The organism is Mesorhizobium newzealandense, assembly GCF_042682145.1.
Classification (GTDB): domain Bacteria; phylum Pseudomonadota; class Alphaproteobacteria; order Rhizobiales; family Rhizobiaceae; genus Mesorhizobium; species Mesorhizobium newzealandense.
Genome location: NZ_JBHUGZ010000001.1, coordinates 740,566 through 855,908, shown reverse-complemented (window position 1 = coordinate 855,908; position 115,343 = coordinate 740,566). Strand labels below are relative to the sequence as shown.

At 61.0% G+C, this 115,343-nt stretch carries 89 protein-coding genes, 1 tRNA gene and 8 pseudogenes (2 of these 98 only partly in view); 52 read left to right on the top strand and 46 right to left on the bottom strand.

Going from position 1 to position 115,343, the window contains the following annotated elements; translation table 11 throughout:
• From ACFSOZ_RS03725 to ACFSOZ_RS03700, 6 genes are all read right to left on the bottom strand, one after another.
• Window positions 1–859 carry the 5' portion of a sigma-54 dependent transcriptional regulator gene (locus ACFSOZ_RS03725; RefSeq protein ID WP_379093711.1) on the bottom strand. The gene continues 455 nt to the left of window position 1, outside the view, so 859 of the gene's 1,314 nt are visible here — the first part of the coding sequence; it begins with the start codon at window positions 857–859; its stop codon lies off the left edge, out of view.
• Window positions 860–1,069: 210 nt separating this feature from the next.
• Window positions 1,070–1,288: an HAD family hydrolase gene (locus ACFSOZ_RS03720; protein ID WP_378920658.1), complete on the bottom strand. Its 219-nt coding sequence runs from the start codon at window positions 1,286–1,288 to the stop codon at window positions 1,070–1,072.
• Between the two features lie 30 nt (window positions 1,289–1,318).
• Window positions 1,319–2,014: a hypothetical protein gene (locus ACFSOZ_RS03715; RefSeq protein ID WP_379093708.1), complete on the bottom strand. Its 696-nt coding sequence runs from the start codon at window positions 2,012–2,014 to the stop codon at window positions 1,319–1,321.
• A 36-nt stretch (window positions 2,015–2,050) separates the two neighbouring features.
• Window positions 2,051–4,684 carry an AAA family ATPase gene (locus ACFSOZ_RS03710; RefSeq protein ID WP_095088828.1) on the bottom strand — a complete coding sequence of 878 codons (2,634 nt, stop codon included), beginning with the start codon at window positions 4,682–4,684 and terminating at the stop codon, window positions 2,051–2,053.
• A complete protein-coding gene (locus tag ACFSOZ_RS03705; protein WP_095088823.1) occupies window positions 4,681–5,805 on the bottom strand; it encodes a metallophosphoesterase family protein in 1,125 nt (374 codons plus the stop codon). The genes ACFSOZ_RS03710 and ACFSOZ_RS03705 overlap by 4 nt, the downstream gene beginning before the upstream one ends.
• A 13-nt stretch (window positions 5,806–5,818) precedes the next feature.
• A complete protein-coding gene (locus tag ACFSOZ_RS03700) occupies window positions 5,819–11,782 on the bottom strand; it encodes a DUF3320 domain-containing protein (protein ID WP_378922621.1) in 5,964 nt (1,987 codons plus the stop codon).
• Between the two features lie 765 nt (window positions 11,783–12,547).
• On the opposite strand from ACFSOZ_RS03700, the gene ACFSOZ_RS03695 reads away from it, so the two are divergent.
• Together ACFSOZ_RS03695 and ACFSOZ_RS03690 are read left to right on the top strand one after the other, a co-directional pair.
• The gene (locus ACFSOZ_RS03695) at window positions 12,548–12,868 is read left to right on the top strand and encodes a hypothetical protein (RefSeq protein ID WP_095088810.1); all 321 of its coding nucleotides are present in this window, start codon (window positions 12,548–12,550) and stop codon (window positions 12,866–12,868) included.
• A gap of 333 nt (window positions 12,869–13,201) precedes the next feature.
• Window positions 13,202–13,726: a hypothetical protein gene (locus ACFSOZ_RS03690; protein WP_095088806.1), complete on the top strand. Its 525-nt coding sequence runs from the start codon at window positions 13,202–13,204 to the stop codon at window positions 13,724–13,726.
• Between the two features lie 237 nt (window positions 13,727–13,963).
• On the opposite strand, the gene ACFSOZ_RS03685 is transcribed toward ACFSOZ_RS03690, so the two are convergent.
• Window positions 13,964–14,161, bottom strand: a complete 198-nt coding sequence (locus ACFSOZ_RS03685) for a hypothetical protein (protein ID WP_378977017.1) — start codon at window positions 14,159–14,161, stop codon at window positions 13,964–13,966.
• 178 nt (window positions 14,162–14,339) lie between these two features.
• Between ACFSOZ_RS03685 and ACFSOZ_RS03680 the strand changes: the two genes are divergently transcribed.
• Window positions 14,340–14,567 carry a hypothetical protein gene (locus ACFSOZ_RS03680; RefSeq protein WP_095088800.1) on the top strand — a complete coding sequence of 76 codons (228 nt, stop codon included), beginning with the start codon at window positions 14,340–14,342 and terminating at the stop codon, window positions 14,565–14,567.
• A 436-nt stretch (window positions 14,568–15,003) separates the two neighbouring features.
• The gene (locus ACFSOZ_RS03675) at window positions 15,004–15,216 is read left to right on the top strand and encodes a cold-shock protein (RefSeq protein WP_095088798.1); all 213 of its coding nucleotides are present in this window, start codon (window positions 15,004–15,006) and stop codon (window positions 15,214–15,216) included.
• A 414-nt stretch (window positions 15,217–15,630) separates the two neighbouring features.
• Here ACFSOZ_RS03675 and ACFSOZ_RS03670 read toward each other — a convergent pair whose 3' ends face one another.
• Window positions 15,631–16,218, bottom strand: a complete 588-nt coding sequence (locus ACFSOZ_RS03670; protein ID WP_378977019.1) for a DUF309 domain-containing protein — start codon at window positions 16,216–16,218, stop codon at window positions 15,631–15,633.
• Window positions 16,219–16,359: 141 nt separating this feature from the next.
• Here ACFSOZ_RS03670 and ACFSOZ_RS03665 point away from each other — a divergent pair.
• Window positions 16,360–17,429, top strand: a protein-coding gene (locus ACFSOZ_RS03665; RefSeq protein WP_095081613.1) for an IS630 family transposase whose coding sequence is annotated in 2 segments (ribosomal slippage) — window positions 16,360–16,846 and window positions 16,846–17,429 — 1,071 coding nt in all. Because the reading frame shifts where the segments join, the coding sequence is not laid out codon by codon here.
• Window positions 17,430–17,624: 195 nt separating this feature from the next.
• On the opposite strand, the pseudogene ACFSOZ_RS03660 reads toward ACFSOZ_RS03665, so the two are convergent.
• From ACFSOZ_RS03660 to hglS, 5 genes and pseudogenes are all read right to left on the bottom strand, one after another.
• Window positions 17,625–18,909, bottom strand: a pseudogene (locus tag ACFSOZ_RS03660) (NAD(P)/FAD-dependent oxidoreductase).
• A 36-nt stretch (window positions 18,910–18,945) separates the two neighbouring features.
• Window positions 18,946–20,178: pseudogene (locus ACFSOZ_RS03655) on the bottom strand (pyridoxal phosphate-dependent aminotransferase).
• 10 nt (window positions 20,179–20,188) lie between these two features.
• Window positions 20,189–21,724 (bottom strand): L-piperidine-6-carboxylate dehydrogenase, encoded by a 1,536-nt coding sequence (gene amaB / locus ACFSOZ_RS03650; RefSeq protein ID WP_379093705.1) that lies wholly within the window; start codon window positions 21,722–21,724, stop codon window positions 20,189–20,191.
• Window positions 21,725–21,745: 21 nt separating this feature from the next.
• Window positions 21,746–23,161 (bottom strand): FAD-binding oxidoreductase, encoded by a 1,416-nt coding sequence (locus tag ACFSOZ_RS03645; RefSeq protein WP_095088790.1) that lies wholly within the window; start codon window positions 23,159–23,161, stop codon window positions 21,746–21,748.
• Between the two features lie 9 nt (window positions 23,162–23,170).
• The gene (hglS, locus tag ACFSOZ_RS03640; RefSeq protein WP_378922626.1) at window positions 23,171–24,571 is read right to left on the bottom strand and encodes a 2-oxoadipate dioxygenase/decarboxylase HglS; all 1,401 of its coding nucleotides are present in this window, start codon (window positions 24,569–24,571) and stop codon (window positions 23,171–23,173) included.
• Between the two features lie 108 nt (window positions 24,572–24,679).
• On the opposite strand from hglS, the gene ACFSOZ_RS03635 reads away from it, so the two are divergent.
• Window positions 24,680–25,582 carry a LysR family transcriptional regulator gene (locus ACFSOZ_RS03635; RefSeq protein WP_095088785.1) on the top strand — a complete coding sequence of 301 codons (903 nt, stop codon included), beginning with the start codon at window positions 24,680–24,682 and terminating at the stop codon, window positions 25,580–25,582.
• On the opposite strand, the gene ACFSOZ_RS03630 is transcribed toward ACFSOZ_RS03635, so the two are convergent.
• From ACFSOZ_RS03630 to ACFSOZ_RS03580, 11 genes and pseudogenes are all read right to left on the bottom strand, one after another.
• The gene (locus ACFSOZ_RS03630) at window positions 25,511–25,792 is read right to left on the bottom strand and encodes a DEAD/DEAH box helicase family protein (RefSeq protein ID WP_095088783.1); all 282 of its coding nucleotides are present in this window, start codon (window positions 25,790–25,792) and stop codon (window positions 25,511–25,513) included. The two genes, ACFSOZ_RS03635 and ACFSOZ_RS03630, sit on opposite strands and share 72 nt — an antisense overlap.
• An 80-nt stretch (window positions 25,793–25,872) precedes the next feature.
• Window positions 25,873–26,028 (bottom strand): annotated as a pseudogene (locus ACFSOZ_RS03625) (ISKra4 family transposase); the annotation flags it as partial.
• 61 nt (window positions 26,029–26,089) lie between these two features.
• Window positions 26,090–26,413: pseudogene (locus ACFSOZ_RS03620) on the bottom strand (DDE-type integrase/transposase/recombinase); the annotation flags it as partial.
• Window positions 26,414–26,837: 424 nt separating this feature from the next.
• Complete coding sequence (gene lpdA, locus ACFSOZ_RS03615; RefSeq protein WP_378922628.1) at window positions 26,838–28,235, bottom strand: dihydrolipoyl dehydrogenase; 1,398 nt, start codon at window positions 28,233–28,235, stop codon at window positions 26,838–26,840.
• A gap of 7 nt (window positions 28,236–28,242) precedes the next feature.
• On the bottom strand, window positions 28,243–29,130 hold the full coding sequence (locus ACFSOZ_RS03610) for a 2-oxo acid dehydrogenase subunit E2 (protein ID WP_095088886.1): 888 nt from the start codon (window positions 29,128–29,130) through the stop codon (window positions 28,243–28,245).
• Between the two features lie 5 nt (window positions 29,131–29,135).
• Window positions 29,136–30,578, bottom strand: a complete 1,443-nt coding sequence (locus ACFSOZ_RS03605; protein WP_095088781.1) for an NAD-dependent succinate-semialdehyde dehydrogenase — start codon at window positions 30,576–30,578, stop codon at window positions 29,136–29,138.
• An 11-nt stretch (window positions 30,579–30,589) separates the two neighbouring features.
• A complete protein-coding gene (locus tag ACFSOZ_RS03600) occupies window positions 30,590–31,585 on the bottom strand; it encodes a biotin/lipoyl-containing protein (RefSeq protein WP_378922631.1) in 996 nt (331 codons plus the stop codon).
• Window positions 31,575–32,570: an alpha-ketoacid dehydrogenase subunit beta gene (locus tag ACFSOZ_RS03595; RefSeq protein WP_095088771.1), complete on the bottom strand. Its 996-nt coding sequence runs from the start codon at window positions 32,568–32,570 to the stop codon at window positions 31,575–31,577. Before ACFSOZ_RS03595 ends, ACFSOZ_RS03600 begins: the two co-directional genes overlap by 11 nt.
• Before the next feature lie 10 nt (window positions 32,571–32,580).
• On the bottom strand, window positions 32,581–33,570 hold the full coding sequence (locus ACFSOZ_RS03590; RefSeq protein ID WP_095088768.1) for a thiamine pyrophosphate-dependent dehydrogenase E1 component subunit alpha: 990 nt from the start codon (window positions 33,568–33,570) through the stop codon (window positions 32,581–32,583).
• Window positions 33,571–33,599: 29 nt separating this feature from the next.
• Window positions 33,600–34,898 (bottom strand): M24 family metallopeptidase, encoded by a 1,299-nt coding sequence (locus ACFSOZ_RS03585; RefSeq protein ID WP_095088766.1) that lies wholly within the window; start codon window positions 34,896–34,898, stop codon window positions 33,600–33,602.
• A 144-nt stretch (window positions 34,899–35,042) separates the two neighbouring features.
• Window positions 35,043–36,011 carry an NAD(P)-dependent oxidoreductase gene (locus ACFSOZ_RS03580; RefSeq protein ID WP_095088764.1) on the bottom strand — a complete coding sequence of 323 codons (969 nt, stop codon included), beginning with the start codon at window positions 36,009–36,011 and terminating at the stop codon, window positions 35,043–35,045.
• Between the two features lie 344 nt (window positions 36,012–36,355).
• Here ACFSOZ_RS03580 and ACFSOZ_RS03575 point away from each other — a divergent pair, with 344 nt between their 5' ends.
• From ACFSOZ_RS03575 to ACFSOZ_RS03555, 5 genes are all read left to right on the top strand, one after another.
• Window positions 36,356–37,387, top strand: coding sequence for a LacI family DNA-binding transcriptional regulator (locus ACFSOZ_RS03575; protein WP_095088762.1), 1,032 nt, complete (start codon window positions 36,356–36,358; stop codon window positions 37,385–37,387).
• Window positions 37,388–37,774: 387 nt separating this feature from the next.
• Window positions 37,775–39,340, top strand: coding sequence for a sugar ABC transporter ATP-binding protein (locus tag ACFSOZ_RS03570; protein WP_378922635.1), 1,566 nt, complete (start codon window positions 37,775–37,777; stop codon window positions 39,338–39,340).
• Complete coding sequence (locus ACFSOZ_RS03565) at window positions 39,337–40,326, top strand: ABC transporter permease (RefSeq protein WP_378922637.1); 990 nt, start codon at window positions 39,337–39,339, stop codon at window positions 40,324–40,326. Before ACFSOZ_RS03570 ends, ACFSOZ_RS03565 begins: the two co-directional genes overlap by 4 nt.
• 41 nt (window positions 40,327–40,367) lie before the next feature.
• Window positions 40,368–41,387: a sugar ABC transporter substrate-binding protein gene (locus ACFSOZ_RS03560; protein WP_378922639.1), complete on the top strand. Its 1,020-nt coding sequence runs from the start codon at window positions 40,368–40,370 to the stop codon at window positions 41,385–41,387.
• A gap of 226 nt (window positions 41,388–41,613) precedes the next feature.
• Window positions 41,614–43,113, top strand: a complete 1,500-nt coding sequence (locus ACFSOZ_RS03555) for an amidohydrolase family protein (RefSeq protein ID WP_167392230.1) — start codon at window positions 41,614–41,616, stop codon at window positions 43,111–43,113.
• 22 nt (window positions 43,114–43,135) lie between these two features.
• Here ACFSOZ_RS03555 and ACFSOZ_RS03550 read toward each other — a convergent pair.
• From ACFSOZ_RS03550 to ACFSOZ_RS03520, 7 genes and pseudogenes are all read right to left on the bottom strand, one after another.
• A protein-coding gene (locus ACFSOZ_RS03550; protein ID WP_417568608.1) for an IS630 family transposase occupies window positions 43,136–44,082 on the bottom strand; the annotation gives its coding sequence in 2 pieces (ribosomal slippage) (window positions 43,136–43,738 and window positions 43,741–44,082; 945 coding nt in all).
• A 132-nt stretch (window positions 44,083–44,214) separates the two neighbouring features.
• Window positions 44,215–45,411, bottom strand: coding sequence for an ISKra4 family transposase (locus ACFSOZ_RS03545; protein ID WP_379093863.1), 1,197 nt, complete (start codon window positions 45,409–45,411; stop codon window positions 44,215–44,217).
• Window positions 45,412–46,339: 928 nt separating this feature from the next.
• Window positions 46,340–47,686: an LLM class flavin-dependent oxidoreductase gene (locus ACFSOZ_RS03540; protein ID WP_379093702.1), complete on the bottom strand. Its 1,347-nt coding sequence runs from the start codon at window positions 47,684–47,686 to the stop codon at window positions 46,340–46,342.
• 48 nt (window positions 47,687–47,734) lie between these two features.
• Window positions 47,735–48,481 carry an ABC transporter ATP-binding protein gene (locus ACFSOZ_RS03535; RefSeq protein ID WP_379093699.1) on the bottom strand — a complete coding sequence of 249 codons (747 nt, stop codon included), beginning with the start codon at window positions 48,479–48,481 and terminating at the stop codon, window positions 47,735–47,737.
• Window positions 48,457–49,338 (bottom strand): ABC transporter permease, encoded by an 882-nt coding sequence (locus ACFSOZ_RS03530; protein ID WP_379093697.1) that lies wholly within the window; start codon window positions 49,336–49,338, stop codon window positions 48,457–48,459. The genes ACFSOZ_RS03535 and ACFSOZ_RS03530 overlap by 25 nt, the downstream gene beginning before the upstream one ends.
• Before the next feature lie 31 nt (window positions 49,339–49,369).
• Window positions 49,370–50,422 carry an ABC transporter substrate-binding protein gene (locus tag ACFSOZ_RS03525; protein WP_379021012.1) on the bottom strand — a complete coding sequence of 351 codons (1,053 nt, stop codon included), beginning with the start codon at window positions 50,420–50,422 and terminating at the stop codon, window positions 49,370–49,372.
• 278 nt (window positions 50,423–50,700) lie between these two features.
• Window positions 50,701–52,139 (bottom strand): annotated as a pseudogene (locus ACFSOZ_RS03520) (ISKra4 family transposase).
• A 390-nt stretch (window positions 52,140–52,529) separates the two neighbouring features.
• On the opposite strand from ACFSOZ_RS03520, the gene ACFSOZ_RS03515 reads away from it, so the two are divergent.
• Window positions 52,530–53,273: a hypothetical protein gene (locus ACFSOZ_RS03515; RefSeq protein WP_379093694.1), complete on the top strand. Its 744-nt coding sequence runs from the start codon at window positions 52,530–52,532 to the stop codon at window positions 53,271–53,273.
• A gap of 188 nt (window positions 53,274–53,461) precedes the next feature.
• Here ACFSOZ_RS03515 and ACFSOZ_RS03510 read toward each other — a convergent pair whose 3' ends face one another.
• The gene (locus ACFSOZ_RS03510) at window positions 53,462–54,082 is read right to left on the bottom strand and encodes a TetR/AcrR family transcriptional regulator (RefSeq protein ID WP_378924497.1); all 621 of its coding nucleotides are present in this window, start codon (window positions 54,080–54,082) and stop codon (window positions 53,462–53,464) included.
• A 114-nt stretch (window positions 54,083–54,196) separates the two neighbouring features.
• Between ACFSOZ_RS03510 and ACFSOZ_RS03505 the strand changes: the two genes are divergently transcribed.
• The 10 genes and pseudogenes from ACFSOZ_RS03505 to ACFSOZ_RS03460 form a co-directional block, all read left to right on the top strand.
• On the top strand, window positions 54,197–55,270 hold the full coding sequence (locus ACFSOZ_RS03505) for an efflux RND transporter periplasmic adaptor subunit (protein ID WP_095088731.1): 1,074 nt from the start codon (window positions 54,197–54,199) through the stop codon (window positions 55,268–55,270).
• The gene (locus tag ACFSOZ_RS03500) at window positions 55,267–56,352 is read left to right on the top strand and encodes an efflux RND transporter periplasmic adaptor subunit (RefSeq protein ID WP_378977034.1); all 1,086 of its coding nucleotides are present in this window, start codon (window positions 55,267–55,269) and stop codon (window positions 56,350–56,352) included. The genes ACFSOZ_RS03505 and ACFSOZ_RS03500 overlap by 4 nt, the downstream gene beginning before the upstream one ends.
• Window positions 56,349–59,420, top strand: a complete 3,072-nt coding sequence (locus tag ACFSOZ_RS03495) for an efflux RND transporter permease subunit (protein ID WP_378977036.1) — start codon at window positions 56,349–56,351, stop codon at window positions 59,418–59,420. The genes ACFSOZ_RS03500 and ACFSOZ_RS03495 overlap by 4 nt, the downstream gene beginning before the upstream one ends.
• 284 nt (window positions 59,421–59,704) lie before the next feature.
• A pseudogene (locus ACFSOZ_RS03490) lies at window positions 59,705–60,416 on the top strand (IS6 family transposase).
• 55 nt (window positions 60,417–60,471) lie between these two features.
• Window positions 60,472–60,933 (top strand): annotated as a pseudogene (locus ACFSOZ_RS03485) (transposase); the annotation flags it as partial.
• A gap of 296 nt (window positions 60,934–61,229) precedes the next feature.
• Entirely contained in the window at window positions 61,230–62,411 is a 1,182-nt protein-coding gene (locus tag ACFSOZ_RS03480; protein ID WP_378977038.1) for a hypothetical protein, read from the top strand.
• Entirely contained in the window at window positions 62,408–63,931 is a 1,524-nt protein-coding gene (locus ACFSOZ_RS03475) for a Ulp1 family isopeptidase (RefSeq protein ID WP_379093691.1), read from the top strand. Before ACFSOZ_RS03480 ends, ACFSOZ_RS03475 begins: the two co-directional genes overlap by 4 nt.
• A gap of 76 nt (window positions 63,932–64,007) precedes the next feature.
• Window positions 64,008–64,316, top strand: a complete 309-nt coding sequence (locus ACFSOZ_RS03470; protein WP_095088717.1) for a hypothetical protein — start codon at window positions 64,008–64,010, stop codon at window positions 64,314–64,316.
• On the top strand, window positions 64,241–64,585 hold the full coding sequence (locus ACFSOZ_RS03465; RefSeq protein ID WP_379093860.1) for a cold-shock protein: 345 nt from the start codon (window positions 64,241–64,243) through the stop codon (window positions 64,583–64,585). The genes ACFSOZ_RS03470 and ACFSOZ_RS03465 overlap by 76 nt, the downstream gene beginning before the upstream one ends.
• Before the next feature lie 437 nt (window positions 64,586–65,022).
• A pseudogene (locus tag ACFSOZ_RS03460) lies at window positions 65,023–65,466 on the top strand (CBS domain-containing protein); the annotation flags it as partial.
• A 301-nt stretch (window positions 65,467–65,767) separates the two neighbouring features.
• Here the strand turns inward: ACFSOZ_RS03460 and ACFSOZ_RS03455 are convergent.
• Window positions 65,768–66,409, bottom strand: coding sequence for a plasmid pRiA4b ORF-3 family protein (locus ACFSOZ_RS03455; RefSeq protein ID WP_378925658.1), 642 nt, complete (start codon window positions 66,407–66,409; stop codon window positions 65,768–65,770).
• 713 nt (window positions 66,410–67,122) lie between these two features.
• On the opposite strand from ACFSOZ_RS03455, the gene ACFSOZ_RS03450 reads away from it, so the two are divergent.
• The 16 genes from ACFSOZ_RS03450 (at window position 67,123) to ACFSOZ_RS03375 (ending at window position 84,259) form a co-directional block, all read left to right on the top strand.
• Window positions 67,123–67,968 (top strand): hypothetical protein, encoded by an 846-nt coding sequence (locus tag ACFSOZ_RS03450; RefSeq protein WP_379093689.1) that lies wholly within the window; start codon window positions 67,123–67,125, stop codon window positions 67,966–67,968.
• 314 nt (window positions 67,969–68,282) lie between these two features.
• Window positions 68,283–69,860 (top strand): Ulp1 family isopeptidase, encoded by a 1,578-nt coding sequence (locus ACFSOZ_RS03445; protein ID WP_379093686.1) that lies wholly within the window; start codon window positions 68,283–68,285, stop codon window positions 69,858–69,860.
• 176 nt (window positions 69,861–70,036) lie between these two features.
• Window positions 70,037–70,753, top strand: coding sequence for a hypothetical protein (locus ACFSOZ_RS03440; RefSeq protein ID WP_095088709.1), 717 nt, complete (start codon window positions 70,037–70,039; stop codon window positions 70,751–70,753).
• A 361-nt stretch (window positions 70,754–71,114) separates the two neighbouring features.
• Window positions 71,115–71,471 carry an IS110 family transposase gene (locus ACFSOZ_RS03435; RefSeq protein WP_378977046.1) on the top strand — a complete coding sequence of 119 codons (357 nt, stop codon included), beginning with the start codon at window positions 71,115–71,117 and terminating at the stop codon, window positions 71,469–71,471.
• A gap of 882 nt (window positions 71,472–72,353) precedes the next feature.
• A complete protein-coding gene (locus tag ACFSOZ_RS03430; RefSeq protein WP_378923850.1) occupies window positions 72,354–74,381 on the top strand; it encodes a conjugal transfer protein TraG in 2,028 nt (675 codons plus the stop codon).
• Window positions 74,382–74,500: 119 nt separating this feature from the next.
• Window positions 74,501–74,914 carry a CopG family transcriptional regulator gene (locus tag ACFSOZ_RS03425; protein WP_095088703.1) on the top strand — a complete coding sequence of 138 codons (414 nt, stop codon included), beginning with the start codon at window positions 74,501–74,503 and terminating at the stop codon, window positions 74,912–74,914.
• Window positions 74,911–75,879 carry a P-type conjugative transfer ATPase TrbB gene (gene trbB / locus ACFSOZ_RS03420; protein ID WP_095088701.1) on the top strand — a complete coding sequence of 323 codons (969 nt, stop codon included), beginning with the start codon at window positions 74,911–74,913 and terminating at the stop codon, window positions 75,877–75,879. The genes ACFSOZ_RS03425 and trbB overlap by 4 nt, the downstream gene beginning before the upstream one ends.
• Window positions 75,880–75,890: 11 nt before the next feature.
• The gene (locus ACFSOZ_RS03415; protein WP_095088699.1) at window positions 75,891–76,199 is read left to right on the top strand and encodes a TrbC/VirB2 family type IV secretion system protein; all 309 of its coding nucleotides are present in this window, start codon (window positions 75,891–75,893) and stop codon (window positions 76,197–76,199) included.
• Window positions 76,199–76,471 (top strand): VirB3 family type IV secretion system protein, encoded by a 273-nt coding sequence (locus tag ACFSOZ_RS03410; RefSeq protein ID WP_378923818.1) that lies wholly within the window; start codon window positions 76,199–76,201, stop codon window positions 76,469–76,471. The genes ACFSOZ_RS03415 and ACFSOZ_RS03410 overlap by 1 nt, the downstream gene beginning before the upstream one ends.
• Window positions 76,465–78,915: a conjugal transfer protein TrbE gene (gene trbE / locus ACFSOZ_RS03405; RefSeq protein ID WP_378977048.1), complete on the top strand. Its 2,451-nt coding sequence runs from the start codon at window positions 76,465–76,467 to the stop codon at window positions 78,913–78,915. Before ACFSOZ_RS03410 ends, trbE begins: the two co-directional genes overlap by 7 nt.
• Entirely contained in the window at window positions 78,912–79,637 is a 726-nt protein-coding gene (gene trbJ / locus ACFSOZ_RS03400; RefSeq protein ID WP_378977050.1) for a P-type conjugative transfer protein TrbJ, read from the top strand. The genes trbE and trbJ overlap by 4 nt, the downstream gene beginning before the upstream one ends.
• A gap of 23 nt (window positions 79,638–79,660) precedes the next feature.
• The gene (gene trbL, locus ACFSOZ_RS03395; RefSeq protein ID WP_378923815.1) at window positions 79,661–80,983 is read left to right on the top strand and encodes a P-type conjugative transfer protein TrbL; all 1,323 of its coding nucleotides are present in this window, start codon (window positions 79,661–79,663) and stop codon (window positions 80,981–80,983) included.
• Window positions 80,984–81,715 carry a conjugal transfer protein TrbF gene (gene trbF / locus ACFSOZ_RS03390; RefSeq protein WP_378923814.1) on the top strand — a complete coding sequence of 244 codons (732 nt, stop codon included), beginning with the start codon at window positions 80,984–80,986 and terminating at the stop codon, window positions 81,713–81,715.
• Window positions 81,705–82,733 carry a P-type conjugative transfer protein TrbG gene (gene trbG / locus ACFSOZ_RS03385; RefSeq protein WP_378923813.1) on the top strand — a complete coding sequence of 343 codons (1,029 nt, stop codon included), beginning with the start codon at window positions 81,705–81,707 and terminating at the stop codon, window positions 82,731–82,733. Before trbF ends, trbG begins: the two co-directional genes overlap by 11 nt.
• Before the next feature lie 11 nt (window positions 82,734–82,744).
• The gene (locus ACFSOZ_RS03380; protein WP_379093683.1) at window positions 82,745–83,962 is read left to right on the top strand and encodes a TraB/TrbI/VirB10 family type IV secretion system protein; all 1,218 of its coding nucleotides are present in this window, start codon (window positions 82,745–82,747) and stop codon (window positions 83,960–83,962) included.
• A 12-nt stretch (window positions 83,963–83,974) separates the two neighbouring features.
• Entirely contained in the window at window positions 83,975–84,259 is a 285-nt protein-coding gene (locus tag ACFSOZ_RS03375) for a DUF2274 domain-containing protein (protein WP_379093681.1), read from the top strand.
• On the opposite strand, the gene ACFSOZ_RS03370 is transcribed toward ACFSOZ_RS03375, so the two are convergent.
• Window positions 84,254–85,378 carry an IS630 family transposase gene (locus tag ACFSOZ_RS03370; protein ID WP_095081716.1) on the bottom strand — a complete coding sequence of 375 codons (1,125 nt, stop codon included), beginning with the start codon at window positions 85,376–85,378 and terminating at the stop codon, window positions 84,254–84,256. The genes ACFSOZ_RS03375 and ACFSOZ_RS03370 overlap by 6 nt on opposite strands.
• A gap of 45 nt (window positions 85,379–85,423) precedes the next feature.
• Between ACFSOZ_RS03370 and ACFSOZ_RS03365 the strand changes: the two genes are divergently transcribed.
• The 3 genes from ACFSOZ_RS03365 to ACFSOZ_RS03355 all read left to right on the top strand — a co-directional run bounded on the left by ACFSOZ_RS03365 (window position 85,424) and on the right by ACFSOZ_RS03355 (window position 89,913).
• The gene (locus tag ACFSOZ_RS03365) at window positions 85,424–85,729 is read left to right on the top strand and encodes a LexA family protein (protein WP_245330990.1); all 306 of its coding nucleotides are present in this window, start codon (window positions 85,424–85,426) and stop codon (window positions 85,727–85,729) included.
• Window positions 85,730–86,346: 617 nt separating this feature from the next.
• Window positions 86,347–87,324: an AAA family ATPase gene (locus ACFSOZ_RS03360; protein WP_378923810.1), complete on the top strand. Its 978-nt coding sequence runs from the start codon at window positions 86,347–86,349 to the stop codon at window positions 87,322–87,324.
• Window positions 87,325–87,363: 39 nt separating this feature from the next.
• Complete coding sequence (locus ACFSOZ_RS03355; protein WP_378977054.1) at window positions 87,364–89,913, top strand: S8 family peptidase; 2,550 nt, start codon at window positions 87,364–87,366, stop codon at window positions 89,911–89,913.
• Here ACFSOZ_RS03355 and ACFSOZ_RS03350 read toward each other — a convergent pair.
• The 5 genes from ACFSOZ_RS03350 to ACFSOZ_RS03330 all read right to left on the bottom strand — a co-directional run bounded on the left by ACFSOZ_RS03350 (window position 89,906) and on the right by ACFSOZ_RS03330 (window position 96,075).
• On the bottom strand, window positions 89,906–91,771 hold the full coding sequence (locus ACFSOZ_RS03350; RefSeq protein ID WP_378923808.1) for a CHAT domain-containing protein: 1,866 nt from the start codon (window positions 91,769–91,771) through the stop codon (window positions 89,906–89,908). The two genes, ACFSOZ_RS03355 and ACFSOZ_RS03350, sit on opposite strands and share 8 nt — an antisense overlap.
• Before the next feature lie 6 nt (window positions 91,772–91,777).
• Complete coding sequence (locus tag ACFSOZ_RS03345) at window positions 91,778–93,145, bottom strand: alpha/beta hydrolase (protein ID WP_378977058.1); 1,368 nt, start codon at window positions 93,143–93,145, stop codon at window positions 91,778–91,780.
• Window positions 93,146–93,339: 194 nt separating this feature from the next.
• Entirely contained in the window at window positions 93,340–94,569 is a 1,230-nt protein-coding gene (locus tag ACFSOZ_RS03340) for a tyrosine-type recombinase/integrase (protein ID WP_378977060.1), read from the bottom strand.
• 211 nt (window positions 94,570–94,780) lie between these two features.
• Window positions 94,781–94,856, bottom strand: a tRNA-Phe gene (locus tag ACFSOZ_RS03335).
• A gap of 325 nt (window positions 94,857–95,181) precedes the next feature.
• The gene (locus ACFSOZ_RS03330) at window positions 95,182–96,075 is read right to left on the bottom strand and encodes a helix-turn-helix domain-containing protein (protein ID WP_379093678.1); all 894 of its coding nucleotides are present in this window, start codon (window positions 96,073–96,075) and stop codon (window positions 95,182–95,184) included.
• 85 nt (window positions 96,076–96,160) lie between these two features.
• Between ACFSOZ_RS03330 and ACFSOZ_RS03325 the strand changes: the two genes are divergently transcribed.
• The 5 genes from ACFSOZ_RS03325 (at window position 96,161) to ACFSOZ_RS03305 (ending at window position 102,385) form a co-directional block, all read left to right on the top strand.
• Window positions 96,161–97,432, top strand: coding sequence for an extracellular solute-binding protein (locus ACFSOZ_RS03325; protein ID WP_379093675.1), 1,272 nt, complete (start codon window positions 96,161–96,163; stop codon window positions 97,430–97,432).
• 108 nt (window positions 97,433–97,540) lie between these two features.
• Window positions 97,541–98,401 carry a carbohydrate ABC transporter permease gene (locus ACFSOZ_RS03320; RefSeq protein WP_379093673.1) on the top strand — a complete coding sequence of 287 codons (861 nt, stop codon included), beginning with the start codon at window positions 97,541–97,543 and terminating at the stop codon, window positions 98,399–98,401.
• Entirely contained in the window at window positions 98,398–99,234 is an 837-nt protein-coding gene (locus ACFSOZ_RS03315) for a carbohydrate ABC transporter permease (protein ID WP_379093670.1), read from the top strand. The genes ACFSOZ_RS03320 and ACFSOZ_RS03315 overlap by 4 nt, the downstream gene beginning before the upstream one ends.
• Window positions 99,235–99,242: 8 nt before the next feature.
• Window positions 99,243–100,322 carry an ABC transporter ATP-binding protein gene (locus tag ACFSOZ_RS03310; protein WP_379093667.1) on the top strand — a complete coding sequence of 360 codons (1,080 nt, stop codon included), beginning with the start codon at window positions 99,243–99,245 and terminating at the stop codon, window positions 100,320–100,322.
• A 35-nt stretch (window positions 100,323–100,357) separates the two neighbouring features.
• Entirely contained in the window at window positions 100,358–102,385 is a 2,028-nt protein-coding gene (locus ACFSOZ_RS03305) for an aldo/keto reductase (protein ID WP_379093663.1), read from the top strand.
• 72 nt (window positions 102,386–102,457) lie between these two features.
• On the opposite strand, the gene ACFSOZ_RS03300 is transcribed toward ACFSOZ_RS03305, so the two are convergent.
• Window positions 102,458–103,513, bottom strand: a complete 1,056-nt coding sequence (locus ACFSOZ_RS03300) for an AraC family transcriptional regulator (RefSeq protein ID WP_379093661.1) — start codon at window positions 103,511–103,513, stop codon at window positions 102,458–102,460.
• Window positions 103,514–103,577: 64 nt separating this feature from the next.
• On the opposite strand from ACFSOZ_RS03300, the gene melA (ACFSOZ_RS03295) reads away from it, so the two are divergent.
• The 6 genes from melA (ACFSOZ_RS03295) to melA (ACFSOZ_RS03270) all read left to right on the top strand — a co-directional run bounded on the left by melA (ACFSOZ_RS03295) (window position 103,578) and on the right by melA (ACFSOZ_RS03270) (window position 112,576).
• Window positions 103,578–105,044 carry an alpha-glucosidase/alpha-galactosidase gene (gene melA, locus ACFSOZ_RS03295; protein ID WP_379093658.1) on the top strand — a complete coding sequence of 489 codons (1,467 nt, stop codon included), beginning with the start codon at window positions 103,578–103,580 and terminating at the stop codon, window positions 105,042–105,044.
• Window positions 105,045–105,164: 120 nt separating this feature from the next.
• A complete protein-coding gene (locus tag ACFSOZ_RS03290; RefSeq protein ID WP_379093655.1) occupies window positions 105,165–107,249 on the top strand; it encodes an ABC transporter substrate-binding protein in 2,085 nt (694 codons plus the stop codon).
• Window positions 107,250–107,362: 113 nt separating this feature from the next.
• On the top strand, window positions 107,363–108,370 hold the full coding sequence (locus tag ACFSOZ_RS03285; RefSeq protein WP_379093652.1) for an ABC transporter permease: 1,008 nt from the start codon (window positions 107,363–107,365) through the stop codon (window positions 108,368–108,370).
• A gap of 1 nt (window position 108,371) precedes the next feature.
• Complete coding sequence (locus ACFSOZ_RS03280; RefSeq protein ID WP_379093649.1) at window positions 108,372–109,508, top strand: ABC transporter permease; 1,137 nt, start codon at window positions 108,372–108,374, stop codon at window positions 109,506–109,508.
• Between the two features lie 10 nt (window positions 109,509–109,518).
• Entirely contained in the window at window positions 109,519–111,186 is a 1,668-nt protein-coding gene (locus ACFSOZ_RS03275) for an ABC transporter ATP-binding protein (RefSeq protein WP_379093647.1), read from the top strand.
• Between the two features lie 19 nt (window positions 111,187–111,205).
• Window positions 111,206–112,576, top strand: coding sequence for an alpha-glucosidase/alpha-galactosidase (melA, locus tag ACFSOZ_RS03270; RefSeq protein ID WP_379093644.1), 1,371 nt, complete (start codon window positions 111,206–111,208; stop codon window positions 112,574–112,576).
• A gap of 12 nt (window positions 112,577–112,588) precedes the next feature.
• Here melA (ACFSOZ_RS03270) and yacG read toward each other — a convergent pair whose 3' ends face one another.
• The 6 genes from yacG to hisD all read right to left on the bottom strand — a co-directional run.
• Window positions 112,589–112,786, bottom strand: a complete 198-nt coding sequence (gene yacG, locus ACFSOZ_RS03265) for a DNA gyrase inhibitor YacG (RefSeq protein WP_379093641.1) — start codon at window positions 112,784–112,786, stop codon at window positions 112,589–112,591.
• Window positions 112,783–113,412 carry a Maf-like protein gene (locus ACFSOZ_RS03260; protein WP_379093638.1) on the bottom strand — a complete coding sequence of 210 codons (630 nt, stop codon included), beginning with the start codon at window positions 113,410–113,412 and terminating at the stop codon, window positions 112,783–112,785. The genes yacG and ACFSOZ_RS03260 overlap by 4 nt, the downstream gene beginning before the upstream one ends.
• 21 nt (window positions 113,413–113,433) lie before the next feature.
• Entirely contained in the window at window positions 113,434–113,652 is a 219-nt protein-coding gene (infA, locus tag ACFSOZ_RS03255) for a translation initiation factor IF-1 (protein ID WP_006200926.1), read from the bottom strand.
• 86 nt (window positions 113,653–113,738) lie between these two features.
• Window positions 113,739–114,194: an arsenate-mycothiol transferase ArsC gene (locus ACFSOZ_RS03250; protein ID WP_379093858.1), complete on the bottom strand. Its 456-nt coding sequence runs from the start codon at window positions 114,192–114,194 to the stop codon at window positions 113,739–113,741.
• A complete protein-coding gene (locus ACFSOZ_RS03245; protein WP_379093635.1) occupies window positions 114,182–114,667 on the bottom strand; it encodes a UPF0262 family protein in 486 nt (161 codons plus the stop codon). The genes ACFSOZ_RS03250 and ACFSOZ_RS03245 overlap by 13 nt, the downstream gene beginning before the upstream one ends.
• A 6-nt stretch (window positions 114,668–114,673) precedes the next feature.
• Window positions 114,674–115,343, bottom strand: the 3' portion of a protein-coding gene (gene hisD / locus ACFSOZ_RS03240; protein WP_379093632.1) for a histidinol dehydrogenase. It continues 623 nt past the right edge of the window; the window shows 670 of its 1,293 coding nt (coding positions 624–1,293); its start codon lies beyond the right edge, outside the window; the stop codon is at window positions 114,674–114,676.

Below are 115,343 nucleotides of genomic sequence, written 5' to 3'. Positions count from 1 at the left end.
CGAACTCAAAACCTTTCAGTCGAAAATAGAGATCCTGTCGAAATTCGCCTCGCGCGACCAAATCATGAAGCGGACGGTTTGAAGCCGCGATGACGCGAACGTTGCAATGAAGGACCTTATCTGCACCCAGCGGCTTGACTTCTCCTTCCTGAAGGAAGCGCAGCAAGCTGACCTGGAACGAAGGTGACACTTCCGAAATCTCATCAAGGAACACCGTGCCCCCATCAGCAGCGCGAAACAGTCCGAGACGATCAGAGATTGCTCCGGTAAATGCGCCGCGCTTGTGGCCGAACAGCTCAGACTGCAACAATTCGTCCGACATTCCGCCGCAATTTTGCACAAGCAGCGGACTGGTTCGTCGCGTCGAATTGTAATGGACAGCGCGCGCAAGCAATTCCTTTCCAGTGCCGGTTTCGCCTTGAATGAGGATCGGCAGTTCCGTGGTGGCGGCTTGGCGTGCCAGGTCGCACATCTCAGCCATTTTCTCACTGACATAGACAAGCTTCTCGAAGCGTTGGCTTTCCGGCCGAAAGGGCGAGCCTTTGCGCTCGCCGAAGATGAGCGAGGCACCAGAGATCTTGAACTCGCGCGCGAGAATCCGATGGCGGCGAGCCAGTTCGCGAGTCTCCAGTGCTCGCTCTACGACCAGACCAAGCTGCACGGCGTCGAGTGGAGTGAGAAGGAATTGGTAGATCGCCGCTCGCGCCAGCGCCCGCATGGACACGCGGTGCGAATCTGGGGTTACGTACACGCGCACAATGTCAGGATGAGAGACGCGCAGCTGGGTTAGAAAGTCAAGCCCGCTCGTGTCGTCACCACCGTCTTCCGCAATCGCCAAGTCAACCTGGATACTGCTCATCGCCGTAAGCGCCTCGGCAGGGGAACTTGCAAGGACAACCCGATAGGCATAGCGCTCCGAAAGCACCTCGCATGGCGACCTCCATTCGCTTCCGGGTCGTGCTAGAATGACGATCGTGCCTGGCTGATCCATGAAAGATGGTTTCCACTCTGCGTATCTTGTTAGCAGCGGGACACATAGACATCAATCGCGAGTTTAGGCCATCAGGCGTCAAGTGCTTTTCGAAAAGCGAGGTCGGCCGACTGCCCAGATCGCTTCAATGGCGGCTGCAAGATCGCCGAGATCGGCGATAGTCAGATCGGCTTCGGCGGCCTCGTTGGGGCTTCTCATATAGCCGTTGAGAAGGAAGACGACCGGCAGGCTAGCGTTGTGCGCTGCATCGATGTCGATGGCGCTGTCGCCCACCATGACGGCATCGCGGGGCTCCACGCCAAGCCGGCGAGTGCGTACAAGAGCATGTCAGGCGCGGGCTTGGGTACCAATGCCGCATTTGCGACGAGAGACCGGTAATTTCTCTGGGGTTACGCGGCGCGCAGAAGGGGGGGGTTGGGCTTGAATAGTGGGGGGCACGTTTGGCTCTGGCTGTCGGAAGGGTGCCCGCAGCCGATCGCGAAGTTCGCCATTGATCTCCGCCGTCCGGACCTGCATGAGCATGTGGGCACCGGGGGGGGAGCAGCGCATCTGTTGCTTTTTGACCATCCGCTTGCTGACGAGTGAATTCACCGCCGACTCGGCCAGAGCGGAGGCAACGCGAAGCCCAGCCCGATAGCGCTTTCCATAGTTGACGATCGCGCCGCGATTTGAATGGACATAGGTCAGGAGCTGCGAGGCGAGGCTAAAAAGCCGTGCAATCGAGAACTCGCCGTCCCTTTGCGAGTCTTTCAGTCTCGCCAGGAGTTGCTCCAGGTCGCGGATCGCGCCATCGACCCGCCCGTGCCAGAGACGCCACTTCACGGCTTTGATGTCCTTGTCGATGGTTGGAAGCACTTCAAAAGGGTCGGACTGGGAACGATGTGATCGGCGATCTGCTGCATGGGCTGGATCTTTATGGCCAATGTGGAACCAGTCGATGATGTGGGCTGTCGGCTTCGGCATGGCGCGGGGCAGCCGCTTCAGGATTTCGGCGCCGTCCGAGATCACGCCTGTCCGAAACATATATACAAATTTCGGACAGAGCCATCTCGTCTCCGCTTATGACTTACCTGGTTGCCAGTCGCTCATCTGCAAAATGTTTCCGCCGAGTTTTGCGAACGCGCGTTGGCGACAGGAGAAAACGAGAATCTGCTGATCGCGTGATTGACGATGCAAAGCGTCGAACATGCGCTCAATGCGATCGTCATCGGAATAGACCAACGCGTCATCGAGGATAACCGGTGTGGGTCGCCCGTCGCGGGCGAGCAGACGGGCGAAGGCCAGCCGGGTCAGAACCGAAAGCTGTTCTCGCATGCCGCCACTCAACCTCTCGACATCCTCGTCCTGACCATTGCGACGAACGGTCTGCGGCAACAGTGTATTCTCATCGAACACTATGGAGATGTCGTCGAATAACAGTCTGAGCAGCGGCCGCAGCTCGGACATGACCGGCGTGAGATATAGATCGCGTGCCGCCGAGCGCGCAGCGACCAGCGTTGTACGCAGCCGGTCGAGGACGGCCTTTTCGATTTCGAAGCGTCCCACTCGCTCTTCAGCGACTTCCAATTTTTCTCTGGCCTCGCGCCAAGCTTCTTCCACCGCGTCGTCGGACCGGGTGCGAATATGGCCATTGAGATCGGCTAGAGTTACACGCAACTGACTTGCTTCCTGCGTGGCGGCATCCTGGACCGAGCGGGCACGGCGCAGGACAGCTTCGGCGCTGGTGAGATCGTGAGCGCCGTCGCGCAGCGGCGCAGCGCGCATCTCAGCCGCTTCGCGCAGAGTTTGTCGTGCGGTGGCCTCGGTAAGGAGCAAGCGCTCCTTTTCCTGGCGCGCTGCGTCAGGTCCCAATATGACCTCGAGGCTGGTCAGTTCCGCCTGGATGGTCAGGTAAGCAGTCTCGGCGGCCATGACAGCCTCGTCGGCGTGGCTGCGCAGGGGCAGGGCCTCGCGCACGTTGTTGCGTGTTGTCGCCACACGCTGCTGGGCTGCTGCATGATTTTGCCGGATCTGTCGCGAATCGACTATAAGTTCGAGGTTCCCGGCCGCGAGGGCACTCAGTCGGGCAAGCTCCTCGTGCAATTGCTGTATTCCCTTGGGCGCGAGATCGCCGAGCCGCTGACGCGCCAAGCCCAGTTCGGCAGCCTTGTCGCGCGCTTCAACCAGGCGCTGGCGTGCCGTCATGAGGCTGTCGACGCCAAGGGACGCAAGCAGGCTGTGGTGCTTCGCTTCGGCTTCTTCGATGGTCCGGTTGGCTTGCTGGGGCCGAATTGAGCGCAGGGTCAAAGCTCCGATGCCGGCAATGTCTATGCGCACGGTGCCAGCAAAGCTTTGGTCTACTGCATGGAGCAAAGGCTTGGCATCGATGGTCACCAAATCGGCGGCGCCGTCCCGATATTCCATGCGTAGCGTCGGCAGGGTTCCCAGTTGAGCTGCACGAAGGCCGGCAATGTCGATTTCGAGCGCTTGGAGCTGCTCGACAGCCTGTTCCGGCACCGCCAGCATCGCCAGCGCTGCCTCTCCATCTTCGATCTGGGTTCTGGCGACTTCGGCTTGTTTCAGCCGGTTGTGTAGGCTTGCCAGTTGTTCGGCTGCGTCGCGCGCCAAGAGGGTCGCATCCAGCCGCGCGAGCAGTTCGCGAGCTTCGCGCTCTTCCTGTTCGGCTACTTGAACTTCTGCCATCACTTGTTCGTTTTCGACTATGGCAGAAGCGCGCCGATCGAGAACCTCACTGCGGCGAAGCTGCGCAATTGTCGACTGCTCGCGCAAATCCGCGGCTCGTTTGAGCGCGGTCCGAAAACTATCGAGGGCCTGCTTCGCCGCGTCGTGGTGAATTGCGGCCAGGGCAGCTTCCGCTTCAGCAGCCTTCAGGGCTTCGCTATGCGATTTGGCAGCCTCGACCGCGGCTTCGGCGGCCGAGATACCCTCCCGCCGGGTAGCGCCTTCTTCAGGGTTTTCAAGCTCAGACAGACGCGCCAACGCCATGCGCCGCTTGTCGAGCGCATCGCGCAGACCTGCAACTTCGGCGCTGAGGCGCAGTTCTTTTTTCAGCAGTTTGTCACGCTCATCGAGCGCCGCCGCATAGAGACCGCCGCTCTTGGGACGCAGCGTTGACGTAACCAGGCTATAGAGTTCTTCTTCGCATGCGGCGGCGATTTCCGCCATGCGTCGCCCGCCGGTCAGGGCTTCAACTTCCCCCTGAACCGAGGATAGTAGGCTTTCGCGCACGCGTTTGTCGCCATCCTCCTCGCTTTTGCTTCGCCTTTCGATGCCGGTGACTCCTTGGCGAACCCAGAGCAATCCTGCCGGTCCTGCGGTTCCGCCATGGATTAGATTGCCAATAAACGCTTCGGCCTCATCCGCTTGAGCCAACAGTCGGCTCCGCTCGAGGTCGGTAACGCTGGCCAGCTTGCCACCATAAAACTGCTTGGTAAGCCGATAGCGTCCTTCTGAAGTGGTGATGTCGGCCTCCACCACCGGATTGCCACCACTATAAGGCCGTAGCAGTCTTACGCCTTCGGGCGTCCCCGTATGAGGCTGGAAAAAGAGTGCATGGAGTGCTTCGAAGAAAGTTGATTTGCCGAATTCATTGACCGCGCAAAGCACGTTGACGCCGTCGCCTATGTTCTCGATGGCGACGCCTTGCCCAGCGAACCGTTTGACGTTGTGCAGCCGAAGGGCTGTAAGTTTCATGATCCCATCGCCTCGCAATAGCTAAACAGCCGAACCAGTGCTTGTCGTGAAATGTCGCGTTCGACAGTCGACCGCCTTTCGTCGGTGCTTTCATCCAACAGTGCCTGCGCTGCCTCGCGAAGGGCGCCGGAGCGACCGATCCGATCCAAATCGCCGCTTTCGCAGTCGGTCGCCAGGCCGTCCCCTTGCAGCTCCAGATAGGCGTAGTCCGGCGCGACTGCCGCGACCGCGGCTTCGAGGGCGGTTCGTCCGCTTACCCGTACCCGGCCAGACGCGGCAATTCGCAGCAAGGTCTGACGCCGCAAGTCTGCCGGTGGTAGCAACGCTTCGAATGCCGCCGCGCTGTCATCGCCAGACAGCAAATGCAGTGGAGCGGTTTTCCAGGAAAAGCTGGCTGTTTCGACGGCCACGATCTCGGGCAGGGCGCCAGGCCCGGCAATGGAAACGACAAGGGCCTGACCGGGTGTATCATGCTTGAAACGGTCAGGTTCGGGCGCACCGCTGTAGCGGCTGCGCTCATTGATGGTGACGGGCCCGTGCCAGTCGCCAAGTGCCAGATAATCGAGGCCGGCCTTGGTCGCGCGATCTGGTGCAATGACGTCGGACGCTACTGAATCTTCTGAAAAGTTCTGAATGGCGCCATGAGCAAGTCCGACCCGGATGGCGCCTTGCGGTGTCGCGGCGTTGTTCATCCACTCGGTAAGGTCGCGACCGGGTCTGCGGGTCGTGCACGGTGCGGGCAGCAGCGCCACGTCCGCAGCAATGGTCAGGATTTCGGGCCGGGTGGCCAGTATGACATTGTCCGGCACAACGCTGCCCGCAGCGCTCCACAATTGATCAGCTAACAGTGAATCGTGGTTGCCAGGGAGCAATATCCAGCGCAAGGGCGCGCTCCGGCTCATCTCGGCAAGGGCCTGCCGCAACATCGCTGGTGTAGGCGTTTCGGTGTCGAACGTATCGCCGGCCAGCAATATGGTGGATGCACCATGGACCCGTGCCTGTTCTGCCAGCCGGCTGATCGCGCTATGGCGCGCTTCACGGAGCCGCCCGCGCAGATCCTCCGGCATGTTGCCGAACCGCTTGCCGATATGAAGATCGGAGCTGTGGATGAAACGAAACATGGAGTCTCCGAGACTATGTCTGTGCCAGGTAGTGCCGGGCGCGATCGATGGCCTCATCCAGCCGGGAGCGTGATATCGCCGCAAGTCGCTCGACGCCGAGCATACGTGCAAGGTCGAGAGCGGGATCCGACTGTTCCAGAATGTCTTTGTTCGCGACGACGACAGCGGCTAGCTCGGCCATTGGAATGTCGGCAATGGACCGGCGGGCATAGGCGTCAAACGGCATGCGATAATCAAACAGATCGACCACCGTCCCCTTCTTCCATAGGAAGCTGCCGCTGGATTCTTCAGTTCTATCAAAATCGCGCAGATGCAGGTCGATCCGCTCCCGAATCTTGTTGCCCGTTCTGAGCCAGCCATGCGCCCGTGCGATGCGCTGCGCAAGGACGTCTTCTCGCAGCGGGCCTTCCTGTTCGATCACTGCGTCGACCATGGTCCGCAAAGTGCCTCGGTAGGCGAAGTCGTAAAAATGATCCGGGCTGGTAGCGAATGCTGATAGGTCTGTGAGGCGATAACGGTCGTCCGTCGGTATGGAATCATGCGTCGAATTCGCGGCAGCAGGCAAAATTGCTCCAGATGCTGATGGGTGCTCTACCGTCGCGACGGGAGCGGCGACAAGCTCTGGCTCTGATTTTATCGACAAGCTTGCAGGTTCGCCGATCGATGCAAACTCTTCGGCTGGCAATGGGTCTATGGGGTCGACCTTATGTCCCATGTCCCATTGGATCACCGCTTCACCTTCCTGTTGTTCAGCTTGCTTGCGACGGCTTTCCTCGAGCAGCGCGGCCAGGCTGGCATGAAGCCTCTCGGTGCAACCTTCGAGATCAAACCACCAATCGGTTGACCATACCCGGACAATGTTCCACCCGAGGCCTCGCAGGACCTGCTCTCGGACCTTGTCTCGATCTCGCGCCGTGGCAGAACTGTGATAGGCAGCGCCGTCACACTCGACCCCAGCCAGATAGGCTCCGGCAAGATCGGGATGCCGGATCCCTATATCCACTCGAAAGCCAGAAATGCCAACTTGTGGAACGATGGTCCATCCGCGCTTCTCAAGCTCGGCGGCTACAGCCTCCTCGAAAGGGGATTCCAAAGCCCCGACCGGTCCGCGTTCCTGCGCTGGCAATGCCACGGCGCCGCGCTCGGCAAAATCGAGGAAGGTTTTGAGATGCTGTACACCGATTGCCTTTGTCCGGTTGGGGTCGATCTGGTCGGCGGTAAAACCTGAAAATACTATCAATTCCTGCCGCGCACGCGTCACCGCGACGTTCAGCCGGCGTTCGCCGCCGTCCCGATTTAGCGCGCCGAAATCCATGGAGCGCTTGCCCGCGTTATCTTGCGAGAAAGTGATCGAAAACAGGATTATGTCACGCTCGTCGCCCTGGACATTTTCCAGGTTCTTGACGATGGCGGGTTCAATACGATCGTCGGCAAAGAACCATTCAAGCTCCGGCTCCATCTGTCGCGCCTTGTCGAAAAAGTCGAGGATGAGCGACTGCTGTTGCGCGTTGAAGGTGATGACTCCGAGCGTGGGTCGGTCCTTTTCCGGAAGGGCCAGCCAACGCCGCATCCTGCTGACCGCCTCGTCGGTGACCGCCTGGGCTTCGATGCGGTTGGTGCGACTTTTTCCTCGGTCGTAGATGCCGGTCGTGATTTTTCGCAGCTGCACTGCCCGATCTTCCACCGTTGGGGAAGGGAAGGTGATGAGCCTATTCTGATAGTAGTGATGGTTGGAGAAGGCGATCAGCGACTCACTGCGGCTGCGGTAATGCCAGCGCAGATCACGCACCGGGATGCCGGCCGCTTTGGCTTCGTCGAGAATGCTCTCAAGATCCTTTTCGTGCTCGACGACTTCCTCGTTCTCCTCGTTGCGGCCAAAGAAATTGGTGGGCGGCAACTGCTTGGGATCGCCTACGATTATGGTTTGATGGGCCCGCGCGATGGCACCGACGGCGTCCCAGGTGGTGATCTGCGATGCTTCGTCGAAAATGACTACGTCGAACAACGCCTGGTCGGGAGGTAGGTATTGAGCGATTGAAAGAGGCGACATCAGCATGCAGGGCGCGAGCTTGGCAAAGCTCGACGGCATAGCACCGATCATCTCGCGGATTGACCTGCTGGGCCGCTGCAATTCCATCTGATGGCGCAACAGGCCCAACTCGGAATTGCGAGGGACGCTTTGCACAGCCGGCAAACCATGAGCGATGGCGCTGATGACGCGAAGGCTTGCTTGAGCACGGACAAGATCGTCGATTTCCCGGAAATCGTCGATGGCATGCTCGTGCTGGAAGCGCCGGAACTCTCGCAGCACCGGATCGGCATCCAGCGTGGCCGGCAGCCACCAGCGCACGTAGCCTAGGCGGAACGCGGATTGAGCTTCGGTTGGTCGCACTAGACCCGCCTCGATATCGTCGACCAACGCTCCCAGATTCTGACTGACAGCTCTGCGACGTATGCCGCACCACGAAGTCCAGTCCCGCAGAAGATGACGGGCATTGAGCAAATCTCCCATCGCGGTCGTCATTTCGGTCAGCGGGTTATCATGTCCTGCCCACGAAGGCGTCTTTCCAGCAGGGATCGCAAATTGGGTCCTCGCAGCCTCGAATGCTGTAGCAGCCGCAAGGAAGCGAGCTGCCCCATGGCGCATCGTACTATCTGCTGCACCGCTTCGCAGGCTCGGGGCGGTTGCTTGGAGGAGCGCTCTGAGATCCTCCGTGCCGAGGCCGGGCAGGCGTAGCGTCTGTCGAAGCCTTTCGGCGATCGAGAGTATCTGATCGATACTACGGGTGTCGGTATTAAGTGCAGCAAATCCGACCGGCTTGCCAGATAGGATGTTGGCTTCGACAGTGGCGCGGCTGTCCTGCATCACGCGCAGCAGTGGCAAGTCCCGCTGAGGATCGGCCCCGCCCTCTGTGACATAGCCTTGAAGCAGCTTCTGGACTTTGCGTTTGCCCAACTGACTGTTTGGCCAAAAGGCAGAAGCAGCCTGTTGCCATTGCTGCTCTATGTTCTCTATTCGTATGCGCGCAACAGCAGCCTCGTCATAGTGTGCCGACAGGTCCTTGCGAGACTTGCGATAGTCCCTGATTGCATCATCGAGACTCGCGAGGGCTCCCCGCAACTGGGCGAAATCTCGATCAAAGACAATGCTGAGGTCATAGCCGGCACTGTCCTGGAGTGCCCCTGCTAGTTTTCGCAGCGCTTCGAGCTCTGCTGTTGACGCATCGCCTTTGGCGCGCAGGCCGATGCTCACCAGGAAGGCGTCGAGTGCGGTGGCTAGAACCTCGGACGCACTCTTGAGGGTCTTTGCCCCTTCGAGCAAGTTATCCTGCAAGCCCGACGTCCACTCGGTGACATCTATGAGACGCAAGACCGGTCGCATCTCCACTGACTGAAATGCGAGACCTGTTTCGGCGGCAATACGCTCCAGCGCCAGCCGGCTTGCCTCGTCATGGCCATCGCGCGAAGGCCACGACAATCCCGGAGCATGCCGTTGCTTGTTCTTGAGAGCGATGCCAAGCGCCAGATAGGGCGTGAGACCATTGATATGGCGCCGATGCAGCGCTTCGACATAGGTATTCAGTTCGTCGCGACGGACGCGAAGCCGCTCATTGATCGCAATCCACTCCGCGGCGTCCACGCGCACGCCGCTTTCCCAGCTGATCCTGAGCTGGTTGAGAAAGTTGCGTCGGTCCGCCTTACTGGAATGGAGTTCGAGACAATGCGCGCCCAGGCCATGTTCGCGCAGGCGGCGATACACCACATCGAGCGCCGCCGTCTTCTCGGCCACAAACAGCACAGTTTTGCCAACTGAAAGACAGTTGGCAATCATGTTGGCGATGGTCTGGCTCTTGCCAGTGCCGGGAGGACCGATGATGACAAAGTCGCGGCCCTCAGCGGCGGCAAGGCTTGCCGCGGTCTGTGAAGAGTCGGCCGGCAGCAGCGAAACGATATCGGACGGGGCATAGTGCCGGTCGAGTTCGCGCTCGTCCCGGAATGATGCGCCACTGCCCTCGAACGCTATCTCCGGCGTATCGATCAGGTGGCGTACTACGCGGTTTTCGCGCAGAGCATCGGTACGCTCGACCAGATCTTTCCACATCAGGAATTTGGCGAAGGAGAAGGTTGAGAGCGCCGTCTCGTCCACTACCTCCATACCGGGGACGTCGCGCACTGCCTGACGCATAAGACTTAGCAGACGGGGCACATCAACGCCGCTTTCGTCTTCGGGCAGCTCCCCGGAGAACTGAGGCAGTTTGAGCTCGAAGTCGCGCTCAAGAAACTGCAACAAGGTTGCGTTGAACCGCGGCTCATCTTCATGAAAGCGCAAGGTAAAACGCGATGTTGCGCTGCGGCGCTCGATTTTGACCGGCACGAGCAACAATGGCGCGCGATAGCTGCGCTCGTCCTCCGGCTTTTTCTTCCAGCGCAGGAAGCCGACCGCCAGGAAAAGCGTATTCGCGCCGCCCTCGGCAAAGTCGTTGCGAACTTGGCGGTAAAGATCGATCAGTCGGGATTCCAATTGGTGTCCATCGAGCGTCGATGGGAGCTCGTCGCGCAGGAGCGCTTCTGCTGCAAAACCGCGCTGCAGGTCACGTCCATGGACTTCGCGATAGAGGGCAGCATCACGCTCGCCCAATGGATTCTGTTCGGGCAGCGATATGAGCCTGATCGAAGCGCCTGCCATCAGGCGATCCTCTAGATAGCCGACGTCGGTACAAAGAAACGGAATTGTCTTCTTGGAGTCCGGAAAATTGAGCAGGCGGTTCCGCAGTGTCAAATCAAGGAGCTTTTTCTGCCAGCGGTCGATCCGCCCGGCAGCTGTCGTCGGCTTCACCTCGACGATGTCGGCAGGCAGGGCTGTCACGGCCGGTGCCGCTGGCAGCTGCAGCGCGATTTCGGTTGCCACTTCGGTATCCACGCTGCGACGCATCGGTTCGTGCGAGGCAAGCGGAGTAATGCCGCCGCTACGCGAGCGGCGGATATCGATGGCGGCGACAAAGGTGCCTACCTGCGTTTCGTCGAGCCGTTGTTCGATTGCTCGTTGCGCAGCCTCCAGCGTCATCGCCGGCCGATGCGTTACACCGGTCGTCTCAAACACGATCAGTTCGCGCGATGCCAGCGCCTTGCGTATCTCCATGGCATCGGTCTCGATGGCGTTGGCGAGCGTCTTTTGTGTTATCCAGGCGCCGACGGCAGCGTGGCCCTGGAACATAAGGACGACTGCATGCAGGCCCGTCGCCTCCAGGGCAGAGGCGAACAACAGACTGGCATCGAGACAGGTAGCCAGCCTCTCCGCCGTAATTGTTGAGGGACGTCGAATTTTTTGGCCTCGGCTTTCGAAGCTTGCAGGAGGCTCTGCATAATGCAGGGATAGACCGGCAACGGCCGAATAAATTGCGGCCGCCAGCATGAATGCGCGTTGCGGATTGCCGCTTTGATAGCCATCGAGGCTGGAGGCATGACCATGCGCTGCGAGCCGCTCCGCTGCGGAACGTAGCAATCCTGCGATCGCCGGGTCGTTCGGCATGACGAATGCAGGTAGCAATTGCGCCATATCGATGACGCCACCCCATTCGTCGCGAGCAAGCAGGCGCACAGCAATACGCTGCTCGGCCAGCACTGCGCCTCCTGAGGTGAGCCGCAGCGTTATCTCCCCGCGCTCAGCCTCATTGAGACCGGCCAGATAGCTGGCGTCGAGATCGATTTTTCGGTCGCTTAAGGGAAGCCGGTCGCCGGCAACAATCCGATCAATCGTCCAACTCTTGGCGCGCAAAAATGGTGGGTTCGATGTCAGGTCGAGAGTGCATTTTTCGAAACCCTGCTGGGTCGGGTTGTTGAGCGCGATAGACCGGATCACCGGAATAGCATTTTGGAAGGACGCATATGTAAAGCTGGCGGCGATGTCCGCCACGACTTCTATTACGGGCGCGGCTGATATACCGGCGGCATCGCCAGTGTCTGAACTCGTTTCCATGCCCTATCCCCTTTTTCATTTACGATAGAACTTTGCGGCCAGAATTTGAAAGTAAATTCTCGCTATTGTCGCCGCTTAGTTCTTCAGCAGCATAAATCCCTGAAATTCGAACCGCCTTGGTCAGTTCGACAGTTGTCGACCGCTGCAGGAATTGTGATCCTTGCTGCCGGGACAGCACGCTATTGCGTGGTGAGGCAGCTGCTCGTGCTTCACGTTTCGTTGAGCCGCGCTGGTCGTTCGTTTGAGGCCGGACTGCGCCCGTTCGTCCGGACAACGCAACTGGTGGGCCTTGGTCCGGCTCCTTTCAGGACCACAGGTGTTCGCCCCTTTTGGCTCGAAGCAAACAATCGCAGGTGAAGCCGCGCATGACAGCTTTGCGCCTCCTTCCAGTCGCCCAACGCGACAGCAGCTCAACCCGAGAGCGGCCGGTCCCTCAGTTCAAGGCTTGAGGGTTGAAGTCGCCTGTTTGACTGCGAGTTCTGCCGCCTTTGCAGCGTCCCGCGACATCCTGAAGAAGTCGGAATGGGATTCCCATCGCATAACCGGCGAGATCGGCGGCACGAGACAGATGTCGTGCCAGTACGGATTCGATCCGGAGACACGCGGTGCCCACGTGATCTCTGCTGACAAGCTCGACAGGCTGCGCGGCTTCCCAACTGAGGCCGAGGTCGACCGCAGGGACCGGGGCTTCCCGGCTTTCCTGCCTCGTGCCGAGCATCTGTGGCTAGTGTTCGGAGCGGGCGTGGAATTGCTGCTTGAGACGACGTGGCTGCGGCGCGCCGCCTGGCATTGTGGGGTCGCCATGCCAATGACAACGCCGCGCATCGGACGACGCAGCTTTCGGACGACGACGAGCTGCGTGTCGACAGGCTTCGGTTCCGGGCATGGAGGCTGCTGACGAAAGTCGACGCTATGCAGATCGCCGACGTCGACGAGTATCTCGCAGAACGCGTCGGACACGAACATGCCGGTTGGCGCATCCAGCCGACGGCGCAGATGGTCCAGCGCGCCCGCGAACTGCACGAGAGGACAATATCTCAATGCTGCATAAGCCAGTTCCTACCGCGCACGGCGGCCTCGGCATAACCGCGATCCCGATAACTGGGGAGCGGCCGAGTCCGAAGAAGTGGCCTAACGCCGTGAGATGGTACATCGGTGATGACGGGCCAAAGAGCAACGGGTCCCGGGTTTCGCGGTACGCGGCAAACTCTCAGAGGGCTGGGTCTTGGAAGGGGCGCCCGAGGAAGAAGCGCAGAAGCAGTCGTTCGGTATCCGACACTGGGGCGGCGACCAGGAAGGGCAATGCGCTCAGAGACATGTCTAACAGAGAGGACTGTTTACACGTCACCCCGGGTATCGTATGTCGCTGCCCATTCCAATAAGAGACATCACTGCTGTGATGTCAGATAGGCAAGCGACATGTCAACCGAATGGCCGAAACGAATCCGCAGCAGGGCTGCGAAGTTAAAGAATGGGAATGCGCTCCTGGCCCTCGCCGAGGAATCGCAGATCCTCTCGGAGATGCGGCGCCGCATCATGAATGGCGAGAAGCCCGTAACCGCGCTGTCCGGCGAGATGGTCGAGCGCTTCGGTCAGGAAGATGCCGAGCATCACGGACTCCGCCAGCTCGCTGGGGAAGCGACCGCGTTCATGGTCGAAAGCATGCTTGGCGCGGTCCGTTCGTCCGGATCGAGAAAGATCCTCGACGACCAAGTTTTCAGTTCAGGCACGCCTTTCCGGATTCCCGGACAGACCAGAGAGACCGTTCTTGCCGAGCCGCTGGCGACCGAGCTTCTGGTCCGGCACGTGACCGATGCCGCACTCGCCGACCTGGCGGCCCTCCTCGCCGCCGAACAGGAGCGCCGCCTGACGACCTTAGCGGTCAGCCAGCAGCTTCCTGACTTTAGCGAGGCGGGTCCGGCAATCCTGACCCGCCACCGCTAGCCGCTCGAGATACAGCGCAACGTCCCGCTGAGTCTCCCAGACCTCCGTCGCCACGGGTTCCGGCATGCAGTCGAACAGCGAACGGGGGACATCGGATTTGCGTTCGACGATCCTCGTGACGACCTTCGGCTCCGGGTCGTCACACACCATGTCGTGAGAGAAAAATCTATCGAGCTGGGATGACGTGTCGCTGCGCGCGGTTGACTGTCGGCGAAATCTGCAAGCATTGGGCGGCGCCTAGTTCGGCGTCATAGTCGCCGAGATGGAACTGAAGCGCATGCGCTCACAAGCCTCGACGACCTTCTTACGGTCCTTGATGGGTTTGCTATGGAAGAGCTCGTTCCGGGTTTCCTTGATGACCCGCAACATGTCGTCGAACACGGTCTTGTCGAAGTTGAATCGCAGCTCCGCGTTGGCGCAAAACATGCCCCGCATCAAGCCCCAGTCCGCCTTGATGATGCTCCAGAGTTCAGCGGCGCAGGAGGCGTGGACGGGTACTAGCTATACGCAGCTTTCTAGATGACAAGCGCTTTCAGCGGAGTCATGTTGTCCTGTCGGCGGTCTTTCCGCCCCCCTTTGTGTCGTTCAAGATCTCAGCCCACGGGAGGCCCAGATGATTGATCGTCTCAACCTTGACCCAGCCCTCTATCCAAGTGACTTGGAAAGCCTGAAATCGGTTTTCGACCAGCTTTGCCAAGAGAGAGATATCCAGCCGGGATCACCAGAAGCTGAGAATGTTGCCTCTGACCTGGTGCGCCGTTTCCAGACCGGACTTAGCGACGAAACCTGCTTGCTCATAGCAGCCAGGGCGCGACAGCAGGATTTGCGGCGGGTAGGCTGAATAAATAAGTCCACAGTGGCTCGTAACGCAGCTGCTTACTGCTTTTCTTGACGCGAAGGGCGAAGTCGACAGTCGCCCACCGGACTCGCTTGGCCGCGCATTCAATCGTCGCTGCGAGAAGCCTCTCTTGGCATCACTGATGACCGCTTTCAGACATGCGCCACCTAGAAATCCCAAAGTGAGCGATGAGCATGTCGCTGAGAAGATCGGCCTGACGAATGTACCGGGCGTCCAGGCAATGTCTTCCGAAGCCTAGGTTCCGGCAAGGCTCTCGACCTTCACGCGGCGCGGGCGGCCGAAGCCAGGCGGAATCTGCTGCCCGAGACCTACAGCCCGGTACAGATACATCGTCCTTGCTGTGTCTTTCTCCAAAATTTTGATATGAACTGGTTTGGCTTCGCAGCCCGACTGAGCAACTGACATAAGGAATACGCATATGGCGACTGGAACCGTGAAGTGGTTCAATAGCACCAAGGGTTTTGGATTCATTCAGCCCGACAATGGTGGTCAGGACGTTTTCGTCCACATCTCCGCTGTGGAGCGCGCGGGTCTCGGCACCCTCGTCGATGGCCAGAAGATCAATTTTGAGATCGAGCAGGACCGCCGCACCGGCAAGTCCTCTGCCGGCAATCTGAGCAAAGCAGGCTAATTTTCTCGTAGTCACGGATGTACTGGCGGCTGCGCCAAGAGCGCACGAAGGATGATAGATCCGAGGGCCGGGGCAGCGGATTGCTGCAAGTCTTCAAACGATCATGTGAAATCAGTTTGTTTGGCAATAAAAGGCGGGATATCTTCCCGCCTTTTGGATATGGGATGGATTATAGGATGCTGATGGCGATCCGGCGAGACTGGGCAGGCCGGTACGCCCGAGCTTATTGCTTGCTTGGCTCTACAGCGCGGCCACGGTGGTCCACCGCCGTGTCGTTGAAACGTCACCGTAGCTGACCCATATGCACATCGCATCGGATGCCTCCTCCCATCGCGTCCGACGCGTTCCCCTCTGGAGGTTTTGAACCTTCATACTTGGCCGGGCTTAACAGTCCGGCCTTTTCTATTCGTCAGGTCACCACGTGGAGGCACGTTCTGACAGGTCGTCTGTCGAACCTTGGCCGAGAATGAAATCAAACACGGGTTGAGGCTGACCGAGCGCAGTCGCCTGCAGGTTTGCGGGTATGCCTGCCGCGGCTCTGGCTTGTTCGGCAAGCGCTGCGGGCAACATGCCGAGCGCGCGCGCGAAGGTTTGATCCGTCGTGTCCATCAGCAGGTGAAGGAGTCCAGCGGCACGCCCGGCATGACGCACCGCCGCGGCATGCTTGCCCTCCCGGATCTTCACGCCGGCCGCCGATAACAGGATCAATCCCTTGAAGAGCATCCGGAGCGGATCGCCTCGATCCGCGACCTGCCAAAGACCTTCCCAAGCCTCATGGGCTTCCCAGTAATAGCCGTGATTGAACAGGTCGAGACCCCATAGGAACATGTCTGACTCAAGCGACGCTTTTGCAGGGACCGGCACGGCTTCGCTGTGGTAGCTGTGTCCTGCGGGATCGCGCACGGGATGCGGTTGCTTGCCCGGCAGATACGCATAGAATGGAAAGCGCCTTTCCGGCAGGCAGCGCGGGCGCAACATCGAACCAATAGCCATCAAATACATATAGCACGGCCGAGACCTGAACTGACGTCAGTTCCAACGCATCAGGAATGACACTTATACCAACGGTCTCGGGTGCTGACTCTTTTGTGATTTTGGAGCATCTCCGAAGCGTGATTCCGTGTTGCCGAAGGAGATTCGGCCATGGGATCAGCGGTGAGGTTACGAACGGACTATTCGGCGACGGAACTGCGTCGCCTGGCGCGTGGGTCGAAGGATGTGCGGCAGAGCAGCCGGCTGTTGTCGATCGCTGCGGTACTGGACGGGATGAGCCGGGCGGATGCGGGGCGGATTGGCGGCATGGACCGCCAGACGCTGCGGGACTGGGTGCACCGGTTCAACGCGGCCGGCCCCGATGGCCTTGTCGACCACTGGTCGTCAGGCCCGCCGTGCCGGCTGTCGCCTGAACAGAATGCTGAACTGGCGGCAATCGTGGAGAGGGGGTCGGATCGCGCCGTCGACGGCGTCGTGCGCTGGCGGCGCATCGACCTCAAGCGCGTCATCAAGGAGCGTTTCGGCATCGATTACGATACCCGCTATGTCGGGAAGCTGCTGCACAAGCTCGGCTTCTCGCATATGAGCGCACGGCCGCACCACCCGGCGCAGGACGCCCATATCATCGAAGCGTTCAAAAAAATTGGCAGCGCACGCTGAAGGCTCATCTTTGCGACCTGCCGCCGCGTACGAAGGTGGAACTCTGGTTCCAGGATGAAGCCAGGATAGGTCAGAAGAACGGCATCACAAGGCAGTGGGCCAGGCGTGGCACGCGGCCGCGACAGCCAGCCGACCAGCGATACAAGAGCGCATATCTGTTCGGCGCCATCTGCCCGGCTCGGGGCACCGGCGCAGCTCTCGCGCTGCCATTTGCCGACACCGAGGCCATGCAACTCCATATCGACGAGATCAGCCGCCATGTCGAAAAGGGCGCGCATGCCGTGCTCATCATGGATCGCGCCGGATGGCACACCACCGCCAACCTCAACATGCCGCGCAACATCACGCCGATCTTCCTGCCCCCGCGTGCGCCCGAATTAAACCCGGTTGAGAATGTCTGGCAGTACATGCGGCAGAACTGGCTCTCAAACCGCGTCTTCGACAGCTACGAGGCAATTATCGACGCCGCGTGCGATGCTTGGCACAAACTGCTCGCCGCTCCCGAAACAATCACATCCATCGGAATGCGAGAATGGGCCCATGTCGGTCAAACCCAATGACTCTTGGTATTAGCAATAGCCGCCAGCAAGAAGCCCCATATGCTCTGCCTCGGCCGAACGACGCACACTGCGAACAACGATCAGTTCGTGATCTTATCGCGCACGCCCATCCCACGTCGCGGGTTCGTTCTTCGGCCAATTGAGACGTTCAATGCCTGTGCGGGGCATGGGCCCCTTGCCACAAGAACCGGTACTTTAATGCCATGCCGACGTCAGATGGGCGATTTGCGCGCCGACCTCGTAATACGCTTCCCTGAGGCCAAGTGAGGAGATTTCTTGCAGTTCAGATTGCGGCAAGGCCAGTTCAGTCTCGGTCTTTTCGCCAAGGATCAGAAGTGCCAGCTCTCGACCGAACACCGTGCCGGGCGAAATGCCGCGGCCGTTGTAGCCTGAGAAACCGATGACGTTTTGGGCGTGCTTGTGGGATCTCGGCATTGCATCCGTGGTCATGCCGATCTGTCCGTACCACTCATCCTCGAACTCCGCATCGCGAAGCTGCGGATAGAGTTTCGACAGGGCACGGCGCGCCCAAGCCTTGTGGATGGCAGTGCCCGTGTTGCGTAGCGCGCCGACGCTGCCGAACACCAGCCGCCCCGCTTTATCCAGCCGGAACGAAGAGAGGATCGTTTTGGTGTCCCACGTGCCTTCTCGTCCTGGCAGGATGGACTGTAACAGCTCGGCCCCGAGCGGCTTGGTCGCCAGGTTGAAGTAAGGTAGATGTACCTGTTCGTTGCGGACGCTTGTCCATGGTCCGGTGCTGTAGGCGTCAGTGGCGACCACCACCCATTTGGCCTCGACCGCGCCATTCGTGGTACGCAACGTCCATCGACCGTTCTTTTTGCCAGCTGCCACAACTGGACTGGAGGTGCAGATTATCGCCCCGGCGCGGAGGCAGGCCTGGGCGAGGCCACGCGCGTATGCGAGCGGCTGGAGTGTACCGGCACGTCGATCGAGCAGTGAAGCCGCATAGGCCCGGGTGCCTAGCCTCTTTTTCGTTTCGTCGGCGTCGAGTACCTCCACCGGCGCGCCTCTTCTTTGCCACTGTGCCTCGCGCTCCCGAATCTCCATCAAACCCGGCTTGGCCTACCGCGCAGTGGAGCGTGCCGTTTCGTTCCAATTCACAGTCGATGCGATGTCTATCGATGAGGTCCATGACCATTGCCGGACCCTCACCGAGCAGCCTCAGCAGCCGCTCGCCGTGAATGGACCCGAGCTTGGCGGTAAGGTCGTCCGGCATCAGCCATAGGCCGGCATTGATCAACCCGACATTACGCCCGGCGCCGCCGAAACCGATCTCGCGGCCTTCCAGCAGGACGACCTGGCGTCCGGCTTCTGCCAAGTGCAGCGCGCATGACATGCCGGTATACCCACCACCGACGACAACCACATCGGCGGAAATTTGCCGGTCGAGTGCAGCCGTTATAGGAGCCTGCGGCGCGGTCGCCTCCCAAAGGCCGTGAGAGCGGGGGTCATTCAGCATCGAACGGTTCCGAGTGCATTTTTTAAGATTGGTCGCCTAGGCGAGTCGCGCGCATGCTGCGGAGATGCGCAGGATTTCTTCTCTCAACTCGGCTTCGGATGTCGCATAGGAAATGCGGAAGAAAGGTGATAGGCCGAAAGCAGCGCCTGGGACAACCGCGACACTGGCCTCCTCGAGCAGGTAGTTGCAGAAATCATTGTCAGTTTCGATCCACTTGCGGGCTGGCGTCGATTTGCCGATCAGGTCTGCACAACTGGCAAAGGTGTAGAAGGCCCCCTCCGGATTGCGACAGTCGATGCCTTCGATCGCGTTCAATCCGTCAACAGTGAGATCGCGGCGGCGACGAAAACTCTCGGTTCTTTCCTTCAGGAAGTGCTAAGGGCCGGACAGGGCCTCGGCAGCGGCAGCCTGGCTGACAGATGACGGGCAGGAGGTCGACTGGCTCTGCACCACCGCCATCGCCTTGACCAGCTCTCGCGACCCGCCGGCGTAGCCGATCCGCCATCCGGTCATGGCATAGGCCTTCGAAACGCCGTTTACGGTCAGCGACCGCGCCTTCAGGCGCGGTTCCAGCGCCACCGGGGTGACGAAACGAAAACCGTCATAGATGATATGCTCGTACATATCGTCCACCAGTAGGCTGACATGCGGATGCCGCAGGAGCACCTCGATCAGAGGTCGATAGTCGGCCTCGCTGTAGGCGGCGCCGGACGGATTGGAGGGTGAATTCAGGAGCAGCCATTTTGTCCTCGGCGTAATCGCTGCCTCGAGCTGACTTGCCGTCAGCCTGAACCCAGCCTCCGCTTCACAAGGGACGAAGACGGGGCTGCCCTCGGCGATGGCGACGATATCGGCATAGGAAGTCCATGCCGGCGTCGGGATGATGACCTCATCGCTGCAGTTCACCGTCGCCATCATCGCATTGAACAGTATCGGCTTGGCACCGGCAGCCACCGTGATCTCGTCTACCGCATAGTCGAGGCCGTTCTCACGGCGGAATTTTTCCCGGATCGCCCGCTTGAGTTCCGGCGTGCCATCGAGCACGGTGTATTTGGTGTCGCCGCGTTGGATGGCACTGCAGGCCGCCTGCTTCACATTGTCGGGCGTGTCGAAATCCGGCTCACCCGCTCCCAGGATGATCATCGGCGCTCCGTCGCGCTTTAAGGCCTGAGCGCGGGCGCCGATCTTCAGGATCGGCGAAACGCCGATCGTCGATAGACGCGAGGCAGGCACGAAGCCGGCCTGATCGATCCTTGTGCTGACGGTCATTGGTTGATCCTCAGTCGATGTCGAACGAGACGCCTTGGGCCAGCGGCAGCGCCTTGGAATAATTCACCGTGTTGGTGGCGCGGCGCATATAGGCCTTCCATGCGTCGGAGCCACTCTCGCGGCCGCCGCCGGTTTCCTTTTCGCCGCCGAAAGCGCCGCCGATCTCGGCACCGGAGGTGCCGATGTTGACATTGGTGATGCCGCAATCCGAGCCGTCGACGCCGAGGAAGCGCTCGGATTCCTGCAGGTCGCGGGTGAAGATGGACGACGACAGGCCGGCGCCGACCGCATTGTGCTCGTCGAGCACGGCGTCGAAATCCGAATATTTCATCACATAGAGGATCGGCGCGAAGGTCTCTTCCGTCACCGGCGAAACCTGTTTCGGCATTTCGACCAGCGCCGGATGCACGTAATAGGCATCCGGATGGCCGTTCTCGACCCGGGCGCCGCCGGTCACCTTGCCGCCATGTGAACCTGCCTCCTTCAGCGCCTTCTGCATGGCGTCGAAGGCAGCCTTGTCGATCAGCGGCCCGACCAGTGAAGAGGTCTCCAGGGGATTGCCGACCGTCACACTTTCGTAAGCCTTCTTTAGACGTGGAACCAGGGCGTCATAGACGCTGTCATGCACGAACAGGCGCCGCAGCGTCGTGCAGCGCTGTCCCGCCGTGCCCATCGCGCCGAAGGCAATCGCGCGCAGCGCCATGTCGAGATCGGCGGTCGGGCAGACGATGCCGGCATTGTTGCCGCCGAGTTCGAGCACCGCGCGGGCAAAGCGCTTGGCCAGCCGCGGGCCAACGTCGCGGCCCATGCGCGTCGAGCCGGTGGCCGATACCAGCGGCACCTTGGGATGATCGACCAGTATCTCGCCGACGGCGCGGTCACCAATTAGCACCGGTGCCAAGCCCTGCGGCGCGTCGGTGCCAAAACGCTTTACCGCGCGTGCAAAAATCGCTTCGCAGGCGAGCGCCGTCAGCGGCGTCTTCTCCGACGGCTTCCACACCACCGCGTCGCCGCAAACCAGTGCCAAGGCTGCGTTCCACGACCACACCGCGACCGGGAAGTTGAAGGCGGAAATGACGCCGACGACGCCGAGCGGATGCCAGGTTTCCATCATGCGATGGCCCGGGCGCTCGGTGGCGATGGTCAGGCCGTACAATTGCCGGGACAGACCGACGGCGAAATCGCAGATGTCGATCATCTCCTGCACTTCGCCAAGCCCCTCGGACGGGATCTTGCCGACCTCGATCGAGACCAGCCGGCCAAGCTCGGCCTTGTGCATGCGCAGCTCCTCACCGAGCAGCCGCACCAGCTCGCCGCGCCGCGGGCCCGGCACCATCCGCCACGCGTGGAACGCTTTGTGCGCGGCATCGATGGTCTTGGCCGCGTCGGCCGGCGAGATCGTCTTCAGCGCCGCGATCTGCTCACCCGTCACCGGACTGCGCACGATCAGGTCGCCGCCAACAAGTGCGTCCTTGGCCACACCCAGTTTCGCCAGAAGCTCGGCCGTTTCCTTGGCTACATCCACCGACTTAACTGTAATGTTCATCCGACGAACTCCTGTTCCTGATTATCCAAAACAGACCGAGCCGAGGCTGCCTGGCGACGTCAGTCGCTTCAGGCCCGCGGCAAGGTCCCTGCTCTTTTGTGGGGTATAGCGATCGTAATAGGCCTGGTTCTTGCGGCCGACGCCGTGCTCGGCACTGAAACTGCCGCCGAACCGGTCGACAGCGACCGAATAGACCCAGTCACGCAGCCGCTGTTCGAAGGCGGCATCGACCTGACTTGCATCGCTAGCCACCAGATTGAAATGCACGCCGCCATCGCCGATATGGCCAAAGTCGAAGATGTCGACACCGGCAAATTGCCGAGGCAGCTCGGCCTTCATCCACTCACAGAAGGCCAGAACGTCGGCTCTGCGGAACGACAGATCGAAAGCCACCAGCCGACCGGCATGCTTCACGCCTTCCGACAGCGCGTGCCGTAGCGCCCACATCTCATGCGCGGGACCAACGAAGGCGTCGGCCAACAGCGCATCGTCGCCTTGCAGGATATCGGCAAGCACGCTTTCCAGGACCGCGTCGATCGGCTGCTCGCCGTCGCGCGGCGCCCAGCTTCGGGAAATCTCGGCCAGGATCACATAGTCGGGAATTTGACCGTTCTGGAACGGATTTCGCAGCGACGCAACATGGGCGAGAGCAGCGCCAATCGCGTTTTTCGACATGCCTTCGAAGGCGGAAAGATACGATCCGAGGCGCTCCTCGATCGTCCGCAGCAGGGGCATGACAGCGACACTGCCGCTCGGCACCAGATAGGTTGTCGCGACCTGTTTTGGCAGTCGCTCGAGATTAAGTTCGCATTCTGTGACGATGCCGAAGGCGCCAGCCGTGCCGACGAAAAGCTGCTTCCAGTCGACGCCGGTGTTGTTTTTGCGTAATCCAGACATTAGATCGACAACCGTACCGGTCTCGTCGGCCAGAACGACCTTCACGCCAAGCGTGTTCTTACGCACATCGCCATACCGGAGAAAGCGCGTGCCGCCGGTATTGGTCGCCAGCATGCCCCCGAGGCGCGGATCAGCGCCAAGGTCGACCGGAAAGAAAAGCCCACTCGGCTCAAGCCGGGCATTGACCTCGGACAGCAAAATTCCGGTATCGACGCGCAACGATCGATTGTCGATGTCGAGATCGAAACGGCGCGTCATTCGATCCAAGCTGAGCACGATCTGCGATCCGCTGGCATCCGGTGTCGAGCCCGAGACCAGCCCTGTGTTGCCCGATTGCGGCACGAGCGCGATACGCTGCCGGACGCAATAGGCAACGCAGGCGGACATTTCCGCCGTAGTGCCAGGGCGCAGCACCAGCGCCGCATGACCGTGATCGTGGCGCGCACCGATCTCGTAGGCTGCCATGGCGGCCCGATCCATGATGACGCCATTTTCGCCAAGGATCTCCACCAATGCGGATTTGTGTCTTTCGTCGATCATCCAGGGCGCCTATTCCGCAGCCCGGAGGCCGCCGAGCGCTTGGCGACAGGTCTCGATCGACGCCTGTTCGATGGCGGCGTAGTGCTCGAACTCGTTCAGCACGCCAACACCGAGATCGCTTTCAAAGCGCTTCTGGTTGGGACTGGCGACAAATTCCTGGGTTGCCCCGTCGCCAAGATTCGACTGGAAGATGCCGGCGGCGCTGACAGGCAGGAAATCCTCGTAGACGATTGGGTCGAAACGGAAGAAACCTTCTGCGACAAGGTGCTCGAAGTCGTCAGCCATGACACTGCCGGTATGCCGCCCGCGCTCCGTCAGGGAGTATCTGAAGTATCCCAGATTCGCGGCCCGGATGCCTTCCCATGTATCGGGGAACGCCTCGAATGTCCGTGAAAGTGTTTGTGCGTAGTCGGCCGCGTTCGACCCGTCGGCAGCCGGTCGGATGATTGCGCGCGTGGCCTCCAGCAGACTGTCGTAAAGGGCGCGCCCCTTGGGTGTCAGCGCTATGCCGCGCTGCTCGATCTCGCCGAAGCGCGCGGTATGCGAGCCTGCCACCCAGGCGCCGTCCCCTGCGTTGAACGACACCACCTCATCCAGTGCCTTGAACGAAGTCTGCCTGAGCAGGATCGGGCAAAGCCGAGGTGGAGGGCCCTCCACGATTGCCTTCGGCGCTATGCCATGCGCCGGCATGCCAACCTGAACGGCATCGATATCGAGCGTGCGCGGCGTGAGATGATTGATGTGCGGACCTCTGAACGAGACCACATCCGCGATCAAGCGATGCGCCTGATGCAGGCTGTTGTACATGTCAAGACTGACGCAGGCCTGATCGTGCCACCGGAAAGTTTCGAGTATTTCGGCGACAAAACGATCCGCATCGTCTTCGTGCAGGCCAGCTTGCCGTTCGGCCTTCTCGGTGAGCGCCAACGCTCCACCCGTGAAAATCCTGCGCTCGGACAGGATGCGCTCGGCCTCGGCACGCAAGGTCTCGTCGTCGATGAGGTCGATCCTGAGCAGCGAAGTGAAGACGCGGAACGGATTGCGGCTCAGCGCCTCGGCTCCGACGGGGCGGAAGGCGGTGGAGTGAACCGGCACACCAGCCGGGCTCAGGTCATAGTACCCTACCGGGACCATGCCCATCACGGCGAACACGCGCCGCATCATCGAGAGTTCGGCCGGCGTTCCGAGCCGGATCGCGCCATGCCGTTCCTCCGAAATTCGGTCGAGTGAGTCCATCGCTTCCAGGCGCTGCCGAAGCTCGGGATCAGACCTCAGGGTCTCGTCATTGACCGAGGCGACCAGGTCCATCAGCGTGCCGTAGGCGGGGACCTCGGTCCTGTACATGGCCGACATCGCCGCCGAAAAGGCTGAACGGATGTGATCGGGTGTAACAAACCCACGGCTGTCCATGACGCGCGACCTCGCTCAAAAAAGGGCAGATCATTCCTGAAAAAGCTGATACTGGATTTCATGCTGCAAAGATTGCGACAGTTTCGACTAGGTTGATGCGAGTTACGCATGACACTCAACAGACGACTGATACCGGATCTGGTGGCGATCCAGGCATTTGAGTGTGCCGCGCGGCACGCCAGCTTCACGCGTGCAGCGGGTGAATTGAACCTGACGCAGAGCGCGGTCAGCCGGCAAGTCAAGGATCTCGAGAACCATCTCGGCGCGCTGCTGTTTGAGCGGATCCGCCAACGGGTGGTGCTTTCCGAGGATGGGCAGCGCTTTTTGCCGGAGGCGCGAAAACTTTTGCAGCAGACCGAAGAGACGATGCTGCGGGCAATGTCCTCGGCGGAGGCCAGAGTAGGTCTCAGCATCGCAACCTTGCCGACATTCGGCAGCCGCTGGCTCAGCCCGCGCCTGCCTGATTTCCTCAGCCAACACCCGGGGACGATCCTGAATGTCGGTTCCAGATCGGCGCCGTTCGATTTCGAGGAGGAGAATTTCGACCTCGCAATCCACTATGGGCAGCCGGTCTGGGCGCGCGGCACCTGCACTTATCTGTGCAGCGAATCTATCGTACCGGTAGCAAGCGCGGCGCTGTCGCCTTCTGCGGCGAAGAAGGTCCCGGCTGACCTTCTTGGTGAATCCTTGCTCCATCTGGCCACGCGCCCCAAGCTATGGTCGCAGTGGTTCGAACGGGCCGGCCTGCCGGCGGAATTGGCTTGCCGGGGACACCGTTTCGATCAGTTTTCGATGATCATAGAAGCCGTGATAGGCGGGATGGGCTACGCGCTTCTGCCGCGTTATCTGATCGAGCGCGAGCTGATGTCCGGTGAACTCGCCGTGATCCTCGACCTGCCAATGATGACCGAGAACAGCTACTACGTCGTCGTGCCGGAATCAAAAAAGACGAATCCGCTGGTGCAGGATCTTACCGCATGGCTGCTCGGACAAGTGACCAATGCGATGTAACGGTGGTGGTGTTCCTCTTGTTCTGGCGATCTGCTCGCGTATGGCGTCCGTCGGCACCACCACCAGCAGTCGCTCGAAGCGCTGATGGGTATTGAGTGCGAGCCTGGTCTCAGTCTTGCCGGTGCCGGGCTTCAGTTCAAGTGCCAGCTCCGGAGCGCGAAAATTCGTGGCCTTCGACAGATGGGCTTCCCGCTCCTTGATGACCTTCATCAGGGAACTGGAGGTTCACGCCGCTGTTGAAGAAGGAATTATCGCTCCGAAATTGGTGAGCATGAGGATTTGTGGGGCGGTCATGCGGTGCCGGTTTCTCTGTGCTCGTGATTGTCGTTGGCCATGCCGGGATACCATTGGCGGAAGGTCGAGCGGAGGGAACCGTCTAGGGTCTGCGTGCGGGTTTGCAGCAGAAGATGCGCGCCAATCCTGCTCCACTGCATCTGCTGTTTCTGGTTGTGTTGCAAACTTTCGCGGGCATGGCTTAAGGGCCGAATCATGGGAAAATAGCCTTGATTATGCGGCGAGGATGTCGAACTGCTCGGCCAGCGACGGATCTGGAGTGAAGGCGTACCTTGCCTGTCGTTTGCGCATCATGTGGACCATTTCGATGCCGGACAGGATGATGTTGGCGGTCGCTGGAGATTTGAAGCCGAGCATCGGTCGCACGCGGCGCTTGATGCGCCGATGGTCCTGCTCGATATGATTGTTCAAATATCGACTTTTCCGCATTGCGATCGGCTTCAACCAGCGCCGCGAGCGGTCCTGCAATCGGCTTGTCGCATCGCAGGAAACGATCGCCTCGTGGTCTGGCTGCCGTCGATGACGACGCAATGCTCGACATCGACGGTGCGGAAAAACTGCCTGCCGCAAGCTGGAAACTGCGCAATCTGAAGCGCATGCCCGAGGACTGAGCAAATGGCCTTCAAGTCGATCAAGAAGCATCGATACCCATCCTCCGTCCTGCTCAATGGAGCAGGTAGACATTAACAAGGAGATAGACAAAAACTAAAATGAGAAATGAAACCTGGAGCCATCGTGGAGCCCTTCGTAAAAGTAGCAAACTAATACGCGTCGTAAAATTTCTAATAGTTGATATAAGTTGCGCCATTGTTTCAAGTTTCGATTTCAGTAGCTTTTAAATTTCTGAGACCTGTGCCAAAAACCCTGATGCAGTCGATGTGTGTAAGTTCAGTCACTCGTGAGACTTAGGTCATTGAGGATTTTCTGTAAACGCATAGCCTGCTTGATCGGACCCTCGGCATCATAGTTCAGCCAACCTTCCCAGGGCTCTTTCGGTCGCGAACGCCACCGTTTCGGACAGGGTGGGGTGGGCGTGCACCGTCAGCGCGAGGTCGGTAAGCGTTGCGCCCATTTCCAGGGCGAGCCCGACCTCCGCCAGCAGTTCGCCGGCGCCCGGGCCGACGATTGTGGCGCCGAGGACGCGGCCGCTTTCCGGTGCGTAGGCGATCATGGTCAGGCCGTCACCGCCACCGGACGCGAGGTTCCTGCCGCTGGCCGCCCATGGGAACCTGGCGACCTTGTGGGCGACGCCGGCTGCCTTCAGCTGTGCCGTGGTCGGGCCGACCCAGGCCAGTTCGGGATTGGTGTAAGCGACAAAGGGAACGAAGGCCGTGTCGAAGGCACTGGCGTGGCCGCAGGCCACCTCGGCGGCGACCTTGCCCTGATGCGTCGCGCGATGCGCCAGCATAGGCCCGCCGGTTATGTCGCCTACGGCAAAGATGTTGTAGCGGTTCGTGCGGCACAGCGCATCGACAATAACCGCTCCATCAGGCCTTACCTCAATACCGGCCTTTACGGCGGCGATCGCCGCGGTGCTCGCTCGCCGGCCGACGGCCTGAATCACGGCGTCCGCTTCGACAGTGCCTGCGTAACCGCCTTCGCAAGAGAGCCTGACGCTCTTCGCGCTGGCCTTGATACTGATGACCCGCGTGCCGGTGTGGACGATGCAGCTCCTGGCTTCGAGCGACGCGTTGATCAGGTCGGCCGCGTCGGCTTCCGCGCCCGGCGCGACCTGGCCGGCCAACTCGATCACGGTGACGGAGGATCCGAGAGCCGAATAGATCGTCGCCATCTCGAGCCCGATGATGCCGCCGCCGACGATTGCCAGGCGGCGTGGCACGAAGCGGAGTTCGAGCGCCGCAGTCGAATCCCATATGCGGCTGTCTTGCGGCCAGCCCGGCAGTTGCATGGACGAGGATCCCGCGGCGATGATCGCCTGGCCGAATGTCCAGCGCTCGATCCCGCCGTCCGCGATCGTTACGGCCAGCTCGTCATCGCGGACGAACGCCGCGCGCCCGGTGACGACCCGGACCTTGCGGCGCCTGGCGAGTTGGCCCAGTCCGTCGGTGAGTTGCGAAACGATCGCGTCCTTTCGCGCTCGCAGCGCGTCTATGTCCGTCTTCGGATGGCCGAACGAGATGCCCCAAGCGCCGATATGGCTCGCTTCGTGAATGACGCGCGCGGCGTGCAGCAGGGCTTTCGAGGGAATGCAGCCTTCGTTGAGGCATACGCCGCCGAGCGTGCTCCTGCCGTCGACCAGAACGACCGATCGGCCGAGGTCGGCGGCACGGAACGCTGCCGCATACCCTCCGGGTCCTGCGCCGATGACGATGAGGTCGGCATGCTGTGTCTCGATCATCGGCATCTCAGATCATCAACCGGCGCGGGTCGGCCAACAGGTTGATGTAACGCACCAGGAAGCGCGCGGCGTAGGCTCCGTTGACCACCCTGTGATCGTAGCTCAGGTCGAGCGGCGTCATCGGGGTCGGTACGAAGGCCCCGCCATTCCACACCGACGCGACCTCGGTCCGGGAAATGCCGAGGATGGCCACTTCCGGCGGATTGACGATCGGCGTGAAGCCGATGCCACCGATGCCGCCCAGATTGCTGATCGACATGGACGCACCGTCCATCTCGTCGGCGCGGACCTTGCGCTGCTGCGCGCGGGTCGCGAGATCGGCAACTTCGCCGGCGATACGCCAGAGGCCCTTACGGTCGGCGTCGCGGATGACGGGCACCATCAGGCCGTGCGGCGTATCGACGGCGATGCCGATATGGACATAGTCCTTCAGAAAAAGGGTGCGGCCGTCCGCTGAAAGCGAGGCGTTGAAGCGCGGAAAATCCCGCAGCGTCCGGGCGAGTGCCTTTACGTGGAAGGCCAGTGCGGTGAGCTTCGCCCCGCGCGTCCGCGCCTCGTCCTGGAATGCCGCGCGCGCCGCGTCGATCGCCGTCATGTCGGCGCGGTCGTGATGCGTTACGGCCGGGATGACCTGCTGCGCGGCGGCCAGGTTGAGTGCGGCGATCTGGCCGAAGCGGCTGGTCGCCTCCTCGCGGACCGGGCCATATCGCGCGTGGTCGACGTCCCAGTAGCGGCGATAGTCCCCGCCGGGGCCGACGCGCCTGCCCTCCAGCCTGTCATCGATATCGCCCGGGGAGATCATGTCCCGGCCCAGCTCGGTCGCAAGAGCATCGATATCCACGCCCGCCTCGCGGGCGCGTTGCCGGGTGGAAGGGCTGGCGACGGTCGCTGTCATCCTGTTCACCAATTGGTCGCTATGTACTGGGTTTCCATGAATTCCAGCATGCCGTCCTTGCCCCCCTCGCGACCGAGGCCGGATTGCTTGACGCCGCCGAAGGGTGCGGCCGGATCGGAAACGAGGCCGCGATTGAGGCCCACCATGCCGAACTCCAGACGCTCCGACACGCTCAGCCCACGGCGCATATCCTGGGTGAAGACATAGGCGACAAGGCCATATTCGGTGTCGTTGGCGCGAGCGACCACGTCGTCACCGTCGCCGAAGGTCTGGATCGCCGCCACCGGGCCGAAAATCTCGTCGCGCATGCAGTCAGCGTCGCCCGGCACGTTGGACAACACGGTCGGCGGATAGAAGAATCCAGGCCCGTCGGGCACCGTTCCGCCCAGCAACAGTTCCGCGCCGCGCGCCAGCGCATCCTTGACAAAGGCCGCGACCTTGTCGCGGGCGTCGGCGTTGACCAGCGCGCCAACGTCAATACCCGGCGCCAGTCCATTGCCCATCTTGAGCGCGGCCATGCGAGCGGTGAAACGCCGGGTGAACTCCCCGGCGATCCGCTCGTGCACATAGAAGCGGTTGGCCGCCGTGCAGGCTTCGCCCAGATTGCGCATCTTGGCGACCATCGCCCCCTCGACCGCGACATCGATGTCGGCGTCTTCGAAGACGATGAGGGGCGCGTTGCCGCCCAGTTCCATCGCCGGCTTGATGACCTGGTCGGCCGCCGCATGCAGCAGCTTGCGGCCGACGCCCGTCGAGCCGGTGAAAGAAACCACGCGGACGCGGGGATCATGCAGCATAACGTCGACCACCGCCCCCGATCGGCGGCTCGGCAGCACATTGACGACGCCCGGCGGCACCCCTGCCTCCTCGAGCAGCGGCATCAGCGCCAGCATGGTGAGCGGCGTCTCCGATGCCGGCTTGATAACGACGGTGCAGCCTGCGGCCAGTGCCGGCGCGATCTTGCGCGTCCCCATTGCCGCCGGATAGTTCCACGGCGTCACCAGGACCGCTACCCCCGCGGGCTTCTGGTGCACGAGAATGCGCGCACCCGATGCGGGAGCATGCCCGAGATGGCCCTCGGCGCGCACCGCTTCTTCCGAGAACCAGCGGAAGAATTCGGCCGCATAGGCCGCCTCGCCCATTGCGTCGGCTTGAGCCTTGCCGTTTTCCAGGGTGATCAGCCTGGCAAAATCGCCGAGACGTGCGCTCATCAGCTCGAAGCAGCGGCGCAGGATGTCGGCGCGTTCGCGCGGACGCCGCGCGGCCCAGGCGGGGAAGGCCGCAGCGGCGGCATCGACCGCCGCCCTGGCATCCGCTTCCGTACCGGAAGCGACAGAGGCTAGAGCCGTCTCGTTGGCGGGATTGACGACGTCAAAGCGGCCGCCGGCCGAGGCGGGAAGCCATTGGCCGCCAATGTAGAGATCGACGGGTCCGTCGTACGGCGACATGAGGGTCCTCCTCAAAGTAGCTGTCGAAGCGGATCGAGGAGCCGCGCGGCAAAGCCGGTGACCAGCGCCGTCCCAGCGGCGGGGGTCAGCCGCGACGCGTCGAAGATCAGACGCAGGTTCATGTGGCCGGCGTCGCCGGTGAGCGTCAGAACGGGCGCCGGCTCGACGGCAAATCGCGTCGAAACAACGCATGTGCCGGTGAGGTCGCGCAGGGCCAGGCTGATCTCGCCATCCTCCGGCGTGGCTTCGAGGCGCGACAATGGACTCTGGTCCGGGTCGTGGAAATGCAGGCTGGTGGAGCCCTGTTCGACCCGTATGGATATCTGGCCGTGATCATCGGCCGTGGCCCTTAAGCTCGATGCGGCGAAGGCGGCCCATAAGGCGGCTCGTCCCGCCGTGCCACCTTCCTCCCCGAGCAGCCGAATCATCCCGGCAAGGCCCGCCGGTTTGATCATGGCTTCGATCTCCGAGAGCATCGCCGGAGCGGTGATCGCCGGGGCCGGCGGCAGCGCGTCGAGATCGGCGGCGTGGAAAGGTTGCCTCATGCCGTGCGCGACCAGCCGGCCGAGGTCAATGCCGCGCTCGGCCGCAAGGCGCCTGATCTTCGGCGAGGCAAGGATCCTGCCATCATCGGCTGCTGCCAAGAGCATCCGCTTTTCGAGAGGCGGCTTGGCCGCCGGCACGGCGGGCACCGCCGCGGGTATCGCAAGTTTCTCCGTAGCGGGTGGCGACGGCGCGGCCTTGGCCGGCGTGGAGCCAAGGTCCGGCTTTTCGCTGGATATGATCGCGATGGGGGAACCGACCGGGACATCATCGCCGGCGCCAGCCATCAGCGCGGCCACATAACCGTCATGCCCGGCCTCGACCTCCATCGTCGATTTGTCCGTCTCGACGTCGAGCAGGATGTCGGAAGCCTTCACCGCGTCACCTGGTGCCTTGTGCCAGGCGACGATCAGGCCGGTCTTCTGCGCCATGCCCAGCGCCGGCATGATGATCTCACGCCGCATGGAACAACTCTCCACGCACCGTCAGACGGCCTCGCTCGGCAACCGATTCCGGCGTCGGGACGGTCATGTCCTCCAGCACCGGGGAGAACGGCACCGGGACGTCCATCGCTCCGATCCGCTGGACCGGCGCATCGAGATGATAGAACGCCCTTTCCGCGATGCGGCTGGCGATCTCGGCCGTGACGCCAAAACTCTGGTGGCCTTCATCGACGACCATGGCCCGCCCCGTACGGCGGACGGAGGCAAGGATCGTCTCCATGTCGAGTGGCACGATGGTGCGCGGGTCGATGATCTCGGCGGCGATGCCATCGCGCTCCAGCAGGACGGCCGCCTTTTGCGCGACCTGCACCATCGAGGACGTGGCAACGATGGTGATGTCGCGCCCCGGGCGCAGCACCTCGGCCTTGCCGAACGGAATGAGGTATTCCTCTTCGGGCACCGGCGCCTTCTCCTGATACATCAGCTTGTCTTCGAAGATGACCACTGGATTGTCGTCGCGGATTGCCGTCTTCAGCAGGCCCTTGGCCTCGTAGGCGGAGGACGGCAGCGCGACCTTCAGGCCCGGTATGTGCGCGACGAGGGCATGCAGCGACTGGCTGTGCTGCGCGGCGGAGCGCCGCGTCGCGCCCAGATTGGTGCGCAGCACGAGCGGCACCTTGAGCTTGCCACCGGACATGTAGTGGGCCTTTGCAGCCTGGTTGCAGAGCTGGTCCATGACCAGGAAAAGGAAATCGCCGAACATCAGGTCGACAATCGGACGCGATCCTGTCATCGCCGCGCCAACCGCCAGGCCCATGAAACCGGGCTCCGAAATCGGCGTATCGATGATCCGGTCGGTGCCGAACTCCTCGACAAGGCCCGACAGGACCTTGAACGGGGTGCCTGCCTCCGCGACATCCTCGCCGATGAGAAAGACCGATGGGTCGCGGCGCATTTCCTCCGCGATGGCCTCGTTGACGGCCTTGGAAAGTGTGATCTCGCGCATATCGGTTTCCTCAGGCGACGATCATGTCGGTGAAGACATGGCGTCCCACCTGAGACGCATCGGGGAAGGGCGCCGCCAACGCATAAGCGACCGCGGCACCAGCCTCGGCACCCACCTCGGCATCGATCGACGCCAGCTCCTCTGGCGTTGCAAGCCCCTCAGCGGCCAGCCATCGACCGAAATTGACGATAGGATCGCGCTCTGTCTTCCACAGCGCTTCCTCATCCTTCGAGCGATAGTACTCGCGGTTGATGTCGCCGACGTGGTGGCCGTGGTAGCGGTAGGTATCGAGCTGGATGAAGAACGGGCCTTCGCCCTTGCGACAGCGCGCCACCAGCCGCTCCGCGAGCTTGTTCACCGCCAGCACATCCTGACCATCCACCTTGAAGGCTTCGATGCCGAAGGCCTCGGCGCGGGCGGGAAGCGACCCCGCCGCGATCTCCGCTGTCTTGGTGTACTCGCTGTAGCCGTTGTTTTCGCATGCGTAGATGACTGGCAGCTTCCAGAGCGCGGCCATGTTCATGACCTCATAGAGAAGCCCCTGCGCCGTTGCGCCGTCACCGAAGAAGCATACGGTCACGTCCTTGCGGCCGAGCCGCTTTGCCGAGAGCGCCGCACCGGTGGCTATCCCCATCGAACCGCCGACGATGGCGTTGGCACCGAGATTGCCGTTGGACTGATCGGCGATGTGCATCGAGCCGCCCTTGCCGCCGCAATAGCCTTCGGCACGGCCCAGAAGCTCGCAGAACATTTCCTTGAATTCGGCGCCCTTGGCCACACAATGGCCGTGGCCGCGATGTGTCGAAGTGATCTTGTCGTCGCGCGTCAGCACCTCGCAGATGCCGACCGCGACGGCCTCCTGCCCGGAATACATGTGGGTGAGGCCGGGCATCTTGGCCGACAGATAAAGCTGGTTGGCATTGTCTTCGAAGACGCGGATGCGCACCATCTGCCGGTACATGCGAAGGTAGGCTTCCGCGTTGGTTTTCCTGGCGTTCATCGGTTCGGGTCCTCCCGTCTCTTGCCGTCTCAGTACCGATTGGCGATCGGCAGGGTTTCGGCGGGGAACAGGCTGATAACCTCGCAGCCCTTGTCGGTAACGACCACCTCTTCCTCGATGCGGGCCGCTGAATAGCCGTCCGCCGCGGGGCAGTAGGTTTCGAGCGCAAAGACCATCCCGGTCTCGATTTCCATTGGGTGATCGAGGCTGACGGCACGGCTGATGATCGGCCGCTCGTGCAGCGCCAGACCTAAGCCGTGTCCGAACTGGAGCCCAAAGGCGGCCAGCTCGTTGGGGAAGCCAAGGCTCTCGGCGGTCGGCCAGACCTTGGCGACTACGTCGGTGGTGACGCCCGGCTTGATCAGCGCGATGGCCGCGTCCAGCCACTCGCGGGCCTTGATATAGGCATCGTTCTGCGCCGGCGTAGCCCGGCCGATGTTGAACGTGCGATAATAGCAGGTGCGGTATCCCTGATAGCTCTGCAAGATGTCGAAGAAGGCTTGGTCGCCGGGGCGGAAGTAACGGTCGGTGAAATTGTGCGGGTGCGGATTGCAGCGCTCACCGGCGATGGCGTTGATGGCCTCGACGTCGTCCGAGCCCATTTCGTAGAGCATCTTGTTGGCCATCGCGACGATGTCGTTCTCGCGGATACCAGGCTTCAGTTCCTCCCAGATCATGTGGTAGACGCCGTCGACCATGCTTGCCGCCTGGTTGAGGAGATGGATCTCGTCAACGTTCTTGATCTCGCGTGCGGACAGCATGACCTGCTGGCCGTCGACGACCTTGAGGCCGGCTTCCTGAAGCGCGAAGAACATCGCGGTCTCCGCGTAGTCGACACCGACCGGCATGTCGGCGACACCGGCCATCTTCAGCAAGTTGAAGATCTCTTCGGCGTAGTGCTTCATCAGGCCGAAGGACGGCGGGATCGTACCCCGCATGCCAACGACGCCAGCCCGGCAGCGCTCAGGGTCGAGCCAGTCACAGTACTCTCTATGATGAACGGCAGCCGAGCCGAAGTCCCAGACATAGGGCTCCTCGTCGCCGGCAAGAAGCGCGAAGCGGCACATCTTGTCGCGCTCCCACTCGCCGATCTTGGTGCCGCTGACGTATCGGATGTTGTTGACGTCAAAGAGCAGCAGCGCACCGCAGCCGGACTTGTTGAGGGCCGTCTTGGCGCGGCTTAGCCGATAGCGCCGCAGCCGATCGTGGTCGACCCGACGTTCGAAGTCCACGGCGGTATGGCCTAAGGCCGGCAGGTGCCGGTCCCAACGCCAGTTCGGATCGATATCGCCGGGTTGCAGGATGCGAGGGTTGAGGGCGCTGGACATTTTTCTCTCTCCATTGAAGCCTCGGCGCGCGTGGTATTGCGCACTATGCTTGATTGCGTCGCTACACGAGCCGCGCCTTTCCAGACAAACCCTTGTCCCGCCCCCTAGCCGTTCTCGGCAGGAACGGGACAACTCGGCAGGCTCCTATTGACCGACGCTCTCGGGAACCTCCAGTCCCGTAGGTATAGGCACCCCCTCGCTCTTCAATTTGACCCCAGAAGCAAGCGCAACGGTCTCCAGTACAGCCGCGAAGTCTTTGCCAAGATAGTCCTTAGGATCGAGCTGCAGGTTCGCGGCGCCGAAATGCATCTGGAACGCCTCGCGAGTGATTGCAGTGACGGGCATGGGTACGTCGAGCACGCGTCCGGCCGCGAGCCCCAGATCAAGATCCTTGCGCAACAGCGCCGGACTGAAGGTGGTCGTCCAGTCGAGATTGACGAGAGCATCCGATTTGTACCGGGTGAAGGTCGAACCCATCACCGAGTCGTTCATGAAGTTGAGAAACGCACTCCGAGGCACGCCGGCCTTCTGACAAAGAATGGTGATTTCAGCGAGGTTCTGTATGACGACGCCAAGAAAGACATTGTGTGCGATCTTGCAGAAGCGCGCGAGTTCGCCGTCCCCCACATAGGACACGCCCCGCACGGCAAAAGCTGCAATAAGGTTCTCGACCTGATCGAAGGCGGGCCTCGGGCCCGACACAACGGCGCTCAGCTTGCCGGCCCGCACGCATTTAGCATTGCCGCTCACGGGCGAAGCGATGAGTTGGGCGCCACGTGCCCCTAGGCGTCGACGGAGGTCGGCCGATTCCTCGACCCCGATTGACGAGCAGTCAACGAAAATCTTTGGCATGGCGGTACCGCTAAGGACCCCGTCTTGGCCAAAGTAGACCTGCTCGACATCCGCCCCGGTTGAGACCATCGTAAACAGAACGTCGCAGCCTGCGAGTTCACGGGGCGAGTCTTTTAGTGTTGCCCCCAGATCGACCAAAGGCTCTGCCTTGGAGCGCGTGCGGTTCCAAATCTGGACGCAATGCCCTGCCTTCAACAACCGCTCCGCCATCGGATAGCCCATTCGGCCAAGGCCGATCCATCCGATCCTCAATTCTGTCATGATGCGCGCTCCGCTAACTGTTGTTTCATCGAGTGGCCTTTGTAAAAGAACGTCGAGCGGACAATTGGGCGCCACGGGCGATGGTCAGTTTGCCTTCTTGTCTGCAAACGTTTGCATGATATAGCACGCGTAATTTCCCAGCGTCAAATCGGAAGTGCTAAAAAGTGACGATGCCTCCTAAAGAAAGCTGCGGTCGCTACCAACAGGAGGACCAGGCGCGCATTATGGCTGTGTGGAGCGAGGCCCCTGAAGGCTTGAATTCGCATGCAGCTACTTTTTTGCCTAAATCGCGATAGACCCTTGGTGTCCATTGAGTCCTTCAATTTTTGTATGGCGGTTGCATCATGACGACGAAGAAGCGCATCACGCTGCGTGAAGTGGCCGAGGCCGTAGGTGTCCATGTGTCCACCGTTTCACGTGCCCTTGGTCCCAACACCCGGCATCTGATTAATTCGGACGTCGTCGAACAGGTCATCAGGGCAAGTCGACAAATGGACTACCGGCGGCATGCGGCCGCCTACTCACTGAAAACGAATCGTACGAAGACCGTCGGCGTCATTGTTCCCGACATCACCAACGCCATCTTTCCCCCGATGATCCGAGGCATAGAAGATTCGCTTTCCACGGCAGGATATCTGGCGATCGTAGGGAACACTGATGGCGATAACGAGCGAGAGCGCACTCTTCTTGATACTCTCGTTGGCCGAGGTATTGATGGATTGATCCTGGCGAGCGTCGAGCGCAAAGACGATGTGTTTGATCTGGCTGCCTCGGAAAGCATCCCGATCGTGACTGTAAATCGCAGACCGGACCGTGATTCCGTCCATTCGATCGTACACGACGAATCCGAAGGTGTTCGGCGCGCGCTCACCCACTTGGTGTCATTGGGCCACCGGCGGATTGCGATGATCGCCGGCCCGCAGACCCTGTCGACTGGCGCAGAGCGCTACGCAGCATTCGTGCAATCCAGGTCATCGTTGAACCTGGATAGCGACGAAAGCCTGGTGGCGTTCGCCCAGGCATACAACGAGTCTGCGGGCGAACATTGCGTTGAGGAACTCATAGCGGCAGGCCACACGTTTACTGCTATCCTTTGTGCAAACGACCGTCTTGCGGTTGGCGCCTTGGCGGCCCTGAGCCGCCGAAATCTTATCTGCCCCAAAGATGTATCTGTGACCGGATACAACGACATGCCGATGGTTGATCGAATTGATCCCCCTCTTACGACCATAAGGATTCAGCAATACAGGATGGGATTTGAAGCTGGATCGATGTTGCAGAAGCTTATGAATGGGGAATCGCCGGCTCAAGTCGTAGTCTTGCCCGTCGAATTGGTGATCCGCAGTTCGACGGCGAGGGTTTTGGACGGAAGATAAGCCTTCCTGCGCCTTATCGGTTTTCCACGGTAATGCTTGCCTATGACTGCGCTCATATGTCCTGCCCGTGGGGGATGGCAAGCTGAAGCATGGCGTTTTGACGCCCGGACGAGAACCTTGCTGCCGAGCCGGTCACGGAAAATCCCTGCGACAGTTGTGGTTGACTGCCCATTTTCTTTCGGCTACGTTGCAAACGTTTGCAGAGCCTGGCGACCAGACCGGCCTGCAGTGGGAGGAGACGATGAGCACGATACGGCCGCGCGCGATCCTAACGTCTGCAATCAAACACGTCCCGCTCGATTGCCACGCCAAGATGGTCATCCATCCGTCTCGCAGTGTCTCCACCGCCTCCTGTTCCCCTCATCAAAAAATCGGGTGAAGCCGGCAATGACGAGCAACCAGCACGCTGCTCAGTTCAACGGCTTTCTTCCGCAAGCAGCCGGAATCGCTCTGTCGGCCACCGGCATTTGCCGGCACTTCGGCGCAACCCAAGCTCTCGATCAGATGGAGTTGCAGGTACTTCCAGGGGAGGTGCATGGACTCGTGGGGGCAAACGGGGCCGGCAAATCCACCCTCGTCAAGATTCTCTCAGGAGCACTGAAGCCCGACTCAGGCACCATCACTGTTGGCGGGTGGCATGGCGAATCTTTGACGCCACGTCGGGTCCAGCAGCTCGGGCTTGCGACGATTTTTCAGGAGCGCAGCCTGGCGCCTAACCTCACCGTCGTGGAAAACATTGTGCTAGGTCGAGAGCGGACCATCGCCGGCCTGTTCTTGACGCCGGATCATCAGCAGCACGATGTCGAGGACGTGCTTCGGCGTGTGGGCCTCAATGTTTCGCCGATGACGCCATTGTCGCAACTCTCGCCTGCTGCGCAGCAACTGGTCGAGATAGCAAAGGCACTCTATCGCGGCGCGCGGCTCATCATCATGGATGAACCGACCGCCGTGCTGGGAGCAGCGGAGACCACCAGACTTCTAGAGCTTGTCCGGGATCTTTCCAGCAAAGGCGTCGCTGTCGTCTACATCTCGCATCACTTGCACGAAACGCTCGCGCTGTCGGATCGCGTTACCGTCATGCGCGAAGGGCGGGCGGTTCTAACTGCCCCGTCTAACAGCATGACGCCGCAGACACTCGTCGAGGCGATGATCGGCCGGCATGTCGCCTTGGCCAGGCCAACCCAGTTGAAACTGGGCGATGTCGTCTTCTCTGCGCGGGCCCTCGGGCAAGGTCGGCGACTTTTCGGGATCAATCTAGACCTTCGCGCCGGCGAGATCGTGGGGCTGACAGGTCTGGTCGGCTCCGGCAGGTCCCGGCTCGCGCGGGTCATCTTCGGAGCGGAGCAGCCAGACAGTGGCGAGATGTTCCTTTTTGGCAAGCCCTACCACCCCGCCAGCCCGGCCGAGGCAATCACTCTAGGCGTAGGGCTAGTCCCCGAGGATCGCAAGACGGAGAGCCTGCTACAGCAAATGACTGTCGCTCAGAACGTGACGCTCACCCGGATGCCCGCGACGCCATATTGCGGTTTCATCCGGCTCGGCGAGGAACAAAGGACCGCCATGGCGTGGGTCAAACGCCTCAAGATAAGGTCGGCCCTGCCTGGGTTCCCTGTCTCCACCCTGTCGGGAGGGAATCAGCAGAAGGTCGCAATTGCGCGTTGGCTCCACACGAAGGCTCGCCTGATGATCTTCGATGAGCCAGGGCAGGGCGTCGACATCGGCGCTAAGGAGGAGATCTTGCAGACAATCGGCGCGCTCGCGGGTGACGACTGCGCGGTCTTGGTGATTTCAAGTGACCTGGAAGAACTTACCCAAGTCGCCAATCGTGTGCTTGTGCTGCGCCAGGGGCGCATTGCCGGTGAACTTACCGGCGCAGAGGTGACGGAGCAGCGGGTGCTAGAGCTGGCCATGGGAACCACTTTGCCGGTCAGCATGGATGAGCCGGTAGCATGACAAGTAACCCTGAAAATGCGGTCGGCGCCGGCACCAACGTGAAGCCCCGGCTACCTGCCCTTGGCCGAACGGTACGCGTCTATCGTTCTCGGATCGCGCTCGCCTCGGTCATCCTGCTGCTGATCGCAATCACAGCCACCCAGTCATCGGTATTCCTGACCGTTCACAATTTTGTCAATGTCGCGTCTCAGGTCGCGGTGCTCGGCGTTTTGGCTAGCGGTACCACGCTGTTAATGGTCTCGCGCGGCATGGATTTGTCGATCGGTTCCAGCCTTTCGCTGTCGGGGATGGTGCTGGCTTTCGTGATGCTGCAAGGCGCCCCGATCTGGCTGGCAATCGTGGCATGTCTTGCGGTTGCAGCGGCAGTTGGTGCGGTCAATGGCACGCTGGCCTCTTACTCCCCCATCCACCCCTTCGTTATCACACTTGGCGTTCTTACACTGCTGCAGGGACTGGCGCTTCTCGTTTCACAGACGCCCCTGTACGGGTTGCCGAACGAGTTTATCACCTGGGGCAGGTTGAAATTTCTCGGACTACCGATCGCGGTTGTCGTTTTCGCGCTTGTTGCCCTTTTTTGCCACATCCTTTTGCGCGCCACAAAGTTGGGCCGTTGGCTCTATGCCATCGGCGGCTCCGAGTCAGCCGCTCACCTCGCCGGTGTCCGCATTAGAACCGTTAAGATCGGCATTTACACGCTCAACGGTCTGCTTGTCGGCATTGGTTCGATCTTGCTGGTGAGCCAGATCGGTTCGGCTGGAGCCACCATGGGGGCAGGGCAAGAGCTCAGCGCCATTGCCGCCGTCGCCGTCGGCGGAACCACGTTGGCGGGCGGCAAGGGCGACATGATCGGAACTCTGCTTGGCGTCCTGTTGCTCGGGTTAATCAGCAATGCTCTCAACCTAATGTCGATCAGCCCCAACTGGCAGTACGTGCTCCAGGGTCTCGTCATTGTCACCGCAGTCATGGCGCAGCGAGACGCAAAATAAGCAATCTCAGCCAACCGTAAGATCAAACAGGGAGGAAAATCATGAATGTGGAGACAAAGTACGGGGCGATCAGGAAGAATCTTGTCGGGCGAAGCGGTGTTGGCCTAGCACTTGCGGCATTTGTGTTCGTGCAACCTGCAAGCTCGGCAGACGGACCTTTGACCGGAAAGACCGTCGCGTACATACAGACCTACAGCAACCCTTACTATGACGGGACCGCCGATGGTGTGAAGCTTGCCGCCAAGAGCTTCGGTGCAAGCACGCTCGTTCTTGTCTCGAACTTCGATCCAGCAACCGAGCGCGCGAATGTTCAGGATGCCATCACAAAGAAGGTTGCCGGCGTGGTGCTCGAACCTTCGACGGCTCAAAGCTCCGCGTCCAACTTGGCCTTGTTGAAAGAAGCTGGAATCCCCGTCGTGGTCCTCTACGGATACTCTCCGGACTTGCGCGCGGAGGCGGCCGGCTTCGTCCATGTCAACTATTCCAAGACTGGTGAAGCGGCAGGTGCTGCCCTCGCCAAGGCTCTCCCTGCTGGGGGCGTGGGCGTGATAACCGGTGCGCTCGGCCGTGGCGACGCTGAAGAGATGCTGGAGGGTTTCAAGCGCGGCCTCCGGGATGACAGCAGGATTGTCAGCGTTGTCGATGGTCTCTGGGATCGCCAAAAGGCATTCAAGGCAGCACAGGACATCGTCACCAAAACGCCCGACCTGAAAGGACTGTTCGTGATGAACGAGCCTATGGCGGCAGGTGCCATCCAGGCCATTGGCGATAAGGTGTCGGAGATCACAATTGTAAGCCAGAACGGTTCGCCCGAGGGCCTCACACTCATCAAGCAGGGCACGCTTGTCGCTACATCTGCCTGGTCGCCAGTGGTTGAGGGGATCATTGCGACCCGGATTCTCGATGACACTCTCAACGGAAAGCCACTGGCGGACTCCGACAAGGTCTGTCTTGTTCCATACGTCACCGTCACCAAGGACAATATTGCCGAATCTCCATCTTGGACGCCTGATGAGGCGACACTGGCAAGTGCCATGGCCACCAAGTGCGGCCGTCCATGAAGGTCCTCATTGAATGAGGTCAAAGCGTCGATAGGCAGCACGAGCAGGCGGCCCGCAACAGTTTGCGCGCTCGCCGCTCCAAGGTGGCCATCGGCGATTGCTAGGAACAGTATAGGTATCTCGAGGCAGGGGATCGGCAATGAGCCTTCACATTGACAGTCACGCGGCACCTCATCGGGGCAATCTACCGGCTTCACCTGTGTTCAACCCCCGGGCTTGTTCGTGCATGAGCCACTGGAACCCCCATTTTCAGTTGCACCAACACACTGTTGCGGCGGCACCTATCGCCGCGACAAACGGCGCGCCGGGCCTGTCGAGGTTGCGTGCCACAAACCCGGCAGGCGTAGCGGAACCAAAGCCCGGGAAAGGCCAGCGGATTCTGATCCGCGGCGGTACCGTCGTCACAATGGCTGATGACCATCGTGACTTCGCCCCCGGCGACATTCTGATCGATGGGGATCGTATTGTTGACATCGATCATAAGATCGACGCCACCGACGCTTTCGTCATTGACGCTACGGGTATGATCGTCGTTCCAGGTATGGTCGATACGCACCGCCACACCTGGCAGTCCACGGTCCATACGCTCGGACCGGATTGGCTGCTGTCCGACTATTTTGGCTTCATGCGCGGCGTGATCGGGCGCGTATACCGACCGGAAGACCTTTACATCGCAACCTTGCTCGGCGCGCTTGAGGGCATCGATTCCGGCACAACAACGCTTGTCGACTGGGCGCATCTGATGAACACTCCGGCACACGCTGACGCCTCGGTGCTTGCGCTCAAAGATTCAGGCATTCGTGCAGTCTTTGGGTATGGAAATAGTAACGCGGGCTACGAATTTCCAAATACGCATCGCCTCGATACGATCGATGCGAGACGGGTGCGAGATCAGTACTTCTCAGGCGCCGGCGGGCTGGTCACCATGGCGATAGCCGCACGTGGCCCAGACTACTCATCCCGGGAAGTTTGGATGGACGACTTCAAGGCGGCCAGGGAGCTGGGGCTGCCGATCACGGTGCATGTTGGCTCGAACGGGTCCTACTCCTATTCTGTCGGCCAGCTTCACGAGGCAGGGCTTTTGGGTCCTGACATTACCCATGTCCACTGCAATTCGTTGAAGAGCGACGAATACAAGATGATTGCGGACACCGGCGGGACCGTGTCGATCTCCGTTGAATCGGAAATGCACCTCGGGTGCGGCGCCAACCCGCTGTCGCGGCTGCTGGCCAATGGAATCCGACCGAGCATCTCGACTGACGTGCCGAGCGTGAATTCCTGCGACATCCTCGGTGCGTTGCGAATCACCCTTGGCACTCATCGCGGCCAAATATCGCAACAGATGCTCGACCATTCGGGCGAGAAGACTGAATCACGGCTAACGACCCGTGATATCCTGGAGTTTGCCACCCTGCGAGGCGCAGCCGCGGCGGGTCTGTCAGGAAAGACGGGGATGCTTGCCGCAGGGATGCAGGCTGATATCGTCCTTCTGTCCTACAAGCGTGTAGGTCTCTTCCCGCTTCACAACCCGACTGCGCTCGTGGTCATGAATGCAACTCCAGCGGACGTGGACACCGTCGTGATTGCCGGCAAGATCATGAAGCGTCATGGCGTACTGGATGTCGATCTCGCCGCGATTACGCGTGCGGCCGAGGCGAGCGCTGACTACTTGTACTCGCAGTCAAAAATGAAACCGCGTCCGACCTGCTATAGACTAGGGGCCTAGAGCAGTTTCTGGATAATCACGGTTAGGCATCGTAGCCGGCGTGGGCGAACAGGTTTTCGCATTCTTTGGGGTGGAAACGATCGATGGCGACGGCCACGGCGTCCCATAATTCCGGGATGGACCGGGCTGCTGCCTTTCGCAGTAAAGCCTTCAGCTTGGCGAAGGCCATCTCAATGGGGTTAAAGTCCGGGGAGTAGGGCGGAAGATAGCGAAGGGAAGCCCCCGCAGCCTCGATGATTTCGCGGACACCGACCACTTTATGAGCAGGCAGGTTGTCCATCACGACGACATCGTCGGGTTGAAGCGTCGGCACGAGGACGCGGCGCAAGTAGACCAGGAATGCTTCGCCATCCATGGCGCCGTCCAGGAGCCAGGGCGCGACGATCCCGTCGAGGCGCAGGCCGGCCGTGAAGGTCGTGGATTTCCAGTGCCCATGAGGAACAGCCGCCCGGCAACGCTGTCCACGCGCAGAGCGGCCTCGTAGCCGGGCCATCTTGGTATTGAGGCCACTTTCGTCGATGAAGATCAGGCGGCTCGGATCGAGATCGAGTTGGCCTTCGAACCACTCTTCCCGCGCTGCCAAAACATCCGGTCGCTGCTGTTCGGCCGCGTGCGCTGTCTTTTTTTGTACGTGATGCCACGCTTTGCGAAGAACGCATGGACCGTCGTCAGGCTGGCTTTGACCCCGCGCTCTGCCGCAAGGCGATCGACGATCTCGGCAAGCGTGATGTCCCGCTCATCGGTCTCGACCAAGGCGAGAATGAAAGTCTCGTGCGCGTCCAGCTTCGATACCTTCGGCTTGCCCTGCCGCCCAGGTTCCAGATTGCCGCTCGAACGCCAGGCCCGATACCATGCACCAGACGTCGATATCCCGATGGCAAACCGCCGTGCCGCTTCTCGGGTCGACAGGCCTGCCTCTATCGCCTCGATAACACGCGTCCGCAAATCCAGGCTGTAAGCTCGTGCCATGCCGCTGCTCCTTCCGCAAATCACTTCGATCAGGGAATCAGAACAAGCCGTTCACTGCAAACAAACGACTCCGATTAAGGGAAAACCGCTCTAGAGAGCCGAGAGCGTGTGAGACCGGTAATTTCTCTGGGGTTACGCGGCGCGCAGAAGGGGGGGTTGGGCTTGAATAGTGGGGGGCACGTTTGGCTCTGGCTGTCGGAAGGGTGCCCGCAGCCGATCGCGAAGTTCGCCATTGATCTCCGCCGTCCGGACCTGCATGAGCATGTGGGCACCGTGGGGGGAGCAGCGCATCTGTTGCTTTTTGACCATCCGCTTGCCGACGAGTGAATTCACCGCCGACTCGGCCAGAGCGGAGGCAACGCGAAGCCCAGCCCGATAGCGCTTTCCATAGTTGACGATCGCGCCGCGATTTGAATGGACATAGGTCAGGAGCTGCGAGGCGAGGCTAAAAAGCCGTGCAATCGAGAACTCGCCGTCCCTTTGCGAGTCTTTCAGTCTCGCCAGGAGTTGCTCCAGGTCGCGGATCGCGCCATCGACCCGCCCGTGCCAGAGACGCCACTTCACGGCTTTGATGTCCTTGTCGATGGTTGGAAGCACTTCAAAAGGGTCGGACTGGGAACGATGTGATCGGCGATCTGCTGCATGGGCTGGATCTTTATGGCCAATGTGGAACCAGTCGATGATGTGGGCTGTCGGCTTCGGCATGGCGCGGGGCAGCCGCTTCAGGATTTCGGCGCCGTCCGAGATCACGGTGACGTTGCCAAAGCCGCAATAGCCTTCTTGCTGAAGTGCGTGGAGGGCTCGATCCCGGATTGCAGCCTGGTCGGTGTTGCTGGTCACGAGGTAGCGGCCACCGACATCACCCCGACCGCCGCGGCCGCATCGAGCTACAACGAGCTCGAAGTTTCGCGCGGAATTGGGATCGGCGCTGCGAACATGTGCCGTATCGATGCTGATGACGAACTCTTTGCGTCGGTCGCCGGGAAGCTGCATTTCAAGCTGGCTTCGATCGTGCCTTTGAGCTCGCGCGCGCCTTTCTTCCTTCGCGATCTGTTCATCGAGCCGTTCACCGATCCTGATGGTCCGCTTGCGCACGGTCACGTACGTCTCGGTGGGTTCAATGGGCAGAAATTCGCCAAGCACCTTCGCTGCCTGCCGATACGGCATCATGCTTCCCAATCGCGCCGTCAGTTCAATCAGTTCAGGCGTGGCTCGATCAGGGCAGATCTCGTTGAGTGGTGCGAAGGCAGCGACCATGCCAGGATGGCAATCCCGGCAGAGCATCCAACGGGGATTGCGAACCTTCACGGTGCCGAAAACAGTTCTGATTTTGCGCGTCCCATCGCTGCCTCCTTGAAGAAGCGACGGTGATGGACTGCTTGGGCTAACAACCCGTATTCGACCCCAGAGAAATTACCGGTCTCGCAGCGAGCCAAGCGCGAATCTCAAATTAAATGCAAATTCTCAATTGTCTGCTGACGCATAGATCCTCTAGTCGACGAATCGCAAAGGAACGATATCGCGTGCTTTGCTGAGTGCACCTGGGACGACGAGGTATTGGATGCCCGAGAAAATCAAGTTGATCCGACGCTCGGCGCTCAACACGGGCCGCGGCGCTAACCTCTCCGGATAATGACGAAGCATCGAAACAGCCGTTGCCGTCCCTTTTCCCAGTTAGCAGCGCTCCATTTTGAGGGCTCGATGAGGGTATGTTTGACCGGAGACCGGCTGACGTAACGCGGAGGCCGTCGCCAACCGATGGCTGAAAGCAGGCCTCGCACAGTTGTTGCGATGCCGGATGTGCTCTTCGCACGCTATCCGGCGCACCGTGCACTCGCCGCAGGTTCTCATCTGCTGCGCGCTTCGCCCTGCGGACAGCAGACAGCGAGGCCTCCACTGCCTCGAAAAGCTCGCGACGGTGGCTCAATTCCGTGACCGGCTCGCCATTTTGGGGAGGTAATCCGTGCAGATGCCTGGCGTGGATCATCCAATCCATCTCCTGACCGCGTCATTTGGCACCGACCTCTTTCAGCCGGCGGATCCTTCCGACCGCCGGATCATGTTGACGATCCCTCGGGAGATTTGCCTCTTGTAAAGAACATGACGGTCTGCGCCGTCTTACCTACGTTGCTGTTACTCTACCGTGCAGTGGCCTTGGAAAATATGACAGATGGACCACAATAATCGGGTTTAAGCTGAAGATTTCTCAGCGAATCCTGAAAAAAGGGAACAGCAGGTCTTCGATCTTCATGATGCATCAAGCGGTCGCCCTTTGCAGTCCGCTGAATGTGTTTTGCGGACGCGGCAGACCGAAATGGTCCCGTAGCGTTGCCCCGTCATAATCGTGCCGGAAAAGTCCGCGCCTGCGCAAGATAGGCACCACCTCCTCGGCGAATATGTCGAACCCGCCCTGTAGATAGGGCGGCATGATATTGAAGCCGTCCGCGGCACCATTGTCGAACCATTCCTGGATTTTGTCGGCGATCTGTTCGGGTGTCCCGGCCTGGACCCAATGCCCGCGCGCCCCGGCGAGGCGGTGCAGCAACTGGCGGATGGTTGGATTCTCGCTCTCAATGATGTCGAGTACGACGTGGAAGCGGCTGCTCGCGCCGCGCTCGCCCTCAACGCGGATGAGCTCGCGCGGAAATGGCCCGTCCAGATCGTAGCCGGAAAGGTCGGCGTCTACGATGCGGCGTAGCTGGTGAAGAGAGTATTCCGGCTGCGTCAGCTCATTGAACTCGTCATACAGTGCCCGAGCTGCCGCCTCGGTTGAACCGATGAAGGGACTGATGCCGGGTAAGACCTTGACGTGATCAGGGTTGCGGCCAACCGACTTCACGCGCGCTTTGATGTCAGCGTAAAATTCCTGCGCGTTGCCGAGTGTCTGATGGGCTGTAAATATCGCCTCGGCATAGCGGCTTGCGAATGATCGTCCGTCTTCCGATGAACCCGCCTGGACGTAGACCGGACGCCCCTGTGGTGAGCGCGGAAGCGTGAGCGGGCCCTTCACCCGATGATATTTGCCGATGTGATTGATTGAGTGGATCTTGTCAGTGTCGGCAAAAATGCCAGACTCCCGATCGGAGACGAGCGCGTCGTCCTCCCAACTGTCCCAGAGCTTGGTCACCACATCAACGAATTCGCCGGCGCGCTCGTAACGGTCGGCATGGGTTGGATGTCGGTCAAAGCCGAAATTCAGCGCCGCGGACGCATCGCCCGTCGTGACGATGTTCCAACCGGCGCGGCCGCCGCTCAGATGATCGACCGAAGCGAACAGCCGGGCGAGGTTATAGGGTTCGTTGTAGGTGGTCGAGGCGGTCGCGATGAAGCCGATGCGTTGCGTCACGGCGGCAAGCGCCGAAATCCAGGTCAGCGGCTCCAGCCTGAAGCGGCTTGCGTAGCGGATGTTGTCGGCGAGCGCCGGCCCATCGGCAAAGAACAGCGCGTCGAACTTGCTCGCCTCGGCCTTTTTCGCCAGTTCCTGATAATAAGCGATGTCCAGCATTCTCTCAGGGGCGGAATCCTTGTAGCGCCAGCCGGCTTCATGATGGCCGCCAGGATAGATGAAAAGATTGAGTTTCAACTGTCGTGATTCGGCGGGCATATGTGGGTCCTCTTGGGTGGTGACTCTGAGCGACAGGTTTTCGACCGGTCAGACCGGCAGCACAGGCTTCGTCTCGACGCCGAGATGACGCAGAAGTTCGGAGCGAATCTCGCCGAATCGCCGGTCGCCATGATCGCGTGGCGTTGGGATATCGATTGCGATGTCGGCGACGATCCCGCCCTTGTCGAGAACCAAAACCCGGTCCGCCAGCGTCACGGCTTCGTCAACGTCATGGGTGACCAATAGGACCGCCGGTTGGTGACGGGCACAAAGCTGACGCAGCAGATCGTGCATGCGCAGGCGGGTCAGCGCGTCGAGTGCGCCGAACGGCTCATCGGCCAGCAGCAGTTCGGGATCACGGACCAGCGAGCGCGCCAATGCCACCCGCTGCTGCTCGCCACCAGAGAGCTCGACCGGCCAAGCGTTCTCACGGCCGCCCAGGCCAACTTCTTCGAGAGCAGCCCGCCCGCGTTTGGCGGCGTCCGGTAGGTCGAGACCAAGAATCACATTCTCCAGCACTCGTTTCCATGGCAGCAGTCGGGCATCCTGGAACACCACCGATTTCTTATCGGGCGTTTCGAGCCGGCCGGACCCGGATACTTTGTCATCGAGATTCGCGAGCGCGCGCAGCAACGTACTCTTGCCCGATCCGCTCCGGCCGAGAAGGGCGACGAACTCCCCCTTGTCGATGTCGAGGCTGAGCCCATCGAGAATGGTTCGCGACCCGAAGCTTCTGATAAGGCTCTCGACCCGCACGACGGGTGCGCCGCTCAATCCGCCAAGGTGCGACGCCATGACAGCGACCTTTCCTGGAAGAAGCTGACGATGCCGTCTGAGGCGAGACCGAGCAGCGCGTAGAGGACGAGGCCGACGATGACGATGTCGGTCTGGCCGTAGTTGCGTGCGAGATCGATCATATAGCCGATGCCGCTCGTGGCATTGACCTGTTCGACCACCACCAGGGACAGCCAGGCATAGGTCACCGCGAAACGCAGCCCCAGGAAGAAGCCGGGCAGGGCGCCTGGCAGGATAACCTCGCGGATGAATTCGCCATAGCCCATTCGCAGGGTCTGGGCCAATTCGACATAACGGCTGTCTATGCTGCGCAAGCTGCTGTGGGTCTGGATATAGATCGGGATCAGGACAGCCAACGCGATCGTCGTCACTTTCATGCCCTCGCCGATGCCGAACCACAGCATCAGCAACGGGATCAGGGCGAGCGTCGGGATCGCCCGCTTGATCTGAACAGGGCCGTCAATGATCGCCTCGCCAAGCCGGGACAACCCTGAAATGAGGGCAAGCACGGTCCCGATCAGGATGCCGAACACCAGCCCCTGCGCTGCCCGCCAGGCAGATGTCATCAGATGACCCTGAAGCTTGCCTTCTGCGATAAGATCGACGGCGGTGCCGACAACCGACCAAGGCGCCGGCAGCGTTCTTGGATCGATCAGGCCGGCGACACTGCCGATGGACCAGACCACAAGAAGAAGTGCGGGCCCAATCAGCGCGCTAAACGGGATCGCACGCCCAAGTGCCAGGCGACGCCTCGTCCTGGTCTTGCGGAGCTGTATGGCGGGCGGGATCAACGCCCTTTCATCAGATGCATACCCAATGGTGGGCGCAACCGCGGCGGGGTGTGAGAATGCGTTCATCTGCGTCATCTCCAGTCTTTAGAAACGGGCGTCATGACGCGTTCAGCGCATTTGTGGCGATCTTCTCGAAGCGCCTGTCGAAAAGATCCTCGGCCTTGATCGGGGGCCTGTTCAGTTCCCGGGCCAGGAGATCGATCGTCGCCTGCTGGCGCGCGATCACGTCGTTCCAGTCGGGCGGGATGTCGAACTGGCCGTCGGCGTCGACGAGATACTGGCCATCTTCGCTGTTGAGCCCCTGCGTGGCGACATAGTAGCCTTCGATCCACTCTTTCGGATGCTCCTCCACCCATCGGGTCGCAAGTGCCCAGTAGCGCACATACTCGCCGAGAGCGGCAGCTTTGGCCGGGTCGTCCAGCACCGACTGTGGCGCATAGAGATGGGCTGGATCGTCGCGCAAGCCATGTGGGATGGTGGTAGCGCCGTCGGCACCATACTGGTGCAGATAGTGCTTGATGAGGACGCCCCAGATCGGCGCGACATCGACTTGCTTGCTGGCAAGTGCCACCGGATAGGCATCGCCGTTGCTGGGCAGTTCGATGAGATTGACGTCCTCCTTTTTCAGGCCGGCGGCCTGCAGCACCCTCAGCACCAGCGCGCCCTGCGCCTGACCCGGGCTGAAAGCAATCCGTTTGCCGCGCAAGTCCGCGAGCGTCCTGACCTCGACGCCGGGTGCAATGCCGAGTTGATAAATCGGGTGCGCAACCGGATCCTTGCGGAACTTCGCGGCTATGATCTTGACCTTGAGCCCGGTCCAGGTCGCGTGGATGGGCGGAATGTCGGCGACCGATCCGACGTCCAGCGCATTGGCGCGAAAAGCTTCGATTGTCTGTGGACCGCCGCTGATATTGGCCCATTCGACCTTGAACGGCAGTTGATCGATCAGACCCGAGAGTTCCAGCGCCCTTTGCGTCTCGGGATCGCCGATGCGAAGCACGGTGCCCTCCGGGATTTCGGTCGGTAGTTTACCCGCGTCCGAACTACCCGCCTGAGCCCCGAAAGGCGGGGAAGAAGCGACCAAGGTCACCGCAAAAGCGGCCACGAGGGCGCCAAACCTTCTTCTCGAAAATCTCTCCACAGCTAACATCCTCGTCTTGCTCCAATTTGGAAATGGCTTCCTATTTTCGCGGTTTATTATGTCTATCAATTTTATAGACGATAAAGTATCGGATGCTGTTCTTTGCCGCCGGAGGGAAACGCTGTTCGCCTCCGATGCCCATTTGGGGGCATGCGTCGCTCGACACGCCAAGACGTCGCGACTGGCGGGTGATAGTCCCGCCCGACTCGGCCTTCCATGCCCAGACGCGGTCGACGAAAGATTTGCGCCCCATGTCGCGACGATTGGGACCGGTAACTTCTCTGGGGTTAGGCGGCGCGCAGAAGGGGCGGTTTGGGCTTGAATAATGGAGGCACGTTCGGTTCTGGCTGTCGGAACGGTGCCCGCAGCCGATCGCGAAGTTCGCCATTGATCTCCGCCGTCCTGACCTGCATGAGCATGTGCGCACCGTGGAGAGACCAGCGCATCTGCTGCTTCTTGACCATGCGTTTGCCGACAAGCGAATTCACTGCTGACTCGGCGAGGCTGGTGGCGACACGAAGCCCAGTTCGGTATCGCTTGCCATAGTTGACGATCGCGCCGCGGTTCGATCTGACATAGGTCAGGAGCTGCGAGGCGAGGCTATGAACCGTGCGATCGAGAACTCGCTGTCTCCTTGCGAATCCTTCACTCTCTCCAAGAGTTGCTCCAGGTCGCGGATCGCGCGATCGACGCGCCCATGCCACAGGCGCCACTTCACGGCTCTGATGTCCCTGTGGAGGGTTGGAAGGGGCCTGGCACCGTCCGCGCGAGATCGAACCATGTGGTCGGCGATCTGCTGCATTGGTTGGAGCTTCATGGCGATGTGGAACCAGTCGATGATATGGCTGGTCGGCCTAGGCATCGCGCGGGGCAGGCGCTTCAGGATTTCGGCGCCATCCGAGATCACGGTGACGTCGCCAAAGCCGCAATATCCTTCTTGCTGAAGCGCGTGGAGCGCTCGATCTCGGATTGCGGTTTGGTCGGTGCTGCTGGTCACGAAATAGCGGCCACCGGGTTCGCCCCGACCGCCGCGACCGCATCTGGCTACAACGAGTTCGAAGTTTCGCGCTGCATTGGGGTCGGCGCTGCGCACATGCGCTGTGTCGATGCTGATGATAAACTCTTTGCGCCGATCGCCGGGAAGCTCCATTTCGAGCTGGCGTCGATCATCAGCTTGCGCCCTTGCGCGCCGTTCTTCCTCTGCAACCTGCTCGTCCAGCCGTTCACCGATCCTGATGGTGCGCTTGCGCACGGTCGCATGCGTCTCGGTAGGCTCAATGGGCAGGAATTCGGTGAGCACTCTGGCGGCCTGCCGGTACGGCATCATGCTTCCCAGCCGCGCCGTCAGTTCCATCAGCTCGGGCGTCGCCCGATCCGGGCAGATTTCCTTCAGTGGCGCGAAAGCAACGACCATCCCTGGATGGCAATCCCCACACAGCATCCAGCGGGGATTGCGCACCTCCACCGTGCCGAACACAGTTCGGATCCGGCGCGCCGTATAGTCTTTGACCGGCCGGAACGTGTGGCAGTCCGGGCAAACCCGCCAAAACAGAGCATAGGCATTCACCTCCTGGTTTACGACCGCGCCCTGCAGCGCCGTCATGATCTTCTTGCCGTCTTCGATCGACAGGCCGATTTCGCCGTCGAACAGGCGCTCCCAGCTCTTGTCGACCCGGACCTCCCGACGACAAACGTCGCCGAACTCGCTCTTTCCCTCGATTGTAATTGTCCACTACACCGCCATCGTTGCTTCTCCGAACAAAGCGACGGTGATGAACTGCTCGGGCCTAACAATCCGTGCTCAACCCCAGAAAAATTACCGGTCTCTCGCGCGGGAGCACCAACAGAAGCGCGATCAGGTGCTTGCCGGGCTTGAGCGGGCCAGCGACAGGGTCGAGACGAGCGCTCCCACGAGCGGCAACCGGGATGTTCGCAAGACGACGGTCAGGCTTCATGACGGTCGCACGGTGAGCGAGTATGACGACCTGCAGCACGACAGCTACTACATCTCGGTGAAGACGCCCAATGGCCAGGGAGGGGGCCAGGGAGGGGGCCAGGAGAAGGCCAGGAGAAGGCCAGGAGAAGGCCAGGAGAAGGCCAGGAGAAGGCTGGCTCCGTGCGCGATGGCCAGGTGCTGCGCACGAATGTGAGCCGCAATGCCAGGACGGGCGCGGTGACGACGCGCACCGATGACGACCTTGGCAGCGGCGACGTGGTCGAGCGGACACGGCTTGCGAGCGGCGTGGAGATCGACAGGACGACGCACCGCGACGGCTCGAGCCAGACGGTTGTGACGACGGTCGACGGCAGGAAGACGACGCTTGGCGCGGGTCAGGATGCCATGGGCAAGGATAGCCCGGCAATTGCCAGGGCTGTTGAGCGGGGCGACAGCCTGGATGCGATCGCGGCGCGGCAAGGTGTTGGGCGTGAGCAGATCGAGGCCGAGCTTGCGGCTGTCGGGCTTGGGGTGCGCAGCGGCGACAAGGGAGGGGTGAAGTCGACGGAGCGGGTAGCCGCGATGCCAGACGAGATCTCGCGCAGCGATGACGCCAAGGGCAAGGTGACGATCGATGTCGTGGATGGGCAGGGGCGTCGCCGGCGCACGATCACACAAGACCTCGATGGCCACAAGCGCAAGACGGTCGAGGAGACGTTCAACGGCTATACGCTGACGACGGCCGCTGACGGCCACATGCGGCTGAGGCAGGACGCGACGGGGCGGGAGTGGACGATCAAGGCGGGGAGCGCGGGGGCCGCCCTTGCGCATACGCTGCTTGCGATCGACCCGCACAGCCGCGATGCGCGCACGGGCAAGATTGATTGTCCAGGCAGCGATCGAGACCATGCTTGGGGCCGATGAGCTTGACCGGTTGCAGCACGATGGGGTCGGAACAAGAATTGTTCCGGCAGACACGCGGCCTTTATCAACCAAAGACAGCTACGGCTGATTTGATGATGATACCCCCCGCGGGGCTTCGGCGCATTTGGCGTCCCGTGGCGGCGCGAAAGACGCTCAATCGAAAACTCAGGCTATGACCGAAACTAATCTCATCCCGCTCTAGCGGCAGCGAGACCGTGCATAACGAGATCGAGATGGGCTTCGATATACCTCGGCGTTTCGAGATCGAGACGACCGTCGTGCATCAATGTTTCGACGATCAAGGACAACGCAGGCGCAAGTATGACGCGTGCAACCGCCGCAGGCCCGTCCCGAAATTCACCCTGACGGACACCTTCGTCGATGAGCGCCTGCGTCATGGCGAGGATCGGCTCAATGAGTTCGACGTGATGCGCATTAATGAGCTGGGGAAAACGTACGCCCTCAGAAATGGCGAAGCGGAGCAATTCCCGGGTTCTGCGATCCCCCATAACGTGTTCGTAGAAAAGCAGGATCAATGACCTGAGCCGCTCGGCGTAACTTCCCGTCAGATCCTTGGCGTCGGCTAGGACGTCCTCGAACGGTACCGCGATATGCCGTGCCATGGCAGAAAACAGAATTTCCTTAGTGGGGAAGTAGACGTAGACCGTCCCCTTTGTCACACCTACCCGTGCGGCGATATCTTCCACGCGCGCCGCCGTGTAGCCTTGCTCGATAAATTCCTCAAATGCAGCATCGAGGATCTGGGCAGGCCGGAGGGCCTTCTGTTCAGCGCGCGTCAGCTTGTTCATGTTCACATTACCTAACCAAGAGATCCTATAGGGCCTAACACGTCATAATTATTTCATTGACTTTCTGGTAAGTCAACCGTAATCAGCTGGAAAAAGCGACTTGAGAGGCGAATTATGGGACAATTGACAACGGGATTTTTTTTAGGGTTTTCAATGGCATGGCTCGCGGCTTGCGCTCCTAAGGAAGAAACTCGACAGAAAGATACGCGACACGTGGAGACGGTAGCTGTTCAAGCCGTACCGGTGTCGGAAACCATTTCGACGACCGGCGAGATCCGTGCCCGAATCCAGTCCGATCTTTCATTCCGCGTCAGTGGCCGCATCATCGCGCGGTTGGTGGATGTTGGTGATCGCGTCAAGGCCGGGCAGATTCTCGCGCGCCTCGATGCGCAAGAGCAGAAGGCTGACCTCCAGGTTGCACTTGCTAACCTCCAATCTGCGGAAGCGCAGCAAACGCAGGCCCGGCAGGCATTTGACAGACAGCAGAGCCTTTTTGCCGCAGGCGTGACCAAGCGGGCTGCTCTAGATGACGCACGCGAAGCCCTTTTGACGACAAGGGCCACGGTTCAGTCGGCGCAGGCCCAGCTGGATACGGCCCGCGATACACTTGGCCAGACGGACCTCAGGGCGGATGCCAACGGAATCATTACCGCCCGCAATGCCGAAGTAGGTCAGGTGGCGCAGGCTGCCCAACTTGTTTTCACGCTCGCCCATGACGGTCCCCGAGATGCCGTGATCAATGCCGACGAGTCCGCTCTTATCGGGCGCGAGCTCGAAGACGTTGCCAAGGTCAGGCTCCTGTCGGGCAAAGACGAGTTTCGGGCCAAGGTCCGAGAGGTGTCGCCAACCATCGATACCACGACGGGGACGATCCGGGTGAAGCTCGCTCTCGAAGATGCGCCTGACGCTCCCCTGGGAAGCGCCGTGATTGCCACCGCGCGGTACAAGCCCGAGGCCGTCATCGAGTTGCCGTGGTCGGCCATGGCCTCCTATGCGGGGCGGACGGCCGTCTGGCTCGTCGATACGAAGACGAGCGTCGTCTCCCTCCATCCCGTGGAGGTCGCGGCCTATACCAGTGGACGCTTCTCCGTCCAATCTGGCTTGTCTATGGGGGACATTGTTGTTTCCAACGGTACGAAATTCCTCAGCGACGGCGACGTCGTGTCTTACGAAAGAACCGCCCGATGAAAATCGATCCTCGCCTGACCGCGCTTTTGGCGGCGGCCGCGTTGCTGTCCGCTTGCCAGAAGGAAGAGGACGCAGCATCGGTGCCCGCTCGCCCCGTCATCTTTCAGATAGCCGAACCATTCGCGCAGGCGGCATTCACTCTGCCCGGCACTGTCCAAGCCCGCATCGAGACCGAGTTTAGCTTCCGCATTTTGGGCCGCGTCATCGCCCGCAACGTCCAGGTAGGCGACCTTGTCAAGAAGGGCGACGTCCTGGCAGCCATCGATCCGGTGGCGCTCGAGCTCTCTGTCAAAAGCGCGCAGTCCGATCTCGCCAATAGTCAGGCGCACCTGGCCAACGCCCGAATCACCGAAGACCGGCAGAGAACTCTGCTCGAGAGACAAACCGGGGCGAAGGCCACCTTCGAAACTGTCGAGCAGGAGCGCAAGACCGCAGAAGCCGCGGTCGCCAAGGCCCGGGCAAATCTCGACAAGGCGAACGAACAGCTGAGCTATTCTCGCCTGCTCGCCGAGTTCGACGGCGTCGTCACCGCGACGACAGCCGAGGTGGGGCAAGTCGTCTCGCCGGGGCAGAGTGTCGCGACGGTCGCGCGACCGGAAGAGCGCGACGCGGTCGTCGATGTGCCCGAAGCCGCCGGTGACCAGTTGACGCTCGGCGCATCCTTCGACGTCGCCTTGCAACTTGATCCCCGCATTCACGCCAGGGGCGTGGTCCGCGAAATCACGCCCGAAGCGGACGACGCGACGCGTACGCGACGCACCCGGTTGACGCTGATCGATCCGCCTGAAGCACTCAGGCTCGGCTCGGTCATAGTGGCCAGATCCATGGGGGAGGCCAAGACTTTGATCCGGCTGCCCTTGTCCGCGATTCGGACCGAGGGATCGAAGGCATTCGTTTGGATCGTCAACAACACGACCGGCAAAGTCACTTCCGGCCCGGTCAGGCTTGCCGAACAAACTGTTCCAAGTGGCCCTGTCACCGTGATCGACGGGATTAACCCTGGTGACAGAATCGTCACCGCTGGCGTCAACACGCTCGAAAACGGCCAGGCCGTTCGCGTCGACCAGGAGACCATCAATTGAAACCGTTCAACCTCTCAGACTGGGCGCTCGATCACCGTTCACTCGTCTGGTATTTCATGATCGTCTTCATCCTTGCAGGCACGTTTTCCTACTTCAACCTCGGTCGCGAAGAAGACCCTGCCTTTACCATCAAGACGATGATTATCAACGCGCAGTGGCCGGGCGCGTCTGCGGAAGAAATGACCCGTCAGGTAACGGACAGGATCGAGAAGAAGCTGGAGGAGCTTGACGCGCTGGACTACACGCGAAGCGAGACGATCGCCGGCCAGACCACGGTCTACGTCGAATTGCTTCCGACCACCAAAGCAAGGGACGTGACGGGCAACTGGCTTCGCGTCCGCAACATAATCAACGACATCAAGGGCGAATTTCCCAGCGGCGTCGTCGGTCCGTTCTTCAATGACACCTTCGGCGACGTTTATGGCAACATCTATGCGTTCACATCCGACGGCCTGACGCAGCGCCAGCTTCGCGATCTGGTGGAAGACTCCAGGGCGAAGCTTCTAACGGTTCCGAATGCGGGCAAGATCGACATCATCGGGGCTCAGGATGAAGCCGTCTATCTTGAATTCTCGACGCGCAAGATCGCAGCGCTCGGCATCGACCGCCAGTCCGTCATCGAAACGCTTGAAGCCCAGAACGCTGTGGCGCAGTCCGGCTTCGTTGATGCAGGACCAGAGCGGATCGCGTTGCGCGTCAGTGGCCAATTTACGAGCGAAGAAAGCCTGAAAGCCATCAACCTCAGGGTCAACGATCGATTTTTCCCGCTGACCGACATCGCGACGATCAAGCGAGGTTATGTCGACCCGCCGGCCTCGCTCTTCCGCTTCAACGGACAACCTGCAATCGGCCTGGCAATTGGCATGACGGCGGGTGCCAATCTGACGAACTTCGGCAAGGCGCTGGACGAGGAGATGAAGCGCGTCGTGGCCGATCTTCCGATAGGCGTGAGTGTTGAACGGGTTTCCGACCAGCCGGCCGTGGTGGAAGAAGCAGTGTCCGGCTTTACCAAGGCACTGTTTGAGGCAATCGCTATCGTTTTGGCGATCAGCTTCATTAGCCTTGGGCTGCGCGCTGGGCTGGTGGTCGCGATCTCGATCCCGCTCGTACTGGCGATCACCTTCGTCGTCATGGAATATACGGGCATCTCTCTCCAGCGCATTTCGCTCGGCGCTTTGATCATCGCGTTGGGGCTCCTCGTTGACGACGCCATGATCGCCGTCGAAATGATGGTGGCGCGCCTGGAGTCAGGCGACGAGCTGCGCAAAGCCGCCACCTATGTCTATACGTCGACTGCCTTTCCGATGCTGACAGGCACGCTTGTCACCGTCGCCGGTTTTATCCCGATCGGCCTCAACAGTAGCGCAGCGGGCGAATTCACCTTCACCCTGTTCGTCGTCATTGCCGTTTCGCTCGTGGTATCCTGGGTCGTGGCCGTCCTGTTCACGCCGTTGCTGGGCGTGGCGATCCTGCCCAAGACGATGAAGTCGCACCATGAGCGCAAGGGACGCGGCGCACGGGGATTTGCCTGGCTGCTGGGAGCTGCCATGCGCTGGCGCTGGGTTACGATCATCGCCACCATCGCTGTTTTCGGCCTCTCGCTGGGCGGTCTTGGCCTTGTGCAGCAGCAGTTCTTCCCGGCGTCCGACCGCGTCGAGTTAGTCGTCGACTGGAGTATGCCCCAAAACAGCACGATTACGGAAACGAACCGCCAGATGACGGATTTCGAACGAGAGAAACTCGTCGGCAATCCCGATATCGACCATTGGACCACACATGTCGGGGAGGGCGCGCCGCGTTTCATCCTGTCTTATGACGTGCAGACCCCGGCTGTCTGGTTCGGGCAGGTCGTCATCGTGGCCAAGGACCTGGAGGCAAGGGACAGGTTGCGCACAGACCTGCAGGCTTATGTAGCGAAGACCTTTCCCGGTACCGACGCTTTTGTCAAACTCCTGGATATCGGCCCACCGGTGGGCAAGCCCGTCCAGTACCGCATCAGCGGCCCGGACATCCAGACGGTGCGTGAGCTGTCGCATCGCTTTGGAGCCATCGTCAACCGGCATCCTCTCATCGCCAACATGACCTATGACTGGAACGAGCCCTCGCGCGTCGTGAAGGTGGACGTGCTCCAGGACAAGGCTCGCCAGCTCGGCGTCTCTTCAGAGGATATCGCTAACGCACTCAACAGCATCGTCGAAGGGTCCTCGGCGACGCAGATCCGCGACAGCATCTACCTCATCGACGTGATCGGCAGGGCCCAAGACGCTGAGCGTGGCTCGATCGAGACGCTAAGAGACCTCCAGCTTCCGGGATCAAACGGCAAATCCGTACCGCTCTCCGCAGTCGCCAAGTTCCGCTATGAGCTCGAACAGCCTATGATCGCGCGAAGGGATCGCATTCCTACGGTCACGGTGAAGGCCGCGGTCACCGGGCCGACACAGCCCGCGACGATCGTGGAACAGCTCAAGCCCCAGGTCGAAAAGTTCACGAAAGCTCTTCCTGCGGGATACAAGGTCGAGATCGGCGGCTCGGTAGAATCGAGCGCCGACGCGCAGGGACCGATCGCCGCGGTCGCCCCGCTCATGCTGTTCGCCATGGCGACGATCCTGATGATCCAGCTCCAGAGCTTCAGCCGCCTGTTCCTGGTTTTCGCAGTCGCTCCGCTCGCGCTGATCGGCGTCGTGGCGGCACTCCTGCTCAGCAATGCGCCGATGGGCTTCGTAGCGATCCTCGGCGTGCTCGCACTGATCGGTATCCTGATCCGCAACTCGGTCATCCTCGTCGTCCAGATCGAGAATCTGCGAAGCGAGGGCGTGCCGCCGTGGCGTGCGGTTGTCGAGGCCACGGAACACCGCATGCGGCCGATCTTGCTGACCGCCGCGGCCGCGACGCTCGCCCTCATCCCCATCTCCCGGGAAATTTTCTGGGGGCCCATGGCCTATGCCATGATGGGCGGGATTGTGGTCGGCACGGTGTTGACGCTTCTCTTTCTCCCGGCCCTATACGTGGCCTGGTTCCGGATACCACGAGAAGATCCGGATGCCTCCCCAGATGCTGCACGTGCTTGATTAGCGAAAGGGCGCTTGCGAGCGCCCTTCTTTCTCCAGATTTACCCTAAGGCACGTCGATGCACTCCCTCCTCTCGATCTACCCGTGCAGATCACGGTACAGCCTTGTCATTCTTGCCGTCACGGTCAGCCTGATGGGATGCGCTTCTCGGCCAACATCCGCGGTGCTTGAGCCCGCGGCGATCAAGCAGGTCCAGGGCGAGAAGGATTGATTTCTTCGATCTGGGCATCGTAACATTAACCGACGGTCGATTTAGGTATGCGATGAGTGGGCATGACGACTGTTGCCCCTTGATCGACTTTATCGCCGCCACCGTTTTCCCGCTGACGTGATTGCCCATGCGGTCTGGCTTTATTTCCGGTTTCCGCTCAGCTTGCGAATGGTCGAAGATCTGCTGGCTGCCCGTGGCATCACGGTCTCCCACCAGACGGTGAAGCTGTGGGCGGAGAAATTCGGAAGGCATTTTGCCAATGACATCCGGATGCGCTCAGCCGGAAAGCTCGGCGACAAATGGCACCTCGACGAGGCCGTCATCACCACTCGGCGCGGGGAGAGAAACACTGCCTTTGGCGTGCGGTCGATCATGACGGTTTCGTTCTCGACGTTCTGGTGGAACGCCGCCGCAATGCCAAGGCTGCCAGGCGTCTGATGCGAAAGCTTCTCAAAGGTCAATGCCGCTCGCCGCGTGTGATGGTCACTTGCAAGCTTCGATCCTACAGTGCTGCCAAGCGCGATATCATGCCGGGCGTCGAGCATCGCTCACACAAGGGCTTGAACAATCGCGCTGAGAATTCTCACCAACCGGTCCGACGGCGCGAGAGGACTATGAAGCGGTTCAGGTCAGCGCGACAGCTTCAACGCTTCGTCTCCATCCACGATCCCATCGCCAACCTGTTTCACATTCCCCGCCAAAACATTCCACTGACCATCATCGCGAGCTGCGAGGAGCTGCGATGCAGATGTGGCCTCAAATCGCCCGTCTTCAGAGCACCTGATGGTAGAGACCCGCAGACGGCTCTGTGCCGGTCGTCACTAAGTTTACAATGCCACAGCGGCGACGTCGATTATGGCCACAAGCTCAATTTGACCACCGGCCGAAGCGGACTGATCCTTGACCTCGTCATCGAAGCCGGAAACCCGGCCGACAGCGAGCGGTTCTTGCCGATGCTGGAGCGCCACATCGGCATCTGGGACCAGGCGCCGCGGCAGGCGGCGGCCGACGGCGGCTATGCCAGCCGCGAAAATCTGCGCCGGGCCAAGGCCTGCGGCGTGCGCGACATGGCCTTCCACAAGAAGAGCGGCCTCAAGGTCGAAGACATGGTCAAAAGCAAGTGGGTCTATCGCAAGCTGCGCAACTTCCGCGCCGGCATCGAGGCCGGCATCTCCTGCCTCAAACGTGCCTACGGCTTGGCGCGCTGCACCTGGGGCGGGCTCGACCACTTCAAGACCTATGTCTGGTCCTCTGTGGTGGCTTACAATCTCGCACTCTTCACCCGCCTCAAACCGGTCTGACGCCACTCATCGGGTCGCGTTCAGTGGCACGCCGGCAGGCGCTGGCCGATACCCTATGCTGGCATGGCCGCACCAAATGCTCTCGCTCGCGATCTGCACGCCTCGTGCCATCCCGCGCTACCAAGAAGCACCGGTTGTGCGGCCAGAACGACCCTTCAAACCCCATGCTGCCGCAATCCAACCCGCAGGACAATCGGTTCAGCAGTACGCGGCACAGTGTCGACATTCCTCGCGCTCACTTTGGCGCGGCCATGCAAGGTTCTCCATCTGACTTGCGCAACAGGGCACTGGGTAGCATGCGCGACACAGCGTCATCGGAACCGAAGCCTGCCGCGCGCACGAAGGATAGAAAAGGCGGTGGACTGCTTTCTCGGGTTAAGTCGGGGCTTGGCAAAGTGTTTGGAGGAAGTCGCGGTGAAAAGTCGTTGGGCGGCTCAGCGTCGGATGCAGTCGATTCAGAGCTTCGTATCTACGCCTATAAGCGCACCCGTGCGTCCGAAGAGGACGCAGCCCTCATTTCCGAGTTCGTGCGCGCGTCGGCAGGAAGTTATGCTTCCGGTACCCTTCAGGGGATGGTGGAGCAACTGAGCCGGTTCAGCGAGTTCCTCAACTCTAAAAACTTGACACTGGCCGGTCTGGTTGAAAGCCCTGTTCAGTTGAAAGCCCATGCGGATGAATTTGTGAACGCGGGGGGCATCAAGCGAGTGCGTGCGGCATTGGAAGCGCTTCGGAAGTTCCGCGCCGGCGAGTTGTTGCCTCGGCCTTCTGCGCCACCTCGTCGTTCTCAGCCGCCTGCTCCTACCGGAGACCCGCTACTCATTCACCAGTTCGCGGCAGCAGCCCGGGCACTTGAGGTGCCCGACAAAACTATCAGGTCTCATACGCAGATTCTTAATAGCTTTTCCAAGTGGCTCACGGCCAACCAGAAGCCATCCCTGACGTCTCGGTTTCGAACCGAAGAAATAGCCGAGGACATCATGGCATTTGGCGAGGAGAATGACCCCAAGGGCCGCCTCTTTACGGCCCTCAATCATCTCCGAAGGATTCAGCCTGACTCGGCAGGGTTCGAAGCGCTCGGATCCGGGCCCCGCGTCATGGGGCGCCGTACTTTGAGCGCTTGTGAGAGCGACGCCGACATCATCGACGACGCGACCAACGAAGCCTTGCGTAAGCTTGGACCGGCAGCGACTGCCAAAGAGAGGGCGCCTATCCTCAAGATCACTAGCAATCAGCGCAAGCTTAGTGACTGGCTGAAAAGAGAGGGAAAGGAGAGCATAGCGAGTCGACTCAACGGCAATGAGCAGCAGAAAAAACAACTGCAGAAAGATATTTCGGAGTTCAAGCGAGCCATTGGCCAACCGTACGTCGGGTTGGGTATCAACAAGCTTCGGCACCCCAGGGCGACGAACTCCAGCACGGGCTGCATCCTTATGACGACGCCGCCAACATCATCGATGGCTTGGTCGAGGGAGAGTTGAGCAAGCTCGGATCCGGCCGGACTGCCAAGACCGTCCGCAATACTGCTTCGGGGCAACGAAAGTTCAGCGATTGGCTCCGAACAATGGGCAGGGAGAGCATCGCGAGCCGGATCAACGGCGATTGGCATCAGCGCGAATCATTGGACAGAGATTACCAGGAGTTCACGAAAGCCAACGGCAACGTTGGCATTGGCTTCAAGAGGCTTGCGCAGTATGTGCAAGTCGTCGAGGCAAACAGGGCGCTGGGTGTAGCCTTCCCTGACCAGCCGGGTCGGGAACCGCAGCTAGCCGGCGCGAGCTTATCGTGGTCGCCGCGGATGCCGTCAGACTTTGACCTAAATGAGTGGCCGACGCCGGAAGGCCCGCAGGCCGGACGACACGAAACGGCTGTGTCGAGCTCGACCCGGTCGCCGCGAGTGCCGCCCGACTCTGAGGCGAGTATGCGGCCAACCCCGGAGGGCGCGCCAGCTCGGTCGTCAGAGATCTACCGCGGCCTCCATTCTTTCGTTGATCTGCCGTCCACACCGCAGGAGACGCGTGACGACGCTCAGTCAGCGCAGGTGCCTGGTCCGGCCGCCAGTCCGCCGTTCTCCATCGGGCCATCAGGCGAGCCTCTGGAGCTCGAGGATATCGGATATCTCGTCGGCGAGGATTGGCAGCATGGCTCACAGCCGGTGCCGGACTTCCTGCTCGATGTACTGGACAACAAGATGCTGTTGCCGAGTCCGCGCATGGTTCCGCGGCCTGTCTCTATCAACGGTGAGACCTACTCTATCACGTTGGGGCCGCGAGGGCGCCGCGATGCTCAATTTATCCATCATCCTCGCCCATCCTCGGTTCCAGATGCTCAGATCGGTGCTTCGGCTACGAGTGCCTCTTCCCACGACCGCGGACGGGTGCTCGGAGCCAGAGAATGGCTCGGCGACGATCATATTCAGCGGGATTACGAGTTCGTGGCGCAGGAGTTGCGTGGGACTAATCCGGATCTCGCCGCCCGGACGCGGTTCGTGGATCCTCTGATCGCCTTTCAGCTTAACCACGGCGCCGATAGCGACGCGCTACGCGCATTCCATCGCATTGTCCATGATCGGAATGGTAACGATACAGCTGACTTCCTGTTTCTGCCAGTGAACGATGCCAGCGCTACGGATCTTGATCGCCGCGGCGACCATTGGTCGCTGCTGCTCATTGATCGCCGCGCGCGGGAAAGGCCGGTCGCCTATCACTACGACTCCTTCCGCCCGCTCCACCACACCATTGCAACAGAGCTCGCAGAACGGCTGGGCGCCAGCAGCCTGCAACCAATGGGCATGGCCCGGCAGCGGAACAGTTTTGATTGCGGCGTGTTTGTGCTGGATGCCACGCGGGAGCTGGCTCGACGGTTGGCCCAAGAACCGCGGCCACGCCGCGAGTCGCTGCACCTCGACAATCTCGTCGCCGATCGGCGGGCACTTCAGGAGCGGCTCATGGCTCAGCCGCCTGCGCGAGACCAGTCTGCTGGCCCTTCGCGAACTCGATGATTGGGCTGATCAAGTTGTTTGGAGCGGCTCTCGCCGGCAGAGAATCGGACAAGAATAGCCGCCGCGGTACCAGGACGTGACCGACGCAGATCGGCTGGATCTGTCGCAAACGCCTTTAAGGGGGAAGAACGGGCGGCTTTCGGATACACTTCACCCTGCCCTCGAACCTGTCGCGGACGATGGTCTCGGCAACGACCTTGTCGATCCCGCCACTATCACCATCGAAGCGGACAACCACGCTGAGATCGCCTTTGGCGCCCTGCAAGCTGGCCTCGATCTCACCTATGGAGCGGAGCGGTCAAGTGGTTTATTCCCGAAAAGGGCTTCGGCTTCATTGCTCCCGAGAACGGTGAAAAGGACGCCTTCGTTCGCGCTACTGCGCTGATCCGTTCAGGGCTAAGCGTGCTGATGGAGGGGCAGAAAGTGTCTTTCCAATACGGGCAAGGCAAGAACGGCCTGGAGGTTCAGAGCATTCGCCTGGTCCAGGCGGCGATAGATCGGCCTTGGCCGAAACTACCTTCATACAAAAGAAAAGCCCGCTGCCGGGAGGAGGTGGCAGCGGGCTCGATTTTCGAATACGGCGCGGGAGGAGGTGCACCGCATTCAGTATCGGCATCCATCTGGGAGGAGAGTAGATGGCCGACAGCAAGATGATACCGACGGGCCGCCGATATTGCAATGCACAATTTCGTATCGCAAATGCGAAGGTGACGACAAGCCTGCCTGACAACAAGCCTGCCTGACAACAAGCCCGATGGTTCCATCTGCCCCAGGGCGCTAGCCAGGCCGATTTGGCGTGCGGCCTCGCCGCGGCCGCCGCCGCATGAAGCGGGTTGCTTGCCAAACCGATCCGAAAACCCGCGTAACCTGCTGTAAAGACCGGTTCGGCCGAGCCGAACCGCACCGATCCGTTTGGCGGCATCGCGAAATATTATTTTCCCGAAGCTGCGGGTTCTTGGATCCGGTTGGATTCCCAATTCAACGGTATGGCGGGATTGCAGGCAATCGCGCCTGACTGACGCGTTCCACATCAAGTCTGAGGTTTTCAGGCATCCCATGGCCTTCCACCTTTTTGTCCCCATCCTTGCCGGCGCGACGATCTCGAGCGGCTGCTGCGGCAGGTCGAGTTGCAGGCGACGGTGCGCTCACACCGGACCTTGCTGTGCGAGGACATCATGTCGCGCGATGTGACCAGGCGCGGTATTTGCTGCTTGATTACAACATCCGGTCGCTACCGGTCGTCGATCTGGAAGCGAGGCTGGTCGGCGCCGGGCGGGCTCAGGGAGCTGGCACGAGCGGCGGACGCTGTAATAAGCGTGACGTCGCCGGCGGCGACCGCTACGGCAAGCGCACCCGCGATGAGCCTGCTGCCGGTGCTCACCGACGGTCGCAGCCACGCCGCCATCATCGTCGATGACGACAGGCGCATCCTCGGCCTGATCACGCAGACCGACCTGCTGGCTGCAACCGCGCCCGCGCGGGCTGCAGACCAGCCGCAAGGTGCAGACAAGCCATTGGCGGCAGCGCTACAATAGTCGCCACCCCGAAAAAAATGTTCGGGAAGCTTTCCCGGCAAGCCTGTCCAATGTTCGACCGGGTTTCGATCCGGAGCCTATATTTGTTTAGGCGACATTGCCCGCCGCCCGCTTCCGGCGACATACAGCTTGTCCGCGGAGGCCGAGGACATTGTGCAGGAGGGTCTATGCCAGGGACCTTTCGTCCATATCAATCCCGTTCGCGGCGAGCCTCGCTCGTGCCCATTGTCGAGTCGAGCAGGCGGAAATGTCGGCTGCTCGATGGGCTGAACTCCTCCCAAGCAGACCGGGCTTTCTCAACTTACCGGTCGCGCTCGCCGGCCCTACGTTTGGATTTTGGCTGGTGAAGGCGTCGCCGGACGTTCGGCTTGAGCGCGTTCCTGACGTCCTTGTCGGCGACCGTCAGATCGAACCATTGAGGATCGAAATGGCCACCGCACCACCGCCTCATGTCGCGATGCTCGGGATCTTCCCGGTCGGCCATGATGGCCAGGAAATTCTCAAAACCGCCGATGCCGCCGACATCTTCCGGTGGCCTGGCGTGGGCGCCGTCGATGCAAGCCGCTGTCCTCGGAATCGGATCGAGGGTGAGGAATTTCTCGATGGTGACTAGATGCTCCCAGTGATCGCCGAAGTCGTAGAGATAGATGAATGAGAGGCCTGGATGGTGCTCGAAATCAAGAAGCCGGACCTCATTTTCATCGAAGGAACGGGATCCGCCTTCATATTCCATCTCGCCAAGCTGTTCGGGATCGCCATAGGACAAACCGCCAACCCGAAACTCATGCAGGTGGTAGTTCCACCAGTTGAAGGCGGCCTGGATGACGAGATGCAATTGTCCAAGATGCCAGTTCCACGGAACGACCACGCGTCGCCAAACCGCCGGCTCGATGCCGGCGAGCTCGATCCTGATTTGTAGCGCATTGGGTTCCTGGAAAAGCATGACGTTACTTGGAACTGTTTTGCCTCAAAATTGTCAACCTCGGTGTCGCGCCACTTTCGAACGCAGTGTCGAAGTGCGTCCGACCGCGGTGAAGAGCAGTTCGACACGCTTGGCCAGATTGCGCATCTCCTCTGGTACCCGGCAAATAGAGCATCGGCGTCGCTGGTTCGCGCCGCGACGCAAATCGCCCGACGCGACCAGCGGCACGCGCTTATCGGCGACCCCAGCCGCAGCACCGACCGCAGGTTCGGCGAGGCGAACGGACCCTCCTACCCGTTCTCCCGATGCAAGGTCCCCCGGCTTGCGAGACGTCGTTTCACTATAGACGGCGCACGCGGTCCGGTATCCGCTGCATCTCGCTTTCGCGCAGCGCGGCCGCGACCTCAACCGGCATGCCGTGCTGGGGATCGGTTTCGTGTCCGGCCGGGTCCCAGAGGTGGTCCCCCACAAACTTCAGCGCCAGGCTTTTCGAGGCCGGCCACGGGAAAGAGGCACCGGTCGCGGCCGGCGCCTAGGCCTCAAGGGTTCTCTTCGAATTCACAGAACGCCTACGTCAGGTCAAAGTCAGCTAGGCTGCGTATCGTTGCTGCAGGGCTTACCAGACCGCACTCAATGAGCCTCTCAGGAGTGAGAATCGTTATGTATGGTCGAATTGGTGGCTCTCTGCGCAGACTTGCGAGCAGCCCATATTTCATTTTCAAATGGAGAGCGGTATGGATGGTTCGCAGTTCAATCCTCGGCAGTTGAATCCGTTTGCATCAGGCTTCGCGCAGCAGAATACCGAGATGCCGGTAGGGCAACAGGCGGACGACTCGAGCCGGCAAGCGAGCTTTGAGCAGCAGCTGAGCCAGTTACAGCCCCCTTCGTCTGAGGAGGGCGGTGGAGGGATCCAGAGCGCGGGCTTGCGGGATAACCCGTTCAGTGGCCCGGAGGCGGCGCAAGGACCGGGTCCATGGCGCAATAGCGGTAGACAGCAACCGGAGTTTGCGGTGAATAAAGAGGTCCGCGTGGGCGCAAAGCGCGAACGCTTTGGGCCCTTTGCCGAGGACAAGGAGCTTGTTTCCACCTTCAAGAAAGCAGCCCGCGAAGCGCAGACGCACGAGAGGACTGTCAAGAGATTGGTAGGTGATCTGCACCATTTAAGCGGCTGGCTGTTCCAGGAAAATCGGGGCCCTATAACCGGCCGGTTTGACCGCGATTCGCCTGGCCATGCTTCTTTTGTCGCCGATGTGCGGGACTATCTGAAGGATGGTGGCCGCTTTGCTGTCGTTGCGCAGCTGAACAAGGTTGCCCCCGGGAGCCTTCCTTCACGAGACCAGCTAATTGGGGAGCTCCCTGCCGAAGACGCCGATCTCTTGGCAAGGTTCCGGGTAGGCGCCGAGCAGCGCAATGCCGCCAAAGGGGACATCAAAAACAGTCTTTCCAGATTTAGGGTGTTTGCTCGGTGGCTCCAAGCAAACGATAGGGACCCTCTAGCTTCTCTGTTGCGAGGCGGTTCGCTAGACAATGAAATTTCGGAGTACAGAAGCCTGGGGGGGAGACCCTCAGAATCGCCTTAAATGCGCTCTGGCTAATCTCCCGCGGCTCTTGCCTGGGGGTGAAGAAGCCGAAGCGCCCGGATCCGAACCCCGTGGCATTGGGCGGCCCCGTCACCTGGCTCCTTATCCCGAAGACGGCCCCCTCATTGATGGTGCGCTCGGCCAAGCCTTGAACGATCTTAGGACCCCGACTGCGGCGCAGAGGCAGTTTGCCCAGAAGCGGGCTACACGTCTTCGTGCGCTGAGTGAGTGGCTTCAAAAAACGGGCAGGGGGGGGGAGCATAGCTGGTCGACTTAACGGCTCTAACAATGAGCAGTTAACGCTGCGGAACGATGTGGAAGCGTTCAAACTGACTGGAAGCAGAGTACACGCTCCCGATTTGTCGCATCTTCGGAGCTACTTAAAACTCGTCGAGGCGAACCAAGGGTTGGGGCTGCAATCACATGAGCAGTCGGCTTTGCCAGCCGCGCAGACAGCTCGGCAGACCGGCGCGCTGAAGGAGCTCGCCTCGCTGCCCGCTACCCCGAGCGAGGGAGCTCGGGCCTTCTGGAGCCAGGCGATGCAAGAACCCCCGTCATCATCAACTGCCATGGCTCCCTCAGACGTCTTCCGTGAGGTCGCGGGGCGCGACGATGCTCACTTTCCGCCAGCGCACTCTGCCAGGGCCCGTTCAGACACCTACGGCGGTCTTGAGTCAATCGTTGATCTGAATGCGCCCACGCCATCCGAATTGCGCGACGATGCTCACTTTGCGCCAGCGCACTCTGCCAGGGCCCGCTCAGACACCTACGGGGGTCTTGAGTCAATCGTTGATCTGAATGCGCCCACGCCATCCGAATTGCGCGACGATGCTCACTTCGCGCCAGCGCACTCTGCCAAGGCTCGCTCAGACACCTACGGGGGTCTTGAGTCAATCGTTGATCTGAATGCGCCCACGCCATCCGAATTGCGCGACGATGCTCACTTCGCGCACTCTGCCAAGGCTCGCTCAGACACCTACGGGGGTCTTGAGTCAATCGTTGATCTGAATGCGCCCACGCCATCCGAATTGCGCGACGATGCTCACTTCGCGCACTCTGCCAAGGCTCGCTCAGACACCTACGGGGGTCTTGAATCAATCGTTGATCTGAATGCGCCCACGCCATCCGAATTGCGCGACGATGCTCACTTTGCGCCAGCGCACTCTGCCAAGGCCCGCTCAGACACCTACGGCGGTCTTCCATTGGTTGATCTGACAAGGCCCACGCCATCCGGATTACGCGACGAGGTTAATTCTGTGCGGGCATTCTCGACCACCTCCTCCGATGCTCAGATCGGGGCTTTGGATCCGAAAGCCTCGTCCCACGACCGCGGGCTGGTGCTCGGGGACACGCAATGGCTGGGCGACAGGCATATCCTCACGGATTACCAGCTCCTGGCGCAGGAGTTGCAGGGGACCAATCCGAGTCTCGCCGCCCGGACGCGGTTCGTGGATCCCCTCGTAGCCTTTCAGCTGAACTGGGGCGACTCGCTAAGTACATTCCACAGTATCGTCCATAATCGGCAGGGTAACGATACAGCCGACTTCCTGTTCCTGCCAGTGAATAATGCCCATGTTTCGGATCCTAATCAACGCGGCAGCCATTGGTCGCTGCTGTTCGTTGATCGCAGCGACCGGCAAAAGCCGGTCGCCTATCACTACGACTCCGCGCAAGGATACAACGCCCGGCCTGCAGAACAGCTCGCAGGACGGCTGGGCGCCCGCCTGGAGTCACCCCTCATGGCCCAGCAGCAGAACAGCTATGATTGCGGCGTCTTTGTCGTGGACGGTATGCGTGAGCTGGTTAGGCGATTGGCGCAAGGAGGGCATTCTATCCACCTGGACCAGCTCGTCGCCGATCGGCAGGCACTGCAAAACCGACTCAGGAGTTGATGTCGGCTTCTGCTGATAGAGCTGGCTGAGGCGACTCTCGCCGACACCAGCCAGCGAAGGACACGCGCGAATGCGAGCTTGAGAAGTTGCATGCTCAGATCGGCCAGCTGACGATCGAGCGTGATCTTAGACTAGCCCCGACCTGTACAGTCTGTTTTACAGAGGATTTCATAGCCATGTTCTTCCGGTCCTTGTTACTCGTCCGCCTCCTCGCCTTTGGCAGCTCAGCCGCCATCGTGCCGGGCACGCAAACTACCATGGCGCAGAATCTGTCCACTCCGTCGCCATGGCCGGACACGCCGACATCACGACTGGAAGCTCTTGCAGTCCTTCAAGCCCTGAATGCCGATCTCCTCAGCAATGCCAGTGCTACGCTGACACTTGATCGCTGGTGCGCAACACACAAGCTGGCGCCGGAAGGCTCGAAGATCGTGGCTCATCGTGTACATGGTCAAGACAAGCCGGCGGATGTCCATATCCGTAAGCTACTTGCCGTAGGCTCGGACGAACCCATAGCCTATCGGCGCGTTCGTCTGGCCTGCGGCGAGCACGTCCTGTCCGAGGCGGACAACTGGTACGTGCCGGCAAGGCTGACGGCCGAGATGAACAAGGCGCTCGATACGAGCGATATAGCATTCGGTCGAGCCGTTCAGGCTCTAAATTTCAGTCGCACGAACCTATCGGCGAAGCTGCTTTGGTCCCCTCTCTCGAAAGGATGGGAAATGCAAACCAGCCTGCCGGCTTCCGGTACTGGATCTCTTGTCCCTCCCCCTTTCCTTCTCGAACATCACGCCGTGCTCAAACTACCGGATGGCGTGCCATTCAGTGCATTGATCGAAAGCTATACCAGCCGCGTGCTGGATTTCCCGGCTCCGCGTCCGTCTTCGCAATAGGCACTCTCCTGCTGCGAACATGAGCCGTCGGTCGGGCACTGCCCGGAAATAAAAAGCCATGTAGTTCGAGCGATCTGAACGCGTATAGAGGTTGTTTCAGCACGGTGGAGACTGGCCACTATCCCGGATAGCTTGATCTCCGGCCGCCGCGTCGCCCGCGAACCCACTATTACATCCCATACACGAGGTTGCTGCTCCCATCGGCGGAATGAGGCCATCTGCCCTGGTTTGTCGAAGACCTAAGGAGAGCAGCGATGGAATATTACGTTGGAGTGGACGTCAGTCTCAAGAGCACGCACATCTGCATTATGGTCAGGATCGACAGGTGGTGTGGCGCGGGAGCGCGGACACGCAGCCGTCAATGATCGCGGAGCGGCTGAAAAGATGGAACGGTCATCTTGCGAAAGTCGGCCTTGAGACAGGCTCGATGACGCCTTGGCTCTACCACGAGCTGAAGGATCTGGGTTTTCCGGTCATCTGCATGGATGCGCGGCGTGCTGCAGATGCCCTGAAGGCGCGGCCTGAGAAGACGGACAAGGCGGATGCGCAGGCGCTTGCCGAGATACTGGCAAGCGGTTTGTATTCTGCGGTGCATGTGAAGACCATGGAAAGCCACCGGCTGAAGGCGTTGCTTGGCGCGCGTGAGCAACTGGTCAATGTCAAGCGCCAGCTTTACGGGCAGGTCCGTGGGCTCCTGCGCAACAGCAGCCAAATGTAGAGAACGCAGCAGCGAAATGTAGAGAACCATTGGTCATAATGATTGACCGACATGCAAAATCGCCGCGCGGGTGGTCGAGATGAAAACCCAGATCCGCCTGCACCTGCCGACCTCCTGCCCCGACCAGCGCATCCTGCGCATCGTCCTCAATCGCATTGCGCGGCTCGTGACATAGCCGACGGGGCGCAGACGTCCCGAAACAAACCCGCCGACCGCAACCTGCAAACCCAGCCCTCCATCACGACGGATCATCGCCGGCGCCTGACGAGGGTTGTCAAAACGCACCGAAACGGCGACCTGATCACCGCCTCAGGCCGCCAAAAGCTCATCGCCGTGCATCAAGGCGGCTAGCATTCGGTGGTTTTTGAAAGCAGCCCGTCTTGATTGACGGTCTTTCGGCAATTCCGGATCACGGTCCGATCCTCTGATCCCAGATTTGTCGGGTGCTACGTCGGGCATGACCGTCCCTCGAAGGGGCCCCCGGGCAGGCTCCCCGCGCCTCGTGGCCTCTTTTTTGCTGTCGCCTCTGCAAGCGTGAATCAACCCGGATCATTCGACCGGGTTGGCCGAACCTTGGCGCCTTCGGGAAATTGTCTTGCGCCGTACAGAGAGCGCAGCCCTTGTAGTTGGCCAGGGTCTGCAGAAAATCTAGCAGAAGGTGCTGTTTCAGTTCGTCCGGGATACCTCCGGACGCGTCGAATCCGAGAGCATAGCACCGGCCTTATGTCTTATCGATTGAACAGCGGCGCGTTCCCGCGTTTCAAATCTGAGCAATACCCAATGATTGCCCCATCGCACCTCGTCGTGCGTACGGTGGGTTTTACTCCCTGTGCTTTGGCCAGATGCTTGATCCGCCTGTCCAGAACAGCGGAGCAAAAGCCAATGACACCGACGAAGCTGCTGATTGGCCAGATCGTGGTTGTGTTTGCCATCGCAGTCCTCGGCGTATGGACGGCAACACAATGGTGCGCCCACATGCTGGGCCATCAGCCGCAACTCGGCGCCCCATGGTTTGTCGCGGCCGGCTGGGCAATCTATAAGCCGTGGAAACTTTTCGAATGGTGGTTCCATTTCGACGCTTACGCGCCAGAGGTCTTCGACAAGGCGGGCGCACTTGCCGGCGCCAGTGGCTTCCTAAGCTGTGGCGCTGCTATGGCCGGTTCACTTTGGCGTGCGCGGCAGCGTGGAGCGGTCACTACCTACGGCTCTTCACGATGGGCCGAAAAGTGGGAGATTGAGAAGGAGGGGCTATTCAGGACGGCCGGCGTTTTCCTTGGCAAATTGAAGGACCAGTATCTGCGCCATGACGGCCCAGAGCATGTCATGGCGTTTGCGCCAACACGTTCCGGCAAGGGTGTCGGGCTGGTTCTGCCAACCCTCCTTTCCTGGACCGGCTCGGCCGTCATTCACGACATCAAAGGTGAAAACTGGCAGCTGACCTCCGGCTGGCGCTCGAAGTTTTCACATTGCCTTTTGTTCAATCCTACCGATTCAAGGTCGGCGCGCTACAACCCGCTGCTAGAGGTACGCCAGGGCCTAGACGAGGTCCGCGACGTCCAGAACATCGCCGACATCCTCGTCGATCCGGAAGGCGCGCTGGAGCGGCGAAACCATTGGGAAAAGACCAGCCACTCACTGCTGGTCGGCGCCATCTTGCACGTGCTCTACGCCGAAGAGGAAAAGACGCTAGCCCGTGTCGCTACCTTCCTCTCGGACCCACAGCGCTCGTTTGCTGCAACGCTGCAACGGATGATGACCACCAACCATCTCGGAGCTAGTGAAAAGCCTCAGGTCCATCCTGTCGTGGCCTCGGCGGCTCGTGAGGTGCTGAACAAGTCAGAGAATGAGCGTTCAGGCGTTCTCTCGACCGCCATGTCATTTCTCGGGCTCTATCGCGATCCGACCGTAGCTGCGGCAACATCGGCTTGCGACTGGCGCATTGCTGACCTCATGGATGCAGAGCGACCAATGTCGCTTTATCTGGTCGTGCCGCCATCGGACATCTCACGTACCAAGCCGCTGGTGCGACTGGTGCTCAATCAGATCGGCCGGCGGCTCACCGAGCGGCTGGAGGGCGATCCAAAGAAGAGCCGCAAACATCAACTGCTCATGATGCTCGACGAATTTCCGGCGCTCGGACGGCTCGATTTTTTCGAGACTGCGCTCGCCTTCATGGCCGGCTACGGCATTCGCGCCTATTTGATCGCGCAATCCTTGAACCAGATTTCAAAAGCCTACGGCGAGAACAACGCCATTCTCGACAACTGTCATGTGCGGATTGCCTTTTCGTCCAATGACGAGCGCACGGCAAAACGCATCTCCGATGCGCTCGGCACGGCGACGGAGCTCAGATCCATGCGCAACTATGCCGGCCATAGGCTGGCGCCCTGGCTTTCCCACGTCATGGTCAGCCGCCAGGAAACGGCACGACCTCTGCTGACGCCCGGGGAGGTAATGCAGTTGCCGCCGTCTGACGAACTGGTGTTGGTTTCAGGGCTGCCGCCGATCCGTGCCAAGAAGTTGCGCTATTACCAGGATCAGAATTTCACCGAACGGTTGCTGCCTTCGCCACTGCTTCGGGACGGTCCTTACGCTGATTGCCCTGCGTCGCGTCTGGATGATTGGAGCGGACAGGTGTGCGGCGTTGATCGCCGTCTTGTTCCCGGCGACGAAAGCGGCGTGGCAACCGAAAACGACGGCGGTGTTCAGCAGCAGCGTCATCCAGGTCTGCCCGATGAACACCCCGTCGTCTCTCAGCAGCCGGATCAGGACGATCTCTTCAAGCCCACCGACGATGACAGCGAGGCGCTCCCCGACAAGCTCGTTATGGACCGGATTTCCACTGCCGCGCGTGCCTACGGCATCAACGAGGGAAGGGGCGACGACAAGGACATCGTGCCCGGCTTCTGAACCCCGCTTCGAGTTGGGCGCACCTCAGCGTAGATAACGGCCATACGCGATTTCGGGCACCTCGACGATGCTTGTTCCGTCGCCGGTGCAGCAAGCGTCGGTCAGCCGGAACGAGCCGCATGAAGCCCCACCGCATCCGTCATCAGTTTCTGCTTGAACCCGGGCTGAGCGAGAAGCTGGACAACCTCAGCCGCGATCCATCGACCACCAAATCCGCGGTCGTCGCGAAGGCGGTTGAGGCCTTCATAGAGCGGCGGGGCGAGAACGATCTCGACCAGCGCTACGGCAAGCGGCTCGATCGTCTGTCCCGCGAGCTCGATCATATCAGGCGCGATGTCGAGATGGTTCTGGAGAGCCTGGCGCTCTTCATCCGTTTTTCGATCACGCTTCATGCCCACACGCCGGTTCCGGACAGGGCGACGCAAGCGATTGCCCAGGAGCGTTTCGACAAATTCGTCGAGCAGGTCGGTCGCCAGATCGCCTCCGGGAAAAAATCGCTTGGCGAGGCCAATGGCGGGGGAAGGGAAGGATGAGTTCTCATCCCGAGGCCGACCATCGCCGCCGCGCCATGCTGCGCACCGCCATGGGCCCAGCGATCACCGAAGCCCTAGCCGATCCATTGGTCATCGAGGTGATGGTCAATCCCGACGGTGCGCTGAGGCTCGACCGGCTGGGCGAGGGGCGGGTCGACACCGGCGTGCACATGCACCCTTCCGAGGCGGAGCGCATCATTCGCCTGGTCGCCTCCCACGTGCGCGCCGAAGCGCATGAGGACAATCCGATTGTCAGCGCCGAACTGCCTTCGGGCGAGCGCTTCGAGGGTCTGCTGCCGCCGGTCGTGCTGGCACCATGCTTTGCTATCCGTAAACCGGCCGCAAAGCTCTACACTCTGGCCAACTACGTGGCCGACCGCATCATGTTGCCGCTGCAGGCCGATGCGCTGAAAAAGGCGGTCCGCGAGCGGCGCAACATTCTGGTCGCCGGCGGCACGTCGTCGGGCAAAACAACCCTTGCCAACGCGCTGCTGGCCGAAGTCGCCGAATGCGACGAGCGGGTGATCCTCATCGAGGACACGCGCGAACTGCAATGCGCGGCGAAGGATTGCGTTGCCTTACGAACGAGGCGGGGTTCGGTAACGCTTGCCGATCTCGTGCGCTCGACGCTGCGGCTTAGGCCCGACCGGATCATCGTCGGCGAAGTCCGGGGTGCGGAAGCGCTCGACATGGTGAAGGCATGGAACACAGGGCATCCCGGCGGCATCGCCACGGTTCACGCCAATTCGGCGCGCTCCGCGCTCTATCGCATCGAGCAGCTCGCGCAGGAAGCCGTCGTCACCGTTCCCCGCCGCCTCATCGCCGACGCCATCGATCTGATCGTCTTCATCGCCGGGCGCGGCTCGTCGCGCCGCATCGACGCGATCGCCGAGGTCACCGGTCTTGACGGCAGCGGCGATTACGCCGTCACCCCGCTCACGCTTCCGCAACTCCAGCAGCTCTGAAAGGTCATCTCATGCGCAAGAAGCTTCGCTTTCTTTCGTCCGCCGCGTTCGCGTTTTTTCTCACGGCACCGGCTTTCGCCGCGGGCTCCGGCATGCCCTGGGAGCAGCCGCTGCAGCAGATACTGGAATCGGTGCAAGGGCCGGTCGCCAAGATCGTCGCGGTGATCATAATCATCACCACCGGCCTGACGCTTGCCTTCGGTGATACGGCGGGCGGCTTCCGCCGGCTGATCCAGATCGTCTTCGGTCTGTCGATCGCCTTCGCGGCATCGAGCTTCTTTCTCTCCTTCTTCTCCTTCGGCGGTGGGGCACTCGTCTGATGGCCAGCGGAGAGCAGCATATTGAGGGCTTCGAGGTTCCTGTTCACCGGGCATTGACTGAGGCGATCCTGCTGGGCGGTGCGCCTCGAGCGGTTGCGATCCTCAACGGCACGGTGGCTGCGGCCATCGGTCTTGGCCTGCAGCAGTGGATCGCCGGGCTGGTACTCTGGATTGCCGGCCACACGCTCGCGGTCTTTGCCGCGCGCCGGGATCCGGACTTCGCGAGCGTGCTTGTCCGTCATCTTCGCATGAAGGGATGGTTTGCATGCTGAACCTTTCGGAGTATCGCGGCAAAACCGACCGGCTTGCCGACCATTTGCCTTGGGCCGCACTGGTCGCGCCGGGCATCGTGCTCAACAAGGATGGCAGCTTTCAGCGGACGTTGCGGTTCCGGGGTCCCGATCTCGAAAGCGCGACCGAAGCCGAACTCATCGGGATCTGCGCACGGGCGAACAATGCGCTCAGACGCCTTAGCTCCGGCTGGGCATTGTTCTTCGAGGCGGAGCGCATAGAAGCGCTGGGCTATCCGCATTCGCGGTTCCCCGATGCGGCGTCGTGGCTGGTCGACGAAGAACGGCGCGGGGCCTTCGAGGGCAAGGTCGCGCATTTCGAGAGCCGCTATCACCTGACCTTGCTGTTCATGCCGCCGCCGGACGGCCAGGCGCGGGCGGAAAGCGCGCTGGTCGACTCTCATCATTCCGAAGGCGAAAGAGACTGGCGCCAGGAGCTGGCGCGGTTCCGTGACGAGACCGACCGGGTTCTGGGTCTACTGTCGGGCTTCATGCCGGAAATGCGCGCCCTCGATGATGCCGAGACGCTGACTTACCTGCACGGCACAATCTCGACCCGCCGCCATCCAGTCGCCGTACCGGAAACGCCTATGTATCTGGATAGCATGCTGGTCGATGCGCCGCTCACCGGCGGCTTGGAGCCGATGCTGGGTGAGCAGCATCTTCGCACACTTACCATCCTCGGATTCCCGAACCTCACGCGGCCCGGAATTCTGGACGCACTCAACAACCAGGATTTCGCTTATCGCTGGGTGACGCGTTTCATTCCGCTCGACAAGACGGAAGCCACCAAGACGCTGACGCGATTGCGCCGGCAGTGGTTTGCCAAGCGTAAATCGATCGTGGCTATCCTGCGCGAGGTCGTGACCAACGAACCCGTTCCTCTCATCGACAGCGACGCCGACAACAAGGCACTCGATGCAGACGAAGCACTTCAAGCACTGGGCGGCGATCATGTCGGATTCGGCTATCTCACCACTACTGTGACGGTGTGGGACGAGGACCACCAAGCCGCCGAGGAGAAACTTCGCGCGGTCGAGCGCATCGTCAACGGACTTGGCTTCACTACGATCCGTGAAAGCGTCAATGCCGTGGAAGCGTGGCTCGGCTCGTTGCCTGGTCATGTCTACGCCAACGTTCGCCAGCCGCTCATTCACACACTGAATCTTGCCCATCTCATGCCGCTGTCATCGGTGTGGGCCGGGCCGGCGACGAACGAGCATCTCGCCAATGTTACCCAGACCGAAGCCCCGCCGCTTCTCGTTGCCGAGACCAGCGGGTCGACTCCGTTCCGGCTTTCCACTCATGTCGAGGACGTCGGCCACATGCTGATCGTTGGACCGACCGGCGCCGGCAAGTCGGTTCTGCTAGCACTGATCGCTTTGCAGTTCCGGCGCTATGCCGGCGCGCAGGTCTATGTCTTCGACAAAGGCAATTCGGCGCGTGCGGCGACACTTGCGATGGGTGGAGAGCATCATGTGCTCGGCGCGGACGGTGCGTTTGCCTTCCAGCCACTGCGAAACATCAGCGACCAGGCTACCCGCGGTTGGGCGGCCGAATGGATCGCAGCTCTGATTGCCCATGAGAGCGTCACCGTCACACCGGAGGTGAAGGAGGCAATCTGGTCGGCGCTCAACAGCCTTGCCACGACGCCGGCGCAGGAACGCACGCTGACCGGCCTGTCGGTCCTGCTTCAGTCCAATGCGCTCAAGTCTGCGTTGATGCCCTACACGCTCGACGGTCCCTTCGGCCGGCTGCTCGATGCCGATGTCGATCGGCTGGCCTTATCGGATGTGCAATGCTTCGAGACCGAGGAGCTGATGCACAGCCAAGGCGCTGTCCTGCCGGTGCTCACCTATCTTTTCCATCGCCTCGAGGAGCGGTTTGACGGGCGGCCGACGCTGCTCATGCTCGACGAGGCGTGGGTCTATCTCGACAACCCGCTTTTTGCCGCCCGCATCCGCGAATGGCTGAAGGTGCTGCGAAAGAAGAACGTGTCGGTTGTCTTCGCCACCCAATCGCTTGCCGACATCGCGGGCTCTGCAATCGCGCCCGCAATCATCGAGAGCTGCCCACAGCGTATTTTTCTTCCCAATGATCGTGCGGTGGAGCCGCAAGCGCGGGCAGCCTACGAACGCTTCGGTTTGAACGAGCGGCAGATCGAACTGATCGCTCGCGCCACGCCGAAGCGGCACTATTACCTGCAGTCGCGCCGCGGCAACCGTCTTTTCGAGCTCGGGCTCGGCCCGATCACACTCGCGCTGTGCGGTGCTTCCGATCCGGCCACGCAGACCCTTATCGAAAGGGTCCTGTCCGAGCACGGACAGGACAGCTTTGCCTCTCGTTTCCTGAATGCACGCGGCCTGGATTGGGCAGCCGAGCTTCTCCAGCAATTCCCTCAACCAGACACGGAGCAATCGTCATGATGGGACGCCGCCTTTTCACCAGCCTGATCACCGTTTCCCTGATCGCCAAACCGATGGCCGACTACGTCCAGCCAGCCTACGCCCTCATCGTGTTCGATCCGTCGAACTATACCCAGAACGTGCTAACGGCGGCACGCTCGCTGGAGCAGATCAACAACCAGGTCCAATCGCTTCAGAACCAGGCGACCATGCTGCAGAACATGGCGCGCAACCTTCAGCATCTGGATTTTTCTTCCGTTGGCCAACTCACCGGTGCGCTCCATCGCATCGACGGGCTGATGGATCAGGCGAGTGGCCTGAGCTTTGATCTCGACAAGCTTCAAGACCAATGGCGCAATCAATACCCGGAAAGCTATGACGCGACGATAAAGGTCAGCGATGTGGCGGGCGCTGCACGCGAGCGCTGGCAGAGCGCCATGCAGGCGTTTCGCCAGACCATGGGTGTCCAGTCGCAGATCGTCGAGAACGTCCGCGGCGACGGTGACCTGCTTACCGATCTCATCAACCGCAGCCAGGGCGCGGCCGGTGCGCTTGAGGCAAGCCAGGCAACCAACCAGTTGATCGCGCTTTCGACCAAGCAGCAGATGCAGATTCAGACGCTGCTCGCGACGCAGTTTCGAGCTGAAGCCGAGGATGCCGCCCGCAAGGCGCAGTCCGAGGAAGCCGCCCGCGAGACGACGAAGCGCTTCCTGGGCACCGGTACGGCCTATCCCGGCAACTGATTCTTCACGACGAGGAAGGCGGCATGAACGACCTTGGGGTCATCGATCGCTTCATGGAGACCTTTGTCCGCTATATCGACAGCGGGTTCGGTCTGCTCTCGGGCGATGTCGCCTTCCTCACCACGACCCTGATCGGCATCGACATCACACTTGCCGGCCTGGCCTGGGCACTCGGCGGCGAACCCAACGTTCCCGGCCGGCTCATCCGCAAGGTACTCTATGTCGGCGTGTTCGCCTTCATCCTGAACAATTTCAAGAACCTTGCCGACATCATCTATCGGTCCTTTGCCGGTCTCGGCATCAACGCGTCCTCTGGCAATCTCTCCGCCGACAATCTTTTGCATCCGGGCCGCATTGCCGCGACCGGTTTCGAGGGTGCCTGGCCGCTGCTCGATCAGGCAAGCCAGCTCCTGGGCTTCCCAGAAATCTTCGGCAATGCGCTCACCATCTTCGTGCTGCTTGTGGCCTGGTTCCTGGTCATCATCGCCTTCTTTATTCTTTCCATCCAGCTGTTCATCACCATCCTCGAGTTCAAGCTCACCACTTTGGCGGGCTTCGTTCTGGTTCCATTCGCACTCTGGAACCGTTCGGCGTTTCTGGCCGAGCGCGTGCTCGGCAATGTGATCTCGTCGGGCATTAAGGTGATGGTGCTCGCCGTCATCGTGGGCATCGGCTCCACGCTCTTCGGCGAGTTCGCTTCCGCGCTGCAAGGCAAGGAGCCGGACCTGGCCGCCGCCATGTCACAAGTGCTTGGTGCGCTGTCGCTGCTTGGGCTCGGCATCTTCGGGCCAGGTATCGCTTCGGGTCTTGTCTCTGGCGCGCCGCAGCTTGGCGCTGGCGCCGCACTCGGAACCACTGCGGCTGCCGCCGGCGCATCACTCGTTGCCGGAGGCGCGACATTTGCCGGCGCGCGCATGGCAACCGGCGGCAGTCTCGCCGCAGTCCGTGCTGGCACCTCGATGGGATCGATTGCTTCCACGGCTTGGCAGCTGGGGCGCGCAACCTCGCTCGACTCTGGCCGGTCCGGTGTAGCTGCTGGACTGCAGGGTGTGACCAGTGCCGCCGGTGGCGCCGCGATGCGAGCTGCACGATCTGCCGCGGGAACGTTCGGGCGCAGCGCCGACGCCGGCCGCGAAGCCGCCTGGACCGCGACTGGCGGTACGCCGACCGCGTCAATGGCCGGAAGCCCAGCCGGTACAGCCACTGATGCCGCTCCCAATTGGGCAAGGCAATTGCGTTCCGAACAGACCGCCCGTGCCCATCGACACGCCGCAGTGCAGGCGGTCCGTGATGGCGACAGGCCGGGTGGCAGCGCCAATCCCTCTCTCAATGACAAGGACGACTAGATGCTCTTCAAGCGACCCGTTCAACGTTACGGCAAGACACCCGAACCGGTCACGCCGTATCAGAAAGCCGCCCAGCTCTGGGACGAGCGTATCGGCTCATCTCGGGTGCAGGCCCGCAATTGGCGGCTCATGGCCCTGGGCTGTCTGGTCTTGGCGACTGGACTTTCCTGCGGACTTGTATGGCAGTCGATGCAAAGCCGCGTCGTGCCTTACGTCGTCGAGGTCGACCGCTTCGGCGAGGCGCGCGCCGTTGCGCCAGCAGTCCGGGATTACGAACCCTCCGATGCCCAGATCGCCTGGCATCTCGGCCGCTTCATCCAGAATGTCCGTTCGGTCTCCACCGATCCGGTGCTGGTGCGGCAGAACTGGCTGGCAGCCTATGACTTTGCTACCGACCGCGCAGCACTCTTCCTCAACGAGTACGCCAAGGCGAACGATCCCTTCGGTCAGATCGGAACGCGCAGCGTGTCGGTGCAGGTGACCAGCGTGGTTCGGGCATCCAATAGCTCGTTCCAGGTCAAATGGACCGAGCAGGTTTTTGAACGCGGCAGCTTGGCCAGCACGACGCGCTGGACCGCGATCCTTACCATCGTGATCCGCCCACCAAGCAACACGGACCAGCTGCGCAACAATCCGCTCGGCGTCTTCATCAACGCCGTCGACTGGTCGCGTGAGCTCGACAGCGCCGCGCCGACATCCGTTTCCCCGAAGGAGCCAGCCAATGACAAATAGAGCCCCATCGTTCCGTGCCGCACTGATCCTGTCGGTCTCAGCAGCTGTCCTACCAGCCTGTGCATCGAAACCGGTGCTGCCGCCTGAGATTTCCTATGACGCTGCTGATTTCAGACCGGCGGCAATCGAGAAGGCGCCGGGGAAGCCGGTCAAGATAGTCGAGGTGCCAAAGCCGCTGCCGCTTCCTGGCCAGCTGCAACCCGAGCCGGGCAAGGTCGCCGAGGACAAGCGCTCCCCTGAAGAACGTGTCGCCGACGCCAACAAGGCGGCGACGCAGCAGCCCACCAGGTATGGCTATGTCAACGCGGTGCAGGTCTATCCCTTCGCCGATGGCGCGCTTTATCAGCTTTATGCGGCGCCGGAGCGCGTCAGCGATATCGCCCTGCAGTCAGGGGAGAAACTGACATCCGTGTCGGCCGGCGACACGGTGCGCTGGGTCATCGGCGATACCGTCAGCGGCACCGGTAACAACCAGCGCACCCATGTGCTGGTAAAACCCTTCGCGCCGGGGCTCAGCACCAATCTGGTCATCACAACGGACCGGCGGACCTACCATCTGCAACTTCAAAGCACCGAGAAGACCGCAATGGCGGCAATCTCCTGGACCTACAGCGAGGACCAGATCATCGCGCTGCGCCGAAGCAACGCTCAAGCCGAGGCTGGCACGCCGGTTGCGTCGAATGTGTCACTGGAGAACGTTCGCTTCCGCTATTCGATTACTGGCGACACGCCGGCTTGGAGACCGAAGCGCGCTTTCGACGATGGCAGCAAGGTTTATATCGAATTCCCGCGCCGGATTGATCAGGGCGAGGCACCGCCGCTCTTCGTCGTCGGTCCTGACGGGGATAGCCAACTCGTCAATTACCGCATGCGCGGCAACTATTACATCGTCGATCGCCTCTTCGCCGCTGCTGAACTGCGCCTCGGCACCAAACAGCAGCAGGTCGTGCGAATCACGAGGACTGATGGCCGGCAACCGCCGCGGCGGATAGCCTTCTTTCCGCGTCTTGGTAGGTGAGGGGGAGGCTCATGACTGATACTTCCCGCTCAAATGCTCCGCCGAAACTCGACCCCGAGCAACTGCAATTGCGGGCCTCGCCTCGGCGCGCAGTCCGGTTCAAACGCGGCGTGATCCTTGCTATCACCGCGGTTGGATCCAGCGCCATATTCGGCGTTACCATGATGGCGCTCCAAGGACCGGCTTGGCGCATCAAAGACCAGGCGGAAGAACTCTACAATACCGAGCGTAAGCCAACTGCCGAAGGACTTGAAACGCTTCCCAAGGATTATTCCGGAATCAAGCCCAAGCCGCCGGCGCTTGGACCACCTCTGCCTGGCGACCTCGGCCGCCCTATCCTCGAACGCCAGCGCCAACTTGGCATTGCGCCGGGGCAGGAGGTTTCCGCCGAGGAGCAGCGGCTTGCTCAGCAGGCAATTGAGGCGCGTGAGTCGCAAGTCTTGTTCCGGATCGAGAACCGGCCCAGTGGGACGAATGTCGCCGACAACGCGCGGGGAGCCCGGCCACCATTTGAAGCACCGCTTGGGCAACCCGATGCGGTAGGTACGCGAGGTTCCGTTGCACCAGCCGAGGGTGACCAGAACAATCAGCAGCGTAAGCTCGATTTTATCAGCCAGCAGAGCACAAATGGGATCTACAATCCGCATGCGCTGCAGACGCCGGCTTCGCCCCATCAGCTGATGGCCGGCAGCGTGATTGCAGCAAGCCTGATCACCGGCATTAATTCTGATTTGCCCGGTCTGGTCGTCGCGCAGGTCACCGAGAGCGTGCACGACTCGGTCACCGGCAGCACCTTGCTGATCCCGCAAGGCTCACGGTTGATCGGTACCTATGACAGCGTCGTCGCCTTTGGCCAAAAACGTGCGCTGCTGGTCTGGCAGCGAATTGTGATGCCCGACGGCTCGTCGATCGAAATCGACAATCTGCCCGCCACAGACACCGCCGGTTATGCGGGGCTTGAGGACAAGGTGGATTTCCACACATGGCAGCTGATCAAGGGCGTTGCGCTAGCCACTCTACTGGGCGTCGGCACCGAGCTGAGTTTTGGGGAAAACGAAAGCGATCTTGTCAAGGCAATCCGGGAATCCACTCAGCAGAACGTCAGTCAGGCCGGCCAGCGGATCACCGAAAAGAACCTGAACATCCAACCCACCATCATCGTCCGTCCCGGTTGGCCGCTGCGCGTCATCGTACATAAGGATCTCGTGCTGCGGCCGTATTCGGGTTGAACAGGAGTAGTCATGGCCAACCTGAAACTCGGGAAGCTTCCGGACCGGACCCCTTCCAAGATCATCATCACTGTAAGCGCCGGCCTGGGCCAAGCACTGAACGACTATGCGACGCTTTACCGCCAGACCTATGGCGAGTCTGAAACGGTGGCCGAGCTCATCCCGTTCATGCTGGCGGAGTTCCTGGAAAGCGACCGCGCGTTTGCCAAGGCCAAAAAGGACGGCATGCCAACCTCAGACACGTCGGAGAAATCACGGCGCCAATCAACGCCTAGTACCTCTGCACAGAGGTTATGACTCTTTGGAAGTCGGCTTGGGATAGGCTTTGGCCATCTTAAGGCGTGCGTTTTCGGTAGAGAACATCCAGTTGATGCGAGCGCCACTGGTGTTTCGCAGGTGCTCCCAGGCAGCGGTCTCCGCGACGAGGCGATCATAGCTATTGATGCGACGATCGAGGCACTGGCCGCGCAGGACGCCGATTTCGATCTCGACCATGTTGAGCCAGCTGGCGTGTTTGGGCGTGTAGTGGAATTCCAGCCGTCGAAGGACGCGTCGCGCCTCTGAAGCAGGCAGAGCCTGGTAGAGCGCGGCGGCCGAGTGGGTTGACAGATTGTCGAGCACCACCCTGACGCGTTCGGCCTGCGGGTAATGGATATCGACGAGGTCGCGCATGCAATGGGCAAAGTCTTCCGCGGCGCGCCGCTCGGTGACCTTGACTTTGCGCCAGGAGCGGTGTGCGTCGAGGAAGACGAACAGGTTGGCGGTGCCGTTGCGCTTGTACTCGCAGTCATACCGCTCAAGCCGGCCCGGTTCGGCCGGGATCGGCTGTCGCACCTCGCCGATGAGTTGGGTCGGGCTTTCGTCGAAGCACACCACCGGTCGCTTCGGGTCCGGTGCCTCGGCATAGAGGTCGAGCACGTCCTCCATGCGCGCGACATACTCGGCGTCGACCTTGGGGATGCACCACATGTCCTTGCGCCAGGGCTTGAGATCGTTGTCTGCCAAGCGTCGGCGCACCGTCTCGCGCGACAGTTCCTGGTGATCGGTCAGCTTGACGAACTCACCGGCCAGCAGTTCCAGGGTCCAGCGGGCGCGGCCCGGCGGCGGACTGGAACAGGCGGTGGCCACCAGCAGGGCTTCTTCCTTGCCCGTCAGCTTGCGTTGCGCGCCTGCGCGTGGCTCTTCGCTGAGCGCCGCCTCCAGACCCATCTCCACGAAGCGGCGCTTGGTGCGATAGACAGTGGAGCCGCCGACCACCACCGTCGCGGCAATGGCCTCGTCACCCAAGCCCGCGTCGACGGCGAGCAGGATCTGCGCCCGCTTGAGCTTGCGAGCCGGCTGCTTGCCGCCTGCCAGCATCGCTGTGAGTTCATCGCGTTCGGGTTGGTCGAGATCGACACGATAGCGTAGATTCATCCAGAAAGCCTCCTCGGTTGCCAAGGGTTCCGGATGAATCGAAAATTGAATCAATTACTTGACGGGCAAACGCCTGCGGGTCCCAGCTTCACCGAAAAACAGGGCCAGTACCTCGCCTTCATCTGGGCTTATATGCAGATCAACCGCCAGCCGCCGGCCGAACGCGACATGCAACGCTATTTCGGCGTCACCCCGCCGTCCGTCCACCAGATGGTGCTAACCCTCGAACGCTCCGGCCTCATCCGCAGGCAACCAGGTGTCGCGCGCAGCATCCAACTGCTCGTCGACCACGACATCCTACCCAAACTTCAGCCGGTTCAACCCGTCATAACCTCTGTGCAGAGGTACTAGGTCCGATTGAGGAATATCGACAATACGCCACGCGCTTCCTGTGTGGTCACGACGTGAACGGTAACTTTGCGCTTGAAGACGGCCATTGTGCTTTACCATGCCACTCGCTGAAAGCGGCCAAAGCAGCGCACTGCCCTATGGTGGCAACGAACGGTTGCAGTCCATGTCGTTTTGTTATCGCTCAACGGTGCCGGAGGCCACCAATGCGGACAGCCCCTTTCCACGCTTGATTAATGCAACAATATATGCAATATTTGTCTTATGCGAGGAAGACCAAGGCGTATACGCGATCCAGCCCTTGTGGCAAAGCTGGCCATGGTGTTGGCTGGAGCAGGTTGGAGCATGTCCGAATGCGCTCGCGATATCGGAATCTCAAAGGCGACCTTAAGCAGGTCGATGTCAAACAAGGCATTCTCGGCGCCGGTTAAATTGCAAGTCGAGAACTTCTTGGCGCGGGATATTGTAGCCGGCGACGCTCGGAGACTGGGGGTTGGAGGGGTGCGACAAAATGGAAACTCAGTGGACGAATCGTTGCATATATTGCAAAAATTTATGCTAACGATTCCGGACGTCGAGGCCGCTATAAGTACCCTTTTGGCTGAGAGAAGGGCTGATCCATGACCAATGCGCGCCAGATCATTGCAATGATCCGCAGTCACGCCGCGCGCGACGACAGCCTCTTTCTGTCAATCGCTGAACACATCGCACTGGATGCGCAGAAGGCGGGCAAATCCAAAGTTGCCCAAGAGATCAGCACCATCGTCGACCGTATCCGTGCCGACCGCCAAAAACCATCATCTCCAATGCCGATCGTGGCCCCGAGGGGAGAACTTGCCGGCCTAGTGCGCGCGTCCTATCCGCAGGTGCGCCTCGCAGACATGGTTCTCGCATCGGATCTGCAGCGGCGAATGCGTCGACTCGTCAGGGAGCATCAGGAAGCGGAATCTCTGCGTGAGAAGGGGCTGGAACCGCGGCGCAAGTTTCTGCTCTCCGGGCCTCCAGGAACAGGCAAGTCCATGACCGCTGCGGCCATCGCCGGCGAGCTGGGCCTTCCGTTGTTCACGATCTTGCTCGATGGGGTGATCACCAAATACATGGGCGAGACAGCCGGAAAGCTCAGGCTGATATTCGACGCGATGAAGAACATGCGGGGCGTGTACCTTTTTGATGAGGTCGATGCTCTGGCCGCCAGCCGCGGCGCGGACAATGATATCGGCGAAGCGCGGCGGATGCTGACGTCTTTCCTGCAGTTCCTGGAGGAGGATGACTCCAGAAGCGTGATCATTGCAGCCACAAATCATCGCACGCTTCTCGATCCAGCGATATTTCGAAGGTTTCATGCCGCCTTCGTTTACGCGAAGCCTTCGGCCGAAGAGGCTCGCCGGGTGCTCGCCAATCAGCTGCCGATGTTCAAGCTCCAAACCATCGATTGGGAAAAAATCGAAGCGGCCTGTGGAGGTCTCAGTCAGGCTGATCTCGTGGCGGCGGCTGAGGATGCTGCCCGGGACGCAGTGCTAGACCATAATTCTGTGCTTACGACTGATGTCTTGTTCCGGTCACTGCAGGACAGAGCTACAATACACACCGCTGAGTGACCGATTCGGTCATTCCTTGGGGGATGTGTTTCAGCTCATATGGCAGACAGCAATTTATACAGGCATGTCCATTTACGCGGCTTAGGAGTCCGCTCGAAGAATTTCACAGCGCCTGGCGGGGGTGGGGCCAAACGTCGGGAAAGGGTTGCAGACCGGCGTCTGCATGCTGAAAACTTGCTGAGCCAAGTCTCCGATATGCGCTCTCTACTTGATGATTTCAATGAAGCGCAGAAGGCGAACAGAGTTCCAAGCAAGTTTCGCGGAATCCCGATCGCGATCGAGGGCCGCCCGGCGGAGCGGCTTGAAGTGTCCAAAAAGCAGAGGTCGACGACCCGAGGGCTCAAGCTCCTGAACGTGCGCCGGGCTCCGGGCAGCAATGAGGCCGACGAGGAGCGGAACTCCATCCAGTGCGACCGCGCCGTTTTCTTTGCGACCCGCTCTATGTTGAAGTCTCTGGAAGAGGCTCTTCACAAGTACGGGGAGTGGGAAGGCGGTGATGCCGGCATTCAGGACTATGATGACGACGATGACGGCAGCAGGAGTCGGCCTCGCAACTTCTGGCTTTTCGAATCCAGCGACACGATCCGTGAGGCGACGCTCCAGGACCTCTGGACTGATCCGCTTAACAGGTTTCCCCGTAGGCGCACGAAGCACGATTGGGAAGTTTGGCTGCGGCCCGACCTTGAACAATATTTTCTCAGGGCCCTCAACGACAGTTCGATAGAGACCGTTGGAAATGCCACAGTCTTCGTCGAATCCATCGTCAGGACCGTTCATGCAGCGGCGGAAGAACTGAATCAGGTCTTGCGCGCATCCGGCGCTATCGTGTCGCTGCGCAGCGCCTCGTCATTTGCATCGGATTTCTCCGAGATGCCGAAAGTGAGGCGCGCTTTGGCGTTGGACGCAGTCGCCCAGCGCATCGTCGCGCCCCCGGCAGATGCACCACGTGTCACCGTTCTCGACACTGGCGTGAAACGCACCCATCCATTGTTGCGGCCCATGCTTCCAGGCAATCGCTGCTTCAGCGCCGACCCTACCTGGGACAACGCGGACCACAACGGTCACGGAACCCGAATGGCTGGGTTGGCGCAATATGGTGATATGGATGTGCTCGTGAGCGGTACGATGCCGATTATTGCGAGCACGGCGCTTGAATCGGTTGTCGTTAACGGACCAGACAGTGGGGTCAGGGTGCCTGCGCGCGATGCCGTCCGCCGGGCTGTCGATGTTGTCGAGGCAGATGCAGCAACGCGCGTTTTCTGTCTGGCCCAGACAGCGGCAGGAGAGTCCGAGAAAGGGGTGCCCACATCAACCTCGTCCGTGGTCGACGACCTCGCTTTTGGAGATGGAAACCGCACCCGGCTGTTTGTAGTCGCGGTGGGGAATGCGCCCCACCACGATGATGAGCCATATCAGAAGGCCGACTACGACAGACGCAACATCGCGTTCCCCGTTCAGTCCCCAGCTCAGTCATTGAATGCGCTGGCTGTCGGCGCTGTTTCGCTGAAGCGTCATGGCAGGGGGAGGCTGCTGGCGCCCGTTGGAGACCTTGCCCCGACGTCGAGGACCTCTGAGGGCTGGCCTTCCTTCAATGAGGCAGTCCGCTTCTGCAAGCCGGACATCGTGATGGAAGGCGGCAATTTTCTCATCGAGGACGGCGATGTCTTTTGCCGGCCATCCCACAATCACATGGTCCTCACCACAGGTATCAACACGCCGGCCGAGCCGTTTGCCTATTCCGGTGAGACGAGCACTGCGACCGCGCTCGCATCCCACCTCGCGGCCAAACTGCTCGCCCGCTATCCTGCAATGCGGATGGAGACAGTCCGCGCGCTGATGGCCAACGCTGCTGACTGGACGCCTGCCATGTTGGCCCACTATCGAAACGCGAGAAGGGAATTGGGCCGTTCCTCGGGAGCTTGCGCCCAGATCATTAGCCGCTTTGGCTGGGGCGTTCCGAACGAAGAGCGTCTTTTCGCGAGCGCAGGGAACGCTCTGACGCTAGTCGTGGAAGATAAGCTGCAGCCGTACGAGATGGCGGACGGGCATATCAGGCTGAAGGAAATGAAGTACTTCAAGCTGCCATGGCCCACGGAGATCTTGCGCAGTCTGAGAAACACTCAGGTCGAGATGCGGTGCACGCTTTCATATTTCGTCGAACCTGAGCCCCATGCAGCGTCGCGAGACCGGCTGGACAGATACCCATCCCATCGGCTGAAGTTCGAAGTTAAGCGTTTCGGTGAAAGTGACGCAAGCGCCAAGCGGCGAGTAAACTGGGCAGAGCCGCCTGACAATTTGCAGAATGCTACCGATGACGGCTGGCTGCTCGGCGATCGGCAGCGTGGATCGCTGATCCAGGACATCTGGCATGGCGAAGCGTATAAGCTTGCGGCTCGCGATGCCATTTCGGTATCGCCGGTGCACGGCTGGTGGGGCGAGATCACCAGCGCAGAGCGCTACGACAGGGAAGTGAACTTCTCGCTGGTGGTTTCTATACGAACGCCTGAAGAGAGTGGCGATCTGATGGCGGAGGTCAGAAACAAGATACCTGCCACTTTGCTGGTAGAGCCAATCAGGGCGGTCACTTGACAGCCTGGGCCACCCTGGCCATGACATCGCCGTAGCAAATATAGGCAAACGGTGTCGCAGATGCCCTGCGACCGGCCACGCGCGCGATTAGCATCGCGTTGCCCACGGTGTCGCCATCCATGAGGTTGGTGACGTAATCTCGGACGACCATCGATGCAGTCTCGTCCTGAACCTTCCAAATCGGAGCGAGCAGGCCGCCAAAGCGCCGCTCCGTCAGCTTGCTTGCCCAGTTGTCGACCAGTCCGAGCTTGACATCGCTTGAGCCCACGTCGCATGCGTTCAAGATGACAAACGTGGTATCACGTTTGCCCAAGGTGACCCCGCTATGGATGTCGTTTGTGGATACGTCGCCATCGGAGAGGCGGATGCGGGCTGGCTGGCCGTCCATTGCTGGATACCCGTGGCCTGCAAAATGGAGCAGCGTTACGTGATCCTCGGGCAACTTGGTTGTCCAAAATGATTTGAATTCGCCGCACGTGTTGCCGAATTTCTTGGCACCGTAGCTGCTGACTAGAAAAGCCTCTTCCTCTCGCGCTGCAGGAAGCGTTGCGCCGCTGCGGTACTCCGGCACGCAGGTGGCGATGATGCCGTGTCCAAAGGTATTCGGCATCCCGCGCTCGAAGTCTATGCACCACCTGCTGATCGGATGGCTCATGAAAAGATGATCGTGTTCGTCAGGATTGTCTCCCTCGTCCGGTCGCATCATCTCCCAGGGCACATATGGTTCATCGGTCACGATCTGGATCGGGAAGTTTGGTCCTATCTCTTCCCGCAAATCCCAATACACATCTTTGAACACGCTTGGCACGCTCTGCCAGATACGCTCTCCAATGCCGCGAAGCGCGCTCTCATGGCACTTTGGCGGCAGTGTGGGACATTCGACAAGCAGGGACTGCGCGAATTTCTGGCCGCCGTCCAGACCCAAGTCCACGATGCCGCTCGCCCCTTTCCCTCCAGCCTTTCGCGCCTTCGGTGCCGTACAATAGAAAATATATCTGTTAGGCTGGCTCGCACTTAGGATCGCCAGCAAGAGCTCGGGAGAGTCGGCTTTCCTGTCCACGTCAATCACGCCGTCAGGCGCTCTGTGCGGCACCCCCGAGGTAGACGCCCCGGGAGCAGAGACATTCACCAGCTCGAAGTCCCGCCTCGCTCTTCCGCTGTAGCGGCCGTTGTAGTGAAACACCGCATCGATCAGGACGGACTGGGAAGCGGTATCAGAGGAAACCCGGGCTTCAAAGCTCGCTGCAACCGAGTCTGCGTTGCGAATGATCTTGATGGTGCCGACATTCGCGCCAGCTTCAAACGTCAACTCTTGCGATACTATTTCGACTGCTAGATCCAGGTCGGACCAATCTGAGTCCAGGTCGCGGATGACGACGCTGTCGCCTATCGTCCATTGATGTTTCGAGCGCAGCAGGTTGACGCTGAATCGAAATACTTCACCGGGCTTGGGGACATCGAATGCGGTGATGGCTGGAAAGCGCTCGACCGAGTTGCTTAAATCCGTTGCCGGCGCGTCTGACGGCGGCCGTTGCGTGGCCTCGTGGCGATGTGTCGTCGCCGACTTGAAACGCGCGGTGACTTCGATAACGGTCCGCACTTCGCCGGCAAACTCGTAGCTTCCGAGAATGTTGAGAATCGACTCGCGTACATTCTCGCTTTCGACCTGCCCCCGCGCTGCAAGCCTCCCGTCTCTGAACCGGACTGAAAGTTGGTAGATGTCCCCCGCATAGCTGTAGATGCTTTCGGCTACCTTGCGCCAATTATCCCCAGGCTGAGGCTGTCCTCGCAGGAAACGCCGTTCCGTGACGATGCCTTGGTCGAACCTCCAAAGCCAAATGGTTCCTCTGTCTCCCATGGGCATTCAATCCACGACCATCAGGACGTCCCGCACTGGCCGCAGCCCTTGGCCGGTGACTTCGATCTGAAACGCTCCTGCGCCCAAGCGGACTTCGGCTCGATACTCCTCGTTTTCGCCTGTAGGGGTAAGGCGTGTCGTTACGATGTCCCCTGGGCGATCCATGTTTTTGATCGAGGCTTCGAGGTACTGAACATAGCGGAACGGGGTTGCTGCTATGACGATGGGGTCGGAGGCGAGCTGAACTTCGCCGACGGACAAATCAATGGGGTGCTCATCGGAGGCCCGGAACTTGGCATCGTTGATTGCTTGGGCCGTCAGTACGCCGTGCAAGTGATTGATGCACGCACTATCGCTTTGCAGAAGCGAATGCTGATTGGGAATATAGGTACAATATTTCTCGTCGAGATCGATCGGAGAAGCGGAAACTCGAGGGACCGTTCCGTCACCCATGTGTGTTCCGCTCGGGTGCGATTTCAAGATCTCCAGCTTGCCGCCTTTAAGCTTGGCAGACTCATTCGTCGATTGATCCGTCCCCACAATAGGCCGCACAATCGAGCCGATGGCTAAATAAGCTTCAATTCTAGCATTCGCTTTGACGGCTTCTGTGACCTGCTGATGGAATTCGGCCGCTTCGATTGCTCGTCCGCGGTCAATATTGGGCAAGTCGACATCCCTTATGCGAACAGGGTCAGTTAGGCCTGGAAGCGAAACAAATGGATAAATCGGCAGCAGTTGATATACGGAATCGAATGAGCGCAGTGCCTCCGTGCCGTCAAACGCAAGAGGCCCGGGCCCCATCGTGAAGCCGTTACAGAGAAAGGACACGGCATTTCCCGACCCGCGGAAGGGAGTACCTATGCTCACGAGGCACCGCGTCACTTTCCAGCCTTCCAGACACTCGATGAAGTAGCGAGCGACGAGGCCGCCCATCGAGTGGGCGATAAATACGATCCGAGCGTCCGCATTTCCGCTAGCGGTACGCCACTTTGACAGCCACCCGTGCGCCCGCTCGGCTAACTTGCGCGCGGACACACGATTGCTCCGTCGCCAGTCATACGGAAACTGGAAGAAATTCCTGCCATGCACCAGACCTTTCCGATCGAGGAGCCCGCCAGTGAGATCGGAATAGCCGCCCCATTTGCATAGATAAGGGATGAGCACCAAATCATCGATGAGAGCCCGGGCCGTCACTCCATCACCGAGGTCGTCGAGGGTCTCATCCTCTGGTGCATGAAGTTCAAGCTGCTGAAGTGCGTTGTCGAACTTCAAACGCCATCCCGCCGCGCCCGAGTAATTCCAGATATCTCTTCCGTCCTTCGATAGAACAGAACCGACGAGCCCCGGCAGCAAGATTACGATGTCGGGGTTCATCTGGAAATGCTCCATGATTCGGGACTTCGAGATTATTCATTGACGCTGAAAGTCGCTATCGATATGGCGATATGTCAAGAAAACAGCGCATTGTCATGCCAGCATACTGACAGAAATCGCACGAGGGGATAACGTCCCCTTTTTGGATCCCAGACTGGAGCCGTCCATACACGGCCCCAAACAGACTTTCATGTTCACGGATGTGCGTTTGCTCTGAGACTTTTTTGACTCAGCCCGCCGCGGGTATCAGCGCTCTCAATTTCGTCCAGATAATCTGCCCACCACTGCAACATCCTTACGCGCTCTTCCCAGTGCTCCGCGCGGGCATAAGCGCGGCGAACGTTGTTGTTTTCGATATGGGCCAGTTGGCGCTCTATGGCGTCGGGATGCCACTTGCCGCATTCGTTTAGTAGGGTTGATGCCGTTGCCCGAAAGCCGTGCGCCGTCGCCTCTCGTTTGCTGTAGCCAAGACGACGCAGGGCCGCATTGAGGGTATTGTCGGAAATCGGCCTGGAAGCCGATCGCACGCTTGGAAATAGCAGCGTCCCATTGCCGGAGATTTTTGTAAGATCGGTCAGAATAGTCACCGCCTGCCTGGAAAGAGGAACCCGGTGTGGTCGTCGCATTTTCATGCGCGCTTCCGGAATGATCCAAACCGAATTTTCAAAGTCGAACTCCACCCATTCTGAGGCGCGAAGCTCACCGGGACGAGGAAACAGCAGCGCCATCAGCTTCAGGGCGGCTCGCGTTGTAGGCTGTCCGTCGAATGTCTCGATTGCACGCAGCAAGCCGCCCAATGCCTTCGGATCGGTAACGGCGGCACGCGGTGTGACCGTTGGACTGATGAGTGCGCCCCTCAGGGCGAACGTTGGATCTGCCTCAGCGCGTGCAGTCGCGATTGCGTATCGAAACACACTGCCAATAGTGGAACGAAGTCGCCTGGCCGACTCGTACCGACCCCGAACCTCCACGCGACGAAGGGCAGTGAGAATTGTGGACGCATCGATCTCTCGAATGCTCTTGTCGCCGATTGTCGGATAGGCAAAGTCGAGCAGCCATTTGACCTTGCTGATCGTCCGGTCGGCACGTCCCTCCTTCTTCAGCTTGTCAACATATTCGTCCGCGATTGACCGAAAGGTGTCTTTTGGCGAACTGGCTTTGCGGAACCTGCGCTCCTGCGCTGGGTCGGCACCAGCCTTAAGAAGGCGCTTTGCCTCATCGCGCGCTTGGCGGGCATCTGCGAGAGAAATGACAGGATAGCTGCCCAAGGATAAAAGCTTCTGCTTGCCGTCGAACCGATACGCCAGGCGCCATAGCCGCGTGCCCGATGGCTGCACCCACAGCTGCAACCCACCGCCGTCGGAGAGTTTCTGGAGGTTGGACGCGGGCCGGGTGTTGCGGCATTTCACGTCGGATAGAGCCATTTGTGGGACCTCCTGTCTGGCGCTTCGATACCAACAGACTCTCAGATACCAACAAAAATACCAACAGCTCGCCTCGTTGGACCAAGTTTGCCGAGCTACGACGAAATTCGCCCAAGCACGTCTTTCGTGCTGAAAATAGCAGTGAATTCAGGCGCTTATAGGGAGCAAAGCGTAGAGGCTTCGGCGAAAGAGTGCGCGGGGGGAGAGAGGATGGTGCCCAGAGGCGGATTCGAACCACCGACACGCGGATTTTCAGTCCGCTGCTCTACCAACTGAGCTATCTGGGCCTGTTCCGGCAAACGAAATCTCGCGCACCGGATTTCATCAAGGCGCCGTGGCGCCCCTTGAAAGCGCGTGGGTTATAGCACGGGAATCCGGCCTGTCCAGCGCCTAGGTGGCGATTTCAGACAGGAAAAGAGATGCCATGCACCGGCCCGGTTCCGGTGCCGCGGCGACAGCCGGGATGGCTCGCGGCGCGGTGCCATTTCGTCCTTCTCTGTCCTTGTCCGCGTTGCCATCGCGGGCCGCGATGCCGTGACCCGTCTTTTAGCCGGCGATAGAGGTGCGGCAACGCATTCGCGGCATCGGGCATGCCTCGCCGGTCGTCGCGTTCTATCTGGCGCCCGTCACGCCCCTGCGGAAATCGGAGGGCGACATGCCGGCCAGCTTGCGGAACGATTTGTTGAAGGCGCTGAGCGAGCCGAAGCCCGAATCCATGGCGACGCGCAGCACATTGGCGTCCTGATGCATCAAAAGCGCCTGCGCGTAGCTCAGCCGCAACAGGTTGACGTATTCGTTGAGCGTCATGCCGGTCGATTTCTTGAACAGGCTCATGGCGTATTTGGGATGGATGTCGGCGGCCGCCGCGATGTTCACGCAATCGATGTCGTAGAGGAAGTTCTCGGCGATGAAATCGCACATGCGCCCGACATTGCGCGACGACTGCTGGTCGAAGGGGCTGCCCGTTTCCTGTCCGGGCGCGGTTTCGGGCACCAGCCGGTATGGCTCGAACCGCACCCGCTCCAGCCGCAGCAGCAATTCGTTGACGGCGTGTTCCGCCTTGGCCTGGTCGCCGGACCGGGCGTAGCGGTTCCAGCGTTCGAAATTATGGTTGTCGGACTGGTCGGTGGCGCCGGTCACCAGCGTGGCACCCGTCATCAGCCGATGCCGGATATCCGTGGGCAGGTGCAGCCGGAAGAAATGCACCAGCGGCAGATGCGCTCCGGCATAGATGGCGTCGTCGGACAAATCGTCCATCTGGTGCGGCAGGCCACCCCAGAACAGGCACATCTCGCCGGCCGAAAGCGAAATCTCGTGGTCGTTCATGCGGTAATGCACGCTGCCGCGTACAATGAAATTCACCTCGACCTGGGCGTGCCAGTGCGGCTTGAGCATCACCAGGGGATTGGTGTGAAACATCTGCAGCAGCAGCGGCAGGCCTTCCACGCTGCTGGCGCCAGGCTGGTAAAACGGCCGTTCCGGCATCTTACTTTCCGCCAATTTCATATTCCCTTTGACGGCGACAGGCCCTGCCCACTGCATAGTCTAGCCATGCTCACAGTGAGAGAGCAAATGAAATGGGAGGATTTCAATGCGCATCATAATGACCTGCGCCGCGCTCGCGCTCGCCCTGGGCTCTGCCCCGGCCTTTGCGCAATCCGGCGAAATCACGATCTGGAGCTGGAATGTCGCGGCTTCATCGCTGAAGGCGACCGTTGCCGGCTTCAACAAGCAATTTCCCGACGTCAAGGTGACGGTCCAGGATCTCGGCAACCAGCCGACCTACGACAAGTCGATCGCCGGTTGCGCTGCCGGCGGCGTCGGCCTGCCTGATATCGTCACCATCGAGAACGGCGAGGCCGAGAATTACTGGAGCCAGTTCCCCGACTGCTTCGTCGACCTGCATACGCTGGGCTACACGGCCGAGGACCAGGCGAAATTCCCCGACTTCAAACGCACAGAGCTCGAAGTCGGCGACAAGGCCTATGCGATGCCGTGGGATTCCGGCCCGGTTGCCGCGTTCTATCGCCGCGACTTCTACGAAAAGGCCGGCGTCGACCCGGCGTCGATCAAGACCTGGGACGATTTCATCGCCGCCGGCAAGAAGATCCAGGCCGCCAATCCGGGCGTCTCGATGACCAATGCCGATTTCAATGGCGACAGTGAATTCTTCCGCATGATCTCCAACGAACAGGGCTGCGCCTATTTTGCCGAGGACGGCCAGTCGATCACGGTCAACCAGCCCAAATGCATCGATGCCATGACCAAGGTCAAGGAGATGAAGGATGCCGGCATCATCTCCTCGGCCGACTGGGGCACCAAGATCACCAACAACACGGCTGGCACGGTCGCCACCCAGATCTATGGTGGCTGGTATGAAGGCACCATTCGCACCGAATCGGCCGGTGAGAACGGCAAATGGGGTGTCTATCTGATGCCGAGCCTCACCGCCGACGGGCCGCGCGCCGCCAATCTCGGCGGGTCCTCGTTGGCCATCACCTCGGCGTCCAAGAACAAGGAGGCCGCCTACGCCTATCTGAAATACACGCTCGGAACGAATGAAGGCCAGATCACCATGTTGAAGGACTTCGGCCTGGTGCCATCCCTGGTGTCGGCGCTCGATGATCCCTACGTCTCGCAAGGCCTGCCCTACTGGGGCGGCCAGGCGGTGTGGAAGGACATCCTCGGCACCTTGCCCAAGGTTGTTCCAAGTCGCGGCACGCAATTCCAGAGCGACGCCGAAATCATCGTCCGCGCCGTGCAGACCAAATATTTGGCCGGCGGCTACCCCGATGCCAAGGCAGCGCTCGACGATGCCGCAAGCCAGATCGCCGCGGCGACCGGATTGCCCGTCAAATCCTGATCTGGACGAGATGGTCCCGGGCGGTGTTGATGCTGCCCGGGACCATTCCGAACGCGCCCCGGGTTTCGGCAGGGCGCGCCAACCCTTGAACGCGGAAAGGAGGCGACAATGCGCTATCAGAACGCCACGGCGTATCGCTTCCTCGCGCCCTATCTGCTGATCTTTGCAATCTTCTGGGTATGGCCGATCATCGATTCCTTCATGATCTCCTTCCAGGCGACGCGCACCGTGCCGTGGCGGTTCGCACCCGGCTTCAACTGGGGCCGATTGATCGGCGACCCCGCCTTCTTCAACGCACTGAAGAACACGCTGCTCATCCTTGTCATCCAGGTGCCGGTGATGATCACGCTGGCGATCGTGATGGCGGTGCTGCTGAACTCGCCGCTGCTCAAGGCCAGGGGCCTGTACCGCTTTGCTTTCTTCGCCCCGGTCGTGGTCGGCGAAGTTGCCTACTCGGCAGTCTTCCGGCTGATGTTCAACCTCAACTTCGGCATCGTCAACAAGCTCCTGAACAGTGTCGGCCTGCCCAGCGTCGACTGGTTTTCCAACGTCACGCCGGCGATGGCGCTGATCATGATCGCGGTCACCTGGCGCTGGGCCGGTTACAACGCCATCATCCTGCTCGCCGGCATGCAGTCCATTCCTGAAGATGTCTATGAGGCGGCGACGCTCGACCGCGTCAGCAAGCTCAAACAGTTCTTCTACATCACTCTGCCGCTCTTGAAGCCGGTCATCGTGTTCTGCCTCGTGCTGTCGATCATCGGCACCATGCAGCTGTTCACCGAGCCCTTCCTGATCACCGAGCGCGGCGGACCGGGGGGCGGCACGGAGACGCTTGGCCTGTTGCTCTACCGCCAGGGTTTTCGGTCGCTCAATTTCGGCTACGCATCGGCCGTTGCCTACACCATGGCCGCGCTGGCGATCGCGATCACGCTGGTGCAGCTGTGGCTGACGAGGGAACCGAAATGAGTTCGCGCTCCTCCGCCAGGCTGGGACGCAGCATCGCGCTGCATCTGTTCCTGACGCCGCTGGCGCTGATCTGGCTGTTTCCGCTGTGGATGATGGTGGTGTTCTCGACCATGCCGGACAACGGCATCTTCAGCCCCGGCATCGAGCTTTTGCCGCACGGCAATTTCATGGACAATTTCAACAATCTGCAGCGCGACACCGACTTCGTCGGCGCCATCGGCATTTCGGTCTCGGTGGCGGTGACCTACACGTTTCTGTCGGTGCTGTTGACGTCGATGGCCGGCTGGGCGCTGGCCCGCTACCGGTTCTTCGGCAAGGGCGTGGTTGTCGCCATCATCCTCGGCACCATCACGCTGCCCTACGCGGTCGTGCTGATCCCGCAATTCATCATGGTGGCGCGCGATTTCAAGCTCGCCAACACCTGGATAGCGCTGATCGTGCCGCCGCTGTTCAATTCGCTCGGCGTGCTGTTCATGCGGCAGAGCTTCTCGATGATGCCGGACGACCTTTTCGATGCGGCGCGCGTCGAGGGGGTGAAGGAATGGCGCATCTTCCTCTTCGTCGCACTGCCCCTGGCGCGGCCGATGCTGGCGGCGCTCGCCATCATCCTGTTCCTCGCCTCCTGGAACAATTATTTGTGGCCGCTTTTGATCAACAGCCAGCCCGGCTCGATGACGGCGCCGGTGGCGCTCGGCACGTTGATCGGCCTTACCAAAGTGTCGTGGGGCGGCATCATGGCGGGCGCGGTGATGCTGACGGTGCCGATGCTCATCGTCTTCGTGCTCCTGCAGCGCCATTTCATCGCCGGCATCGCCGCCGGCGCGGTCAAATAAGGGGCAGCATGGCAACGGTCACGCTCAACAATGTCATCAAGCGCTTCGGCGTCTTCGAGGTCGTCCATGGCGCCAACATCGATGTCAAGGACGGCGAGTTCGTCGTCTTCGTCGGCCCCTCCGGCTGCGGGAAATCGACGCTGCTCAGGATGATCGCCGGGCTCGAGGACATCAGCGGCGGCGAGATCGCCATTGGCGGCAAGCTCGTCAACGATGTCGAGCCGGCCGACCGCGGCATCGCCATGGTCTTCCAGTCCTACGCACTCTATCCGCACATGACGGTCGAGCAGAATCTGAGCTTCGGATTGAGGATGACCGGCAATCCGAAGGCCGACACCGACCGGCGCGTCAAGCGAGCCGCCGAAATCCTGCGCATAAACGAACTGATGAAGCGACGTCCAAGGCAATTGTCGGGCGGCCAGCGCCAGCGCGTCGCCATCGGCCGCGCCATCGTGCGCGAACCGCAGGTGTTCCTGTTCGACGAGCCGCTTTCCAATCTCGACGCCGAGTTGCGCGTCCAGATGCGGGTCGAGATATCGCGGCTGCACAAGGAACTCGGCACCACCATGATCTATGTCACGCACGACCAGACCGAGGCGATGACACTCGCCGACAGGATCGTCGTGATGCGCGCCGGCCATATCGAGCAGATCGGCCGGCCGCTCGATCTTTATGACAACCCGGACAATCAGTTCGTGGCTGGCTTTGTCGGCTCGCCGAAGATGAACTTCATCAACGGCCGCATTGTCGGGCGCGATGCACATGGTGTCGTGGTCGAGCTGGCGGGTCAGGAGAAGACCCGTATCGCACAACCGCTGACAGGCGCCGCACCCGAAACAGGAAGCAAGGTCATCGTCGGCGTGCGTCCCGAACATTTCGGCAGTGCGGGAGAGGGCGACACCGACCTTGTGGTTCGCATCGACGTGGTCGAGCACCTGGGCGGCACGAGTTTTCTCTATGCCAGAACGGCGCACGGTGAAGACGTGGTGATCCAGCGCGACGCGGCAAAGGTTCCCGACGCGTCCGAGATCATCGTTTCCATCCGCAAATCCTACCTGTTCGACGAAAAAGGGCTGCGGCTGCGCTGACCGGCCGCCCTTTCCAGCCTTCAAGGAGAATGACAATGACTTCAACCACGCCCATTCGCTGGGGTATTCTCGGCCCGGGCAGCATCGCCCAGGCCTTTGCCGGTGGCGCGGCCGCTTCGCGCACTGGGAAGCTGGTTGCCATCGGCGCGCGCAATCCAGCCAAACCTGGCCTCGCCGAGAGTTTTCCCGGCGCCCGCATCCTCGATGGCTACGATGCCTTGCTCGCCGATCCCGATATCGATGCCGTCTACATTTCGATCCCGCATCCCGGCCATGCGCAATGGGCGATCAGGGCGGCCGAAGCGGGCAAACATGTGCTTTGCGAAAAGCCGCTTGCGCTGACCGCCTTCGAGGCCGACGCCATGATCCATGCCGCGCGCAAGGCCGGCACCTTTCTCGGCGAAGCCTTCATGTACCGGTTGCATCCGCAGACGTTGAAGCTGGTGGAGTTGATCGGATCGGGCGTCATCGGCGACGTCAGGATGATCAAGTCGAGTTTCGGCTTTGCCATGCCGGGCTTCATGCCGGAGCATAGGCTCTATGCCAACGATCTTGCCGGCGGCGGCATTCTGGATGTTGGCGGCTATCCGGTCTCGATGGTGCGGCTGATTGCCGGGGCGGCGGCAGGTCTCCCCTTCGCCGAGCCGGACAAGGTGGTTGGTGCTGCCCATCTTGGTCAGTCCGGCGTCGACGAATGGGCCTCGGCGCTGCTGCATTTCCCGGGCGGCATCATTGCCGAAGTTTCCTGCAGCATCTCGCTCAACCAGGACAATGTGCTGAGAATCTTCGGCACCAGGGGCCGCATCGAGGTGCCGGACTTCTGGTTCGCCGGCGGCAACCGTGACGTCGGCCTGGGCCAGATCGACGTGATCGGGTCCGATGGCGCGCGCGAGACCATCAGCGTCAACGAAAAGCGCCATGTCTATTCCTTCGAGGTCGATGCCGCCGGGGAGGCCATCCTCGCCGGACGCCAGGAATTCGCCTGGCCAGGCATGGGCTGGGCCGACAGTCTCGGCACCTTGCGTGTCCTCGACAGATGGCGAGCGGCGGCGGGCCTGGAATACGGGATCGAGAAGGCGCCGCGGCGCACCAACACCATCTCCGGCCGGCCTTTGCGGTCCGGCGGTACGGCGATCGGCAAGCGCACGGTTCCGGGCCTGTCGAAGCCGGCGTCGGTGGTCGCGCTCGGCTTCGAGGATTTCCGCACCTTTTCATCGGGCTCGATCCTGCTCGATGCCTTCTTCGAGGCCGGCGGCAATCTCTTCGATACCGGCTATGTCTACGGCGGCGGTTACACCGAGGCGCTGCTTGGCGAGTGGTTGAAAAACCGCGGCGTGCGGGCGCAATCGGTGGTTATCGCCAAGGGCGCGCACTCGCCGCTCTGCTATCCCGATGTGATTGGCAAGCAGCTTGCCCAGTCGCTCGACCGGCTGCAGACCGACCATGTCGATGTCTACTTCATGCACCGCGACAATCCGGATGTGCCGGTCGGCGAATTCGTCGATGCGATGGATCGTGAGGTGAAGGCTGGCCGCATCCGCGGCCCGTTTGGCGGCTCGAACTGGACGATGGAGCGCATGGACGAGGCCATTGCCTATGCGGAGCGGACCGGCAAGCAGAAGCCCGGCGCATTGTCCAACAACTTCTCGCTGGCCGAAATGCTGGAGCCGATCTGGGCGGGCTGCGTGACCTCGTCCAGCGACGAATGGAAGGCCTGGCTGAGGTCTCGTCAGATGCCGAATTTTGCCTGGTCGAGCCAGGGGCGCGGCTTCTTCACCGATCGCGCCGGGCGTGACAGGCACGACAATGAGGAACTGGTGCGGGTCTGGTACTCGGAGCGGAATTTCGGCCGCCGCGACCGGGCGATCGACCTGGCCGCGAGGCTGGGCAAGAGCCCGATCCATATTGCGCTGGCCTATGTGCTCAACCAGCCCTTCCCGTCCATTCCGCTGATCGGGCCGCGCACGCTGGGCGAGTTGGACGACAGCCTGCGCGCCCTCGACATCACGCTTTCACCAGCCGATCTCGAGTGGCTCGACGGCGGCAGCCTGCGCGCCGCCTGATGCATGTCGCCCAAAAGCGCGCAGCGGTTTTGGGACAACGACATGCATAAAAGCAGGACTTCAAAAGCGGCGTCAGGTCTCGTCATCCGGCAGCCTGGCGCCGCGTCTGGCCGGAGTTCTCATGCTGGCATACATGCCGGTGGTGCGGAATTGGCTGGGCGTGATGCCGTAGCAGCGGCGGAAGACCTTCGAGAAATAGTTCGCGTCCTCGAAGCCGCACAGGATGGCGACTTCCTTCACCGGCAGGAAATCCGCCTTGGTCAGCAGCTTCGCCGCCCGTTGCAGGCGCTGCTGCAGCACGAACTCGGCGGGCGGCAGGCCTTCGCTCTCGGCGAAACAGCGCGAGAAATGGGCCCGGCTGAGGCCACTGATCTGGACAAGGTCCGCCACCGGCAGCGGCTTGTCGAGGTTGGCACTGATGTGGTCGATGACCGGCTGCATGGCGCTCTGTTTTTCGGCAAAGGCATGTGAGCCGAAGACATCGTCGTAGAGTGCCATCGCAGCTTCGTAGGCGACGGCGGAAGCAGCACCCGGCGAAGCTGCCCCCTTGATGAGGCGCAGGCTGCAATCGGCGAGATGATCGATCGTCGCCGGCTGCAGCCGAAACACCGGACCCGACGTGCCGAGTATGGATTTGTGGATGCGCAGCGCCTCCTCGCCGTTCATCGAAATCCAGAAATATTCCCAACGCTCATCCTTGGCCAGCCAGTAGCGGTGGTTGTGCGGCACCAGCACCAGCAATGTGTCGTTCTTCTGCAGGCGGTAGTTGCGGTTCTCATAGCGCAGCCGGCCGGTCCCGCTGATCGTGTGCTGGAGCACGGTGAACGGTGTCTGGCCGCGCCTGCGCCCATCCCAGTCGTAGATCTCGTCCTCGCGCACTTCATAGCCTGTGCTCGTCGGCATGGCGTGCAGGCGCTGGCGGCCGCGCGGCAGCGAGATCGTGCGCATGGACTGTCCGTTGGCTATCAAATCCTGCAGCATAAAATTACCCTTGAAAGCATAATCCTTCTCTGGTCGCGCTCGCGAATAAGCGCATAATCCCCCTCGAAAAGCGAGAGAGATCCGCAGTCGAGGAGCGGGCAGGGAGGTTGGCAGGCCGGAATCCGGCTTGTCCTGCACACATGTCATGGCATGTGGCTAGCCTTTCCTTGTCATTCCTTGCCTGCCATTTGAAGGAAATGAGGTCCGGCTGATGAGTTTCAAAATAGCTATCATCGGTGCCGGCAGCGTCGGCTTCACCAAGAAGCTGTTCACCGACATTCTGTGCGTGCCCGAATTCAAGGACATCGAATTCGCGCTGACCGACGTCAGTGAGCACAATCTCCAGATGATCAAGGCGATCCTCGACAGGATCGTCGAGGCAAACGGATTGCCGACCAAGGTGACGGCGACCACCGAGCGCCGCAAGGCGCTCGAAGGCGCACGCTATGTCATCAGCTGCGTGCGGGTCGGCGGCCTCGAAGCCTATGCCGACGACATCCGCATTCCCCTAAAATATGGCATAGACCAATGCGTCGGCGACACGATCTGCGCCGGTGGCATTCTCTATGGCCAGCGCAACATTCCGGTGATCCTCGATTTCTGCAAGGACATACGCGAGGTCGCCGAGACGAACGCCAAATTCCTGAACTACGCCAACCCGATGGCGATGAACACCTGGGCAGCGATTGAATACGGCAAGGTCGACACAGTCGGGCTCTGCCACGGCGTCCAGCATGGCGCCGAGCAGATCGCCGAGGTGCTGGGCGCGAAGTCCAGGCACGAACTCGACTATGTCTGCTCCGGCATCAACCACCAGACCTGGTTCATCGATCTGCGCCTGAACGGCCGCGAGATCGGCAAGGATGAACTGGTTGCCGCCTTCGAGGCGCATCCGGTCTATTCCAGGCAGGAAAAGCTGCGCATCGATGTCTTGAAGCGCTTCGGCGTCTATTCGACCGAGAGCAACGGCCATCTTTCCGAATATCTGCCCTGGTACCGCAAACGGCCCGACGAGATCACGCGCTGGATCGACATGTCCGACTGGATCCATGGCGAGACGGGCGGCTATCTCCGCTACTCCACGGAAACCCGCAACTGGTTCGAAACGGAATATCCACAGTTCCTCGAGGCGGCGTCACAGCCGATCGATCCCGGGAAACGTTCCAACGAGCATGCCAGCCATATACTGGAGGCGCTGGAAACCAACCGCGTCTATCGCGGCCACTTCAACGTCAAGAACAATGGCGTGATCACCAACCTGCCGCGGGACGCCATCATCGAGTCGCCCGGCTTCGTCGACCGCTTCGGCATCAACATGGCCGCCGGCATCACGTTGCCGGAAGCCTGTGCCGCCACCTGCATCGCTTCGATCAATGTCCAGCGCATGTCGGTCCATGCCGCGATATCAGGCGACATCGATCTTCTGAAGCTCGCCGTGCTGCATGACCCTCTGGTCGGCGCGGTTTCAACCCCGGAGGAGGTCTGGCAGATGGTCGACGAAATGGTCGTCGCCCAGGCAGCCTGGTTGCCGCAATATGCCCACGCGGTTCCGGCCGCCAAAGAGCGGCTGTCGACATCTGCGGTGAAGACCCGCGAGTGGGCGGGCGCGGCGCGGCGCAGCGTGCGCTCGATCGAGGAATTGCGCGCCGAAAAAGCCGCGCTGAAGCAGGCCGGCTGAAAACCTCATGCGGTGATGGTGGATCTACGGGAGGCGGATCCGCTGCCAGGAAGCCGTTTGAATTCGAGGAGAAGCGGAGCAGGTGAAAACGCTCCGGAACAAACAAGAGGGAGAGAGACTGTGAGGAATTTACGCAATATCGGCCTTGCTGCCGGACTGGCGCTGAGCGTCTCGGTCTCGGCACTTAGTGCATACGCTTCCGAGCCGACGGTTCCGCCGGCGCCAACACCGTTCCCCGCCGAGGGCAAGATCAAATATGTGGCGCGTGACTCCATTCTGGAGTTCAAGGCGCTCCCGCAATATCACGAGCCCGACTGGGTCACCGAGAAATACGTCAAGACCGGCAAGCTACCGCCGGTGAAAGACAGGCTGCCGAAAGAGCCGCTGGTCTTCAAGACGGGCAACATGCAAGACGGCATCGGCGTCTATGGCGATACGATGCGCCATGTCATCGGCGGCCGGCCGGAAGGCTGGAACTACGGCGCAGGCCAGACGCAAGGCTGGGGCGGCATCGATATCGGCCTTTCCGAATGCCTGACACGCACCGCGCCGCTGTTCCAGGTCGAGGCGAAGGACACCGAACCGCTGCCGAACCTGGCCAGGAGCTGGGACTGGTCGAAGGACGGCCACAAGCTGACGATGCACCTTGTCGAAGGCGCCAAATGGTCGGACGGCGTGCCCTTCAACGCCGACGATGTGATGTTCTACTGGGACGACGAGGTCGTCGATCCCAACGTCTCGCCGCTGAACGGCGCGACGCCGGAAACCTTCGGTGTCGGCACGACGCTGAAGAAGATCGACGACTACACCGTCGAGTGGACCTTCAAGGAAGCCTTCCCGAAGCAGTATCTCTATGCAATGGCCTACGGCACCTTCTGTCCCGGCCCCGCGCACATCCTGAAGCCGCAGCATCCGAAATATTCGAAGAACACCTACGACCAGTTCAAGAACGCCTTCCCGCCGGAATTCATGAACATGCCGGTGATGGGCGCCTGGGTGCCCGTCGAATATCGGCCGGACGACATCATCGTCATGCGCCGCAACCCCTACTACTGGAAGGTCGACGAGAAGGGCAACCAGCTGCCTTACCTCAACGAACTGCAGTACAAGCTGTCGACCTGGGCCGACCGCGACGTCCAGGCGGTCGCCGGATCTGCCGACTTCTCCAATCTGGAGCAGCCGGAAAATTTCGTCGCCTCGCTGAAGCGTGCGGCGGAGGCGAACGCGCCGGCCCGGCTGGCCTTCGGCCCGCGGCTCATCGGCTACAATCTGCGCATGAACTATTCCGCCAATGGCTGGGGCAGCCCGGACGAACGCAGCCAGGCGGTTCGTGAGTTGAACCGCAACGAGGATTTCCGCAAGGCCGTCACCATGGCGCTCGACCGCAAGGCGCTCGGCGACTCGCTGGTCAAGGGCCCGTTCACCGCCATCTATCCCGGCGGCCTGTCCTCGGGCACCAGCTTCTATGACCGCGATTCGACCGTCTACTTCCCCTTCGACCTCGAGGGTGCCAAGGCCGAACTCGCCAAGGCCGGCCTCAAGGATACGGACGGCGACGGTTTCGTGAACTTCCCGGCCGGCACCGCCGGCGGCAAGAACGTCGAGATCGTGATGCTGGTCAACAACGACTACACCACCGACAAGAGCCTTGCCGAAGGTGTTGTCGGCCAGATGGAAAAGCTCGGGCTTCGGGTCGTGCTCAACGGCCTCAACGGCACCCAGCGCGATGCCTCCCAATATTCGGGCCGCTTCGATTGGTTGGTCCGACGCAACGATCAGGAGCTGACGTCGGTGGTGCAGAACACCGAGCAGCTCGCCCCGGTCGGTCCGCGCACCAGCTGGAACCATCGCGCGCCGGAAAACGGCGAGGTCGATCTGATGCCTTTCGAAAAGGACCTGGTCGACATCGTCAACAAGTTCGTCTCGACGCAGGACAATGACCAGCGCGCCAGCCTGATGAAGCAGTTCCAGAAGATCTCGACGGAACACGTCTACAATGTCGGCCTGACGGAATATCCTGGCGCGCTGATCGTCAACAAGCGCTTCTCGAACATTCCGCAGGGCACGCCGATCTTCATGTTCAACTGGGCCGAGGATTCGATCATCCGCGAACGGGTCTTTGTCGCGGCCGACAAGCAGGCGAAATACGAATTGTTCCCTGAAGAACTTCCCGGCAAACCCGGAGACAAGGGGCCGATGAATTAGGTTTACCTCCCTGACCAAGAGAACTCCGGCCGCGCCGCTGGCGCGGCCGGACAAAACCAACCTCCGGACGCAACCAAAGGGCGCGGTCGGCGAGACAAGGAAGCGGACCGTCCATGTTGCGATTCCTGCTCACGCGCATAGCGTCGGCAATACCGGTCCTCGCTATTCTGAGCCTGGTCACCTTTGCCATCATCCAGGCGCCGCCGGGCGATTATGCCGATTACATCCGCTCGCAGCTGATCAATCAGGGTGGAGCCTCCTTCGCCGAGGCCGACGCGCAGGCCCAGGCCTATCGCATCGAGCATGGCCTCGATAAACCGCTGCCCGTTCAGTATCTCAACTGGATCGGCGGCATCATCACCCGCGGCGATTTCGGCTACAGCCTCTACTACAACAAACCGGTCGCCGATGTGGTCGGCGAGCGCCTGCCGCGCACGCTGCTTCTGGCGCTGGTTTGCCATCTGCTCGCCTCGGTGCTGGGCATCGGCTTCGGCATTTGGGCGGCGACCCGGCAATACACCTGGATCGACTCGACGCTGTCGGCCATCTCGTTCCTCGGCATGACAGTGCCGCGCTTCCTGATGGCGCTGATCATCGTCTATCTCCTGGTCTTCCAGTTCAACGTGTCGGAAATCGGCAGCTTCTTCTCGCCGCAATATGGCGGCGCGCCGTGGTCGTGGGCCAAGTTCGTCGACCTGGTCAAGCATGTCTGGCCGGTCGTGGCGATCGCCACCTTCGGCGGCCTCGCCTACAACATGCGTGTCATGCGCGGCAATCTGCTCGACACGCTGAACGCGCAATATGTCGAGACGGCCAGGGCCAAGGGACTGACCGGCGCCGCCGTCGTCATGCGCCACGCCGTGCCCAACGCGCTGCATCCGCTCGTCATGTATCAGGGCGTGGTGCTGCCCTACATGCTCACCGGTGAGATCGAGACGGCGATCATCTTCGCGCTGCCGACCGTCGGCCCGGCGATCGTCGGCTCCATGGCTGTCGGCGACGTCTACGTCACCGCCACCTTCATGATGGTTCTGTCGGCGACGCTGATCGTCGGCAACATCATCGCCGACATGCTGCTCGTCCTGCTCGATCCGCGCGTGCGCCAGTTCGGAGAAACCTGAGATGCTGGCTCTTGACAATCTGCCACCGCCGCTCCCCGCCGAGGGAGCCATCAGCAAGCCACAGCGCGGCAACGAGAGCTACATGGCGCTTGTCTGGCGCCGGCTGAAGCGCTCCTGGACCGGCATGGCCGGGCTTTGCCTCGTGGTGCTGCTGCTGGTGATGGCCGTGTTCGCCGAGTTCCTGGCGCCGATGGATCCTAAGGTCACCGATGTCGGCTTCGCCCCGCCGCAGCTGCCCAGCTTCCACGACAAGGACGGCAATTTCGTCGTGCGGCCGAGGGTCTACGCGCTGGCCGATTCGGCGGACCTCGATCCGGTCACCTTCCAGCCCGTCGTCGGCCCCGACTATGACCATCCAAGGCTGCTTGGGTTCTTCGCTCATGGCGCGCCGTACAAGTTCTTCGGGCTGTTGCCGGCGGACCGGCATCTGTTCGGTTCGCTGGATGGCCAGCCGGTGCATTTCCTCGGCACCGACAAGTTCGGCCGCGACGTGCTGTCGCGCGCCATCCATGGCTCGCGTGTCTCGCTGATGATCGCGTTGACGGTCGTCTTCATCATCACCGTCATCGGCACCACCGTCGGCATGGTCTCAGGCTATTTCGGCGGCAGGTTCGATGTCTGGATGCAGCGCTTCGTCGAACTGGTGCTCGCCTTCCCGCAGCTGCCGCTCTATTTGGCGCTGACGACGCTGATCCCGGTTACAGCCCCCACCAACGTGTTCCTTGCTTTCGTAATCATCGTCATGTCGGCATTGGGCTGGGCGCAGATGTCGCGCGAGGTGCGCGGCAAGACGCTGGCGCTGGCGCGGATCGAGTATGTGCGCGCCGCCATGGCCGTTGGCGCCACCGACCGGCGCATCATCATGCAGCACATCTTCCCCAATGTGATGAGCCATGTGATCGTCGCCGTGACTCTGGCGATCCCGACCGTGGTGCTGCTGGAATCCTTCCTCGGTTTCCTCGGCTTCGCCGTCAAGCCGCCGCTGATCTCCTGGGGTCTGATGCTGCAGGACACCGCGACCTATTCCGTCATCGGCACCTATCCCTGGATCCTGTCGCCGGTCGGTTTCGTGCTCGTCACCGTCTTTGCCTTCAACGCGCTGGGAGACGGCCTGCGCGACGCCGTCGACCCCTATTGAGGTGGCTGGGATGACCGTCGTGCTCGCCGAATCCTTCGCCCCGATCGTCCGTCACGACCATGACGGACGCCAGGACCAGCCCATCATCGACGCCCGCAATGTCGCAGTGTCCTTCAAGGTCGAGCATGGCGCCGTCGAAGCGGTCAAGGACATCTCGTTCCAGCTCTATCGCGGCGAGACGATCGCGATCGTCGGCGAATCCGGTTCCGGCAAGTCGGTGACGGCGCGCACCGTCATGGGACTGCTGTCGCGGCGCGCCACGGTGTCGCCCGGGTCGAGCGTCTGTTACGACGGACAAGACATCCTGAAATTCCCCGAGCGCGCCCGGCGCCAATTGCGTGGCAACCGCATCTCGATGATCTTCCAGGAGCCGATGAGCTCGCTCAACCCGATCTACACGGTCGGCAGCCAGATCGTCGAGGCGATCAGGGTGCATAGCAAGATGAGCCGCAAGCAAGCCTGGGCACGGGCGCTTGAACTTCTGCAGCACGTGCAGATCCCGGACCCGGAAGCGCGGCTCAAGCAGTATCCGCACCAGCTCTCGGGCGGGCAACGCCAGCGCGTGATGATCGCCATGGCGCTGGCCAACAATCCCGATGTGCTGATCGCCGATGAGCCGACCACGGCGCTCGACGTCACCGTCCAGGCGCAGATCCTGAACCTGATCCGCAGCCTGCAGAAAGAGCTGCGCATGGCGGTGATCCTGATCACCCACGACCTGACCGTGGTGCGCCAGTTCTCCGACTACGTCTATGTCATGCAGCTTGGCGAAATGTGCGAGCACAACGTCACCGAACGGCTTTTCGCCGATCCGCAGCATCCCTACACGCGGCGGCTGCTTGCGTCCGAGCCGCGCGGGCGGCCAAAGCCGCTCCCCGACGGCAGCAGTACCATTCTCGAGGCGAGCGGCGTGCGCGTCTCCTTCATGCTGCGCCACGGCAGCTTCCTGAAACCGGACTGGCGCGAGCTGGTTGCCGTCGACGACCTCGGCCTCAAACTCTGCCGCCATGAGACGCTCGGGCTGGTCGGCGAATCCGGCTCCGGCAAGACCACCTTCGGCCAGGCCCTGCTCAGGTTGATCGACGCCAAGCGCGGCGAGATCCACTTCGACGGCAAGCCGATCCACGGCCTGTCGCGGGCCGAGATGCGGCCGCTGCGCTCGCGCATGCAGATCGTCTTCCAGGATCCGTTCTCGTCGCTCAACCCGCGCATGACGATCGGGCAGATCATCGAGGAAGGACTGATCGTCAACAGCATAGGGGCGACGCGGCGCGAGCGGGTCGACCGGGTGCGCGAGGCGCTAGTCAGCGCCGGCATGCCCGGTGATATCCTATCGCGGTTTCCGCACGAATTTTCCGGCGGCCAGCGCCAACGCGTCGCGATCGCCCGCGCCATCGCGCTCGAACCCGAATTCATCCTGCTCGACGAGCCGACCTCGGCGCTGGACCTCTCCGTCCAGGCGCAGATCATCGACCTCTTGCGCAAGCTGCAGGACGAGCGCGGCTTGAGCTACCTCTTCATCTCGCACGACCTCAAGGTGGTGCGCGCGCTGTGCCACCGCGTCATCGTCATGCAGCACGGCAAGATCGTCGAGCAGGGCCCCGTCGACGAAGTCCTGTCCAATCCCAAGACCGCCTACACCGAACGGCTCGTCAGGGCCGCTTTCGACGTGGCCTGAACATATGCCGGAGGTTAGCGTGGCAAGAAATCCCAAGATCACTTTCATCGGCGCCGGATCGACGGTGTTCATGAAGAACATTGTCGGCGACGTGTTGCAGCGCCCGTCGCTTTCCGGCGCGACGATCGCGCTGATGGACCTCAATCCGCAGCGGCTGGAAGAGAGCGCCATCGTCGTCAACAAGCTGATCTCGACGCTCGGCGTCAAGGCCAAGGCCGAGACCCATTCGGACCAGCGCAAGGCGCTGGCGGGCGCCGACTTCGTCGTCGTCGCCTTCCAGATCGGCGGCTATGAGCCCTGCACGGTCACCGACTTCGAAGTGCCGAAGAAATACGGCCTGCGCCAGACGATCGCCGACACGCTCGGCGTCGGCGGCATCATGCGTGGCTTGAGAACCGTGCCGCATCTGTGGAAGATCTGCGAGGACATGCTCGCCGTCTGCCCGCAGGCGATCATGCTGCAATACGTCAACCCGATGGCGATCAACACTTGGGCGATATCAGAGAAATACCCTGATATCAGGCAGGTCGGCCTCTGCCATTCGGTGCAGGGCACGGCAATGGAACTGGCGCACGATCTCGACCTTCCCTACGAAGAGATCCGCTACCGCTCCGCCGGCATCAACCACATGGCCTTCTATCTCAACTTCGAGCATCGCCAGCCGGACGGTTCCTACCGCGACCTCTATCCCGATCTCGTTCGCGCCTATCGCGAAGGCCGTGCGCCCAAACCCGGCTGGAACCCGCGCTGCCCCAACAAGGTGCGCTACGAGATGCTGACGCGGCTTGGCTATTTCGTCACCGAAAGCTCGGAACATTTCGCCGAATACACGCCCTATTTCATCAAGGAGGGCCGCCCGGACCTGATCGAGAAATACGGCATCCCGCTGGATGAGTATCCCAAGCGCTGCATCGAACAGATCGAGCGCTGGAAGGGGCAGGCGGAAGCCTATCGCTCGGCCGATCGCATCGAAGTCGAGCAGTCGAAGGAATATGCCTCCTCGATCATGAATTCAGTGTGGACGGGCGAACCCTCGGTGATCTACGGCAATGTCCGCAACAATGGCTGCATCACTTCGCTGCCCCGGGATTGCGCCGCCGAAGTTCCGTGCCTGGTCGATTCCTCGGGTATCCAGCCGACTTATATCGGCGACCTGCCGCCGCAATTGACCGCGCTGATCCGCACCAACATCAACGTGCAGGAACTGACGGTGCGGGCGCTGATGAGCGAGAACCGCGATCACATCTACCATGCGGCGATGATGGATCCGCACACCGCCGCTGAGCTTGATCTCGACCAGATCTGGTCACTGGTCGATGATCTCTTGGCCGCTCATGGCGACTGGTTGCCGGCCTGGGCACGTATCAACCGCAAGAACGAGGCCGCCTGACCGGCTCCGCGCTCATTTCGGCTCGTTGGCGTCCGGCTCTTCCTCGTCGTCGCGGGCGGAGATGACATAGGCGCCCTTCAGCCAGCGGTTGAGGTCGATGTCCTTGCAGCGCGTCGAGCAGAACGGAAAGGTGTCGCGCGCCGACGGCTTGCCGCATTCAGGGCAGGGGCGCTTTGGTCGTAGCGGCGTTATTTTGGGGTCGGAATTCACGGCCGGGTTCCCGCCAGCCAGCCGCCATGCACCTTGAAGCCTTCGCCGGAAAGCAGCGCCACCGTCTCATAGAGCGGCAGGCCGACGATGTTGGTGTAGGAGCCGACCAGCTTGACGACGAAGGCGCCGGCGAGACCCTGGACGGCGTAGCCGCCGGCCTTGCCGCGCCACTCGCCCGACGCCACATAGGCGTCGATTTCCTCGCGCGGCAGCCGCTTGAAGCGCACCCGCGTCTCGACCAGCCGCTGACGCAGTTTGCCGCCCGGCGTGATCAGGCAGATGCCGGAATAGACCCGGTGCGAACGGCCTGACAACAGCCCGAGGCAGTTGGCGGCGTCGTCGAGGGTTTCGGCCTTGGGCAGGATGCGTCGCCCGACGGCGACCACCGTATCAGCCGCCAGCACGAAGCCCGGCGCATAGTCGGCCTCGGCCTGCAGCGATGCGAACGCCTTCTCGGCCTTTTCCTTCGACAGGCGCTTGGCAAGCGAGCGCGGATGCTCGGCACGCAACGGCGTCTCGTCGACATCGGCCGGCAGCACGCGGTCCGGCTCGATGCCGGCCTGCTGCAAGAGCTCGATCCGGCGCGGCGAACCCGAGGCAAGCACCAGCTTCTGCAAAATGCTCATCGCGGACCAGTCGGGCTTTGCTTACTTGAAACGATAGGTGATGCGGCCCTTGGTCAGGTCGTATGGCGTCATCTCGACCAGAACCTTGTCGCCGGTCAGCACGCGGATGCGGTTCTTGCGCATGCGGCCGGCAGTATGGGCGATGATCTCGTGTTCGTTTTCGAGTTTCACCCTGAACATCGCGTTGGGCAACAATTCCGTCACGACACCCGGAAACTCGAGGACTTCTTCCTTCGGCATTCGATACCTTTGCTTGGATGGCAATTCCAGCGCCTGGCCGGAATTTCGGCGGAACCTATATGATAATCGCCCGCTTGTGAACACGCTTAATCGGCAGCCTCCGGAGCGGCGAAACGGCGGCTGATCCGCGCTTTCAGCCGCTCGCGCACGTCGCGATAACTGGCCATGATCTGTTCGCGCGTGCCGGCGGCATCGGTCGGGTCCGGCGTCGGCCAGTATTCGACCTCGACGGCGAGCGAGCGGGTGAGTTCGAGCGCCGCGTGATGTGCTTCCGGCGCCAGCGTGACGATGAGGTCGAAATAGTCGTCCTCCAGATCGTCCATCGTCCTTGGATGGCGCTCGCCCAGCGATAGACCTTCCTCGGCCAGCACCGCATCGACGAACGGATCGCGCTCACCGGCGCGAACGCCGGCCGAGGCGACGAAGATGGTGGCCGGCAGCGCCCGCCGCGCCAGTTGCTCCGCCATCGGCGAGCGCACTGCGTTCATGCCGCACAGGAACAGGATCGAGCGGGGCAGGGTAGCCAGGGCTAACCCCGCCAGTGCAGCACGCAGACCAGCGTGAACAGCCGGCGCGCCGTATCGAAGTCGATGTCGATCTTGCCGGCCAGCCGGTCCATCAGCGTTTGCGAGCCCTCATTGTGCAGGCCGCGGCGGCCCATGTCGATCGCCTCGATGTGGCTCGGCGTCGAGGAGCGGATGGCGTCATAGTAGCTTTCGCAGATCATGTAGTAGTCCTTGACGATGCGCCTGAGCGGCGTCAGCGACAGGATGTGGGTAACGACGGCAGCCCCGTCCTCGCGCGCCACGGCAAACACCAGGCGTTGCTCGGCCAGCGACAGCTTCAGCCGGTAGGGCCCGGCGCCGCTGTCATTGACGGGTTGAAAGCTGTTCTCCTCGATCAGGTCGAAGATCGCCACCGCGCGTTCATGCTCGACGTCGGGCGTCGAACGGCCGATCGATTCATCGAGTTCGACATCGATCAGTTTTGCGCGGGTTTGATCGGAGCCCGTCATGATGGCCTACATGTTCAACCGAATGGCGACCGAGCGACCATGCGCGTCAAGGCCTTCCGCCTTGGCCAGCGCGATCGCCGCCGGCGCCAGAAGCCGCAACTGCTCCGGTCCAAGCTTCAGGATCGAGGTTCGCTTGACGAAATCGAGCACGGATAGGCCCGACGAGAAGCGCGCCGATCGTGCCGTCGGCAGCACGTGGTTGGAGCCGCCGACATAGTCGCCGATGGCTTCCGGCGTGTGGCGGCCGAGAAACACGGCACCGGCATTGCGCATCCGTGCAAGGAAGCCTTCGGCATCGTCGATGGCCAGTTCGACATGTTCGGCCGCGACACGGTCGACCAGCGGCAGCGCGGCGTCGATCGTCGGCACAAGAATCACCGCGCCGAAATCGCGCCAACTCGCCGCTGCCGTTTCGGCGCGCGGCAGGCTCTGCAACTGGCGCTCCACGGCCTGTTCGACAGCACGACCGAAGGCCGGATCATCGGTGACCAGGATCGACTGCGCCGAGGCATCGTGCTCGGCCTGGGCCAGCAGGTCGGCGGCGATCCAGTCCGGATCGTTGCTGGCGTCGGCCACGACAAGCACTTCCGAGGGACCGGCGATCATATCGATGCCGACGGTGCCGAACACCTGGCGTTTGGCCGCTGCGACATAGGCATTGCCGGGTCCGACGATC

What these genes read in the sequence shown, in the direction of transcription:
- ACFSOZ_RS03715 (WP_379093708.1), bottom strand. Translation starts at nt 2,014, where the DNA reads ATGTTTCGGACAGGCGTGATCTCGGACGGCGCCGAAATCCTGAAGCGG.
- ACFSOZ_RS03710 (WP_095088828.1), bottom strand. Translation starts at nt 4,684, where the DNA reads ATGAAACTTACAGCCCTTCGGCTGCACAACGTCAAACGGTTCGCTGGG.
- ACFSOZ_RS03705 (WP_095088823.1), bottom strand. Translation starts at nt 5,805, where the DNA reads ATGTTTCGTTTCATCCACAGCTCCGATCTTCATATCGGCAAGCGGTTC.
- ACFSOZ_RS03700 (WP_378922621.1), bottom strand. Translation starts at nt 11,782, where the DNA reads ATGGAAACGAGTTCAGACACTGGCGATGCCGCCGGTATATCAGCCGCG.
- ACFSOZ_RS03690 (WP_095088806.1), top strand. Translation starts at nt 13,202, where the DNA reads ATGTCAACCGAATGGCCGAAACGAATCCGCAGCAGGGCTGCGAAGTTA.
- ACFSOZ_RS03685 (WP_378977017.1), bottom strand. Translation starts at nt 14,161, where the DNA reads ATGCGGGGCATGTTTTGCGCCAACGCGGAGCTGCGATTCAACTTCGAC.
- ACFSOZ_RS03680 (WP_095088800.1), top strand. Translation starts at nt 14,340, where the DNA reads ATGATTGATCGTCTCAACCTTGACCCAGCCCTCTATCCAAGTGACTTG.
- ACFSOZ_RS03675 (WP_095088798.1), top strand. Translation starts at nt 15,004, where the DNA reads ATGGCGACTGGAACCGTGAAGTGGTTCAATAGCACCAAGGGTTTTGGA.
- ACFSOZ_RS03670 (WP_378977019.1), bottom strand. Translation starts at nt 16,218, where the DNA reads ATGTATTTGATGGCTATTGGTTCGATGTTGCGCCCGCGCTGCCTGCCG.
- amaB (WP_379093705.1), bottom strand. Translation starts at nt 21,724, where the DNA reads ATGAACATTACAGTTAAGTCGGTGGATGTAGCCAAGGAAACGGCCGAG.
- ACFSOZ_RS03645 (WP_095088790.1), bottom strand. Translation starts at nt 23,161, where the DNA reads ATGATCGACGAAAGACACAAATCCGCATTGGTGGAGATCCTTGGCGAA.
- hglS (WP_378922626.1), bottom strand. Translation starts at nt 24,571, where the DNA reads ATGGACAGCCGTGGGTTTGTTACACCCGATCACATCCGTTCAGCCTTT.
- ACFSOZ_RS03635 (WP_095088785.1), top strand. Translation starts at nt 24,680, where the DNA reads ATGACACTCAACAGACGACTGATACCGGATCTGGTGGCGATCCAGGCA.
- ACFSOZ_RS03630 (WP_095088783.1), bottom strand. Translation starts at nt 25,792, where the DNA reads ATGAAGGTCATCAAGGAGCGGGAAGCCCATCTGTCGAAGGCCACGAAT.
- lpdA (WP_378922628.1), bottom strand. Translation starts at nt 28,235, where the DNA reads ATGATCGAGACACAGCATGCCGACCTCATCGTCATCGGCGCAGGACCC.
- ACFSOZ_RS03610 (WP_095088886.1), bottom strand. Translation starts at nt 29,130, where the DNA reads ATGACAGCGACCGTCGCCAGCCCTTCCACCCGGCAACGCGCCCGCGAG.
- ACFSOZ_RS03605 (WP_095088781.1), bottom strand. Translation starts at nt 30,578, where the DNA reads ATGTCGCCGTACGACGGACCCGTCGATCTCTACATTGGCGGCCAATGG.
- ACFSOZ_RS03600 (WP_378922631.1), bottom strand. Translation starts at nt 31,585, where the DNA reads ATGCGGCGTGAGATCATCATGCCGGCGCTGGGCATGGCGCAGAAGACC.
- ACFSOZ_RS03595 (WP_095088771.1), bottom strand. Translation starts at nt 32,570, where the DNA reads ATGCGCGAGATCACACTTTCCAAGGCCGTCAACGAGGCCATCGCGGAG.
- ACFSOZ_RS03590 (WP_095088768.1), bottom strand. Translation starts at nt 33,570, where the DNA reads ATGAACGCCAGGAAAACCAACGCGGAAGCCTACCTTCGCATGTACCGG.
- ACFSOZ_RS03585 (WP_095088766.1), bottom strand. Translation starts at nt 34,898, where the DNA reads ATGTCCAGCGCCCTCAACCCTCGCATCCTGCAACCCGGCGATATCGAT.
- ACFSOZ_RS03580 (WP_095088764.1), bottom strand. Translation starts at nt 36,011, where the DNA reads ATGACAGAATTGAGGATCGGATGGATCGGCCTTGGCCGAATGGGCTAT.
- ACFSOZ_RS03575 (WP_095088762.1), top strand. Translation starts at nt 36,356, where the DNA reads ATGACGACGAAGAAGCGCATCACGCTGCGTGAAGTGGCCGAGGCCGTA.
- ACFSOZ_RS03570 (WP_378922635.1), top strand. Translation starts at nt 37,775, where the DNA reads ATGACGAGCAACCAGCACGCTGCTCAGTTCAACGGCTTTCTTCCGCAA.
- ACFSOZ_RS03565 (WP_378922637.1), top strand. Translation starts at nt 39,337, where the DNA reads ATGACAAGTAACCCTGAAAATGCGGTCGGCGCCGGCACCAACGTGAAG.
- ACFSOZ_RS03560 (WP_378922639.1), top strand. Translation starts at nt 40,368, where the DNA reads ATGAATGTGGAGACAAAGTACGGGGCGATCAGGAAGAATCTTGTCGGG.
- ACFSOZ_RS03555 (WP_167392230.1), top strand. Translation starts at nt 41,614, where the DNA reads ATGAGCCACTGGAACCCCCATTTTCAGTTGCACCAACACACTGTTGCG.
- ACFSOZ_RS03540 (WP_379093702.1), bottom strand. Translation starts at nt 47,686, where the DNA reads ATGCCCGCCGAATCACGACAGTTGAAACTCAATCTTTTCATCTATCCT.
- ACFSOZ_RS03535 (WP_379093699.1), bottom strand. Translation starts at nt 48,481, where the DNA reads ATGGCGTCGCACCTTGGCGGATTGAGCGGCGCACCCGTCGTGCGGGTC.
- ACFSOZ_RS03530 (WP_379093697.1), bottom strand. Translation starts at nt 49,338, where the DNA reads ATGAACGCATTCTCACACCCCGCCGCGGTTGCGCCCACCATTGGGTAT.
- ACFSOZ_RS03525 (WP_379021012.1), bottom strand. Translation starts at nt 50,422, where the DNA reads ATGTTAGCTGTGGAGAGATTTTCGAGAAGAAGGTTTGGCGCCCTCGTG.
- ACFSOZ_RS03510 (WP_378924497.1), bottom strand. Translation starts at nt 54,082, where the DNA reads ATGAACAAGCTGACGCGCGCTGAACAGAAGGCCCTCCGGCCTGCCCAG.
- ACFSOZ_RS03505 (WP_095088731.1), top strand. Translation starts at nt 54,197, where the DNA reads ATGGGACAATTGACAACGGGATTTTTTTTAGGGTTTTCAATGGCATGG.
- ACFSOZ_RS03500 (WP_378977034.1), top strand. Translation starts at nt 55,267, where the DNA reads ATGAAAATCGATCCTCGCCTGACCGCGCTTTTGGCGGCGGCCGCGTTG.
- ACFSOZ_RS03480 (WP_378977038.1), top strand. Translation starts at nt 61,230, where the DNA reads ATGCGCGACACAGCGTCATCGGAACCGAAGCCTGCCGCGCGCACGAAG.
- ACFSOZ_RS03455 (WP_378925658.1), bottom strand. Translation starts at nt 66,409, where the DNA reads ATGCTTTTCCAGGAACCCAATGCGCTACAAATCAGGATCGAGCTCGCC.
- ACFSOZ_RS03450 (WP_379093689.1), top strand. Translation starts at nt 67,123, where the DNA reads ATGGATGGTTCGCAGTTCAATCCTCGGCAGTTGAATCCGTTTGCATCA.
- ACFSOZ_RS03440 (WP_095088709.1), top strand. Translation starts at nt 70,037, where the DNA reads ATGTTCTTCCGGTCCTTGTTACTCGTCCGCCTCCTCGCCTTTGGCAGC.
- ACFSOZ_RS03435 (WP_378977046.1), top strand. Translation starts at nt 71,115, where the DNA reads ATGATCGCGGAGCGGCTGAAAAGATGGAACGGTCATCTTGCGAAAGTC.
- ACFSOZ_RS03430 (WP_378923850.1), top strand. Translation starts at nt 72,354, where the DNA reads ATGACACCGACGAAGCTGCTGATTGGCCAGATCGTGGTTGTGTTTGCC.
- ACFSOZ_RS03425 (WP_095088703.1), top strand. Translation starts at nt 74,501, where the DNA reads ATGAAGCCCCACCGCATCCGTCATCAGTTTCTGCTTGAACCCGGGCTG.
- trbB (WP_095088701.1), top strand. Translation starts at nt 74,911, where the DNA reads ATGAGTTCTCATCCCGAGGCCGACCATCGCCGCCGCGCCATGCTGCGC.
- ACFSOZ_RS03415 (WP_095088699.1), top strand. Translation starts at nt 75,891, where the DNA reads ATGCGCAAGAAGCTTCGCTTTCTTTCGTCCGCCGCGTTCGCGTTTTTT.
- ACFSOZ_RS03410 (WP_378923818.1), top strand. Translation starts at nt 76,199, where the DNA reads ATGGCCAGCGGAGAGCAGCATATTGAGGGCTTCGAGGTTCCTGTTCAC.
- trbE (WP_378977048.1), top strand. Translation starts at nt 76,465, where the DNA reads ATGCTGAACCTTTCGGAGTATCGCGGCAAAACCGACCGGCTTGCCGAC.
- trbJ (WP_378977050.1), top strand. Translation starts at nt 78,912, where the DNA reads ATGATGGGACGCCGCCTTTTCACCAGCCTGATCACCGTTTCCCTGATC.
- trbL (WP_378923815.1), top strand. Translation starts at nt 79,661, where the DNA reads ATGAACGACCTTGGGGTCATCGATCGCTTCATGGAGACCTTTGTCCGC.
- trbF (WP_378923814.1), top strand. Translation starts at nt 80,984, where the DNA reads ATGCTCTTCAAGCGACCCGTTCAACGTTACGGCAAGACACCCGAACCG.
- trbG (WP_378923813.1), top strand. Translation starts at nt 81,705, where the DNA reads ATGACAAATAGAGCCCCATCGTTCCGTGCCGCACTGATCCTGTCGGTC.
- ACFSOZ_RS03380 (WP_379093683.1), top strand. Translation starts at nt 82,745, where the DNA reads ATGACTGATACTTCCCGCTCAAATGCTCCGCCGAAACTCGACCCCGAG.
- ACFSOZ_RS03375 (WP_379093681.1), top strand. Translation starts at nt 83,975, where the DNA reads ATGGCCAACCTGAAACTCGGGAAGCTTCCGGACCGGACCCCTTCCAAG.
- ACFSOZ_RS03370 (WP_095081716.1), bottom strand. Translation starts at nt 85,378, where the DNA reads ATGAATCTACGCTATCGTGTCGATCTCGACCAACCCGAACGCGATGAA.
- ACFSOZ_RS03360 (WP_378923810.1), top strand. Translation starts at nt 86,347, where the DNA reads ATGACCAATGCGCGCCAGATCATTGCAATGATCCGCAGTCACGCCGCG.
- ACFSOZ_RS03355 (WP_378977054.1), top strand. Translation starts at nt 87,364, where the DNA reads ATGGCAGACAGCAATTTATACAGGCATGTCCATTTACGCGGCTTAGGA.
- ACFSOZ_RS03350 (WP_378923808.1), bottom strand. Translation starts at nt 91,771, where the DNA reads ATGGGAGACAGAGGAACCATTTGGCTTTGGAGGTTCGACCAAGGCATC.
- ACFSOZ_RS03345 (WP_378977058.1), bottom strand. Translation starts at nt 93,145, where the DNA reads ATGAACCCCGACATCGTAATCTTGCTGCCGGGGCTCGTCGGTTCTGTT.
- ACFSOZ_RS03340 (WP_378977060.1), bottom strand. Translation starts at nt 94,569, where the DNA reads ATGGCTCTATCCGACGTGAAATGCCGCAACACCCGGCCCGCGTCCAAC.
- ACFSOZ_RS03330 (WP_379093678.1), bottom strand. Translation starts at nt 96,075, where the DNA reads ATGAAATTGGCGGAAAGTAAGATGCCGGAACGGCCGTTTTACCAGCCT.
- ACFSOZ_RS03325 (WP_379093675.1), top strand. Translation starts at nt 96,161, where the DNA reads ATGCGCATCATAATGACCTGCGCCGCGCTCGCGCTCGCCCTGGGCTCT.
- ACFSOZ_RS03320 (WP_379093673.1), top strand. Translation starts at nt 97,541, where the DNA reads ATGCGCTATCAGAACGCCACGGCGTATCGCTTCCTCGCGCCCTATCTG.
- ACFSOZ_RS03315 (WP_379093670.1), top strand. Translation starts at nt 98,398, where the DNA reads ATGAGTTCGCGCTCCTCCGCCAGGCTGGGACGCAGCATCGCGCTGCAT.
- ACFSOZ_RS03310 (WP_379093667.1), top strand. Translation starts at nt 99,243, where the DNA reads ATGGCAACGGTCACGCTCAACAATGTCATCAAGCGCTTCGGCGTCTTC.
- ACFSOZ_RS03305 (WP_379093663.1), top strand. Translation starts at nt 100,358, where the DNA reads ATGACTTCAACCACGCCCATTCGCTGGGGTATTCTCGGCCCGGGCAGC.
- ACFSOZ_RS03300 (WP_379093661.1), bottom strand. Translation starts at nt 103,513, where the DNA reads ATGACATGTGTGCAGGACAAGCCGGATTCCGGCCTGCCAACCTCCCTG.
- melA (WP_379093658.1), top strand. Translation starts at nt 103,578, where the DNA reads ATGAGTTTCAAAATAGCTATCATCGGTGCCGGCAGCGTCGGCTTCACC.
- ACFSOZ_RS03285 (WP_379093652.1), top strand. Translation starts at nt 107,363, where the DNA reads ATGTTGCGATTCCTGCTCACGCGCATAGCGTCGGCAATACCGGTCCTC.
- ACFSOZ_RS03280 (WP_379093649.1), top strand. Translation starts at nt 108,372, where the DNA reads ATGCTGGCTCTTGACAATCTGCCACCGCCGCTCCCCGCCGAGGGAGCC.
- ACFSOZ_RS03275 (WP_379093647.1), top strand. Translation starts at nt 109,519, where the DNA reads ATGACCGTCGTGCTCGCCGAATCCTTCGCCCCGATCGTCCGTCACGAC.
- ACFSOZ_RS03260 (WP_379093638.1), bottom strand. Translation starts at nt 113,412, where the DNA reads ATGAGCATTTTGCAGAAGCTGGTGCTTGCCTCGGGTTCGCCGCGCCGG.
- infA (WP_006200926.1), bottom strand. Translation starts at nt 113,652, where the DNA reads ATGCCGAAGGAAGAAGTCCTCGAGTTTCCGGGTGTCGTGACGGAATTG.
- ACFSOZ_RS03245 (WP_379093635.1), bottom strand. Translation starts at nt 114,667, where the DNA reads ATGACGGGCTCCGATCAAACCCGCGCAAAACTGATCGATGTCGAACTC.